At 66.6% G+C, this 110,751-nt stretch carries 113 protein-coding genes and 2 pseudogenes (1 of these 115 only partly in view); 52 read left to right on the top strand and 63 right to left on the bottom strand.

Going from position 1 to position 110,751, the window contains the following annotated elements; genetic code table 11:
* The 3 genes from B215_RS0107865 to B215_RS0107855 all read left to right on the top strand — a co-directional run.
* Positions 1-326, top strand: partial view of a DUF1491 family protein gene (locus B215_RS0107865; protein ID WP_019369096.1) — the 3' portion only. 16 nt of this gene lie to the left of the window's left edge; the window shows 326 of its 342 coding nt (coding positions 17-342); its start codon lies beyond the left edge, outside the window; its stop codon occupies positions 324-326.
* A 198-nt stretch (positions 327-524) separates the two neighbouring features.
* A complete protein-coding gene (locus B215_RS0107860) occupies positions 525-1,139 on the top strand; it encodes a cell wall hydrolase (protein WP_019369095.1) in 615 nt (204 codons plus the stop codon).
* An 84-nt stretch (positions 1,140-1,223) separates the two neighbouring features.
* The gene (locus B215_RS0107855; protein ID WP_019369094.1) at positions 1,224-1,730 is read left to right on the top strand and encodes an MmcB family DNA repair protein; all 507 of its coding nucleotides are present in this window, start codon (positions 1,224-1,226) and stop codon (positions 1,728-1,730) included.
* Positions 1,731-1,736: 6 nt separating this feature from the next.
* Here B215_RS0107855 and B215_RS0107850 read toward each other — a convergent pair whose 3' ends face one another.
* The gene (locus B215_RS0107850) at positions 1,737-2,354 is read right to left on the bottom strand and encodes an ankyrin repeat domain-containing protein (RefSeq protein WP_019369093.1); all 618 of its coding nucleotides are present in this window, start codon (positions 2,352-2,354) and stop codon (positions 1,737-1,739) included.
* Between the two features lie 58 nt (positions 2,355-2,412).
* Between B215_RS0107850 and B215_RS0107845 the strand changes: the two genes are divergently transcribed.
* The 3 genes from B215_RS0107845 to B215_RS0107835 are packed head-to-tail and all read left to right on the top strand — an operon-like array spanning position 2,413 to position 4,117.
* Entirely contained in the window at positions 2,413-3,012 is a 600-nt protein-coding gene (locus B215_RS0107845) for an SCO family protein (protein ID WP_019369092.1), read from the top strand.
* Positions 3,000-3,443 (top strand): YcgN family cysteine cluster protein, encoded by a 444-nt coding sequence (locus tag B215_RS0107840; RefSeq protein WP_019369091.1) that lies wholly within the window; start codon positions 3,000-3,002, stop codon positions 3,441-3,443. Before B215_RS0107845 ends, B215_RS0107840 begins: the two co-directional genes overlap by 13 nt.
* Positions 3,440-4,117, top strand: coding sequence for a M48 family metallopeptidase (locus B215_RS0107835; protein WP_026009064.1), 678 nt, complete (start codon positions 3,440-3,442; stop codon positions 4,115-4,117). Before B215_RS0107840 ends, B215_RS0107835 begins: the two co-directional genes overlap by 4 nt.
* Positions 4,118-4,139: 22 nt before the next feature.
* Here B215_RS0107835 and B215_RS0107830 read toward each other — a convergent pair whose 3' ends face one another.
* From B215_RS0107830 to B215_RS0107820, 3 genes are read right to left on the bottom strand one after another with little or no spacing between them, the layout of a single operon-like run.
* The gene (locus B215_RS0107830) at positions 4,140-6,266 is read right to left on the bottom strand and encodes a transglycosylase domain-containing protein (RefSeq protein WP_019369089.1); all 2,127 of its coding nucleotides are present in this window, start codon (positions 6,264-6,266) and stop codon (positions 4,140-4,142) included.
* Between the two features lie 44 nt (positions 6,267-6,310).
* Complete coding sequence (msrB, locus tag B215_RS0107825) at positions 6,311-6,724, bottom strand: peptide-methionine (R)-S-oxide reductase MsrB (RefSeq protein WP_019369088.1); 414 nt, start codon at positions 6,722-6,724, stop codon at positions 6,311-6,313.
* Between the two features lie 33 nt (positions 6,725-6,757).
* Positions 6,758-7,258, bottom strand: coding sequence for a sterol desaturase family protein (locus B215_RS0107820; protein WP_019369087.1), 501 nt, complete (start codon positions 7,256-7,258; stop codon positions 6,758-6,760).
* A gap of 216 nt (positions 7,259-7,474) precedes the next feature.
* On the opposite strand from B215_RS0107820, the gene sucC reads away from it, so the two are divergent.
* From sucC to B215_RS0107795, 5 genes are read left to right on the top strand one after another with little or no spacing between them, the layout of a single operon-like run.
* Complete coding sequence (gene sucC, locus B215_RS0107815) at positions 7,475-8,674, top strand: ADP-forming succinate--CoA ligase subunit beta (protein WP_019369086.1); 1,200 nt, start codon at positions 7,475-7,477, stop codon at positions 8,672-8,674.
* Positions 8,671-9,144: a GFA family protein gene (locus tag B215_RS0107810; RefSeq protein WP_019369085.1), complete on the top strand. Its 474-nt coding sequence runs from the start codon at positions 8,671-8,673 to the stop codon at positions 9,142-9,144. The genes sucC and B215_RS0107810 overlap by 4 nt, the downstream gene beginning before the upstream one ends.
* Before the next feature lie 60 nt (positions 9,145-9,204).
* Positions 9,205-9,954, top strand: coding sequence for an electron transfer flavoprotein subunit beta/FixA family protein (locus B215_RS0107805; protein WP_019369084.1), 750 nt, complete (start codon positions 9,205-9,207; stop codon positions 9,952-9,954).
* Positions 9,954-10,883 (top strand): electron transfer flavoprotein subunit alpha/FixB family protein, encoded by a 930-nt coding sequence (locus B215_RS0107800; RefSeq protein WP_019369083.1) that lies wholly within the window; start codon positions 9,954-9,956, stop codon positions 10,881-10,883. Before B215_RS0107805 ends, B215_RS0107800 begins: the two co-directional genes overlap by 1 nt.
* A 7-nt stretch (positions 10,884-10,890) precedes the next feature.
* Positions 10,891-11,553, top strand: coding sequence for a phytanoyl-CoA dioxygenase family protein (locus tag B215_RS0107795; RefSeq protein WP_019369082.1), 663 nt, complete (start codon positions 10,891-10,893; stop codon positions 11,551-11,553).
* 81 nt (positions 11,554-11,634) lie between these two features.
* On the opposite strand, the gene B215_RS0107790 is transcribed toward B215_RS0107795, so the two are convergent.
* From B215_RS0107790 to B215_RS0107780, 3 genes are all read right to left on the bottom strand, one after another.
* Positions 11,635-12,165, bottom strand: coding sequence for a fasciclin domain-containing protein (locus B215_RS0107790; RefSeq protein WP_019369081.1), 531 nt, complete (start codon positions 12,163-12,165; stop codon positions 11,635-11,637).
* Between the two features lie 120 nt (positions 12,166-12,285).
* Positions 12,286-12,957: an anti-sigma factor gene (locus B215_RS0107785; protein ID WP_019369080.1), complete on the bottom strand. Its 672-nt coding sequence runs from the start codon at positions 12,955-12,957 to the stop codon at positions 12,286-12,288.
* On the bottom strand, positions 12,950-13,525 hold the full coding sequence (locus tag B215_RS0107780; RefSeq protein WP_019369079.1) for a sigma-70 family RNA polymerase sigma factor: 576 nt from the start codon (positions 13,523-13,525) through the stop codon (positions 12,950-12,952). Before B215_RS0107780 ends, B215_RS0107785 begins: the two co-directional genes overlap by 8 nt.
* 117 nt (positions 13,526-13,642) lie before the next feature.
* Between B215_RS0107780 and B215_RS0107775 the strand changes: the two genes are divergently transcribed.
* Both B215_RS0107775 and B215_RS0107770 read left to right on the top strand, forming a co-directional pair.
* Positions 13,643-14,710, top strand: coding sequence for an AI-2E family transporter (locus tag B215_RS0107775; protein WP_236704430.1), 1,068 nt, complete (start codon positions 13,643-13,645; stop codon positions 14,708-14,710).
* Positions 14,711-14,851: 141 nt separating this feature from the next.
* A complete protein-coding gene (locus B215_RS0107770; protein ID WP_019369077.1) occupies positions 14,852-15,970 on the top strand; it encodes an MFS transporter in 1,119 nt (372 codons plus the stop codon).
* A gap of 11 nt (positions 15,971-15,981) precedes the next feature.
* Here B215_RS0107770 and B215_RS0107765 read toward each other — a convergent pair whose 3' ends face one another.
* From B215_RS0107765 to B215_RS0107745, 5 genes are all read right to left on the bottom strand, one after another.
* Positions 15,982-17,577: a lysine--tRNA ligase gene (locus tag B215_RS0107765; RefSeq protein WP_019369076.1), complete on the bottom strand. Its 1,596-nt coding sequence runs from the start codon at positions 17,575-17,577 to the stop codon at positions 15,982-15,984.
* A gap of 56 nt (positions 17,578-17,633) precedes the next feature.
* Positions 17,634-19,490 carry a ferrous iron transporter B gene (gene feoB, locus B215_RS0107760; RefSeq protein WP_019369075.1) on the bottom strand — a complete coding sequence of 619 codons (1,857 nt, stop codon included), beginning with the start codon at positions 19,488-19,490 and terminating at the stop codon, positions 17,634-17,636.
* Positions 19,487-19,726: a FeoA family protein gene (locus B215_RS20850; RefSeq protein WP_019369074.1), complete on the bottom strand. Its 240-nt coding sequence runs from the start codon at positions 19,724-19,726 to the stop codon at positions 19,487-19,489. Before B215_RS20850 ends, feoB begins: the two co-directional genes overlap by 4 nt.
* Positions 19,727-19,845: 119 nt before the next feature.
* Positions 19,846-20,502 (bottom strand): COQ9 family protein, encoded by a 657-nt coding sequence (locus B215_RS0107750; RefSeq protein ID WP_019369073.1) that lies wholly within the window; start codon positions 20,500-20,502, stop codon positions 19,846-19,848.
* 39 nt (positions 20,503-20,541) lie between these two features.
* On the bottom strand, positions 20,542-21,447 hold the full coding sequence (locus tag B215_RS0107745) for a DMT family transporter (protein ID WP_019369072.1): 906 nt from the start codon (positions 21,445-21,447) through the stop codon (positions 20,542-20,544).
* Positions 21,448-21,502: 55 nt separating this feature from the next.
* Here B215_RS0107745 and B215_RS0107740 point away from each other — a divergent pair, with 55 nt between their 5' ends.
* Positions 21,503-22,618, top strand: a complete 1,116-nt coding sequence (locus B215_RS0107740; protein WP_019369071.1) for an alkene reductase — start codon at positions 21,503-21,505, stop codon at positions 22,616-22,618.
* Here the strand turns inward: B215_RS0107740 and B215_RS21800 are convergent.
* The 8 genes and pseudogenes from B215_RS21800 to gltX form a co-directional block, all read right to left on the bottom strand.
* The gene (locus B215_RS21800; protein ID WP_237718458.1) at positions 22,606-23,106 is read right to left on the bottom strand and encodes a hypothetical protein; all 501 of its coding nucleotides are present in this window, start codon (positions 23,104-23,106) and stop codon (positions 22,606-22,608) included. The two genes, B215_RS0107740 and B215_RS21800, sit on opposite strands and share 13 nt — an antisense overlap.
* 4 nt (positions 23,107-23,110) lie before the next feature.
* Positions 23,111-23,530, bottom strand: coding sequence for a 6,7-dimethyl-8-ribityllumazine synthase (ribH, locus tag B215_RS0107730; RefSeq protein ID WP_019369069.1), 420 nt, complete (start codon positions 23,528-23,530; stop codon positions 23,111-23,113).
* A pseudogene (gene ribB / locus B215_RS19775) lies at positions 23,530-24,665 on the bottom strand (3,4-dihydroxy-2-butanone-4-phosphate synthase). The gene ribH and the pseudogene ribB overlap by 1 nt, the downstream one beginning before the upstream one ends.
* A complete protein-coding gene (locus B215_RS0107720; protein ID WP_019369068.1) occupies positions 24,652-25,260 on the bottom strand; it encodes a riboflavin synthase in 609 nt (202 codons plus the stop codon). The pseudogene ribB and the gene B215_RS0107720 overlap by 14 nt, the downstream one beginning before the upstream one ends.
* Positions 25,242-26,207, bottom strand: coding sequence for a bifunctional diaminohydroxyphosphoribosylaminopyrimidine deaminase/5-amino-6-(5-phosphoribosylamino)uracil reductase RibD (ribD, locus tag B215_RS0107715; RefSeq protein WP_019369067.1), 966 nt, complete (start codon positions 26,205-26,207; stop codon positions 25,242-25,244). Before ribD ends, B215_RS0107720 begins: the two co-directional genes overlap by 19 nt.
* A 14-nt stretch (positions 26,208-26,221) precedes the next feature.
* Positions 26,222-26,569: a hypothetical protein gene (locus tag B215_RS19770; RefSeq protein ID WP_019369066.1), complete on the bottom strand. Its 348-nt coding sequence runs from the start codon at positions 26,567-26,569 to the stop codon at positions 26,222-26,224.
* A 64-nt stretch (positions 26,570-26,633) separates the two neighbouring features.
* Complete coding sequence (locus B215_RS0107705; RefSeq protein WP_037513382.1) at positions 26,634-27,302, bottom strand: energy transducer TonB; 669 nt, start codon at positions 27,300-27,302, stop codon at positions 26,634-26,636.
* Between the two features lie 90 nt (positions 27,303-27,392).
* Positions 27,393-28,724: a glutamate--tRNA ligase gene (gltX, locus tag B215_RS0107700; RefSeq protein ID WP_019369064.1), complete on the bottom strand. Its 1,332-nt coding sequence runs from the start codon at positions 28,722-28,724 to the stop codon at positions 27,393-27,395.
* 116 nt (positions 28,725-28,840) lie between these two features.
* On the opposite strand from gltX, the gene B215_RS0107695 reads away from it, so the two are divergent.
* Positions 28,841-29,776 (top strand): ribose-phosphate pyrophosphokinase, encoded by a 936-nt coding sequence (locus tag B215_RS0107695; RefSeq protein ID WP_026009061.1) that lies wholly within the window; start codon positions 28,841-28,843, stop codon positions 29,774-29,776.
* Positions 29,777-29,810: 34 nt separating this feature from the next.
* Here the strand turns inward: B215_RS0107695 and B215_RS0107690 are convergent, their stop codons facing one another.
* Positions 29,811-30,566, bottom strand: coding sequence for a sulfite exporter TauE/SafE family protein (locus B215_RS0107690; RefSeq protein ID WP_019369062.1), 756 nt, complete (start codon positions 30,564-30,566; stop codon positions 29,811-29,813).
* Between the two features lie 65 nt (positions 30,567-30,631).
* Here B215_RS0107690 and B215_RS0107685 point away from each other — a divergent pair, with 65 nt between their 5' ends.
* Complete coding sequence (locus tag B215_RS0107685) at positions 30,632-30,955, top strand: antibiotic biosynthesis monooxygenase family protein (protein WP_019369061.1); 324 nt, start codon at positions 30,632-30,634, stop codon at positions 30,953-30,955.
* Positions 30,952-32,253, top strand: a complete 1,302-nt coding sequence (locus tag B215_RS0107680; RefSeq protein ID WP_019369060.1) for an MFS transporter — start codon at positions 30,952-30,954, stop codon at positions 32,251-32,253. The genes B215_RS0107685 and B215_RS0107680 overlap by 4 nt, the downstream gene beginning before the upstream one ends.
* Positions 32,254-32,276: 23 nt before the next feature.
* Here the strand turns inward: B215_RS0107680 and B215_RS0107675 are convergent, their stop codons facing one another.
* Positions 32,277-34,562 carry a CDC48 family AAA ATPase gene (locus B215_RS0107675; RefSeq protein WP_019369059.1) on the bottom strand — a complete coding sequence of 762 codons (2,286 nt, stop codon included), beginning with the start codon at positions 34,560-34,562 and terminating at the stop codon, positions 32,277-32,279.
* 290 nt (positions 34,563-34,852) lie between these two features.
* On the opposite strand from B215_RS0107675, the gene B215_RS0107670 reads away from it, so the two are divergent.
* Positions 34,853-35,761: a LysR substrate-binding domain-containing protein gene (locus tag B215_RS0107670; RefSeq protein ID WP_019369058.1), complete on the top strand. Its 909-nt coding sequence runs from the start codon at positions 34,853-34,855 to the stop codon at positions 35,759-35,761.
* 27 nt (positions 35,762-35,788) lie between these two features.
* Here B215_RS0107670 and B215_RS0107665 read toward each other — a convergent pair whose 3' ends face one another.
* Positions 35,789-36,244 (bottom strand): peptidylprolyl isomerase, encoded by a 456-nt coding sequence (locus B215_RS0107665; protein ID WP_019369057.1) that lies wholly within the window; start codon positions 36,242-36,244, stop codon positions 35,789-35,791.
* Between the two features lie 116 nt (positions 36,245-36,360).
* On the opposite strand from B215_RS0107665, the gene mgtE reads away from it, so the two are divergent.
* Together mgtE and B215_RS0107655 are read left to right on the top strand one after the other, a co-directional pair.
* Positions 36,361-37,764, top strand: coding sequence for a magnesium transporter (gene mgtE / locus B215_RS0107660; protein WP_019369056.1), 1,404 nt, complete (start codon positions 36,361-36,363; stop codon positions 37,762-37,764).
* Between the two features lie 37 nt (positions 37,765-37,801).
* Positions 37,802-38,203 carry a DUF1489 family protein gene (locus tag B215_RS0107655; protein WP_026009060.1) on the top strand — a complete coding sequence of 134 codons (402 nt, stop codon included), beginning with the start codon at positions 37,802-37,804 and terminating at the stop codon, positions 38,201-38,203.
* A gap of 7 nt (positions 38,204-38,210) precedes the next feature.
* On the opposite strand, the gene B215_RS0107650 is transcribed toward B215_RS0107655, so the two are convergent.
* The 3 genes from B215_RS0107650 to B215_RS0107640 are packed head-to-tail and all read right to left on the bottom strand — an operon-like array spanning position 38,211 to position 39,582.
* Complete coding sequence (locus B215_RS0107650; protein WP_019369054.1) at positions 38,211-38,675, bottom strand: RidA family protein; 465 nt, start codon at positions 38,673-38,675, stop codon at positions 38,211-38,213.
* Positions 38,676-38,707: 32 nt separating this feature from the next.
* Positions 38,708-39,319, bottom strand: coding sequence for a hypothetical protein (locus B215_RS0107645; RefSeq protein ID WP_019369053.1), 612 nt, complete (start codon positions 39,317-39,319; stop codon positions 38,708-38,710).
* Positions 39,316-39,582 carry a DUF3572 domain-containing protein gene (locus tag B215_RS0107640; protein ID WP_019369052.1) on the bottom strand — a complete coding sequence of 89 codons (267 nt, stop codon included), beginning with the start codon at positions 39,580-39,582 and terminating at the stop codon, positions 39,316-39,318. Before B215_RS0107640 ends, B215_RS0107645 begins: the two co-directional genes overlap by 4 nt.
* 33 nt (positions 39,583-39,615) lie before the next feature.
* Between B215_RS0107640 and B215_RS0107635 the strand changes: the two genes are divergently transcribed.
* Positions 39,616-40,002, top strand: coding sequence for a response regulator (locus B215_RS0107635; protein WP_026009059.1), 387 nt, complete (start codon positions 39,616-39,618; stop codon positions 40,000-40,002).
* A gap of 75 nt (positions 40,003-40,077) precedes the next feature.
* On the opposite strand, the gene rpmG is transcribed toward B215_RS0107635, so the two are convergent.
* A complete protein-coding gene (rpmG, locus tag B215_RS0107630) occupies positions 40,078-40,245 on the bottom strand; it encodes a 50S ribosomal protein L33 (RefSeq protein WP_010125625.1) in 168 nt (55 codons plus the stop codon).
* A gap of 228 nt (positions 40,246-40,473) precedes the next feature.
* Here rpmG and B215_RS0107620 point away from each other — a divergent pair, with 228 nt between their 5' ends.
* A complete protein-coding gene (locus B215_RS0107620) occupies positions 40,474-40,968 on the top strand; it encodes a Dps family protein (protein ID WP_026009058.1) in 495 nt (164 codons plus the stop codon).
* Positions 40,969-41,016: 48 nt separating this feature from the next.
* On the opposite strand, the gene B215_RS0107615 is transcribed toward B215_RS0107620, so the two are convergent.
* Positions 41,017-41,349: a hypothetical protein gene (locus B215_RS0107615; protein ID WP_019369049.1), complete on the bottom strand. Its 333-nt coding sequence runs from the start codon at positions 41,347-41,349 to the stop codon at positions 41,017-41,019.
* Between the two features lie 60 nt (positions 41,350-41,409).
* Positions 41,410-42,261, bottom strand: coding sequence for a metallophosphoesterase (locus B215_RS0107610; RefSeq protein ID WP_037513379.1), 852 nt, complete (start codon positions 42,259-42,261; stop codon positions 41,410-41,412).
* Between the two features lie 94 nt (positions 42,262-42,355).
* Here B215_RS0107610 and B215_RS0107605 point away from each other — a divergent pair, with 94 nt between their 5' ends.
* The 3 genes from B215_RS0107605 (at position 42,356) to B215_RS20845 (ending at position 45,691) form a co-directional block, all read left to right on the top strand.
* Positions 42,356-43,081 (top strand): aspartate/glutamate racemase family protein, encoded by a 726-nt coding sequence (locus B215_RS0107605; protein WP_037513377.1) that lies wholly within the window; start codon positions 42,356-42,358, stop codon positions 43,079-43,081.
* 33 nt (positions 43,082-43,114) lie between these two features.
* Positions 43,115-44,692: a cisplatin damage response ATP-dependent DNA ligase gene (locus B215_RS0107600; RefSeq protein WP_019369046.1), complete on the top strand. Its 1,578-nt coding sequence runs from the start codon at positions 43,115-43,117 to the stop codon at positions 44,690-44,692.
* A 66-nt stretch (positions 44,693-44,758) separates the two neighbouring features.
* Positions 44,759-45,691: a helix-turn-helix domain-containing protein gene (locus tag B215_RS20845; RefSeq protein ID WP_201785401.1), complete on the top strand. Its 933-nt coding sequence runs from the start codon at positions 44,759-44,761 to the stop codon at positions 45,689-45,691.
* Here B215_RS20845 and B215_RS21990 read toward each other — a convergent pair.
* Positions 45,606-46,394, bottom strand: coding sequence for a cold-shock protein (locus tag B215_RS21990; RefSeq protein WP_026009057.1), 789 nt, complete (start codon positions 46,392-46,394; stop codon positions 45,606-45,608). The genes B215_RS20845 and B215_RS21990 overlap by 86 nt on opposite strands.
* Positions 46,395-46,753: 359 nt before the next feature.
* Between B215_RS21990 and B215_RS0107590 the strand changes: the two genes are divergently transcribed.
* The 6 genes from B215_RS0107590 to B215_RS0107565 all read left to right on the top strand — a co-directional run bounded on the left by B215_RS0107590 (position 46,754) and on the right by B215_RS0107565 (position 51,881).
* On the top strand, positions 46,754-47,374 hold the full coding sequence (locus B215_RS0107590) for a ribonuclease D (RefSeq protein WP_019369045.1): 621 nt from the start codon (positions 46,754-46,756) through the stop codon (positions 47,372-47,374).
* 46 nt (positions 47,375-47,420) lie between these two features.
* Positions 47,421-48,065, top strand: coding sequence for an LPS export ABC transporter periplasmic protein LptC (gene lptC / locus B215_RS0107585; protein WP_019369044.1), 645 nt, complete (start codon positions 47,421-47,423; stop codon positions 48,063-48,065).
* Positions 48,065-48,625: an LptA/OstA family protein gene (locus B215_RS0107580; RefSeq protein ID WP_019369043.1), complete on the top strand. Its 561-nt coding sequence runs from the start codon at positions 48,065-48,067 to the stop codon at positions 48,623-48,625. The genes lptC and B215_RS0107580 overlap by 1 nt, the downstream gene beginning before the upstream one ends.
* A 116-nt stretch (positions 48,626-48,741) precedes the next feature.
* On the top strand, positions 48,742-49,524 hold the full coding sequence (lptB, locus tag B215_RS0107575) for an LPS export ABC transporter ATP-binding protein (protein WP_019369042.1): 783 nt from the start codon (positions 48,742-48,744) through the stop codon (positions 49,522-49,524).
* Positions 49,525-49,530: 6 nt separating this feature from the next.
* On the top strand, positions 49,531-51,039 hold the full coding sequence (gene rpoN, locus B215_RS0107570) for an RNA polymerase factor sigma-54 (protein WP_019369041.1): 1,509 nt from the start codon (positions 49,531-49,533) through the stop codon (positions 51,037-51,039).
* The gene (locus tag B215_RS0107565) at positions 51,039-51,881 is read left to right on the top strand and encodes an endonuclease/exonuclease/phosphatase family protein (protein ID WP_026009056.1); all 843 of its coding nucleotides are present in this window, start codon (positions 51,039-51,041) and stop codon (positions 51,879-51,881) included. The genes rpoN and B215_RS0107565 overlap by 1 nt, the downstream gene beginning before the upstream one ends.
* Before the next feature lie 5 nt (positions 51,882-51,886).
* Here B215_RS0107565 and B215_RS0107560 read toward each other — a convergent pair whose 3' ends face one another.
* The 3 genes from B215_RS0107560 to B215_RS0107550 all read right to left on the bottom strand — a co-directional run bounded on the left by B215_RS0107560 (position 51,887) and on the right by B215_RS0107550 (position 54,097).
* Positions 51,887-52,366: a hypothetical protein gene (locus B215_RS0107560; protein ID WP_019369039.1), complete on the bottom strand. Its 480-nt coding sequence runs from the start codon at positions 52,364-52,366 to the stop codon at positions 51,887-51,889.
* Between the two features lie 118 nt (positions 52,367-52,484).
* Complete coding sequence (locus B215_RS0107555; RefSeq protein WP_019369038.1) at positions 52,485-53,090, bottom strand: SOUL family heme-binding protein; 606 nt, start codon at positions 53,088-53,090, stop codon at positions 52,485-52,487.
* Between the two features lie 11 nt (positions 53,091-53,101).
* A complete protein-coding gene (locus B215_RS0107550) occupies positions 53,102-54,097 on the bottom strand; it encodes a ligase-associated DNA damage response exonuclease (RefSeq protein WP_019369037.1) in 996 nt (331 codons plus the stop codon).
* 85 nt (positions 54,098-54,182) lie between these two features.
* Here B215_RS0107550 and B215_RS21285 point away from each other — a divergent pair, with 85 nt between their 5' ends.
* From B215_RS21285 to B215_RS0107530, 4 genes are read left to right on the top strand one after another with little or no spacing between them, the layout of a single operon-like run.
* A complete protein-coding gene (locus B215_RS21285; RefSeq protein ID WP_019369036.1) occupies positions 54,183-54,359 on the top strand; it encodes a hypothetical protein in 177 nt (58 codons plus the stop codon).
* A gap of 59 nt (positions 54,360-54,418) precedes the next feature.
* Positions 54,419-56,833, top strand: coding sequence for a ligase-associated DNA damage response DEXH box helicase (locus B215_RS0107540; protein WP_019369035.1), 2,415 nt, complete (start codon positions 54,419-54,421; stop codon positions 56,831-56,833).
* Positions 56,834-56,886: 53 nt separating this feature from the next.
* Positions 56,887-57,891, top strand: coding sequence for a retroviral-like aspartic protease family protein (locus B215_RS0107535; protein ID WP_019369034.1), 1,005 nt, complete (start codon positions 56,887-56,889; stop codon positions 57,889-57,891).
* A 32-nt stretch (positions 57,892-57,923) separates the two neighbouring features.
* Entirely contained in the window at positions 57,924-59,357 is a 1,434-nt protein-coding gene (locus B215_RS0107530) for a mannitol dehydrogenase family protein (RefSeq protein ID WP_019369033.1), read from the top strand.
* Between the two features lie 22 nt (positions 59,358-59,379).
* On the opposite strand, the gene B215_RS0107525 is transcribed toward B215_RS0107530, so the two are convergent.
* The 3 genes from B215_RS0107525 to B215_RS0107515 all read right to left on the bottom strand — a co-directional run bounded on the left by B215_RS0107525 (position 59,380) and on the right by B215_RS0107515 (position 63,337).
* The gene (locus B215_RS0107525; RefSeq protein WP_019369032.1) at positions 59,380-60,477 is read right to left on the bottom strand and encodes an ATP phosphoribosyltransferase regulatory subunit; all 1,098 of its coding nucleotides are present in this window, start codon (positions 60,475-60,477) and stop codon (positions 59,380-59,382) included.
* Positions 60,478-60,497: 20 nt separating this feature from the next.
* Entirely contained in the window at positions 60,498-62,075 is a 1,578-nt protein-coding gene (gene serA / locus B215_RS0107520; protein ID WP_019369031.1) for a phosphoglycerate dehydrogenase, read from the bottom strand.
* Between the two features lie 104 nt (positions 62,076-62,179).
* Positions 62,180-63,337: a phosphoserine transaminase gene (locus B215_RS0107515; protein ID WP_019369030.1), complete on the bottom strand. Its 1,158-nt coding sequence runs from the start codon at positions 63,335-63,337 to the stop codon at positions 62,180-62,182.
* Positions 63,338-63,502: 165 nt separating this feature from the next.
* On the opposite strand from B215_RS0107515, the gene B215_RS0107510 reads away from it, so the two are divergent.
* Positions 63,503-64,045 carry a hypothetical protein gene (locus B215_RS0107510; protein WP_019369029.1) on the top strand — a complete coding sequence of 181 codons (543 nt, stop codon included), beginning with the start codon at positions 63,503-63,505 and terminating at the stop codon, positions 64,043-64,045.
* A 92-nt stretch (positions 64,046-64,137) separates the two neighbouring features.
* The gene (locus tag B215_RS0107505) at positions 64,138-66,126 is read left to right on the top strand and encodes an oleate hydratase (RefSeq protein WP_019369028.1); all 1,989 of its coding nucleotides are present in this window, start codon (positions 64,138-64,140) and stop codon (positions 66,124-66,126) included.
* Positions 66,127-66,297: 171 nt separating this feature from the next.
* On the opposite strand, the gene groL is transcribed toward B215_RS0107505, so the two are convergent.
* Both groL and groES read right to left on the bottom strand, forming a co-directional pair.
* Positions 66,298-67,941 (bottom strand): chaperonin GroEL, encoded by a 1,644-nt coding sequence (gene groL, locus B215_RS0107500; protein WP_019369027.1) that lies wholly within the window; start codon positions 67,939-67,941, stop codon positions 66,298-66,300.
* A gap of 55 nt (positions 67,942-67,996) precedes the next feature.
* Entirely contained in the window at positions 67,997-68,284 is a 288-nt protein-coding gene (gene groES, locus B215_RS0107495; RefSeq protein ID WP_010544804.1) for a co-chaperone GroES, read from the bottom strand.
* A 174-nt stretch (positions 68,285-68,458) separates the two neighbouring features.
* Here groES and sppA point away from each other — a divergent pair, with 174 nt between their 5' ends.
* Positions 68,459-70,390, top strand: coding sequence for a signal peptide peptidase SppA (sppA, locus tag B215_RS0107490; protein WP_019369025.1), 1,932 nt, complete (start codon positions 68,459-68,461; stop codon positions 70,388-70,390).
* A complete protein-coding gene (locus B215_RS0107485; RefSeq protein ID WP_019369024.1) occupies positions 70,387-70,950 on the top strand; it encodes a GNAT family N-acetyltransferase in 564 nt (187 codons plus the stop codon). Before sppA ends, B215_RS0107485 begins: the two co-directional genes overlap by 4 nt.
* 16 nt (positions 70,951-70,966) lie before the next feature.
* On the opposite strand, the gene B215_RS0107480 is transcribed toward B215_RS0107485, so the two are convergent.
* The gene (locus B215_RS0107480; protein WP_037513375.1) at positions 70,967-71,599 is read right to left on the bottom strand and encodes a trimeric intracellular cation channel family protein; all 633 of its coding nucleotides are present in this window, start codon (positions 71,597-71,599) and stop codon (positions 70,967-70,969) included.
* 81 nt (positions 71,600-71,680) lie between these two features.
* Between B215_RS0107480 and B215_RS0107475 the strand changes: the two genes are divergently transcribed.
* Complete coding sequence (locus tag B215_RS0107475) at positions 71,681-72,340, top strand: YoaK family protein (protein WP_019369022.1); 660 nt, start codon at positions 71,681-71,683, stop codon at positions 72,338-72,340.
* A gap of 4 nt (positions 72,341-72,344) precedes the next feature.
* Here B215_RS0107475 and B215_RS0107470 read toward each other — a convergent pair whose 3' ends face one another.
* Positions 72,345-73,190, bottom strand: a complete 846-nt coding sequence (locus tag B215_RS0107470; protein ID WP_019369021.1) for an oxygenase MpaB family protein — start codon at positions 73,188-73,190, stop codon at positions 72,345-72,347.
* 72 nt (positions 73,191-73,262) lie between these two features.
* On the opposite strand from B215_RS0107470, the gene ppc reads away from it, so the two are divergent.
* Positions 73,263-75,929: a phosphoenolpyruvate carboxylase gene (gene ppc, locus B215_RS0107465; protein ID WP_019369020.1), complete on the top strand. Its 2,667-nt coding sequence runs from the start codon at positions 73,263-73,265 to the stop codon at positions 75,927-75,929.
* A 36-nt stretch (positions 75,930-75,965) separates the two neighbouring features.
* Here the strand turns inward: ppc and B215_RS0107460 are convergent, their stop codons facing one another.
* The 4 genes from B215_RS0107460 to B215_RS0107445 all read right to left on the bottom strand — a co-directional run bounded on the left by B215_RS0107460 (position 75,966) and on the right by B215_RS0107445 (position 82,536).
* Complete coding sequence (locus B215_RS0107460) at positions 75,966-76,934, bottom strand: 2OG-Fe(II) oxygenase (protein WP_019369019.1); 969 nt, start codon at positions 76,932-76,934, stop codon at positions 75,966-75,968.
* Between the two features lie 66 nt (positions 76,935-77,000).
* The gene (locus B215_RS0107455) at positions 77,001-80,087 is read right to left on the bottom strand and encodes a TonB-dependent receptor domain-containing protein (protein WP_019369018.1); all 3,087 of its coding nucleotides are present in this window, start codon (positions 80,085-80,087) and stop codon (positions 77,001-77,003) included.
* Positions 80,088-80,323: 236 nt separating this feature from the next.
* Positions 80,324-81,499 (bottom strand): acetyl-CoA C-acetyltransferase, encoded by a 1,176-nt coding sequence (locus B215_RS0107450; protein ID WP_019369017.1) that lies wholly within the window; start codon positions 81,497-81,499, stop codon positions 80,324-80,326.
* A gap of 26 nt (positions 81,500-81,525) precedes the next feature.
* Positions 81,526-82,536, bottom strand: coding sequence for an alpha/beta fold hydrolase (locus B215_RS0107445; protein ID WP_019369016.1), 1,011 nt, complete (start codon positions 82,534-82,536; stop codon positions 81,526-81,528).
* A gap of 71 nt (positions 82,537-82,607) precedes the next feature.
* Between B215_RS0107445 and phaR the strand changes: the two genes are divergently transcribed.
* Positions 82,608-83,183 carry a polyhydroxyalkanoate synthesis repressor PhaR gene (gene phaR / locus B215_RS0107440; RefSeq protein WP_019369015.1) on the top strand — a complete coding sequence of 192 codons (576 nt, stop codon included), beginning with the start codon at positions 82,608-82,610 and terminating at the stop codon, positions 83,181-83,183.
* A gap of 1 nt (position 83,184) precedes the next feature.
* Positions 83,185-83,712, top strand: a complete 528-nt coding sequence (locus tag B215_RS19765; RefSeq protein ID WP_019369014.1) for a DUF6882 domain-containing protein — start codon at positions 83,185-83,187, stop codon at positions 83,710-83,712.
* Between the two features lie 53 nt (positions 83,713-83,765).
* Here B215_RS19765 and B215_RS0107430 read toward each other — a convergent pair whose 3' ends face one another.
* Positions 83,766-84,578: a class I SAM-dependent methyltransferase gene (locus tag B215_RS0107430; RefSeq protein WP_019369013.1), complete on the bottom strand. Its 813-nt coding sequence runs from the start codon at positions 84,576-84,578 to the stop codon at positions 83,766-83,768.
* 51 nt (positions 84,579-84,629) lie between these two features.
* Here B215_RS0107430 and B215_RS0107425 point away from each other — a divergent pair, with 51 nt between their 5' ends.
* Positions 84,630-84,818 (top strand): hypothetical protein, encoded by a 189-nt coding sequence (locus tag B215_RS0107425; protein WP_019369012.1) that lies wholly within the window; start codon positions 84,630-84,632, stop codon positions 84,816-84,818.
* Positions 84,819-84,850: 32 nt separating this feature from the next.
* Here the strand turns inward: B215_RS0107425 and B215_RS0107420 are convergent, their stop codons facing one another.
* Positions 84,851-86,356, bottom strand: coding sequence for a CpaF family protein (locus tag B215_RS0107420; protein ID WP_019369011.1), 1,506 nt, complete (start codon positions 86,354-86,356; stop codon positions 84,851-84,853).
* A 96-nt stretch (positions 86,357-86,452) separates the two neighbouring features.
* Here B215_RS0107420 and B215_RS19760 point away from each other — a divergent pair, with 96 nt between their 5' ends.
* Positions 86,453-86,905, top strand: coding sequence for a DUF6265 family protein (locus B215_RS19760; RefSeq protein ID WP_152997887.1), 453 nt, complete (start codon positions 86,453-86,455; stop codon positions 86,903-86,905).
* A 12-nt stretch (positions 86,906-86,917) separates the two neighbouring features.
* On the opposite strand, the gene B215_RS0107410 is transcribed toward B215_RS19760, so the two are convergent.
* The 7 genes from B215_RS0107410 to B215_RS0107380 all read right to left on the bottom strand — a co-directional run bounded on the left by B215_RS0107410 (position 86,918) and on the right by B215_RS0107380 (position 94,224).
* Positions 86,918-87,169: an ATP synthase F1 subunit epsilon gene (locus B215_RS0107410; protein WP_019369009.1), complete on the bottom strand. Its 252-nt coding sequence runs from the start codon at positions 87,167-87,169 to the stop codon at positions 86,918-86,920.
* Between the two features lie 148 nt (positions 87,170-87,317).
* Complete coding sequence (gene atpD, locus B215_RS0107405; RefSeq protein ID WP_019369008.1) at positions 87,318-88,790, bottom strand: F0F1 ATP synthase subunit beta; 1,473 nt, start codon at positions 88,788-88,790, stop codon at positions 87,318-87,320.
* Between the two features lie 20 nt (positions 88,791-88,810).
* Positions 88,811-89,425: a DUF6030 family protein gene (locus tag B215_RS0107400; RefSeq protein ID WP_019369007.1), complete on the bottom strand. Its 615-nt coding sequence runs from the start codon at positions 89,423-89,425 to the stop codon at positions 88,811-88,813.
* Positions 89,425-90,300 carry a F0F1 ATP synthase subunit gamma gene (locus B215_RS0107395; protein WP_019369006.1) on the bottom strand — a complete coding sequence of 292 codons (876 nt, stop codon included), beginning with the start codon at positions 90,298-90,300 and terminating at the stop codon, positions 89,425-89,427. The genes B215_RS0107400 and B215_RS0107395 overlap by 1 nt, the downstream gene beginning before the upstream one ends.
* 14 nt (positions 90,301-90,314) lie before the next feature.
* Positions 90,315-91,844 carry a F0F1 ATP synthase subunit alpha gene (gene atpA, locus B215_RS0107390; RefSeq protein ID WP_019369005.1) on the bottom strand — a complete coding sequence of 510 codons (1,530 nt, stop codon included), beginning with the start codon at positions 91,842-91,844 and terminating at the stop codon, positions 90,315-90,317.
* 11 nt (positions 91,845-91,855) lie between these two features.
* Positions 91,856-92,410, bottom strand: coding sequence for a F0F1 ATP synthase subunit delta (locus B215_RS0107385; RefSeq protein ID WP_019369004.1), 555 nt, complete (start codon positions 92,408-92,410; stop codon positions 91,856-91,858).
* A gap of 326 nt (positions 92,411-92,736) precedes the next feature.
* A complete protein-coding gene (locus B215_RS0107380; RefSeq protein WP_019369003.1) occupies positions 92,737-94,224 on the bottom strand; it encodes a DEAD/DEAH box helicase in 1,488 nt (495 codons plus the stop codon).
* A gap of 319 nt (positions 94,225-94,543) precedes the next feature.
* Between B215_RS0107380 and B215_RS20590 the strand changes: the two genes are divergently transcribed.
* On the top strand, positions 94,544-94,882 hold the full coding sequence (locus B215_RS20590; protein ID WP_160327964.1) for a PilZ domain-containing protein: 339 nt from the start codon (positions 94,544-94,546) through the stop codon (positions 94,880-94,882).
* 59 nt (positions 94,883-94,941) lie between these two features.
* Entirely contained in the window at positions 94,942-95,985 is a 1,044-nt protein-coding gene (ada, locus tag B215_RS0107370; protein ID WP_019369001.1) for a bifunctional DNA-binding transcriptional regulator/O6-methylguanine-DNA methyltransferase Ada, read from the top strand.
* A gap of 3 nt (positions 95,986-95,988) precedes the next feature.
* On the opposite strand, the gene B215_RS0107365 is transcribed toward ada, so the two are convergent.
* From B215_RS0107365 to B215_RS0107355, 3 genes are all read right to left on the bottom strand, one after another.
* On the bottom strand, positions 95,989-97,539 hold the full coding sequence (locus tag B215_RS0107365; RefSeq protein WP_236704514.1) for a S1C family serine protease: 1,551 nt from the start codon (positions 97,537-97,539) through the stop codon (positions 95,989-95,991).
* Between the two features lie 61 nt (positions 97,540-97,600).
* Positions 97,601-99,151 carry a hypothetical protein gene (locus B215_RS0107360; RefSeq protein ID WP_019368999.1) on the bottom strand — a complete coding sequence of 517 codons (1,551 nt, stop codon included), beginning with the start codon at positions 99,149-99,151 and terminating at the stop codon, positions 97,601-97,603.
* Positions 99,152-99,239: 88 nt separating this feature from the next.
* Complete coding sequence (locus B215_RS0107355; RefSeq protein ID WP_019368998.1) at positions 99,240-101,405, bottom strand: primosomal protein N'; 2,166 nt, start codon at positions 101,403-101,405, stop codon at positions 99,240-99,242.
* Between the two features lie 76 nt (positions 101,406-101,481).
* Here B215_RS0107355 and B215_RS0107350 point away from each other — a divergent pair, with 76 nt between their 5' ends.
* Positions 101,482-101,958 (top strand): hypothetical protein, encoded by a 477-nt coding sequence (locus tag B215_RS0107350; RefSeq protein WP_019368997.1) that lies wholly within the window; start codon positions 101,482-101,484, stop codon positions 101,956-101,958.
* Here the strand turns inward: B215_RS0107350 and B215_RS0107345 are convergent.
* Positions 101,952-102,602: a DUF2490 domain-containing protein gene (locus tag B215_RS0107345; RefSeq protein ID WP_019368996.1), complete on the bottom strand. Its 651-nt coding sequence runs from the start codon at positions 102,600-102,602 to the stop codon at positions 101,952-101,954. The genes B215_RS0107350 and B215_RS0107345 overlap by 7 nt on opposite strands.
* 105 nt (positions 102,603-102,707) lie before the next feature.
* On the opposite strand from B215_RS0107345, the gene B215_RS0107340 reads away from it, so the two are divergent.
* From B215_RS0107340 to B215_RS0107330, 3 genes are all read left to right on the top strand, one after another.
* Positions 102,708-103,136, top strand: a complete 429-nt coding sequence (locus B215_RS0107340; RefSeq protein WP_026009052.1) for a hypothetical protein — start codon at positions 102,708-102,710, stop codon at positions 103,134-103,136.
* Between the two features lie 35 nt (positions 103,137-103,171).
* Positions 103,172-103,825: a fructose-6-phosphate aldolase gene (gene fsa / locus B215_RS0107335; RefSeq protein WP_019368994.1), complete on the top strand. Its 654-nt coding sequence runs from the start codon at positions 103,172-103,174 to the stop codon at positions 103,823-103,825.
* Between the two features lie 166 nt (positions 103,826-103,991).
* A complete protein-coding gene (locus tag B215_RS0107330) occupies positions 103,992-104,885 on the top strand; it encodes a tyrosine recombinase XerC (protein WP_019368993.1) in 894 nt (297 codons plus the stop codon).
* Positions 104,886-104,888: 3 nt separating this feature from the next.
* Here the strand turns inward: B215_RS0107330 and B215_RS0107325 are convergent, their stop codons facing one another.
* Genes B215_RS0107325 through rsmI form a run of 4 tightly spaced genes read right to left on the bottom strand, consistent with a single transcriptional unit; the run spans position 104,889 to position 107,679 of the window.
* The gene (locus tag B215_RS0107325; RefSeq protein WP_037513342.1) at positions 104,889-105,479 is read right to left on the bottom strand and encodes a DedA family protein; all 591 of its coding nucleotides are present in this window, start codon (positions 105,477-105,479) and stop codon (positions 104,889-104,891) included.
* Positions 105,480-105,494: 15 nt separating this feature from the next.
* Positions 105,495-106,451, bottom strand: coding sequence for a glutathione synthase (gshB, locus tag B215_RS0107320; RefSeq protein WP_019368991.1), 957 nt, complete (start codon positions 106,449-106,451; stop codon positions 105,495-105,497).
* 44 nt (positions 106,452-106,495) lie between these two features.
* On the bottom strand, positions 106,496-106,849 hold the full coding sequence (locus tag B215_RS0107315) for a YraN family protein (protein ID WP_019368990.1): 354 nt from the start codon (positions 106,847-106,849) through the stop codon (positions 106,496-106,498).
* Complete coding sequence (gene rsmI, locus B215_RS0107310; RefSeq protein WP_019368989.1) at positions 106,846-107,679, bottom strand: 16S rRNA (cytidine(1402)-2'-O)-methyltransferase; 834 nt, start codon at positions 107,677-107,679, stop codon at positions 106,846-106,848. The genes B215_RS0107315 and rsmI overlap by 4 nt, the downstream gene beginning before the upstream one ends.
* Positions 107,680-107,690: 11 nt before the next feature.
* Between rsmI and B215_RS0107305 the strand changes: the two genes are divergently transcribed.
* Entirely contained in the window at positions 107,691-108,887 is a 1,197-nt protein-coding gene (locus B215_RS0107305) for a penicillin-binding protein activator (protein WP_026009051.1), read from the top strand.
* 46 nt (positions 108,888-108,933) lie between these two features.
* Here the strand turns inward: B215_RS0107305 and hemW are convergent, their stop codons facing one another.
* Entirely contained in the window at positions 108,934-110,076 is a 1,143-nt protein-coding gene (hemW, locus tag B215_RS0107300; protein ID WP_019368987.1) for a radical SAM family heme chaperone HemW, read from the bottom strand.
* 224 nt (positions 110,077-110,300) lie between these two features.
* A pseudogene (locus B215_RS0107295) lies at positions 110,301-110,751 on the bottom strand (hypothetical protein); the annotation flags it as partial.

Here is a 110,751-nt window from a genome sequence, read left to right as displayed (position 1 = left end):
CCAGCGCGACGCTGGTGAGCGCGCTGATACGCCGCGCCGATGCCGAAGGCGGGTCCGCGATGGTGCTGGCGAAGGGCGATGCGACCTCCGGCGCGATACTGCTCCTACTGCTCGAGCGCGGTACGCGCCCACGCTTCGTTGAACGCGGGATCGGGCCGGCGGGCTTGCCTGCGCTGCTGCCCTCGGGTCCCGGCGACCTAGCCGGAGAGGCAGAGGCGAGCGCTTACTGGCGAAGGCGGCGCGAGCGCGATCCTGATTTGTGGGTCGTCGAACTGGATATCGCAGGCGCCGAACGGTTCGCCGCTGAAACGATGAACCTTTCTTGACACTCCAGCGCCATCCCGCGAAAGGGTTCGACAACGTCAAATCGCGTTGTGCCGTTCGGGGTGTGAAGTCGATCGGTTACGCAGTCGGGGGGTAAGCCCGGCGGTCTCGTCTCCGTTGGAGCAATGGCTGTCCGCGCGCCAACCGCACATTACTGTAAAAAAATGAAGCTCTTGCCACGGGCTGCAACCTTTGCAGCTGTGACTTTTTGCGCTGGCGCACTGGCAAATGCCGCCACGCTCAACCTGAACCCGGCCGTGCCGCAGGACCTCCAGGGTCGCGCGATGGTACAACCGATCCCGGTTCAGAATCAGAACGCCTCCCCGTCCGTGCAGGTTCCCGCAGGCGATGCCGCGGTCGAGCAGCAGGCGGAGGCCACCGCCGATCCCAAGCCTGAATATGCCAGCCTGTCCGAAGCAGTGGATTCGCAGGAAGAAGCGGTCGCGCTCGAAGACGATCGCGAACTGCGCTGCCTGGCAACCGGCGTCTATTACGAAGCTCGCAGCGAGCCTCTCTCCGGCCAGCTCGCAGTCGCCGATGTGATCCTTAACCGCAGCACGTCGGGGCGCTTCCCTGGCTCGGTCTGCTCGGTAATCACCCAGCGTGGCCAGTTTTCCTTCGTTCGCGGTGGCAAGCTGCCCAAGGCGCCCGACAATGCCCAGTGGCGTCGTGCGATGGCCGTGGCGCAGGTTGCCCGTAAGAATCTGTGGGAGAGCCCGGCGGGCGACGCGCTGTATTTCCATGCGCGTTATGTCAGCCCTAATTTCGGCCGCGCGACCGTCGCGACCGTTGGGAACCACGTCTTCTATCGCTGACCCGCTACGGGTGGAGACAGCAGAAAAGCCGCCGAAGCGATTCGGCGGCTTTTCTATGTTCGCTTCTTGTTCTAAATTGCGACGATGTCCGCTGCCCTGCCCGCGCTCGTTCCCGCTGCCGATCTGACGACGGAAGCCGCACCACTGGTGGCTGCTGATGTCGTGCGCGGAGTTTGCCGCATGTTGCTGCGGCACGATTGCGTGGCGATCGCGGAAGTGCCGCTGGACGGCGGCAGGCGCGTCGATCTGATGGCGCTGGATTCGCGAGGCAATGTGGTGATCGTTGAGATCAAGGTGTCGCGGGCCGATCTGCTGGGCGACGGCAAATGGCACGAATATCTTGGCCATTGCGATCGATTCTTCTGGGCGGTGCCCAGCGGATTCGATCTCCGCCCTTTGGAACAACCCCATTTCCTGCCAGAACGCACCGGCCTGATCGTCGCCGATCGCTACGACGCTGCAGTGGCGCGCGAAGCGGCTACGGTGCCGTTGGCGGCGGCGATGCGGCGGAAGGCGACGCTTGCCTTCGCCCGGCGGGCCGGACGAAGGCTGTTGGGTATGCTTGATCCCGACGTTGCTGACGGGTTCTGAGAAGCGTCAGAGCTTCGGCCCCGCCGCGGTTGCAGCCCGCCCTACTTTCGGTGCATCCGCCAGCATTTTGGCGATGCTGGGATAGCGGGTTTCCCGCTTGGCATATTCACGGGCCGAAAGACCGCCGCCGAAATCGCTGCGATCGGGATCGGCGCCGGCATCCAGCAGCTTGCGGACTACTTCGCCGTCATGGGCAAGCACCGCCCGGATCAGCGGTGTCACCCCGGCATTGTTGGCGAGATTGACGTTGGCCTTCTTGGCCAGCAGCGCTTCGACGCCGGCCACCCAGCCGCGTTCGGCGGCGAAGATCAGCGGCGTGTTACCCTCGCGATCCTGGATGTTCACGTTCACGCCGGGCTGGTTGATCAGCACGCTGAGATAGGTGGGATCGCTGCGCTTCACGACGATGTGCAGCGCGGCCTCGCCCGTGCCGTACGGATCCTTCACGTTGACCATCGAGGTCGCCTTGTCGCGCAGGAACTCGTTGACCTTGGAGCCATCCTGCTTACGGATCGCGTCGAGGAACTGGATGCTTTCGCGAGGTTGGCCGGCGCCCTGGGCGAGTGCCGGAAGCGGCAGGAGCAGAAGAGCCGCCGCGGCGGCCTGAGCAAGGCGAACGTTCATTGCGTGATCAAAACCCTTGGTTACTGGCGGCGCTTGCCGGAACGGACCCTAACAGAAGATGGCGGGTGACACCATGAACAGCGTGTTTCAGAAGCTGCAACCTTTGGCGGCCGCGTTGGCGCTTGCGGCATGCGGCGCCGACAATACCGGCGAACCCCCGCTGGCGGGGGCGCGGATCGGCGGGCCGTTCACCCTCACCGATCAGAACGGCAAGCGCGTGCAGGATGCGGACTTTGCGGGCAAATATCGCATCGTCTACTTCGGCTACACCTATTGCCCGGACGTATGCCCCACGGATCTGGCGAAGATCGGTGCGGCCTTCCGCGCGCTGGAGAAGCAGGCGCCCCGCACGGCGGCGAAGATCGTGCCGCTGTTCATTTCGGTTGATCCCGAACGCGATACGCCTGCGCAGCTGAAGCAATATGTCGGTAATTTTCACCCGCGCCTCATCGGCCTGACCGGCACCCCGCAACAAGTCGCGCAGGTGGCGAAGGCCTACGCCATCGCCTATATGAAACAGCCTACGCCGTCCGGCTATCTGATGGGGCACAGCGAAGTCGCCTATCTGATGGGGCCCGATGGCAAGCCGATCACCAGCCTGCCGCTGGAAAAGGATCCCCCGGCGATCGTCGCCGAACTTGAGCATTGGGTGCGGTGACCGTTAAATTCTGGGAAGATTTGCCGCTGGAGGCGCTGGACCGCGCGCAATGGGAGGCATTGTGCGACGGCTGCGGAAAATGCTGCCTGCACAAGCTGGAGGACGAGGAGACGGGCGAATTGTTCGCTACGAACGTCGCCTGCCGGCTCCTCGACCGGAAGATGGGCCGGTGCAAGGATTACAAGCACCGCCGTGCCTATGTGCCCGAGTGCGTGCGGCTGACGACCCGCAACGTAGGCGACATCGAATGGCTGCCCACCACCTGCGCCTATCGGCTGCGGGCCAATGGCGAGAAGCTGCCGGACTGGCATTATCTCGTTTCCGGAGATCCGGAGGCGGTGCACCGGGCGGGTGAGTCGACGCGCGGCTGGACGATTTCCGAGGACGATGCGGGCGATCTCGAACATCACATGACCGATCGGCGGCTGTGACACCCGATGTCGAAGTCATCCGTCATCCCCGTGCGCGGCGGATGCGGCTCGCCATCGATCCGCGGGACGGCAAAATACGGCTGACGATACCGCCGCGAGCGTCGCTGGCCAAGGCGATGCAGTGGGTGCGCGAGCAGCAGGGCTGGATTGCAGCCCAGCGCGAGACGCTACCGGAGTGCCGGCCGTTCGTGCCCGGTGCGCGCATTCCGTTTGGCGACGGCGACCTTACCATCGTTTGGCCTGTGACAGGCGTTCGTGGCGTGCGGCAAGCGGGCGGGCAGTTGCTGTGCGGTGGAACCGCGGAGGGACTGGCACGCCGTGTCGAGCGCTGGCTGCGCGCGGAGGCGCTACGAACGCTGAGCGAGGAAACCGCTCAATATGCCGCGTTGGCGGGCGTTCGCGTGACCAAGGTGGCGATCGGCGACGCGCGGAGCCGCTGGGGCAGCTGCGCCTCTACCGGCGTGATCCGCTATAGCTGGCGACTGATCCTGGCGCCCAGCGCGGTGCGGCGAGCGACGGTGGCGCATGAAGTCGCACATCGCGTCCACATGAATCACGGCCCCGATTTCCATGCTCTGGTCGAGCAGTTGTACGGTGCCGATCCGACGCCGCATCGCCACTGGCTTCGCCGATACGGTGCAGGGCTGCACTGGATAGGCCGCGCGCAGACCTGACGCCTACGCGCCGCAGGCTGCTTCAATCGCCGTCGTTGGGCCGCTGGCGATCCTGCTGGACGGGCTGGCGCTGCTGGCCCGGCGCACGGCCGGTCATCCGCGCAATCCAGTCGCGGTCGAGCTTGTCCCCCTGCTGCTGGACCGGAGCCGGGCGGCCTCCCGGTTGTGTCGAGACAGGCCCGTCGACGGCGCCGTCCTCCTGCGGTTCCACCGGTACCTGCGGCGGCGGCGTGAGCGGATTGCCGTTCTCGTCCAGCATCATGCCGTTGTCGGGGGCACCATAGGCGTCCTCGTCGGGCTCAAGCATATTGTCCGGCGGCGTAAGCTCGGTCTCGAACTGCTCCACCGGGCGCTTGGCCACAGCCTGGACCATGAAGTCGTGGAAGGCACGCGCTGGTGCGCGGCCGCCCTGCAGGCCCGGCACCACCTTGGCATCGTCCCTGCCCATCCAAACGCCGGTGGTGAGCCCGCTGGAGAAGCCGATGAACCAGCCATCCTTGTTAGAGCTGGTCGTACCGGTCTTGCCGGCGACCGGGCGACCGATCTGCGCGGCGCGGCCGGTGCCGGTGGCGACGGCGGTCTGCATCAGATCGATCATCTGCGCCGCGACGTAACTGGCCACCAGCACATGGCTGGTATCCACCTCGTGCTGATAGATCACCTGGCCGTTGGCGGTCACCCGCGTGATGCCATAAGGCGTCACAGCGACGCCGTTGTTGCCCACCGAAGCGAACGCGCGCGTCATGTCGATCAGGCGCACGTTGGAAGTCCCGAGCACCATCGCCGGCTGCGTGTTGATCGGGGTGGTAATGCCGAACCGGCGCGCCATGTCCGCCACGGTGGTGAAGCCGACTTCCTGCCCAAGCTTGGCGGCGATCGTATTCACCGAATAGGCGAAGGCGGTGCGGATCGTGATCGGGCCGCTGTTGCGGCGAGAATCGTTGCGGGGTGTCCATCCGTCGATCGTGACCGGCTCGTCGACCACCACATCATCCGGCTTGTGCCCGGATTCCAGCGCGGCGAGATAGACGAACAGCTTGAACGAGGATCCCGGCTGACGCTGCGCCTGGGTGGCGCGGTTGTAGATCGAGGAGACATAGTCCTTCCCCCCCACCATCGCCCGCACCGCACCGTCTCGATCGATCGAGACCAGCGCACCCTGCGCGCCATCGGGCGCATTGGCGCGGATCGCTTCGTCGGCGCTGCGCTGCATGTTTAGATCGAGCGTCGTCCACACGTCGAGCGGCGCTTCGGTCTCGTCGATCAGCGTCTCCAGCTGTGGCAGCGCCCAGTCGGTGAAGTAGCGCACGCTGTTCTGCTTGGGTTCTGGCGCCAGTTGGACGCTGTGCGGATCGGTCGCATTGGCCTCCGCGGTGCTGATCTTGCCCGCATCGGCCATCACCTTCAGCACCACGGTCGCGCGATCCACCGCGGCTTCGGCATCGGCGGTGGGGGAGTAATGCGAGGGCGCTTTCACTAGGCCGGCGATGATCGCAGATTCGCCGAGCGACAGGTTGGTCGCAGGATGGCCGAAGAACTTCCGGCTCGCCGCGTCGATGCCATAGGCGCCGCCACCGAAATACACTTTGTTCAGGTACAGCTCGAGGATCTGCTGCTTGCTGAACTTGCGTTCCAACGCGAGCGCCAGGATCGCCTCGCGAATCTTGCGGGTAACGCTGTACTTGGTCGACAGGAAAATCGTACGCGCGACCTGCTGCGTGATCGTCGAGGCGCCTTGCAGACGGCGGCCTTCGTCGTGCAGCCGCTTGGCGACCCAGAACATGCGCGCAACGCCCACCGGATCGACGCCCCAGTGCGACTCGAACCGACGATCCTCGACGGCAATGATCGCATCCTTCATCTGCTGCGGGATCTGGTCGTACGGAATCCATTCGCCATAGCTCGGCCCGAGCGAAACGAGCACGGTGCCATCCACCGCATGCACGCGGATCATCTGGCCGTTCGGCGAAGACTTCATCTCGTCGAAGCTGGGCAGCGTCGACTTGGCGGAATAGACCGTGACCGCCAACGCGATGAACGCGAGCAATGCCACGCCCAGGCCGCCGATGAACGACCAGAGGAAGAACTTCTTCCAGAAGGAGCCCCGGCGCCACCAAGGCGCACCTGCGGTTTTCGATTTTGCGGCCATGTACGGCGTCGCCGATTACAGGGTGCGGGGCATTCTCACAAGGATCAGGCTGCCGACGCGCCCGCGGCGCGCGGTCGGAAGTCGAGACTTACCGAGTTCATGCAATAGCGCAGCCCGGTTGGTGGAGGTCCGTCGGGGAAAACATGGCCCAGATGGCCGTCGCAGCGGGCACAGCGCACCTCTACCCGGCGCATGCCGTGGCTCACATCGGCGTGTTCGGAGACATGCTCCGCCGCTGCGGGCTGGGTGAAGCTGGGCCACCCCGAGCCTGAATCATATTTATCGATGCTGTCGAACAGTTCGAGCTGGCAGCCGGCGCAGCGATAGACGCCGTCGGCCTTGTTGTCGTTGTAACGACCGGAAAAAGCGCGTTCCGTGCCAGCCTCGCGCAGCACGCTATATTGCTGCGGGGTCAAGCGCTTGCGCCATTCGGATTCGGGGAGGTTGAGGTGCTCCATAAGCCCAGGATGTGGGTCTCCCGGGCCTCTCCGTCAATCCGGGATCGTGCTGGATTGCGTCAGCGCCCCGCTGCTGCGCAGCTGCGCCTTCAGCACCTCCGGACGCGGGGCATAGAGGAAGCCGAAGCTCACCGTGCCCTTGCGCGTGTGCACCGCGTGATGCAGCCGATGTGCCTGGACGATGCGCTTCATGTAGCTCGATCGCGGAATGTAGCGATGGCGGACGCGCTTGTGGACGATCAGGTCGTGAAAGCCGAAATAGATCATGCCGTAGGCGGCGATGCCCGCGCCGATCCATGCCCAGCCGGTCCACCAGCCGAGATGCGCGCCGCCCAGTAGCAGCACGAACGATGGCACCGCAAAGATCGCGGCGTACAGGTCGTTCCATTCCCAATTGCCCGTGCGCGGCCGGTGATGGCTGGCATGCAGGAACCAGCCCGGCCCATGCATGATCCAGCGGTGTGCGGCATAGGCGAACAGCTCCATGCCGAGCACGGTGACGACGAACAGCGCGATTCCAGTTGGGAGGGACATGCAGCCTATCTAGGCGATCCTGGCGGCGCTTGCCATTGACTTTGCCCAAAGGGGAAATTCGTGTGTGTTCGGCGGGCGAACAGTACGCGCACAGGATCGACTTTCTGAAGCTAATTTGCAATAGCAATAACACCTAAAAGGGTGGATTCTGCGCGCGCGCTGTGCTTTAGGCGGGCGCGATCCCTCCCCGTTCCCTTGAAAAGGCGGACTGCTCTCATGAACATCCACGAATATCAGGCCAAGGAACTGCTCGCGAAGTTCGGCGTGCCCGTGCCGGCCGGCTTTGCCGCGATGAGCGTCGAGGAGGCCGTCGAAGCCTCGAAGAAGCTGCCTGGGCCGCTCTATGTCGTGAAGGCGCAGATCCATGCCGGCGGCCGCGGCAAGGGCAAGTTCAAGGAACTGCCGGCCGAAGCCAAGGGCGGCGTCCGCCTCGCCAAGACCGAGGACGAAGTCCGCCACGCCTCGACCGAGATGCTCGGCAACACGCTGGTGACGATCCAGACCGGCGCCGCCGGCAAGCAGGTCAACCGCCTGTACGTCACCGACGGCGTCGACATCGCCAAGGAATTCTACCTCGCGCTGCTGGTCGATCGCGCCACCGGCCGAGTCGCGTTCGTCGTTTCGACCGAAGGCGGCATGGACATCGAAACCGTCGCGCATGACACCCCGGAGAAGATCCACACCTTCGACGTCGATCCCGCGACCGGCTTCATGCCGCACCACGGCCGCGCCGTCGCCAAGGCACTCGGCCTCGAGGGCGATCTCGCCAAGCAGGCGCAGAGCCTCGCCGGCAAGGTATACAACGCCTTTCTCGGCACCGATGCCTCGCAGATCGAGATAAACCCGCTCGCCGTCACCGAAGACAACAAGCTGATGGTGCTCGACGCCAAGGTCGGCTTCGATTCGAACGCAATGTACCGTCACAAGGACCTGATGGAACTGCGCGACGAGACCGAAGAGGATCCGATGGAGCTCGAGGCGTCGAAGTACGACCTCGCCTATATCAAGCTCGACGGCGATATCGGCTGCATGGTCAACGGAGCCGGCCTGGCGATGGCCACGATGGACATCATCAAGCTCAACGGCATGTTCCCGGCCAACTTCCTCGACGTCGGCGGCGGCGCGAACAAGGAAAAGGTCACCGCGGCGTTCAAGATCATCCTGAGCGATCCGGCGGTGAAGGGCATCCTGGTCAACATCTTCGGCGGCATCATGCGCTGCGACATCATCGCAGAGGGCATCGTTGCAGCTGCCAAGGAAGTGAACCTCTCGGTGCCGCTGGTCGTCCGCCTCGAGGGCACCAACGTACAGCAGGGCAAGGACATCCTGGCCAATTCCGGCCTGCCGATCGTCGCCGCCAACGATCTGGGCGACGCTGCCCAGAAGATCGTGGCGGAGGTCAAGAACGCGGCGTGAGCGACGCGGCCGCCTCGACTGTGAAGACGGTCGAAGGCGGCTGCCGCTGCGGCCGCGTGCGGTTCCGGGTGACGGGCGATTCGCTCGTCACCATGGCCTGCCACTGCACCGGGTGCCAGCGCATGACTGCCAGCGCCTATTCGCTGAGCGGCCTCTACCCGGCGGAAAGCTTCGCCGTGATTGGAGGCGAACCGGTGCTTGGCGGCCTGCACGGCGCCACCCGGCATTTCCACTGCGACCATTGCAAAAGCTGGCTGTTCACCCGGCCCGAGGGCCTCGACGCCGTCGTCAACATCCGTACTACGATGCTCGACGCGCGAATGTCCGCCCCGCCCTTCCTTGAGACTTGGACCGAGGATGCGCTGCCCTGGGCCGCGACTGGCGCTTCGTACAGCTATCCAAAATTTCCGCCCCCGGAATCCTTCGGCACGCTGATGCAGGCGTACGCCGAATCGCTTGCGAGCGGTTGACGTTCGCGTAAACGTAACCCAATTGTCAGGGGGAGAGCCCCGGCAGACAGGAAGGATGCGATGAAGGTCCTGGTACCGGTCAAGCGTGTGCTTGACTATAACGTGAAGCCCCGCGTGAAAGCGGACGGGACGGGCGTCGATCTGGCGAACGTCAAGATGAGCATGAACCCCTTTGACGAGATCGCGATCGAGGAAGCGGTGCGGCTGAAGGAGAAGGGCGCGGCGACCGAGATCGTCGTCGTCACGATCGGCGTCGCCAAGGCGGAGACCGATGTGCTGCTCACCGCGCGCGCCATGGGTGCCGATCGCGGCATCCTGATCCAGACCGACGACGAGATCGAGCCGCTGGCGGTCGCCAAGCTGCTTGCCAAGGTCGCCGACGAGGAGCAGCCTGGGCTGATCATCCTCGGCAAGCAGGCGATCGACGACGATTCGAATCAGACCGGCCAGATGCTCGCCGCGCTGCTCGGCTGGGCGCAGGGCACCTTCGCCTCGAAGGTCGAGATCGCGGGTGACCGCGTGCACGTGACGCGCGAGATCGACGGCGGCCTCGAGACCGTCGACCTCAAGCTCCCGGCGATCGTCACCACCGATCTCCGCCTCAACGAGCCGCGCTACGCGACGCTGCCGAACATCATGAAGGCGAAGACCAAGCCGGTCGCGAAGAAGACCGTCGCCGACTATGGCGTCGACGTCACCCCGCGCCTCAAGACGCTCAAGGTCGTCGAGCCGGCCAAGCGCCAGGCGGGCATCAAGGTGGGTTCGGTCGACGAACTGGTCGAGAAGCTCAAGGGCATGGGAGTCGCGTGATGAAGACGCTGGTTTGGGTCGAACACGACAATCAGAGCGTCAAGGACGCGACGCTCTCCACCGTCACCGCGGCCGCCAAGCTGGGTGACGTGCACCTGCTCGTCGCCGGCAAGGGCGTCTCGGCCGTGGCAGAGGCAGCGGCGCAGATCGCCGGCGTGGGCAAGGTCCATGTCGCCGACGATGCGGCGTACGAGCATTTCCTCGCCGAGAATGTCGCGCCGCTGGTCGTCCAGCTGATGGATGCCCATGACGCGGTGCTCTTCCCGGCGACCACCACGGGCAAGAACGTGGCGCCGCGTGTCGCCGCCGCGCTCGACGTGATGCAGCTGTCGGACATCCTCTCGGTCGAGGGTCCGGACACCTTCACCCGGCCGATCTATGCCGGCAACGCGATCGCCACCGTGCAGACCAGCGACAAGAAGCTGGTGATTACCGTGCGCGGCACCGCCTTCGACAAGGCGGCGGCGACGGGCGGCAGCGGCACGGTGGAAGCCGTGGCGGCGGCGGGCGACACGGGTCTCTCGACCTTTGCCGGCTCGGAAATCGCCGCGTCGGAGCGTCCGGAGCTGACCAGCGCCAAGATCATCGTCTCGGGCGGTCGCGCGCTGGGCTCGTCGGAACAGTTCCACGCGCTGATCGATCCGCTGGCGGACAAGCTGGGTGCTGCGGTTGGCGCGAGTCGCGCGGCGGTGGACGCAGGCTATGCGCCCAACGACTATCAAGTCGGCCAGACCGGCAAGATCGTGGCACCCATGGTCTATGTCGCGGTCGGCATCTCGGGTGCGATCCAGCACCTCGCCGGCATGAAGGATTCGAAGACGATTGTCGCGATCAACAAGGACGAGGACGCCCCCATCTTCCAGGTGGCGGACATCGGCCTCGTCGGCGACCTGTTCACGCTGGTACCGGAGCTGACCGAGAAGCTCTGATCCAGGCGTGACGCTCGATTTCGAACGCGATGGGGCGGCGCACCTTGCCGGTGCGGCCGCCCCGTTTCTTTCCGCCCTCTATGCCTTGGCCGGCACGCTGCCGCCCGACCGCGCGGGCCTGCGGTTGCACGGCGCATCCGGGTTGGCGGCACTGCTGGAGAGCGACGCGCTCGGTGCGGCTGCCGCGGCACGGCTGGGTCCCACCGCTCGTCCCGTTCGCGCGATCCTCTTCGACAAGAGCGCCGCGACCAACTGGGCGCTCGGCTGGCACCAGGACCGCACAATCGCAGTGCGCGAGCGGGTGGAGGTCACCGGCTATGGTCCCTGGTCCATCAAGCAGGGGCTCCTCCATGTCGAGCCGCCTTTCGCGCTGATCGAAACCATGGTGACGCTGCGCATCCATCTCGATGCAGTTCCCGCAGACAATGCACCGCTGCTGATCGCCCCCGGTTCGCACCGGCTGGGGCGCGTGCCGGAAGCAGCGGTCGTCGCAGCCGTCGGCCGCTGTGGAACTGCGACGTGCCTCGCAGAGGCCGGCGACATCTGGATGTATAGCACCCCGATCCTCCACGCCTCTGCGGCAAGCAGCGTCGCGCGGCATCGCCGGGTGCTGCAGGTGGACTATGCGATGGAAGCGCTGCCCGGCGGCCTGGAATGGCTTGGAATCTGATCGAGAAGGCCCGCCGGCGAGGAGGTCGCCGGCGGGCCAGGCCTCGCCATAGGGGGGGACAGCGCGAGGCCCTCGGCAGCGTCAGGGCATCAAGACGCTGTCGATCACGTGAATTACGCCATTCGACTGATTCACGTCTGCCATGGTGATCTTGGCTTTGCCGCCCTTGGCATCCTCGATCCACCAGCCGCCATCGGGACCTTTCATGACCGTGATCGGCTCTCCCTGTACGGTGGTGAGCATGGCCTTGCCGCCATGGGCCTGGGCATTGGCAGCGATGTCCGCGGCGCTCATCTTGCCGGCGACGACGTGATAGGTGAGAATTTTGGTCAGCGTGGCTTTGTTCTCCGGCTTCACCAGCGTGTCCACCGTGCCGGCGGGCAGCTTGCCGAATGCCGCATTGGTGGGCGCGAAGACGGTGAACGGGCCGGGCCCGGAGAGCGTATCCACCAGGCCGGCGGCCTTGACTGCCGCGACGAGCGTCGTGTGATCCTTCGAGTTGACGGCATTTTCGACGATGTTCTTGGTCGGGTACATCGCGGCGCCCCCTACGATCGGTGCATTCTGAACGGCAGCGACGGCGCCGGTGGCGAGCAGGGCGAAACCGATCATCCCCGTTAGCGAGGCGAGACTGGACTTGCGCGTCATCTTCTAGCTTCCTCTTTCTACACACCCCTCTGGCGGAGGTGCACGGAAGCTACGGCGCGCATTGCGCCCCGGATGCAGCGGTTTCTAAAAAATTAGTATCTTTCCTGCCGCGACCGGCGGACCGCTGGGTCCGGCATGCGGCGCGCTGGCGGGTTCTTCCATCGTGATGGCAAGCGTCGCTCCTTCGGCGAGCAGCGCGCGATGGGCTGGCGCCACCGCAACGTCGCGCCCCCCGCGGTTCGCCACCAGTCCCAGCGATACCGGTTTGCCGCCAGCCGGGATAACCCAAAGCTCGGGCGCCAGCCTGGTGGCGGGCATCGCTTCGGTGCGGACGTGGAGCATGCCCTGCGCGCCGTCATAACGCGCCTGGAAAATGGCACCTTCGCTGCCGGTGATCTGCGCGACCACCGCTGGTTCCGGCGGCAGCAGGAGGATTACCAGCAGCGCCGCCGCTGCCGCGCTCGCGGCAACCGCCAGTGCGCGCCAGCGCCGGACGGCGAGGACAAGGCGGCGATCGTCCGCCCCCGGCAACCGCGCCGCGATCCGATCCCAAAGCCCGGGTGCGGGCCCCGCTTCGGCAACTTCCTGCGCCATCGGTGCGAAGTCCAGTGCCCAGCGCTCCACCGAGGCGGCAAAGGCAGGATCGGCAAGCTGCCGCCGGCGGGCAGCGGCGAGCTCGGCGCCGTCCAGCAGGCCCAGCGCGAGTTCGGCCGCGAGCACCACGTCTTCCTCTTCCGGCAGCAGCGGATCAGCCATCGCCGAGACATCCCCTGAGCTGGAGCAGCCCACGTCGGATCCAGCTTTTCATCGTTCCCAGCGGCACGGCCGCGGCCTGGGCCAGTTCGGGATAGGTGCGCCCGTTGAAAAAGGCGGCGCGGATCGCGCCTCGCTGCTTTTCCTCCAGCGCCTCGATGCAGGAAAAGATGCGCGCCTGCATCTCCACTGCTTGCAGCCGTGCTTCGGCCGAGTCGGCGCCGTCCGGCACGTCCATCGCTGCATCGATCGGCGCGGCCTCGCCTAAGCCGCGCGTTCGCCGCCAATCGACGGCGCTGTTGCGCGCGATCACGCACAGCCAGGTGATCGGGCTGGCGCGCGCCGCATCGAAGCGCCCGGCCCGATTCCAGATCTTCAGGAACACTTCCTGCATCACGTCCTCCGCCGCCTCGCGGTCCTGGCAGATACGCAGGCAGACGCCCATCAGCTTCGCCGCCGTCAGATCATAGACGGTTTTGAGCGCCGCGCGGTCGCCCTGCGCGACATCGGCCAGCGCCTGGACGAGCAGGGCGCGCGCACCCTCGCCGGCAGAAGGAGTGGGGGAAGCCACGAGCCAACGGTGTAACGACTAATCCGGCGCGGGCAAGCGCGGTTCGGCGCGGCGCTGGACGAAGCGCCCGTCGACCCGCTACGTCGTCACAGCGGGACGCAAGGGCAGGAGCAAGGGGTGCCGGCAAACTGGGTTCGATCGATGGCGCTGCCGCTGGTGGTGGTGGTTCTGGCGCTGCTGTGCTTTCGCGTTTTCCTGCCGTTCCTTGACGAGATCCTGTGGAGCATCGTCGGCACGATCCTGTTCCTGCCGGTCAAGCGCTGGTACCTCGCGCGGAACCCCGGCCAGGAAAATCGCGCCGCGCTCGTCGCCCTGGCCGCCATGTCGCTCACGCTGCTGTTGCCTATGGGCTTGCTGCTGGCAGTGGCAATCGATCAGGTCGCCGCGCTCTATCAGGGTCTTGCTTCCGGTAGGTTCAATCCGGCCTCGGCTTTGGAAAGCGCGGTCGCGCACCTTCCGGACAGCGTGCGCGGCTTGCTCGCCCGGGCCGGCCTGGGCGATTTCGAGGCGATCCAGTCGCGCGTGGTCGCGGGGCTGGGCCGCGGCATGCCCGCCTTCGCCAACCAGGCGCTGGCGTTCGGTGGCGGCGTGCTGAACGTTCTGCTGTCGCTGATCGTGATCCTCTATCTGGGCTTTTTCTTCCTGCGCGACGGCGAGAAGCTGGTGCGGCGAATGGCTGCACTGGCGCCGATCGATGCCGGCTATCAGGCAGTGATCGACGCCACGTTCGTCACCGTTGTGCGGGCCACCGTCAAGGGCGGCATCTTCGTGGCGCTTGCTCAAGGCGCGGTCGGCGGAGCGGTGCTGGCGCTGCTCGGGATCGAGAGTTGGCTGCTGCTGGGGTTGGTGATGGCGGTCGCGGCGTTGCTGCCGGCGGTAGGAACCGGGTTGGTCTGGCTGCCGGTCGCGCTGTACCTGCTGGCGACGGGCCAGGTGATCCAGGCGGTGATCCTGGTGTTGTGCGGGCTGTTCGTGATCGGCATGGTCGACAATATCCTGCGACCGATCCTGATCGGATCAGAAACCAAGATGCCCGATTTCATCGTGCTGCTTTCCACGCTCGGCGGCGTGGAAGCGTTCGGCTTCGACGGCTTGCTCGTCGGCCCGCTGGTCGCGGCGCTGGCGCAGGCGGTGTTCACTCGACTGCTCGATCGCCCCGAGGCAGCGGCGCCGCCCGCGCCTTGACGATGGTTGCAGGTGCTGCACGGACGGTTGCAGCGAAGGGGCGTTGACGCTGCACTGCAGCAAACCCATTTGCCCGGCGTGCACGCCCCCCTGTCCCACCCCGCTACCCGCTCGCCGGGTCTCGTCCACTTCGCCCTGGCCATGGGCGGATTCGCGATCGGCACCACCGAATTCGCGACGATGAGCTTGCTGCCCTATTTTTCCGCCGGCCTCGGCATCGACGAACCGACTGCCGGTCACGTGATCAGCGCCTATGCGCTCGGAGTAGTGGTCGGGGCGCCGCTGCTGTCGGTGGCGGCAGCGAAATGGTCGCGCCGGACGCTGCTGATCGGGCTGATGGCGAGCTTTGCGCTGTTCAACGCGATGAGCGCACTGGCGCCCAGCTATCCCTGGATGCTGCTGTTCCGGTTCCTGAGCGGGCTGCCGCACGGCGCCTATTTCGGCATCGCCGCGCTCGTTGCGGCGTCGCTCGTCCGCTACGACCAGCGTTCGCAGGCGGTGGGGCGCGTGATGCTGGGCCTGGCGATCTCCACCGTGCTGGGCGTGCCCGCGGCCAACTGGCTGGGCCAGGCGGTGGGCTGGCGCTGGGGGTTTGCGGTGGTTGCGGCGCTGGCGCTGCTCACCGTCGCGCTGGTCGTCTGGCTGGCGCCCAAGGACCGGCCGGAGCCGGGAGCGAGCCCCTTGCGGGAACTCGGCGCCCTGGCCAACGGGCAGGTGTGGCTGACGCTGGGGGTGAGCGCGATCGGCTTTGGGGGATTGTTCTGCGTCTACACCTATGTCGCCTCGACGCTGATGCACGTCACCGGCACGCCCGCTTGGGCGGTGCCGCTGGTGCTGGCTATTTTCGGGTCGGGCATGATCGCCGGCAACCTGGTGGTACCGCGTTTCGCCGATCGCGCACTGATGCCGACAGGCGCCGCGCTGCTGCTCGGCAGCGCGGCCGCGCTCGCGCTCTATCCACTCGCGGCGCAGTCGCTGGTGTGGATTTCGGTCGATGTGTTCGCGATCGGCTTCGCCGGTGCGCTCGGGCCCGTGCTGCAGACCCGGCTGATGGACGTGGCAGGCGAGGCGCAGGCGCTGGCAGCGGCGCTCAACCATTCGGCGTTCAACACCGCCAATGCGCTGGGCCCTTGGCTGGGCGGCCTGGCGATCGCCGCCGGCTATGGCTGGACGTCGACGGGCTGGGTCGGCGCGCTGCTGGCACTGGGCGGCTTGGCGATCCTGGGCGTGGCGGTGCTCGCCGGCCGCAAGCGCGCCTGACCGCAAACGGGTCAGGCGGCGCGTGCCAGCGCCTCGGCGATCAGCTTCCGGCTGTTTTCGATCCCGTAGAGCGCAATGAAGCTGCCCATGCGGGGCCCCTGCTCGGATCCGAGCAGCGTCTCGTACAGCGCCTTGAACCAGTCGCGTAGATTCTCGAAGCCTGCGGTCTTGCCGATCTCGTACACTTGGTCCTGAATAGCCTCGGCAGGCGCATCTGCCGGCAGCGCGGCTAGTTGGGCGTCGAGGCGCTGCAGCGCCTCGACCTCCACGCTCGCCGGTGCGCGCTTCTTCAGCGTCGGCGCGACGAAATCGCGGGCATAGGCAAGCGCATAGCCGATCAGCCGATCGAGCGCCGGATAGGTTTCCGGGTTCGCATCGGGCACATAGTTGGTCAGATAGCCCCAGACCTGCTCCTTGGTCGCCTCGCCCATCACGCCGACCAGGTTGAGCAGCAGCCCGAAGGTGACCGGCAGCGTCTCCGCCGGCGGCTCGCCATTGTGGATGTGGTGGACCGGGTTGCCCAGCTTCTGCTCGATCGGCTGGCCGGCATAGTTGCTGCGGAACTGCCAATACTCGTCGATCGCGCGCGGGATCACGCCCAGGTGCAGCTGCTTGGCCTTTTTGGGCTCGCGATAGGCGTAGAAGGCGATGCTCTCCTCGGGGCCATAGGTCAGCCACTGCTCGAGGCTGAGGCCGTTGCCCTTGGACTTGGAGATCTTCTCGCCCTTTTCGTCGAGGAACATCTCGTAGTTGAAGCCCTCGGGCGGGCGGCCGCCGAGCACGCGCGCGATCTTGCCGGACTGGGTGACCGAGTCGATCAGGTCCTTGCCCGCCATCTCGTAATCGACGTCGAGGGCGACCCAGCGCATCGCCCAGTCGACCTTCCACTGGAGCTTGGCCTTGCCGCCGAGAACCGACTGGACGATCCGCTCGCCCTCGTCCTCGAAGGCGATCAGCCCGGCCTCGGCATCGACGACCTCGACCGGCACCTGCAGCACGATGCCCGACTTGGGGCTGATCGGCAGCACCGGCGAATAGGTCGCCTGGCGCTCGGCGCGAAGCGTCGGCAGCATCACGTCCATGATGCCCTGATAATGGCGAAGCACCTTGCGCAGCGCGTCGTCGAAGCGGCCGCCGGTGTAATAGTCGGTGGACGAGGCGAATTCGTACTCGAAGCCGAACTGGTCGAGGAATTCGCGCAGACGCGCGTTGTTGTGGTGCGCGAAGCTCTCATACTTCCCGAACGGATCGGGCACCTGGGTGAGCGGCTTGCCGAGATGTTCGCGCAGCATTTCCTGGTTCGGCACATTGTCCGGCACCTTGCGCAGGCCGTCCATGTCGTCGCTGAACGCGATCAGGCGGGTGGGGACATCGCACAGGCTCTCGAAGGCGCGACGGACCATGGTGGTGCGCAGCACTTCGTTGAACGTGCCGATATGCGGCAGCCCCGAGGGACCGTAACCGGTCTCGAACAGCACATGGCCTTTCTCCGGCGCGCCACCCTCTGCGATCTGCGGGTAGCGTTTGAGCAGCTTGCGCGCCTCTTCATAGGGCCAAGCCTTGGAGACGAGCGCAGCAGCGCGGAGTTCGGGGGATACGGTGCTCATAGTCCCCCGCCTCTGCCGTTTTCGAGCCGGGGATGCAATTGCTAGAGGCCCAGCCGTTAAAAGCCCAGCCCGATCGCGCTCCAATAGGTGATCCCCGCCGCGACATAGGCCAGCGCGAACAGATAGCCGATCATGAAGGCTGGCCATTTCCAGCCGTTGGTCTCTCGCCGCGTCACCGCGATGGTCGAGATGCATTGCGGCGCGAACACGAACCACATCAGGAAGGCGAGCGCGCTTGGCAGGCTCCAATGCCGCTGGAGCTGCTCGCGGATCGAAGCCTCCCCTGTCGCGTCATCGGCATTGTCGATGGCATAGACGGTGCCGATGGCCGCCACGGCAACCTCCCGCGCCGCCATGGCCGGGATCAGCGCCAGCGCCATGTCGCGGTTGAAGCCGATCGGCGCAACGATGGTCTGCAGGCCGTTGCCGATCCGCCCTGCGATCGAATAGTCGACTTTGGAAACCGTGCTGCCCTCAGGCGGCTTGGGGAAGCTCAGCAGCGCCCAGAGTACCACGGTGGTGTAGAGGATGATCGTGCCTGCGCGTTTGAGGAAGATCAGCGCGCGCTGCCACAGGCCCAGCAGCACGTCGCGCAGGCGCGGCCACTGATATTTGGGCATTTCCATCATGAAGCCGGAGGTGGCGCCCTTGGTCACCGTGCGACGCAGCACCATCGCCGCGCAGAAGGCGCCGACAATGCCGAGGACGTACAGGCAGAATAGCACCAGCCCCTGCAATCCGATGCCGGGCAGCACGGCGCGATCGGGAATCAGCGCGCCGATGATGATGGTGTAGACCGGCAGCCGCGCCGAACAGGTCATCAGCGGCGCTATCAGGATCGTTGTCAGGCGATCCTTCTCGTCGGAAATGGTGCGCGTCGCCATGATGCCCGGCACTGCGCAGGCGAAGCTGGAGAGGAGCGGGATGAAAGCGCGGCCCGAGAGCCCGACGCTCGCCATCACCCGGTCCATCAGAAAGGCGGCGCGAACCATGTAGCCGGTCGCCTCCAGCACCAGAATGAAGGCGAACAGGATCAGGATCTGCGGCAGGAACACCACCACCGCGCCCACGCCGGCGATCACGCCGTCGACGATCAGCGAACGCAGCACGCCATCGGGCAGCGCGGTGCCCACTTCGGCACCCAGCCATGCCATGCCGGCTTCGATCCAGCCGATCGGCGCCTCTGACCAGGCGAACACCGCCTGGAACATCAGGAACATCGTGGCCAGCAGGATCACCGGCCCGGCGACCGGATGGAGGAACAGTGCATCAAGCCGGTGCGTCCACCGGCGCGCGGCGGTTTCGGACACGGTGACGGTGGTGGCAATTTGTCGTGCGCGGCGCTGAAGCAGAACGATGTCGTGCTCGACACCCACGGACGGGCGAATCTTGTTCACCCCCCGCACCATCTCGGCCATGCGCTCCTTGAGCGCGTCGAGCCCGCGGCGACGCACCGCCACGGTGGCGACCACCGGCACGCCCAGCTCGCGCTCGAGCGCTTCCGGGTTGAGTTTCAGGCCGTCGCGCTCCGCTAGATCGATCATGTTGAGCACGACCACGATCGGCAGCCCCAGCGCGATCAGTTGAAGCGTGAAACGCAAGTGATTGTCGAGGTTAGATGCGTCGACCACGGTCAGGATGGCATCGGGCAGCCGTTCGCCCTGCTGGCGGCCGAGCAGCACGTCGCGCGTCACCTGCTCGTCGGGGCTGGAGGGATCGAGGCTGTACGCGCCGGGCAGGTCGATCAGCTCGATCGGCCGGCCATCCGGCAGGGCCATGCGGCCCGAGTGGCGCTCGACGGTCACGCCGGGATAATTGCCCACTTTCTGCCGCGCGCCGGTCAGTGCGTTGAACAGGGCGCTCTTGCCGGCATTGGGATTGCCGACCAGCGCCACCAGCGGCGTGGCGTTCATGCCGCGCCGGTCCGGGGTGTGACATGGATAGCGGCGGCGACGTGACGGCGCAGTGCCACCGTCATGCGGCCGATTCGGCACGCCAGCGGGCCGCCGAACAGGCCAGACCGGCGCAGCAGCTCCACCTCCACGCCTTCATCCAACCCAAGTTCGCGCAGACGGCGCGCTTCGGGTTCGGCGAGTCGGTCCCAATCCACGCCGGCGACGGTGCCGAGGGCATTGGGGCGCAATTGCATGAGGCGTACGGGCCCTGAAACCGCGGCGGAAGCGTCCATGCTGCGAGCGATTATCAATTACTCGACCGCATGGCTAGTGCCTGCGCACCGTGTCGCCCGGGAGAACGCAGGCATCTCGGTCAAATTGCCGGGTAGCGTAGGCGGCCAATGAACCGCGAAAGGCTGGGCCGGTTGCCGGTGCGTGCCACGAATCCAGCCTTGGCCTTTTCGAAGCGCATGATCCCTTCGATCCGGCGGCCTAGAAAGGCGCGGGTGTCCGCCCATTCCTCGCTTTCGTCCTGCACGAACACCGCGATGGTGGCGGCATAGACGCTGCCGAGCGTCATCCGCTTGGTATAGTGGTTATAGTCGGTAGCGGTGTCCCCGGCTGCGCGCCACATCGCATCCGCCGCGCGCCAACCGAGCTTGCTGGCGCGGGTCAGGTTCTGTGGCATGGCGAGGATCGCCAGCGCGCGGCGCAGCGCATCGCGATAGGGAGCGAGCAGCGCCAGCCGGGCCTCAACCAGCGCGGTGATGCGCGCGCGAATCTTCATGCCCGCCAGCGTCTCGGGCGAAAGTTCGTCCAGCATCGCGCGGTCGATATGCGCGAACCATGCGTCGATCATCGCCAGCGGGCCGCCCGAGAAAGCAAGTCGCGCCACGTCGCGATCGACGCCCATCGCATCGGCGGTGGCATCGAGCGCCCGCGTGTTCCAGCCATCGAAGGCGGCGTTGGCGGCAAGCGACGGCGCGAGCGCCGCGCGCAGTTCATCGAGGGTGGCGTCGGCGAGATCCATGGCCTTGATTTAGGCGCGAAGCCGCGCCCCGGCAACCGGCTACCCCTTGGACCGTACCGCCCCTTGCCGCACCAGCACCAGCGCCGCCGCGACCAGCGCCGCGCCGAACAGGTCGGCGGCAGCGAGCTTCTCGTCGAAAATGATCCAGCCCAGCGCCGCGCCCACTGCCGGCTGCACCAGCAGCGCGATGCCGATCACCAGCGGCGAAAGATGGCCGAGCGCGTAGATCATGCAGCCTTGGCCGATCAGCTGGCTGACGATGGCGAGCGCGAGCAAGGGCCACCAGAGGTGCGGCACGATCTGCTCGCCCATTGCCAGCGCGATCACCAGCAGCGGCGGGATGGTGGCGAGTGACGACAGCGCCAACGCCGGCACGGGCCCCAGCGAGGTGCGCACCCGCGCCATCAGCGCGAAATAGACGGCATAGAACACGCCGGCGAGCAGGCAGAACAGGTCGCCTGCCAGATGCCGCGAGGAAAGCTCGGCCGAGCGCCCGAGCAGCAACGCGCCGCCGATTGCCGCGAGCAGCAGCGCCGCGCCCTGCATCTTGCTCGGCCAGGCGCGCGCGATCACGAAACCGTAGATCGGGAAGATCAGCGATGCCGAATTGCCGAAGAGCGTCGAGTTGGCGAGCGTGGTGCGAACGATGCCGATATGCCAGCTGGCTAGATCGAGCGCGAAGATCACGCCGGCGATGGAAAGGATCCACCAGCGTCCACGTCCGGCGGCGATCGGCTTCTCCCCCATCGCGGTCGCCGCCGCGAACAGGATCGGCGTGGCGATGATCAGCCGCCAGAACGCCGCCGACACCGGCCCCACATCCGCCATTCGCACGAACAACGGGCCGGTGGCGAGCGCGGCATTGGCGATCAGCGCCGCAATCAGCGCCGTCGCAACATGGCTTCGTGCCGGGGTAGTTTTTGTTGTCGATGCGTTGCGATGCATGGCGCCCTGTAGCGCCCTATCTCGCTCAAGTCACAAGCTGCATAAGGGAATTTCAATGCCCAGCCTGTTCGATCCGATTCAAGTCGGCGCGATCCATGCCGCCAATCGCGTATGGATGTCGCCGCTCACTCGCGGCCGTGCGACGCGCGGCCATGTCCCGACGCCGATCATGGCCGACTATTACCGCCAGCGCGCCAGTGCCGGGCTCATCATCACCGAGGCGACCGGGATCAGCCAGCAGGGGCTCGGCTGGGCCTATGCGCCCGGCATCTGGAGCGACGAGCAGGTCGAGGCGTGGAAGCCGATCACCGCCGCGGTCCATGAAGCCGGCGGCAAGATCGTCTCGCAGCTCTGGCACATGGGCCGGCTGGTGCATTCGGACTTTCTCGGCGGCGAGCCGCCGGTCTCCGCCTCGGCGACTACCGCGCCCGGTGAAGTGCGCACCTATCCGGCGGAGGATTCCGGCGAGATCAAGCGGCCCTACACCCAGGCGCGTCCGCTGCGTACCGACGAGATCCCCGGCATTCTCGCCGATTATGAACGCGCGGCCCAGAACGCGATCCGCGCCGGCTTTGACGGAGTGCAGATCCACGCCGCCAATGGCTATTTGATCGACCAGTTTCTGCGCGACAATTCCAACTTCCGCGAGGACGAATATGGCGGGTCGGTCGAAAACCGCATCCGCCTGCTCCGCGAAGTGAGCCAGCGCGTGGTCGACACGGTTGGCGCCGATCGCACCGGCGTGCGCCTCTCGCCCAATGGCGAGGTGCAGGGCGTCAACGACAGCAACCCGGTGCCGCTGTTCGAAGCCGCCGCGGCGGCGCTCGACGAAATCGGCGTTGCGTTCCTCGAGATGCGCGAGCCGCGCCCGGGCGGCAGCCGGGGCGAGCCCGACCAGCCGCCGATCCATCCGGTGATGCGGAAGGTGTATCGCGGCGTGCTGGCGCTCAACTCGGACTATGATGCGGCCAGCGCCCAGGCGGCGCTCGATGCGGGCGAGGCCGATGCGATCGCGTTCGGCCGCACCTTCCTCGCCAATCCGGATCTGCCGCGCCGCCTTCGCGAGGGCCTGCCGCTCAATCCGCAGCGCGAGGAACTGTTCTACGTCGGCGGGGCCGAGGGCTATACCGACTACCCGACCGCCGACGAGCTCGCGCTTCAGTCGGCCTGATCGAAGCCATCGATCCAGCGGGTGCTGGCCGCGCGGAAATGCGCACGCATTTTTGGTGGGGCCAGCACCATGCCGATCAGGAAGGGAAACCACGGCCAGAACAGGAAGCTGCCCGTCACCAGCAGCGCGATGAGGATGGCACCGCCGAAGCGCAGCGCCGCCAGCCGCGAATGCGCGGTATAGTTGAGCTTGATCGTGCGCGGCGCCTTGGCGTCGAACCAGCTGCGGGTGACGAAACTATCGGGTGTGGTTCTCGGCCGTTGGATCCCGAACCGCCAGCCTTGCGCACCCCTTCCGCTTGCGGGAGGGGCGGGGGGAGGATCTCCCCCGACACGCCGTCGGCCGGTACGGCCACCCCCTCCCCCGACCTCTCCCGCAAGCGGAAGGGGAGATTTGCTTTGGGACACTTCGCGCCCGGTGGTGCGGTCCACCACGACCAACCGCCGCCCCCGCTCTTCTACTCGGTAGCGGGAGGGCGGCATGTCCATGGGATCAGCCGAACTTGGCCTTGAGCGCGAGCATCGCCAGCGCCGCCTTGGCCGCCTCGCCGCCCTTGTCCTTCTGCTTCGGATCGGCGCGGACCAGCGCCTGCGCCTCGTTCTCCACCGTCAGGATGCCGTTGCCGATCGCGACGCCGTCCATCGACAGCGCCATCAGCCCGCGCGCGCTTTCGCCCGCGACGATTTCGAAATGATAGGTCTCGCCGCGGATCACCACGCCGATCGCGACGAAGGCGTCGTAGCGGCCGCTGTCCGCCGCCAGCGCGACCGCGCCCGGGATCTCCAGCGCGCCCGGCACGGTGATCACCTCGGCCTTGTGGCCCGCCGCCTCGATCGCCGCCTTGGCGCCGGCGATCAGCAGGTCGTTGAGATGCTCGTAGAAGCGCGCTTCGACGATGAGGACGTTGGCCATTATTGCTCCGAGTCGATGGGGCGCGTGCCGGCGATCGACAGGCCGTAGCCGTCGAGCCCGATCAGCGTGTGATGGGTGTTGGAGAGCAGGATCATCTCCTGCACGCCGAGTTCGGTGAGGATGGTCGCGCCGACGCCATAGTCGCGCAGCTCGTCCATGTCCTTGGGCGGGATCGCGCCGCTGCGGGTCTGCAGCGCCACGGTATAGCCGTCGGGGCGGGGGCGGTTGATCACCACGATCACGCCGGCACCTTCCTTGCCGATGATCTCCATCGACTTGCGCAGCAGCCCGCCGCGCGGACCGCCTTCGCCGAACACGTCTGCAAAGGGCGACAGCGCGTGCATCCGCACGAGCGTCGGCTTGTCGGGATCGATCCGGCCCTTGACCAACGCGACCTGCTCGCTGCCGGTCGCCTTGTTCCAGAAGGTGAGCGCGCGCCACTCGCCGCCCCATTCGCTGGTGAAGCTGGCCTCGGCACGCTGCTCGACGAGATGGTCGTGGCGGCGGCGATAGGCGATCAGGTCGCGGATCGTGCCAATCTTGAGGTTGTGGAGCTGGGCGAAGCCGACGAGGTCGTCGAGCCGCGCCATCGTCCCGTCGTCCTTCATGTCTCGCAGATCACGCCGGCGGGGTTGAGCCCGGCGAGGCGGGCGACGTCCACCGCCGCCTCGGTATGGCCGGCGCGGACCAGCACGCCGCCGTCGCGCGCGACCAGCGGAAAGACATGGCCCGGGGTTACGATGTCCGCCCGGTCCTTGCTCGCGTCGATTGCGACCGAGATGGTGCGGGCGCGGTCGGCGGCGGAGATGCCGGTGGTCACGCCTTCCTTGGCTTCGATCGAGACGGTGAAGGCGGTTTCGTGCCGGGTGCCGTTGGCGCGGCTCATCAGCTCGAGCCCGAGCTGGTCGACCCGCGTCTTGGTCATGGCGAGGCAGATCAGCCCGCGGCCGTACTTGGCCATGAAGTTGATCGCGTCGGGCGTCGCCATCTGCGCCGGGATGACCAGATCGCCTTCATTCTCGCGATCCTCGTCATCGACCAGGATGAACATCCGGCCGTTGCGGGCCTCGTCGATCAGTTCCTCGGGCGAGGAGAGGAAGCCGTGCTTGAGCGCGGCGAGTTCAGCCTTTGGCACGCAATGCCTCCATGCGCTGAAGATAGCGCGCCAGCACGTCGATCTCCAGATTGACCGCCTGGCCTTCCGCCAGCGTGGCGAAGGTGGTGACGGCCGCGGTGTGCGGAATGATGTTGAGGTGGAATTCGACGCCCTCGGGCGTATCGTCCACCGCGTTGACCGTCAGCGACACGCCGTCGACGGTGATCGAGCCCTTGGGCGCGACGTACGGCGCGATTTCCGGCCCTGCCGCGATCACGACATGGTGCGAGCCATCGATCGCCTCGATCAGCTTCACCCGCCCGATGCCGTCGACATGCCCGGTGACGATATGGCCGCCAAGCTCGTCGCCCAGACGCAGCGCGCGCTCGAGGTTGAGCTTGCGGCCGGCGGTCCACTGGTCGTCGGCGGTGCGCGAGACGGTCTCGCCCGACACGTCGAAGTCGAGCCAGCCTGGCCCCTTGTCGACCACCGTCAGGCACACGCCCGAACAGGCGACCGAGGCGCCGAGATCGATCTCATGGGTGGGATAGGCCGTCGCCACGCGCACGCGCAGGTCGCCCTGGCGCTCTACCGCGTCGATCGTGCCGACATCGCTTACGATTCCGGTGAACATGCGTTGCGCTCGTAGACCTCGAACCGATCGCTGCCAAGCAGTCGAGAGTCCAGCAGGCGCCAGCGATCATGCGCCTCGGACAATGCGGCGAGGCCAAACCCCTCGACCGCGGGTTTGCCGCCGCCGATCAGGATCGGCGCGCGGTAGAGCAGCAGCCGGTCGACCCAATCGGCGCGGAGAAAGGCGGTAGCGGCCTTGGCGCCGCCTTCAACCATCAGGGAATCGATGGCCGAAAGATCGCGAACATCGCGCATATCGGCGACGCGTTCCCAGCCGGGCGGAGTAGGGCCCGTTGAGGAGAGCAGGATACGTCGTGGCGCCCGATCGCCGAGGCCGGGCAGCCGCACGTCGAGCTTCGGCGAATCGGCGAGGAAGGTGCCGCGGCCGACCAGGATGGCGTCGTGCCGGGCGCGTTCGAGATGGGCATGGGCACGGGCCTGCGGACCGGTGATCCATTTGCTTTCGCCGGTGGAGAGGGCGATGCGACCGTCGAGCGACGTGGCGAGCTTCAGCGTGATATGCGGCCGCCCGTGGGCCAGGCGCGTGAGGAAGCCGGCCATGCTGCGCCGGGCTTCGGCTTCAAGCACGCCGAATTCTACTTGTATTCCAGCATCATACAGGCGGGCGAAGCCGCTGCCGTCGGTGCGTGGATCGGGATCGCGCAGCGCCGCCACCACGCGCGCGACTCGCGTCTGAACGAGCAGATCGGCGCAGGCTGGACCGCGCGGTGATTCATGGGCGCAGGGCTCCAGTGTGACATAGGCGGTGGCACCGCGCGCCTTGTCGCCGGCCTGGGCGAGTGCCATCGCCTCGGCGTGCGGGCGACCGCCCGGCTGCGTCCAGCCGCGCCCGACGACGTGCCCGTCGCGCACAAGCACGCAACCGACATTGGGATTGGGCGCGGTGCGGCCGCGACCGCGTTCGGCGAGCGCCAGCGCCGCCGCCATCCAGCGGGCGTCGCTCAAATCCCGTGCTTCTCGAGCCAGTCGTCGTATTTCTTGAATTCGGCCTGGCGCTTCTTGCGGCGTTCGGCGAGCGCTGCCTCATCGGCGAGTCGCTTGGCTTCATCCACCTTCTGCTGCGCGCGGATTTCCGCCTGGGTGCGAGTGATCGGCCAGGATTCGACGTAGATGATGTTCTTCCGATACGGCACCGGGATGTGCGAATCCTTCACGAACGCCACGATCACCACGAAGGTGACCACCAGCGCCAGCAGCATGAACCAGAGTTCGTGGCGCTTGCGCGACGCCAGATAGCCACGCAGATCGCGAAGGGCCCGGAGCGGCGAGATATATTTGAGGAAGGTCATCGCGGCCCAAAGATAGGGACGCGGGCGGGCTAGGGCCAGCCCCCGCGTCCCGATCCCCTGGGCTTCAGCGTGCGTCTTCGAGACGGAAGCGCACCGTCATCGTCTTCCAGCTTTCCTCGGCGATCCCGCCGCGCGTTGCAGGGCGGAAGCGCCACTTGCCGAGCGCCTGGCGCCGCGTGACGGCGAAGAAGGCGTCGCTGGTGGCGCTGACCGGCTCCACCGCCTTCACCCGGCCGTCCGCGCCGATCAGCACCCGCAGCGTCACCACGCCGTCGCGCTGGGCGCGGATTTCCTGCGAAGGATATTCCGGCTGGAAATCCCGCAGGTAGCGCGGGTCCTGGCTGGCGCCGATCAGCGCCGGGATCGGCTTGGGCGGATCGACGACCAAGGTCGGCCCGGGGTCGGCGGGCTTTTCGATGGTGGGAAGCCTGTCGGGCAGAACCGTGCTGGTTTCGATCGTCGCTTCGCTGCGCGTCGGCACGATCGGATCGCGCGCCAGCGGCTGAGAGGTCGTGCGCGGCTGCACCTTTTTCGGTTGCGGCTTCGCGGGCGTGGGCGGCGGCGGCACGGGCAGCGGAATGTTCTTGCCTTCGAACGGCTTGTTCTGGGGTTTTGGCAGGAAGTTCGGCGCCGAGAAGATCAATCCGGCAAGGATCGCGCCGTTAAGCGCGAGCGCAGCCCCGAAGCTGAGCGAGCGTGGTGCCTTGGCATGATAGCGCGTGTCGGCATGCATTTCGTTGCACTCCTTCTCCACCACCGGTCTGTGAACGCCGGATGAAGGAAATGGTACAACATTACATAAACGTCGTAAAGCGGGAGCGGTTCACCCCGCGCCCAGGCGCTCCAGCGCACGATCCTTGCCGATCAGCGGAAGCAGCGCAGCCATATCCGGGCCATGATCGCGACCCGTGAGCGCGCGGCGCAGGGGCAGGAACAGCGCCTTGCCCTTGCGACCGGTGGCCGCCTTCAGCGCTTCGGTGAGCGCGCGCCACGGATCGGCCGACCAGTCGAGCGCCTGCGCGGTGGCGCGGGCCTGATCGAGAAAGGCGCGATCTTCCGCTTCCACGGGCGGCGCGGCGATCGGGCCTTCTACTACGGCCCACCAGTCCGCTGCCTCGGCGACGGTAGAAAGATTCGGGCGGATCGCTTCCCACCCGGCCGCGTCGATGCCGGCAGGCAGCCGATCGGCGACACGGGCATGCCCCAGCTGGTGGACGATTCGGGCATTGAGCTGGGCGAGTTCGGCTTCGTCGAACCGGGCGGGCGCGCGGCCGAAGCGGCCGAAATCGAAGCTGGCGATCAGCGGCGTGGTGTCAGCAAAGGGCTCGACCGGGTCGCTGGTGCCGAGCCGGGCGAGCAGCGCGATCAGCGCTTCCGGCTCGATCCCCGCATCGCGGAAATGCGCGATGCCGAGTGACCCGAGTCGCTTCGACAGCTTGCCTTCCGCGCCGGTGAGCAGGGCCTCGTGCGCGAAGGCCGGTACCGTGCCCGACAGCGCGTCGAACATCTGGATCTGCGTCGCGGTGTTGGAGACATGGTCCTCGCCGCGCACGACATGGGTGATGCTCATGTCGATATCGTCGATCACGGAGGGCAGCAGATACAGCCACGAGCCGTCGGCGCGGCGCACCACCGGATCGCTCAGCAGCTTCGCTTCGAAACGCTGCGGCCCGCGCACCAGATCGTCCCAGGCGATGGGGGCATCGTGATCGAGCTTGAAGCGCCAGTGCGGGCGGACGCCGTCGGCTTCCAGCTTTGCGCGGTCGGCCTCGGTGAGCGCCAGCGCTGCCCGATCATAGACCGGCGGCAGACCGCGGCCGAGTAGCACCTTGCGCTTCAGCTCCAGTTCCTGCGCGGTTTCATAGGCGGGATAGATGCGGCCATCGGCGACCAGCTGGGCGAAGCGCGCTTCGTATCGATCGAATCGCGCGGACTGACGCTCCTCGCCATCCGGGGTCAGGCCCATCCAGGCGAGATCGGCGCGAATCGCTTCGACGAAGCGTTCTTCCGAGCGGGCGGCATCGGTATCGTCGATCCGCAGCAGGAACCGGCCGCCATGGCGGCGCGCGAACAGCCAATTGTGGAGCGCGGTCCGCAGGTTGCCGACATGCAGCGTGCCGGTGGGGCTGGGGGCGAAACGGGTGATCACGGTCATGGCGACGGCCTAGGCTGGCACAGGGTCAGCGGCAATGCCCTCTTTGCGTCATGGAAACGTCGCACTAAGGGGGCGGCACGGGATACGCGCAACGGGGCACGGGAGGCCAAAAACCAATGAAACTCATGGCGGGCAATTCCAATCTGCCCCTGGCGAGCGCCATCGCAGACTATCTGGAAATTCCCCTGACGCAGGCGAACGTGCGTCGCTTCGCCGACGAGGAGATCTTCGTCGAGATTCTGGAGAATGTGCGCGGCGAGGACGTGTTCGTCCTGCAATCGACCAGCTTCCCGGCGAACGACAATCTGATGGAACTGCTGGTGATGATCGATGCGCTGCGCCGCGCGTCGGCCAAGCGGATCACCGCGGTGCTGCCCTATTTCGGCTATGCCCGCCAGGATCGGAAGCCGGGGCCGCGCACGCCGATCTCGGCCAAGCTGGTCGCCAACCTGATCACCACCGCAGGCGCCAACCGGGTGCTATCGGTCGACCTGCACGCGGGACAGATCCAGGGCTTCTTCGATATCCCGACCGATAACCTCTTCGCCGCGCCGGTGATGTCGGCCGATATCCAGACGCGCTTCATCGACAAGCAGTGGATGGTCGTCTCCCCCGACGTGGGCGGCGTGGTGCGCGCGCGTCAGCTCGCCAAGCGGCTGGACAATGCCCCGCTCGCCATCGTCGACAAGCGCCGCGAACGGCCGGGCGAGTCCGAGGTGATGAACATCATCGGCGACGTGAAGGGGCGCTTCTGCATCCTGATCGACGATATCGTCGATTCGGCGGGCACGCTGTGCAACGCCGCCGCCGCGCTGAAGGCGGCGGGCGCCGAGGATGTCGTCGCTTATTGTACGCATGGCGTGCTTTCGGGCGCGGCGGTGGCGCGCGTGGCGGCATCGGATCTGCGCGAGCTGGTGATCACCGATTCGATCGGCAACCACAAGGTGATCGAGGAAAGCGACAAGGTCCGCCACCTGACCATCGCGCCGCTGATCGCCGAGGCGATCCGCCGCATCGCGGACGAGAGTTCGGTTTCCAGCCTGTTCGATTGAGCCTGCTTGGCCCCTCCTCTTCAGGGGAGGGGCGTCATGCCTTCGCCAGCGCTTCCCACACCAGCAGCACGCCCACCGCGATCATCAACACGTAGATCGCGGTGTAGAAGCGCTCCGGCGACACCCGCCGCACCAGCCGTACCCCCGCCAGCGTCGATGCCAGCGCCAGCGGGAACAACGCGGCCGAGGTCAGCAGGTTGGCTGCCGTGAACTGGCCGAGCGCGGCATAGGCGGGCACCTTGATCCAGTTGGTGGCGGCGAAGAACAGCGCGGTCGTGCCCACCAGCCGATCGCGGGGCAGGCCCCGCGGCAGCACCCAGAGCTGAAATGGCGGCTGCCCGGCATGCGCGATCTGGCTGGTGAAGCCCGAGGCCACGCCGAACAGGCTGCCCACCCATTCGGGCCAGCGCGCCGCCGCCGCCGGTGTCGCCCGCCCCTGGGCCCAGAGCCGATAGGCGCCGAACAGGATCGAGATGCCGCCCACCGCCGCGAGCACCAGCACGGGAGATACGCTCGCGGCGAACAGGTAGCCGAGCGCGATTCCGGCCATCGACCCGGGCAGCATCCACGCCAGCAGCCGCCAGTCGACGGTGCGGCGGAACGCCCACACGCTCACCACATCCTGCAGGATCAGGATCGGCAGCGTGATCGCCGCGGCGCGCACCGGATCGATCGCCAGCGCCAACATCGGCAGCGACAGCGCGCCCATGCCCGCAAATCCGCCCTTGGAAAGGCCGAGCAGCAGCACGGCGGGAACGGCGAGCGCGTAGAAATGCCAATCGGTGATCATCGCCGCCGCTTTCGCAGGGGCAACGGCGGATTGCAAAGCGTGGCGACGGTTCTACGCTTGGGCGCATGGAAGAGGATCGCACCGGGCAGATCGCCGTGCTGTTCGTATCGAAGCGGACGGCGGAGGACGCGGCGGGCTATGCCTGCGCCGCTGCGGCGATGGACGCGCTTGCCGCCGCGCAGCCGGGCTATCGCGGCGTCGAATCGCAGCGCGGCCCGGAGGGGGTGGGCATCACCATCAGCTATTGGGCCGATGCGCCGAGCGCTGCGGCCTGGCGCGACCATCCGGAGCATGCCGCGATTCGCGGCCTCGGCCGCGCGCGCTGGTACGAATGGTATGAGGTCATCGTCACGCGCGTCGAGCGCGGGTACCGCTGGAGCCGGCAATGAGGCGCGGGATCGATCGCGATTTCGCGCTGATGTTCACGGTGATGCTGGTGATCGCTGCCGGCAACACCGCGCTGCAATCGGTGCTGCCCGCGCTCGGCCGATCGCTGCACGCGGCCGATAGCGCGGTGGCGGCGGTGTTTTCGGTATCGGCGCTGTTGTGGATGCTCGCCGCCCCCTTCTGGGCCAGGCGATCGGAGCGGACCGGGCAGCGCGCGATGGTGCTGCTGGGGGTGATCGGCTTCACCGCGTCGCTCGGCCTGTGCGGATTCTGCCTGGCGCTGGGCATCAACGGCGTGCTCGGGCCGGTCGCCACCTTCGCCGCCTTTGTGGTGGGGCGGATGCTCTATGGCTGCTTCGGATCGGCGGCGCCCCCGGCGGTGCAGGCGATCGTCGCCGCCCGAACCGGCCGCGACGAGCGCACCCGCGCGTTGACGCTGCTCGCCTCGGCTTTCGGGCTGGGGACGATCCTGGGGCCGGCGGTCGCGCCCTATCTGGTGATGGGGCATCTCTGGCCCGGCGGTCCGCTGATCGGGCTGTCCGGCCCCGCCTTTGCGGCAAGCGCGGTCGGGTTGGTGCTGCTGATCGTGCTGCTGCGCATGCTCCCGGCCGATAGCAGCGCCGCCGAACATGGCGCCGCCGCCAGCTATCCGACGATCGGCGGTCAGGCGACCGGCGCGAGCGTGACGGCGGCCACGCGCGACCATGTCGAGCATGTCCGGACCTTCGATTCCCGCGTGCGCGCCTGGATGATCGTGGGACTGGTCACCGGCCATGCGCAGGCGATGACCGGGCAGGCGATCGGCTTCCTGATCATCGACCGGCTGGCGCTGGCGCCCGCGGCGGCGCTGGAGCCGACCGGGCTGGTGCTGATGATCGGCGCGGGCGCTTCGCTGCTGGTGCAATGGGGATTGATCCCCCTGCTCGACCTGCGGCCGCGCGCGCTGATCCTGGTGGGCGCTGCGCTGGGTGCGATCGGCTGCGCAATGACGGCAATGGCAGGCAGCCTGTACGGCATCGCGCTCGGCTATGCGACGATCGCGCTCGGCATCGGGTTCGCCCGGCCGGGCTTCACCGCCGGGGCCTCGCTGGCGGTGGGGCCGGCGGCGCAGGGATCGGTGGCGGGGCGGGTGACGTCGATCAACGGCGCCGCCTTCGTGCTGGGGCCGTCGATCGGCGTGGGGCTGTACGAACTCTGGGGCGCGCTGCCCTATCTCGTGGCGGCGGGCGCGCTGGCGCTGCTGCTCGGCTATGGCTGGGTGGCGACGCGCGAGGGGAACGGCGAACCCTCCCCGAGCTAGGGCCCGGGGAGGGGGGAAAGCGGTCAGCCCTTGGGGCCGCGGCCTTCGAGCATGCCCGGCGCGATGAAGCCGATCGGCTGAATTGACGAGGCCTGCTGCTTCAGCCGGCTCTGCATCGCTTCATACTCGTTCTCCATCTCCGGCGTGACGGTGGCGCGCGAGTCCTTCAGCGCTTCCTCGAAATGCGCCATCGTCACTTCGCGCGTCGCCAGCGATTGGCGGAGCGCGACCAGGCCGGCGCGGCGGACCACGTCTTCCAGATCGGCGCCGGTATAGCGCTGGGTCTGCTCGGCGACGGAGCCGAGGTCGACATCGGCAGCCAGCGGCATCTTTGCCGTCTGGATGCGCAAGATGCGTTCGCGCCCGGCCTTGTCCGGTACGCCGACATAGACGAGCTCGTCGAACCGGCCCGGGCGGAGCAGGGCAGGGTCGATCAGGTTCGGCCGGTTGGTCGCGCCGATCACCACCACCGACTGGAGCTCCTCCAGCCCGTCCATCTCGGCGAGGATGGTGTTGACCACGCGCTCCGTCACCTGTGGCTCGCCCATCGCGCCGCCCCGTGCAGGGACGAGCGAGTCGAGCTCGTCGATGAAGATCACGCAAGGCGCCACCTGCCTCGCGCGGGCGAACAGCCGGGCGATCTGCTGCTCGCTCTCGCCATACCATTTGGAGAGCAGGTCGCTGGACTTGGTGGCGATGAAATTCGCCTCCGCCTCGCGCGCCACGGCCTTGGCGAGCAGCGTCTTGCCGGTGCCCGGCGGGCCGTAGAGCAGGAAGCCCTTGGCCGGCCGGATGCCGAGGCGGCGGAACGCGTCCGGATCCTTGAGCGGCAGCTCGACGCCTTCCTTGAGCCGCATCTGCGCCGAGTCGAGCCCGCCGACATCGTCCCAGCGCACCGTGGGCGCCTGCACCATCACTTCGCGCATCGCCGAGGGCTGGACGCGCTTCAGCGCCTCCAGGAAATCGTCGCGGGTAACCGACAGCGTGTCGAGCACCTCGGGCGGGATTGTGCCTTCCTCAAGGTTAAGGCGTGGCATGATCCGCCGCACCGCCTCGATCGCCGCCTCGCGGGTCAGCGCGGCGAGATCGGCGCCGACAAAGCCGTAGGTGGTGCGCGCCAGCTCGGGCAGGTCGACATCGTCGGCCAGCGGCATGCCGCGGGTGTGGATGCCCAGGATTTCGCGACGACCGCGATCGTCCGGCACGCCGACGACGATCTCGCGATCGAACCGGCCCGGACGGCGCAGCGCCTCGTCGATCGCTTCGGGGCGATTCGTGGCGGCGATCACCACGATGTTGGCGCGCGCCTCCAGCCCGTCCATCAGCGTTAGCAGCTGGGCGACGAGGCGCTTTTCGGCCTCGCCGGTCACCTGGCCGCGCTTCGGTGCGATCGAATCGATCTCGTCGATGAACACGATGGAAGGCGCGTTCTTCGCCGCTTCCTCGAACACTTGGCGCAGCCGGCTTTCCGATTCGCCATAGGCCGAGCCCATGATCTCGGGGCCGTTGATCAAGTGGAAGCTGGCGTCACTTTCGTTCGCGACCGCACGGGCAAGGCGGGTCTTGCCGGTCCCGGGCGGGCCATGCAGCAACACGCCCTTGGGCGGATCTACGCCCAGCCGCTGGAACAGCTCGGGATAGCGCAGGGGCAGCTCGACCATTTCGCGCAGCTGATCGATCGTCGCGCCCATGCCGCCGATATCGTCATAGGTAACGTCAGCGCGGCGGCTTTCCTTCGCCTCTTCATATTCGGGGCGCAGCTCGACTTCGGTATTCTCGTCGATATGCACCACGCCACGTGGCACGGTGGAGACGACGTTCAACCGGATTTCCTGCAGCGCATAGGCTGGCGCGCGGACGAACTGGGCGACATTGGGCGGCACGTCGGCACGCTGGTGGCCGACCGTGGCGATCGTATCCCCGGCCGTGAGCGGGCGGGCGAAGAAGGTGCGCTTCAGCGCCTCGCCGGTGCCGCGCAGGCGCAGATTTTCCTGCGCCGGCGCAAAGACGACGCGCGTCGCTGCCTTGGACTCGACTCGGCGAACCTCGACGAAATCGCCCGAACCCACGCCGGCATTGGCGCGCTGAAGCCCGTCGATGCGGAGCAGTTCCAGCCCCTCGTCTTCGGTATAGGGCAGCACTGCGCGCGCCGGCGTGCTGCGCTTGCCGACGATTTCGATCACGTCGCCTTCGGTGATGCCGAGCGCCGCCATCAGGCTGCGGGGAATATGGGCCAGTCCGCGGCCGCTGTCCTCGGGCCGCGCATTGGCGACCTGCAGGCGGCGGGTGCGGGATTCGTCATCGGCCATTCTGGGTTCCTTCGTGGCGTTGGGCCCGAAAGCTAAGAACGGCGGAGGCAAAAAAAAGGGCCGCCTCAAAAAGGGCGGCCTTGGAAAGTTTTAGGAGAGGATGCCTGAAAGGCCTGTTCTATGTGCAGCGCGGCACGGTTTTGTGCAAGTGCGAAAATTACACCGTGTAGATGCATGGGTTGCAATCGCGATTGTCCGAGGCGATAGTCATCCGGTGGTGGAGCGTGGGAGCAAAGGTTTGTTCCGGCGTTCCTTGTTTTGTTGCACTGCACAATAAGAAAGACGGATCGATGCGCCGCCTGCCGCCGCTCACCGCCATCGAAGCCTTTGTCCAAGTCGCGCGGCTGGGCTCGATCAAGGCCGCCGCCGAAGAGCTCGCGCTATCCTCGCCCGCATTGAGCCGACGCGTGCAGGCGCTCGAGCGCTTCATTGGCAAGCCGCTGTTCGAACGCCGCCACCAGGCGCTGCGGCTGAACGACGATGGCGATCGCCTGCTCGGCCTGATCGCGCCTGCGCTTGATACCATGACGGATGCGATTGAGACGATGACGAGCGGCAGCGAACTGCTGCGGCTGCGGCTCGGCGTACTGCCGCTCTACGCGACGCAGCAGCTGCTGCCGCGCCTGCCGGAACTTAAGCAGCGGCACCCCGAATTGCACCTCGACGTCGATACCGGCAGCCATGGCATGGCGCGGCTGGGCGATGGCCTGGATGCAGCGATCGTGATCGCGCGCGATATCGATCCCGGCTATTATTCGCGTCGCCTGGATCGCAATCGCGTGCACGTGATCGGCGCGCGCGCGCTGTTGGAAGGGGCAAATCCGGTGCGCGATCCCACCGATCTTTCGCGCCTGACCGCGCTGGTCCATCGCGAAATGCCGGAAACCTTCACCGCCTGGCGCATGGCGGCCGGCTATCCCGATCTGGAGCCGGCGGCGATCGACCTGTTCGATTCGGGCAATCTGATGCTGGAAGCCGCCGCGCAGGGGCTGGGCGTCGCCTTCATGCTCGAGTCGCATTACCAATCGGCACGCGACGAGCGGCTGGTGCAGCTGTTCGATCTGACGGTGGAGAGCCATTACAGCTACTGGTTCGTGTGCCGTCCGCGTGCGCTGGCGCTACGGCCGGTGCGGCTGTTCCACGATTGGCTGATCGAAGCAATGGACGCCGACAAGCTGAACGACGGGCCTTCAAGCTAAGGCCCGTCGTCGCAGAATCGATTCGGATCAGGCTTCGGTACGCGCCTTCAGGATCTTGCCCGGATTCGCGGGCGGTTCGCCCTTGGGCAGCGCGTCGACATGTTCCATGCCTTCGACGACCTCGCCCCAGACGGTGTACTGGCCGTCGAGGAAGCTGGCATCGTCCAGGCAGATGAAGAACTGCGAATTGGCGCTGTTCGGGTTCATCGTGCGGGCCATCGAGCAGACGCCGCGGGCGTGGCGTTCCTTCGAGAATTCCTGCGCGAGATCGGGCTTGTCCGAACCGCCCATGCCGGTGCCGCTCGGGTCGCCGCCCTGTGCCATGAAGCCGTCGATGACCCGGTGGAACACGACGCCGTCGTAAAAGCCTTCATCGGCCAGGCCGGCGATGCGCGCGACATGGTTCGGCGCGAGATCGGGACGGAGCCGGATACGGACATCGCCGGTATCGAGCGTGAGAACGAGCGTGGTGGGTTCGGCCATGGGGCAACTCTCCTGCAAAGCTGGTTCGCTGCCCTAGGCGGTGCTTCGCCGACTTGCAAATCCGCGCCCGGGATGGCAGCGCCCGCCGGAGTGGCCGCAGCACGGGAGGTCGGACGATGAGCGAGACCGAACTGCACGACGAATCCGCAGCGGCCGAGAGCCAGCTGGATGAGGACGACCTGCTCCGCCCCGAATTCGTGGCGGCGGTGCTGGAGGCGGTGGAAGCCGGCGACGACGAAGCCGCGCGTGCGCTGGTGGCGCCGCTGCACCCCGCGGACATCGCCGATCTGGTGGAGCTGACGCCGGCGGACCGGCGCGCCGATCTCGTCACCGCGATACCCGACCTGATCGACGGCGACGTGCTCGCCGAGATGAACGACTGGGTGCGCGAGGCGCTGGTCGACGCGCTCGAGCCGCACCAGGTGGCGGACATCGCCGCCGAACTCGATACCGACGATGCCGTCGCGATCATCGAGGACATGGACGTCGAGGACCAGCGCGAGGTGCTGCGCGCGCTCGACCCCGACGACCGCGCCGCGATCGAAGAGGCGCTGTCCTATCCCGAGGAATCCGCCGGCCGCCTGATGCAGCGCGAGCTGATCGCGGTGCCAGAGCATTGGACCGTCGGCCATGTGCTCGACTATCTGCGCGGCAACGACGCGCTGACCACCGACTTCTGGGAAATCTTCGTCGTCGATCCCTCGCACAAGCCGATCGGCACCTGCGAGCTTTCCTGGATCCTGCGCACGCCGCGCGGCATCACGATCAGCGACGTGATGAAGCGCGAGCAGACGCTGATCCCGGTCGACATGGACCAGGAGGAAGTGGCGCTGCGCTTCCAGAAATATGCGCTGATCTCCGCCGCGGTGGTGGACGCCAGCGGCCGGCTGGTCGGCATGATCACGGTGGACGACGTGGTCCACATCATCTCGCAGGAAGCCGGCGAAGACATTCTCCGCCTCTCCGGTGCCGGCGAGGGCGACATCAACGAGCCCGTGCTGCTTACCGTGCGGACGCGGCTGACCTGGCTGTTCGTCAACCTGGGCACGGCCATGCTCGCCGCATCGGTGGTCGGGCTGTTCCAGGGCGAGATCGCCCGGTTCGCGCTGCTCGCCGTGCTGATGCCGATCGTGTCGGGCATGGGCGGCAATGCGGGCACGCAGACGCTGGCCGTGGTGGTCCGCGCGATCGCCACCAACCAGCTGACGGAATCGAACACCGTGCGGATGATCCTGCGCGAGCTGCGCATCGCCGCCGCCAACGGCGCGACGCTGGGGCTGGCGATCGGGGCGGGGACGATGCTGGTCTATGGTATCCCCTGGCTGGCCGGCGTGATCGCGATGGCGATGGTGATCAACAACCTGATCGCGGGCCTCGCCGGCGTGCTGATCCCGGTGACGCTCGATCGGCTGCGGGTCGATCCCGCCGTCGCATCTGCGGTGTTCGTCACGATGATGACCGACGTGATGGGATTTTTCTCGTTCCTCGGCCTCGCGACGCTGGTGGGGCTGGGCGGCTGACTTGATTGCGGGCTGGCGCGCGCCCAAATCCGCGCGCGTGCCGCTTCATCTCACCAAGGTCGCCTTTGCCTGCGACAGCGTCGATTTCCTGCGCTCCCGGCTGGAGGCGCGCGCCGCCACGGGCGGGGTGGCGCTCACCACCCGCTATCTGCCCAAGCGGCATGAAGAGATTGCCGGCGGATCGCTGTTCTGGATCCTGAAGCACCAGCTGGTCGGCCGTTCGCCGATCCTGGGCTTTGGCGAGGCGGAGGGCGGGCGCACCGCGATCCTGCTCGAGCCGCGGTTGATCCTGGTGCAGGCACGGCCCAAGCGCGCGCACCAGGGTTGGCGCTATCTCGAAGCGGCGGACGCGCCCGCCGATCTCGGCGAGGCCGATGCCGGGCTGGACGCGATGCCGCCCGGCCTGCTGGGCGAGCTGGCCGGGCTGGGGCTGATCTGATCGGGCGTCAGGCGAGTTCGACGATCGCGTCGATTTCGACCGCCGCGCCCAGCGGCAGCGCCGCGACGCCCACCGCGCTGCGGGCATGGCGGCCGGCATCGCCGAACAGCGCCTGCATCAGCTCGGACGCGCCATTGGCCACCTTGGGCTGATCGGTGAAGTCGGCCGTCGAATTCACGAACACGCCCAGCTTCACGATCCGCTTCACGCGGGAGAGATCGCCGTCCAGCGCCTTCTTGATCTGGGCGACGAGCATCAGGCCGCAGCGCTGCGCGGCTTCGGTGCCATAGCCGATGTCGCGATCCTCGCCGAGCCGGCCGGTCATCAGCGCACCGTCCTTGAACGGCAGCTGGCCGGAAATGTGGAGCAGCCCGCCCGCGGCGACCGCGGGCACATAGGCGGCGACAGGAGCGGCGGCCTCGGGAAGGGCGAGGCCAAGCTCGGCGAGCTTGTGATCGATGGCGGTGGTCATGCGGCCTGTCCAACCATCCGGGCCGCGCACCGTCAAGCCTGGGCGAAGCGCGCCAGGATCCAGGGCTCGGCGCTGCGCCAATCGTCGATGCGGGCATGGGCATGCGGCGCCGGCGGCACCACCGCCGCCAGGCTGGGCTCGGCGATCATGTGCAGGCGGAAGACGCCCGGCGCGTGGCGCGCCACCGATTCGTGGTGCGTCGCGAGATCGTCGACGAACACCGCCACCGATGCGCCATGCTCCTCGACGAGGCGCGCGACCGGCTGGCCCTTGCCGCCCTGGTTGCATTCGACGCGGTGGACGATGCCATGGTTGGCGAGCTGGGTGATCCGGTGATCGCGGCAATGATCGCGAAGATTGGTGAGCACGACGATATCGGCAATCTGCGACAGTCGGCCCAGCACCTCGCGCGCGTCGGGAACGAGCGTCTGGCGCTCCATCTCCTGCGGGAAAAAAGCGTCGAGCATCGCCCACATCTCTTCCGGGGCCAGGCGGCTGCCGTCGCTGCGGCGGCGCATCGCATCGGCGAAGTCGCCGTCCTGCAGCGCCAGATCGATCGCATGGGTTTCGCCCAGCCATTCGCCGAAGTGCCGCACCATGTGGAGCAGCACTTCATCGCAGTCGGTAATCAGCAACGGCTTCATGCCTGCTCCAGCTGGTGGCGGGCGTGGACCAGCGCCTGGGGGGAAAGGTCCAGCGCATCGGCGCAGGCGACCAGATCGGGTTCATGGGCCTCGAGGAACCCGATCGTCGCGGCGAGCAGATCGCGATCGGCGGCGCGGGCACGGAGCGTCGCGGGATCCAGGCCGGTCAGGTCGAGCAGGCGTGCGGCCCGGCCCGGATCGCCCAGCGTCCAGGCCAGGGCCTGCAGCGCCACCGCCTCGGGATTTGTCACCGGGTTCGCCATCGCTTAACTAGCTCCAAACGATCGGGGTTGCGCGTGCCAAAAAGAGTACTCGTTGTCGAGGACAACGAACTGAACCTGAAGCTGTTCTGTGATCTGCTGCGGGCGCATGGCTATGTCGCCGAGCCGGTTCGCGACGGGCGCGAAGCGGTGGCCACGGCGCTTCGTTTCGCGCCCGATCTGGTGATCATGGACATCCAGATGCCGCACGTCACCGGCTTCGAACTGATCGGCAGGATGCAGCAGGACGACTCGCTCTGCCGAGTCCCGATCATGGCGGTAACCGCCTATGCCAGTCATGAAGATGAGGAGCGGATTCGGGCCGCAGGGGCCCGATCCTATGTCGCCAAGCCGATTTCGCTGGCTCGGTTCATCGAACAAGTGGAACGCCTGCTCGCAAACGCGCCGGACGCGGAGGCATAAACAAGGAAAGCGCCGAACCGCGGGGTCCGACGCCGAAAACCTTGCGCAACCGGGCTACAGCGCCCGGCAAGCCCGTTACTTGATCTTCGCTTCCTTGAAATCCACGTGCTTGCGCACGACCGGATCATATTTGCGGAAGCTCAGCTTCTCGGTCTGCGTGCGCGGATTCTTCTTGGTGACATAGAAGAAGCCCGTATCCGCCGTGCTGACGAGCTTGATCTTTACGGTGGTCGGCTTTGCCATGACCCGGAACCCTTGATTCGTGCGAAAAGAAAAGAGCGGCGCGCCATGGGCACACCGCTGACAGGGGCGAGCGGATGCGCGAATCACCGGCAAAAGTCAAGCGGGCTGCGATGAAGCCGTTCGATCAGGCTGATGCAGATAATCCCGGCAACCCTCTGGCTGCACCCGGGAACCGGATCCTATATGCCGATCGTTATCGCTTCGAATCGAAACGCCCTGGAGGACCCTATGGCTGAAAATCCCGCCCTCGCGACGCCGACCGACCTCAACCGCAACGACACCAAGAGTGTGGCGGAAGCGCTGAATAGCGCGCTGGCCGATTGCTTCACGCTGTATTTGAAGACCAAGAACTTCCACTGGCACGTCTCGGGCCCGCACTTCCGCGATTACCACCTGCTGCTCGACGATCAGGCGACGCAGATCCTGGGCGTGACCGACGCGATCGCCGAGCGCGTGCGCAAGACCGGCAACACCACGCTGCGGTCGATCGGCGACATTGCGCGCCGGCAGACGATTTCGGACAATGACGCAGATTTCGTGGCGCCGGGCGATATGCTTGCCGAGCTGCGCGACGACAATCTCAAGCTCGTCGAGAGCTTCCGCGCGGTGAAGGATGCGGCGGAAGCTGCCAAGGATAATGCCACCAGCGGTATCGTCGACGAATGGACCGACCAGGCCGAAGAGCGCGCCTGGTTCTTGTTCGAGGCCAGCCGCAAGGGCTGAGCGGGAACCGGCCGGCGTGCGCGGGGCGCGCGCCGGCCCTTCGCCGCGTCACTGGATCGCGGCGAGATCCTTTTCCACCTTCGCCAGCATCTCGTCGGTCAGTGCGCCGTTCGAAAAGGGCTGCACCGCACGCAGGCTCATCGTCTTGAACTGGTCGAGCGCGGGGTGGGTGGAGACGCCCGGCAGATCGGCGTCGAGTACCGCCTTCGCCTTGGGATCGGCGATCAGCTGCTCGATCGGGGTATCGAGGCTGAACTTGGCGGCGCTTGCCGGAGTCGCGGCCTGCGCCGGAGCCGGGGCTGCAGCCGGCGGAGTCTGCTGCGCCATCGCCGCGGGGCTGGATACGGCCGTGGCAAGCGCACATGCGACAAGAAGCTTCATCGGAAAGGCTCTCCCTGAACGGGCGCGGTGCGCACCCGGTGGGGGGAGGCTAGGCGGCAATTAAGGCAGCTTTGCGAATCGTCCGTCGGCCGCGCCGTCCAGGGTGACCAGCCACAGATCGGGCACCGCGCCGATCCGCAGCGGCACGCCGCTGGTACCGATTCCCGCGGTGACGAGCACGTCACGGCCGGGCTCGCGGATCAGCCCGCAGGTATAGCGGCGGCCATAGCGCGACGCTGTCTTGGGTGGGCCGATCAGCGGCAGCGAGATCTGGCCGCAATGGGTGTGCCCCGCGAACACCAGCGGGAAGCGGGCTGGCAGCATCGGCGCGACATCGGGCGTATGGCTCAGCACGATCGTCGGGCCGTCGAGCTTTCGTGCCGCGCGATCGAGGCGATCGGCGCGAAACTTGCCGTGGTAGAGGTCGTCCGCCCCGGCGATCGTCAACGCTCCCCGCCGCACGGCCGTGTTGCGCAGCACGGTGAGGCCGTTGGCGACAAGCCTGGGCGGAAGATCGGTCTTCCCGGCGATCGAATAATCGTGATTGCCGAGCACTGCGACCGTGCCGTAGCGCGCCTTCAGCCCGGCCAGCGGTGCCGCGGCTTCCGCCGCATCGTAGACGCGGGTGGAGATCGTCCGCTCCTGTTCGATATCGCCGGCGATCAGCACGAGATCGGGGCGAAGCGCATTTACCTGCGCCACGATCCGGGCGAGCCGGGCGGGCGGGGTATCCGGTCCGGCGACGTGCAGATCGCTGAGCAGCACCACCCGCATCGGTGGAGCCCCGGCAGGCCAGTCCCGCATATGCACGTTGAGCCGGCGCACGACCGGATCGCGCGTGGCGGTGTGATAGCCAAGGGCGAGGATGCCGATCGCAACGGCTGCCAGCAAGAGGAAGAGGCGCTTCATCATCCGGCCTCCTAGGGCATCGATGCGAACTTTCGAAGCCTTGCCGGGCGCGAATCGGGGCATGGATGTCCTCGCCTGCCCGTGCCACCATGTCGCCATGCGGATGATCGGACTGATTGGCGGGATGAGCTGGGAAAGCTCGGCAGCCTATTATCGCCTGCTCAACGAAGGGGTGCGGGCGCGATGCGGCCCCACCGCCTCGGCGCGCTGCCTGCTCTGGTCGTTCGACTTTGCCGAGATTGAGGCACTGCAGCATCGTGGCGACTGGGATGGCCTGTCGGAACGGCTGGTCGATGCGGCGCAACGACTGGAGGCGGCGGGTGCCGAAGCGCTGCTGATCTGCACCAATACCATGCACCGGCTCGCCGATGCGGTGACGGCGTCGGTCTCGATTCCGCTGCTGCACATCGCCGATCCCACCGCCCGACGCATCCAGGCTGCCGGCATCGGCACGGTCGGCCTGCTGGGCACCGCCTTCACCATGGAGCAATCCTTCTACAAGGATCGCCTGACCGACATGCACGGATTGCGGGTGATCTTTCCCGACGAGCCGGATCGCCGCATCGTGCACCGGATCATCTATGAGGAACTGGTCGCGAGCCAGGTCCTACCGGCGTCGCGCGAGGCCTATCGCGCCATCATCCGCCGGCTGGTGGCGGCAGGGGCCGAGGCGGTGATCCTGGGATGCACCGAGATCATGCTGCTGGTCGGGCCCGAAGACAGCCCGGTGCCGGTGTTCGACACGGCCGCGATTCACGCCGCCGCCGCGGTGGAATGGGCATTGGCCGAACGCGGGGCTGTGCCCGGCGACATCCGGCGCTAGCGCCGCGCGCATTCTGCCCCCATCTATCTGGCCATGCGCGCTTTTGCCGACCTGCTCGACCGGCTGATCTACACCCGTTCGCGCAACGCCAAGCTTCGCCTGATCGGCGACTATCTCCGCGCGACTCCCGATCCCGATCGCGGATGGGCGATGGCGGCGCTGACCGGCGCGCTCGATCTGCCTGCAGTGAAGCCGGCGCTGCTGCGCGCGATGATCGAGGCGCGCGTTGATCCGGTACTGTACGGCATGAGTCGCGACTTTGTCGGCGATTCGGCGGAGACGATCGCGTTGCTCTGGCCCGAGCCGAAGGTGCCGCCGCCGGAAAGCGGCCCACTGACGCTGTCGCAGGTGGTGGCGACGCTGGGCGGTCTTTCGCGCTCGGACGCGCCCGGGGTGCTGGCGGCGATGCTCGATCGACTTGAGGCGGACGAGCGCTATGCGCTGCTCAAGCTGGCGACCGGCGCGCTGCGAGTCGGCATCTCCGCCCGACTCGCCAAGACCGCGCTGGCGCAGGCGTTCGGGCTCGACGTCGATGCCGTGGAAGAGGTCTGGCACGGGCTGCACCCGCCCTATGATCGGCTGTTCGATTGGGCCGAGGGCCGCGCCGATCAGCCGCGCGCCGAGGATGTGCCGGTGTTCCGGCCGTTCATGCTCGCCCATCCGCTGGAGGAAACGCAGGTCGACCTGGCGGACTATGCCGCCGAGTGGAAATGGGACGGCATCCGCGTCCAGCTCGTCCATGCCGGCGGCGAGACGCGGCTCTACAGCCGGGCCGGGGACGACATCACCCGCAGCTTCCCCGAGGTCGCAGCCGCCTTCGTCACCCCGGGCGTGCTCGACGGTGAGCTGCTGGTCCGCGGCGAGGCGCAGGGCGGCGAGGCCGGCAGCTTCAACGCGCTGCAGCAGCGGCTGGGGCGCAAGCTGGTTTCGGCGAAGACGCTGGCGGACTATCCTGCCTTTGTCCGCCTCTACGACATCCTGTTCGACGGCGGCGAGGATGTGCGGGCGCTCGGCTGGCGCGATCGGCGGGCTCGGCTCGAAGCGTTCGTGCCGCGGCTTGATCCTGATCGGTTCGATCTTTCCGCGGTGATCCAGGCCGAAGATTTCGCAGCGCTGGAGGAAATCCGCGCCGGCGCGCGCGATGCGGCGATCGAAGGCGTGATGCTGAAGCGGCGCGATTCGCCCTATATCGCCGGTCGGCGCGTTGGCCTGTGGTACAAATGGAAGCGCGATCCGCTCGTCGCCGATTGTGTGCTGATGTATGCGCAGCGCGGCTCCGGCAAGCGCAGCAGCTTCTATTCGGATTTCACCTTCGGCGCTTGGACGGACGCGGGCGAGCTGTTGCCGGTGGGCAAGGCCTATTTCGGTTTCACCGACGAGGAGCTGAAATGGCTCGATCGCCATGTACGCACCCATACCGTGAACCGCTTCGGGCCGGTCCGTGAGACCGACAAGTCGCTGGTGCTCGAGGTCGCGTTCGATTCGATCCACGAATCGAAGCGGCACAAGTCGGGTCTGGCGATGCGCTTTCCGCGAATCAGCCGGATTCGCATCGACAAGCCGGTGGAGGAGGCCGACACCATCGCCGCCCTGCGGCGGTTGACGACCTAAAAGACAAATTTCTAGTCTCCCACTCCCAAGCATAGCACCCCCAACCACAGTTTCGTACAAGCGGGCATGGCTATGGGGGAACCAGCGCAGGGCAGCGGGGCATCGCTGACGGAGCGCGAGAAAGCGACGCTGCGGCTGTTGCTGGCGGGGCATGATGCGAAGTCGATCGCGCGCATGCTCGATCTGTCGGTGCACACAGTCAACGAACGGCTGCGAGATGCGCGACGCAAGTTGGGCGTTTCTAGCAGTCGCGAGGCTGCGCGCTGGCTTGCCGAGCGCGAGGAAAACGCTCCCGAAAAATTGAGGGACATGCCAATCAGGGTGTCGGGGGAGGCACCAGCCATGGCTTCTTCCGGTTCGAGTCAGCGCCGGCACCATGGGGTGCACCGGCTCGCCTGGCTCAGTGGAGGAATGCTGATCATGTCCCTGGTTATCGCTGCCATCGCAGCTGTCGCGCTGCACACCCCTGCCACGCCGTCTGCACAGACGCCCATGCCGTCGCCCGCGGCGAGCGCCGTTCACGCCGAGGGGCTGGAGGCCGCCCGGCAATGGCTTGCCCTCACCGACCAGGCGAAGTGGGAGGCGAGCTGGCAAAGCGCGGGAGCGATGTTCCGCACCCAGGTTACCAGCGACCGCTGGGCGGGCATGGTCAAGCCGGTGCGGGGGCCGCTGGGCGCCGTCTCCTTGCGCAGTTTTCAGTCGGCGACCAAGACCAAGACGCTGCTTGGGGCGCCCGATGGCGACTATGAGGTGCTGAATCCAGACCGACTTCGCGCAGCGCTCTGGCGCGACCGAAACGGTCATTCTGGCGCGGGAAGGCACCGGCTGGCGCGTGGTGGGGTATCTCATCCAGTAAAAGAAAAAGGGGCCGGGCGTTGCCGCCCGGCCCCTTCGTTTTCGTATCCCGTGCGGGTTACTGCTGCGGCGAGAGGTTCACCGCGGCGTACTTACCGCGACGATCGACCTCCAACTCGAATTCTAGCCGGTCGCCTTCGTTGAGCGTCGGCATGCCGGCACGCTCGACCGCCGAAATGTGAACGAATGCATCGGGCTGGCCGTCGTCGCGCTGAATAAAGCCGAAGCCCTTCATCGCGTTGAAAAACTTGACCGTACCGGTCGCCTTCTCGCCAGTCAGCTGGCGCTGCGGACCACCGCGCGGCGCGTCGCGGCCGCCAGCTTCGTCGCGCGGAGCGCGTTCGGTAACCGCCATCGGCTCGCCATCAATCTTGATGCCGGTAGCCGAGATGCGGCCGCCGCGATCGACCAGCGTGAAGCCGAGCGGCTGACCTTCGGCGAGCGCGGTCAGGCCGGCCTGTTCGACCGCGGAGATGTGCACGAACACATCTTCGCCGCCGTCATCACGAACGATGAAGCCGAAGCCCTTCTGTGCGTTGAAGAACTTTACGACGCCAGTCGCTTCGCCGACAACCTGGGGGGGCATGCCGCCGCCGCCGCCCCGACCGCCGCCGAAGCCACCGCCGCCGCCACCACCGAAGCCGCCACCGCTACGGAAGCCGCCGCCTCCGCCGCCGCCATACCCGCCGCCGCCGCCAAAGCCGCCGCGGTTACCGCCGCCGAATCCACCACGATCTTCGAAACCGCCGCCGAAGCCGCCGCCGCCGAAGTTATCGTCGCCGAAACTATCGCGCTTGTCCCTGCCGCGCCCACCGCGCTCTCCGCGACGTCCTCTATCGAAACTCATGCCCTGTTCGTCTTCCCGGTTCGCCCTGAACCAACCAATCAAAACCTGAGCGCCGGACGAAAAACGCAGGTCTTACGGCACTAACGCAGCGCCACCGACAGCCTTCATAACCCAAAAAAACAGGGTGCGCGAACGAATTTCGCGCCCGCGCCTCGATTGCGGCAGGAAAGTGTCTCGAAAGTCACGGAGTGAACACGCCTTTTGCGTGAGCGGAGCCGCGTGGGGGGCGGCTCGGCCTGCCGCCGAAGCGCTCCGCTTGTGCGGCAAACCGAGCAGATGGCGGGTGCAATCGGCTCTGCGCGCGGAGCGTTGCTCTGCAAAGCATTGAGCTGCGCGACCAACCTGTTTACGCGGGCACGATGGCTGTACATTTTCACGAAGAAGACCTGCCCGAAGACGTGTTCGCCCCCGGCGTGGCGATCGCGGTCGACACCGAGACGATGGGTCTGATCACCCCGCGCGACCGGCTGTGCCTGGTTCAGCTGTCGGATGGATCTGGCGACGAGCATCTCGTCCGCTTCGGGCCGCGCTCCAATTATGCGGCGCCCAATCTGCGGATGGTGCTCGCCGATCCGGAGCGGCTGAAGCTCTATCACTATGCCAGATTCGATCTTGCGGCGATTCGCTTCTATCTCGGCGTGACCGCTGGCCCGGTTTACTGCACCAAGACCGCGTCGCGACTGGTGCGCACCTACACCGATCGCCACGGTCTGAAGGATCTGGCGCGCGAGCTGGTGGGCGCAGAGATTTCGAAGCAGCAGCAATCTTCCGACTGGGGCGGCCCTGACATCTCCGACGCGCAGCGCGACTATGCCGCGTCCGACGTGCGGTATTTGCACGCGATGAAGGTGGAACTGGATCGCCGGCTGGAACGCGAAGGGCGGACGGAACTTGCCCAGGCCTGTTTCGATTTTCTCCCCTGGCGTGCGGAACTCGATCTGGCCGGCTGGCCCGACACCGATATCTTCGCGCATATCTGATCCGTCGAGGTTGCCGATCGTCGATCGGCAACCCAAAAAGGCTGCCATGTCCGAACTCGCCAACCGGTTGCGATCACAGAGCCGTTCCTGGGCCCATCCCGGGAGCAGCCATGATCGCGCCGTGCGCACCGCGCTGGTGGTGCTACCGATCGGCATTGGAGCGCTGTTCGCCTTCCTCGTCACCGCGCCGCTGTTCATGGGCGGTGACGTCAGCTTCGTGTTGGACAAGAACAAGGTGGCGATGTCGCCCGAGCGGCTGCGGATCGATTCTGCCGATTATCGCGGTGAAGATACCAAGGGCCGGCAATTCGAACTCCATGCCGGATCCGCGGTGCAGAAAAGCTCTGCCGAACCAGTGGTGCAGCTGCAGGATCTGAGCGCGCGGCTGCAATTGCCCGAAGGCCCGGCGACGCTGGTGGCGAATCACGGCCGGTACAATTTGAACAGCGACCAGGTGGCGATCGACGGACCGATCCGTTTCCAGACCAGCGACGGCTATACCCTTAACACCAACGACGCGACGGTCGACCTGAAGACGCGCAAGCTTGCGAGCGGCGGGGCTGTCACCGGCAATACGCCCACCGGCACGTTCAGTGCGAACCGGCTGACCGCCGATTTGGACCGGCGTGTCATATCGCTGGAAGGTAATGCCCGCTTGCGAATGGTGCCGAAGCAGACGAAGAGGCCATGATGAACCGTCGTTCCGCCCTTGTCCTTGCCGTGCCGCTGATGCTGGCAGCGGTCCCGGCCGCCGCGCAGACCCGGCACGACACCAACGCTCCGATCGATTTCGACGCGCGTAACATCCAGCTCGACGACCGCGCGAATCGGGCGATCCTGACTGGGAACGTGGTGATCCGGCAGGCGGAGATGACGCTGCGCGCGGCGCGCGTGACCGTCGCCTATAGCGGCAGCGCGTTGAGCGGTTCGCCCCAAGCCTCCCGTCTCGATGCCGGCGGCGGCGTCACCGTGACGCGGCCGGATCAGACAGCGCGCTCCAACTATGCCGTATACGATGTCGATCGCCGGGTGATCACGATGATCGGCGGCGTGACGCTGCGTCAGGCCGGCAACAACGTCTCCGGCGGGCGGCTGTCGATCAACCTTGATACTGGCCGCGCGACCATCGACGGTTCGGGAGTTGGCGGCTCGGCTTCGTCCGGCGCCCCGGCGACGCAGAGCCAGGGCGGCCGCGTGACCGGCCGCTTCTCTGTTCCGAAGCGCAGTTCGGCCGATCAGCTCAACCCATAAGCCGGGGTGATGCCACGCCCCGTGCGAACCCTTCCCTTTCCGCGCGTTATCATGCAGGAACCGCCCAAGCAGCCGCGATAGCCGGGGTGAAACGCGATCCCATTGCAGGAGCCGTCATGAGCGACGTCGCCACCGCCACGCCTGAATCGTCCGCACCGGATCCGGTGCCGCTGCCCGATCGCGGGCTAGCGGTCGTCTCCATCGCCAAATCCTATGACAAGCGCACGGTGCTGACCGACGTGTCGGTATCGGTCGGGCGCGGGGAAGTCGTTGGCCTGCTTGGGCCGAATGGCGCGGGCAAGACGACTTGCTTCTATTCGGTGATGGGCCTTGTGAAGCCCGACAGCGGCCGCATCATGCTGGACGGCGAAGACATAACTCGCCTACCCATGTATCGCCGTGCGATCCTGGGCCTTGGCTATCTGCCGCAGGAAACCTCGATCTTTCGCGGCCTGAGCGTGGAGAAGAACATCCTCGCCGTGCTCGAATTGGCCGAGCCGGACCGCGACGCGCGTCAGGCGCGGCTGGACCAGTTGCTCGACGAATTCGGGCTGACGCGGCTGCGCAGCTCGCCGGCGATGGCGCTTTCGGGCGGCGAGCGCCGCCGCGCCGAGATCGCGCGCGCGCTTGCCGCCAATCCCACGATCATCCTGCTCGACGAGCCGTTCGCTGGCATCGATCCGATCTCGATCGCTGACATCCGCGACCTGGTGAAGCAGCTGAAGCAGCGCGGCATCGGCGTGCTGATCACCGACCATAACGTTCGGGAGACGCTGGAAATCGTCGATCGCGGCTACATCATCTATGACGGGCGGGTGCTGTTCGCCGGCTCGCCCGACGATCTGGTCCGCGACGAGAACGTCCGCCGCCTCTATCTCGGCGAAAGCTTCTCGCTCTAACCCGCCATGAGCCTCGCGCCTCGCCTCGATCTGCGCCAATCGCAATCGCTGGTGATGACGCCGCAGCTGCAGCAGGCGATCAAGCTGCTGACGCTGTCGAACCTGGAGATCGAGACCTTCATCGCCGAGGAAGTCGAGCGCAACCCGCTGCTCGACGCAGGGGGTGGCGGCGACGACGTATCGAGCGAGTCCACCGCGAGCGGTGACGAGGTTGAGGTCCGCGATGGCCCGGCCGATGCCAGCGAACTTATTCTCGGCGGCGGCGAAGCCGCGGGAGAGGCGGCGCTCGACGTCGATCTTGCGGCCGAGGCCTTTCACCATGATTCGGCGACCGACATGATCGGTGGTCTCGACGGCAGCCTGGGGATGAACGGCGCGAGCGGGGGTGGATCGGAAGAAGCGCCAGATCTCGACAATCTTGGTACCGGCGACATCGCGCTGGTCGATCACCTGCTCGCGCAGGCAGGCGCCTCAATTGCCGGCCCGGACCTGTTCATCGCCCAGCATCTGATCGACCAGATCGACGAGTGCGGCTATCTGACCGTGCCGCTTGGCGAAATCGCGGAGCGACTGGGCCTGCCGACCGCGCGGGTGGAGGCGGTACTGGCGGTCATCCAGACCTTTGATCCCACCGGTGTCGGCGCGCGTGACCTTGCCGAATGCCTTGCGCTGCAGGCGAAGGAAGCCGATCGCTACGATCCGTGCATGGCGCGGCTGATCGCCAATCTGGAGCTGGTCGCGCGCGGCGATCTCGGTCGGCTGCGGCGGCTCTGTAATGTCGATGACGAGGATCTTGCCGACATGATCCGCGAGTTGCGCAGCTACGATCCAAAGCCGGGCTGCCGCTATGGCGGCGATCCCGTGCCGGCGGTGACGCCCGACCTCTTCGTCGCACGGCGCGGGACCGGTTGGGCGGTGGAGATCAACGCGGCGACGCTGCCGCGTCTTCTCGTCAACCGCGCTTATTATGCCGAGGTTTCGGGGGGCAAGCAGGACAAGGCGAGCAAGGCCTGGCTCACCGACATGCTCGCCAGCGCCAACTGGCTGGTCAAGGCGCTGGATCAGCGCCAGCGCACGATCATCAAGGTCGCCAGCGAAATCGTGAAGCAGCAGGAAGGGTTCTTCCTCAAGGGTGTCGCGCATCTTCGTCCGCTGACGCTGCGTCAGGTGGCCGACGCGATCGAGATGCACGAGTCGACCGTCAGCCGCGTCACCAGTAACAAGTATCTCAGCTGCGCCCGCGGCCTCTTCGAACTGAAATATTTCTTCACTAGCGCGATCCAGTCGGCCGATGGCGGCGAAGCGGTTTCGGCGGAGGCAGTGAAGAGTGCGATCAAATCGCTGATTGCGGCGGAGGATCCCAAAAGGATCCTGTCCGATGACACGCTGGTCGAACTGCTCAACGCCCGCGGGTTCGACATCGCGCGCCGCACAGTAGCCAAATACCGTGAGGCGATGGGAATCGGCAGCTCGGTTCAGCGCCGGCGGCAAAAGGCACTCGAAGGAGCGGGTTGATGCAGCGTGTTTGGTGTTGGGTGGCGGCGCTTGCCGCGATGCTGGCGTGTGCGCCGGCTATGGCGCAGGGCAAACCCGGGCTGACGGTGATGAGCCTCAACATCCGCTATCCCGGTAAGGACGACGGTGCGAATCTGTGGGAAAAGCGCCGCGCACTCACCATCGCGACGATCCGCGCCGCCGCGCCCGATCTGATCGGCACGCAGGAGCTGTTCCAGCGCCAAGGCGACGATGTGGTGCGGGCGCTGCCCCAATATCGCTGGTTCGGCACCGATCGCTATGGCGGCCACAAGGACGAGCATATGGGCGTCTTCTACCGGCACGACCGGCTGAAGATCGTCGAGCAGGGCCAGTTCTGGCTTTCGGACACGCCCGAGGTGGCGGGCAGCATCAGCTGGGGCCACCCGCTGCCGCGCATGGTAACCTGGGCGACGTTCGAGACACGCGACGGCCGCCGCTTCCGCTTCTACAACACCCATTTTCCCTATCGCGACGAGGATGACGACGCTCGCACGCGCGGCGCGCAGCTGCTCTCGGATCGCATCGCTGAGGGGCCGGCCGGACTGCCGGTAATCGTAACCGGCGACTTCAACACCACCGCCGACAAGCCGGCGCACGCGATCCTGACCAAGACGCTCGCCGATGCGTGGCTGGCGCGACTAGACCATCAAGGGCCCGACTTTACCTTCCACGGCTTCACCGGCAAGGGCGATCGCCGCATCGACTGGATCCTGACCCGCGGCTTCGCAGTCGATCGGATCGCAACGCTGGATACGCACAAGGGCGAGGTGTACCCCAGCGATCATTACCCGGTGGTGGCACGGGTACACTTCGCGCGCTGAGCGCCTCAGCCGCCCGGTCGCAGGCCGCCTTCCATCAGCATCAGCGTGATGCTGCCCATGTCGGCATATTGCAGCACCCCGGCCAGGGTACCGACGACATTGGGATCCTGAGCCAGATCGGTCAGCGCGACGCGGCCCAGGGCCATGAAGCTGTTCTGAAGCGCGCCAGGGTCGCGCTTCATCCGGTCCATCGCTTCGGCGCGGCAGTCGCGGGTGACGAGGCGGGTGATCAGCTGCCCTGCCTGCTGGCTGGCTTGTACGCGGCGCCCTTCGTCCAGCTTCACCATGTCGCGCACCGCCGAGCTTTGCGCGACGGCAGTGAATACCCAGCGGATCAGCACGTCGCGATCGGCGCGGCTGCTATGATCGCGCAGGCATGCGCCGAACGGATCGCGCGGCTGAGGCTGTGCCTGTGCCTGCGCGGCGGGCGCAGCGACGAAGGAACCGAGGGCTGCAGCGGCGGCGAGTAGTGGGCGAATCTTCATGGGGTTGGAATATAGGCAGATAGCGGCACTTCTACGACCGATTGGGTAACGCCAGCCGGCCAAACGCGTCCTCCACCCGCAAGCGGAAGGAGCGCAGCATGGCAGCGTGGGCGATTCGTTACAGCGCAATCAGCACTTCGTTGCGGCGCAGGGGGCCGGGGATGAAGGGCGAGTTGTAAAAGGCATATTCCACCGCGCCGCCGTTCATGCCCCGTGCCGCCAGCCAGCGGCGCAGCTCCGCCTCGCGCTCGGCCAGTGCTGCGTCGTCGGGCGAACCGGAGAAGCGCAGCGCCGCCACGCGACGCGCCGGGCGCTTGGCGAGAGCGACATTGTCGGCGGGGGCGGGAAGCGTTTCCAGTGTGAATTTGGAGGGCATCACGAACTGGGTGCGCCAGCTGCCGTCCTGCAGCGTGCTGAGCACCGGCGCGGTCATCGAAATTTTCTCGCCGCCGCTGCCACCATTGTCGCCGCGTCGCTTGGCGAAGATGTAATCGGCGAGGCGGGAAAAGCCCGCGGTAAGCGCCGGCTCGCGCGCGCCGATCGCTCGGGTCTCCGCCACCACAAGCTCGGGATAGTCGCGGATCTCTAACGCGCCATCCTTTTCTACCGACGTATAGGGCGGCTGCTCGCTGGCGCGTTCGAACGCGTAGTAGGTGGCAGCGGCGGCGATCACGGTACCGCCAACGATGCCGCCCACCCATGCCCAAGTCTTGCGGTTCGCCATGCTAGTCTCCTTCAGTCGTCTTCGTCTTCGAATCCCGCCAGGTCGAGCGCGCGGGCGCGAATCTGGCGGAGGCGGCACCAGTGTACCAGCGCATCTTCGCGGCCATGTGTCACCCATACTTCACGCGGGGCCAGCTCCTCGATCGTGCGGGTCAGCTCGTCCCAATCTGCGTGGTCGGATAGGATCAGCGGCAGTTCCACGTTGCGCTGCCGGGCGCGCTGGCGCACCCGCATCCAGCCGCTTGCCATGGCAGTGATCGGATCGGGCAGGCGCCGCGACCAGCGATCGTTGAGCGCGCTCGGCGGGCAGAGAATGATGCGGCCCTGCAGCGCCTTCTTCGCCGCGCCGGTCGCCGGTCGCAGTTCGCCCAAGGTCACGCCACGTTCGGCATAGAGATCGCACAGCGACTGCAACGCGCCGTGCAGATAGATAGGATCGTCGAAACCCATCGCCCGCAGTTCGGCGATCACCCGTTGCGCCTTGCCCAGCGCATAGGCGCCGACCAGAACGCAGCGTTCGGGCTCGGCGCGCAGGGCGGCCAGCAGCTTGTCGATTTCGTCGCGAGTTTCGGGATGGCGGAATACGGGCAGGCCAAACGTCGCTTCGGTGATGAACACGTCGCACGGCACGGGCTGGAAGGGTATGCAGGTGGGATCGGGACGGCGCTTGTAATCTCCCGAGACGACGATTCGTTCGCCTGCATGATCGAGCACCAGTTGCGCCGATCCCAGCACATGGCCGGCGGGAACGAAGCCCACATCGATCGGCCCTAGCCGAATGCTCTCGCCATAGTCGACCGCCCGCCCGTTCTGAGGGCCGTAGCGCGCAGCCATGATCGCCAGCGTATCGGGCGTTGCCCAAACCTCGGAATGCCCACCGCGCGCGTGATCGGCATGGCCATGGGTGATGATCGCGCGTTCGACGGGACGGCTGGGATCGATCCAAGCATCCGCTGCGGGAAGATAAATCCCTGCGGGATCGGGAGTGAGCCAGCTGCCGAGCGCCATGCCTGCGATATGGGGACGAGGGCGCGGATCGAAAGAGGGGCGGGCTTCGTTGAGTGCAGGCGGCGGGGCCGAGAGGAGACGGGCCATGGACCTATCGAGCATGCAGGGCGTGATGGTGGTCATCGGACCCATCATCCTGGCAGCGGCCCTGATCTGGGCGATGTTGCGCAACAAGACCTCGCGGCGCGACCGCGCGCAGACCGAGGAAGCGGCGCGGCGCAATTACGAAGAGCATGACGCGGCGGATCGCAAGAACGGCTAGTTCGGCCTTTCCGTAAACAGAGCCTCCCCACCGGCGCCGACCGTGCCTACATTGCGGCGGTGCCCGTCGACGTTCTTCCTGCGCCGCTTGACCGGTGGTTTGCCGCTCGCGGCTGGACGCTGCGTCGGCACCAGCGCGCGATGCTCGACGCGGGGCGGGCGGGGCAGCATGCGTTGCTCGTCGCGCCGACCGGGGCGGGCAAGACGCTATCCGGCTTCCTGCCCAGCCTGGCCGGGCTGATCGAAGCGCCGGCGGAGGGGCTACACACGCTCTACATCTCGCCGCTTAAGGCACTTGCGGTCGACGTGCAGCGCAACCTGCTGACGCCCATCGACGAAATGACCTTGCCGATCCGAGTGGAGACGCGCACCGGCGATACGCCGCACGAGCGCAAGGTTCGCCAGCGTGCGCGGCCGCCGCAGATCCTGCTCACCACGCCCGAATCGCTCAGTCTCCTGCTTTCCTATGAAGACAGCCTGACGATGTTCGCCGGGCTGCGGACGGTAGTGATCGACGAGATCCACGCCTTCGCCACCGGCAAGCGCGGCGACCTGCTGGCGCTGGCGCTGGCGCGGATGGAACGGCTGGCGCCGGGCTATCGTCGCGTCGGTTTGTCGGCGACGGTGGCCGATCCGGACGGCTATCGCGCGTGGCTGGCACCCTATGGCGATATCGACACCGTGAGGTTGGTGGAAGGTGAGAAGGGTGCCGATCCGGACATCGCCATCCTGCTGCCCGAAGGGCGCGTGCCCTGGGCCGGGCATTCGGGTATTTATGCGATTCCGCAGGTGATGGCAGAGATCGAGACGCATCGCACCACCATTGTGTTCTGCAACACGCGCGGGCTTGCCGAGCTGGTGTTCCAGCAACTGTGGAAGGTCAACGATCTCAAGCTGCCGATCGGCGTCCATCATGGCAGCCTGAGCCTGGAGGCGCGGGAACGAGCCGAACAGGCGATGGCAGACGGGCGGTTGCGGGCCTTGGTCGCTACCGCCAGCCTCGATCTTGGCGTCGACTGGGGCGATGTCGATTGCGTGATCCAGATGGGCGCTCCGAAAGGCGCCTCGCGCCTGCTCCAGCGGATCGGCCGCGCCAATCACCGGCTCGACGAGGCGAGCGAGGCGGTGCTGATTCCGGGCAACCGGTTCGAATATCTCGAAGCGCGGGCGGCGCTTGACGCAGTGGAGCATGGCGAGCTGGATCCGGATCATTTCCGCCCCGGCACGCTCGACGTGTTGGCCCAGCATGTGATGGGTTGCGCCTGTGCGGCGCCCTTTTCTGCCGTCGATATGCTGCAGGAGGTGCGCGCAGCATTGCCTTATTCCGCGCTGAGCGAGGAGGCTTTCGAGCGGGTGCTGCACTTCATTGCCGATGGCGGCTATTCGCTGCGCGCCTATGACAAGTTCAAGCGCCTGACCCAGGGGCGCGATGGCCTGTGGCGAGTAACCCAGCCCACGTTCATCGCGCAGCATCGGCTGAACGCCGGGATTATTGTTGAATCGCCGATGCTGGAGGTGCGCTTCAAGAATGGGCGGCGCCTGGGCAAGGTGGAGGAAGGGTTCGCCGCTTCGCTTTCGCCGGGCGACACCTTCTTCTTCGCCGGGCTGGCGCTGGAGGTAGAACGCGTCGAGGCAACCGACCTGATCGTGCGGGCAACGGCGAAGCAGGCGCGCGTGCCTAGCTATATGGGCGCCCGGCTGGCGATCACCGCGAACCTTGCCGATCGCGTGCGGCAGTTTCTGTACGATTCCGAGCAATGGTCGCGCTTTCCTGCGGACGTGCGCGAATGGCTGGAGACGCAGGACCGTCGCTCGGCGCTACCCGCCCCCGGCCAGCTGCTGGTCGAGACCTTCCCGCACGAAGGGCGGCACCATCTCGTCATCTACAGCTTCGAAGGGTGGAACGCGCACCAGTCTCTAGGCATGCTCGTCACGCGGCGGATGGAGGCGCTGGGGCTGAAGCCGCTCGGCTTCGTCGCTAATGATTATGCTCTGGCCGTTTATGGGCTGGAGAAGATCGTCGATCCGCGTCCGCTCTTCTCGCCCGACATCCTGGAGCATGAGTTCGTCGACTGGGTGCAGGGTTCGGCGCTGCTCAAGCGCGCGTTTCGCGAAGTGGCGATCATCGGGGGCCTTGTCGAGCGGCAGCATCCGGGCCGGAAGAAGACTGGGCGACAAGTCACCTTCTCGACCGACCTGATCTATGACGTGCTGCGCAAATATGAGCCCGACCATCTCCTGCTGCGCGCTGCCTGGGAAGACGCGCGGGCGCGGATGACCGATGTTGGCAGGCTGGCCCGGCTCTTAGACGAAGCGGGCGCGCGGATGCTGCACATCGATTTGGAGCGGGTAAGCCCGATGGCCGTACCGGTATTGATCATGATCGGGCGCGAATCGGTTGCTCAGGGCACGACCGAAGATGCGTTGCTAGAAGAAGCCGAAGCCATCGCTGCCGAAGCGATGCGGCTGGACTAACCCCGTTCTTTTGCGGGATTGCTGCGCAACATGCGCAGGCGTAGAATAGCGTGATGTTCGGAGTCTCGCCCGTGCTGCTGCTGGCAGCTCTGCATCTTGGTGCGATAGCCGGCGATCCGCGGCCGGTGCCGACCGATCCGGAGACTGCTCCTGCGGCCGGGCAGCCGGATGCCATCCAGCTGGCGCTTGGGGAGACGAGTTCGCGCCTCACCGTTCCGGTAGCGGTGGGCCGCACCGGACCATATAATTTCATCATCGATACCGGCGCGGAGCGTACCGTCGTCTCGCGAGAACTGGCAAGCCTGTTGAGGCTTGCGCCGGGCGGGACGGTGCTTGTCACCTCGATGACCGGGCGCAGCACCGTCGAGACGGTGATCGTTCCCGACCTGCAGATCGAATCGATCGGCACCAGCCATGCGATCGTCGCGCCTGCCTTTTACGCGCAGCACCTGGGGGCTGCGGGGCTGCTGGGCATCGACACGCTGCGCGACCACCAAGTGACGATCGATTTCGACACCGGCACGATGGAGGTGCGGCCCAGCGTCAAGCGCAAGCGCAATGCCCGGCATGCCGCGGACGAGATCGTGGTGACCGCCAAGGACCAGTTCGGCCAGCTGATCGTCACCGATGCCTATTATGCCAACACTCGGGTGCGGGTGGTGCTCGATACCGGGTCGCAAGTGACGATGGGCAATACAGCGCTGCGCAAGAAGGTAGGCAAGAATGTCGGCGCGTTGCAGACGATCGAGCTCACCAGCGTCGATGGCGGCAAGACCGAGGCACAATATGGTCATGTGCCATCGATGCGCGTCAGCAATGTTGCGTTCGATGCGCTGCCGGTAGCATTTGCCGATGCCGAGCCGTTTAAGCGGTTCGGCCTGACCAAGCGGCCCGCGATCATGCTTGGGATGGACGCGATGCGCAGCTTTCGTCGCGTGGAGATTGATTTCCCAAACCGCCAGGTGCGCTTCTTCCTGCCGCGGCCCGCGCGGGAAAAGCGCCCGAATGCCGAGGCGCCGCTGCTGTCACGGGGCTTCCGGGCCGCTGCCCGCGATTGACTTTGCGCGTCGGGTCTGATTGGCCTGACCATATGACCATGCTTTCACGCGCCGCGCTTGCCGGGCTTCCTTCCGGCATCCTCCGCCCCGGCCATGATCTGGCCGCGACTCGCACCGGCATTGTGCACTTCGGCCCCGGTGCGTTCCACCGCGCACATCAGGCGGCGTTTGTCGACCGGGTGCTCGACACCGATCCTCGTTGGGGCATTGCGGCGGTTTCGCTGCGCAGCGGCAGCACTACCGACGCGCTTAAGGCACAGGAGGGGCTCTACGCGCTGGCGGTGATCGATCGCACGCCCGCCACCCGTGTCATCGCCGCGCATTCCGATGCAATCGGCCCAGGCGAAGGCCGCCGATTGCGTGCGCTTCTCGCCAGCCCCGACGTGCGGATCGCCACCAGCACGGTTACGGAAAAGGGATACTGCCTGGCCGGCGACGGCACCCTCGACATGGGCCATGCAGATATCGTCCACGATCGCATCCGACCGGAGGAGCCGGCCAGCGTGATCGGCTGGATCGTCTCTGGCTTGGCTGATCGCCGCGCGGCGGGCGTGGCGCCGTTCGCGATGCTCTGCTGCGACAATATGACCGGCAATGGCGGCAAGCTCCGCGCGGCCTGTGTTGCCCTAGCGCGCGAGTGGGATGCGAGCCTGGCCGACTGGATCGCAGCGGAAGTTGCCTTTCCCGATTCGATGGTCGATTCGATCACTCCGGCCAGTGACGCGGCGTTCCTCGCCAAGGTTGCAGCCGAGCTCGGCGTTGAGGACAAGGCGGCAGTGCAGCGCGAATTCTTCACCCAATGGGTGCTGCAGCGCTTCGACATGGCCGACGGTCCCGATCTCGCCTCCGCCGGCGTGACCCTGACCAGCGACGTCCGCGGCTACGAACAGGCCAAGCTGCGCATCCTAAACGGCAGTCATTCCAGCCTGGCCTATATCGGCCTGATGCTGGGTCACCAGACGGTGTTCGAAGCGATGTCCGATGCCGAACTCGGCGGCTTTGTCACACGGCTGGCGCATGCAGACATCGCCGCGTCGCTCGGGCCGGTGGATGGGCTCGACTTGCCCGGTTATGTTGACGCGGTGCTCAATCGCTTCCGCAACCCGGCGATCCGGCACCTGTTGTCGCAAATCGCTTGGGACGGTTCACAGAAGCTGCCCTATCGCCTGCTCGATACGACAGCGTCGGCGCTCGATGCAGGGCGCTCGGTGACGCGACTGGCCGTGCCGGTGGCGGCTTGGATTGCATTCCTCGGCGCGAAGGGACGGGCAGGCGAGACGATCACCGATCCGCTCGCGGACACGCTCGCCGCGGCGGCGACGGCGGATGCGCCGGTGGACGCGGTGCTGGCGCTGCGGCAAGTATTTCCCGCCCGCGTTGCCGAAGATCCGCGCTATCGCGACGCCGTCGCGGCGGCTTTCGCGGCAATCGGATCGGAGAAGCTGAGGGTCCTGCTCGCGGATTGACGCTTCCTGCGGGCGCCAACCGCTACAGGACCGTCGGCGCGCCGCCCTTCAGCACATGGGTGCAGAGTTGCGCTTCTGGAGTATCTTCCGCCTCCAGCGCCGCGACTGTGACCCAGCCCTGCGCACGCAGCAACGCGCCGGCGGCGACGTCCGTGCCGAAGGGCAGGAACAGGCGGCGTCGCGAGTCCCCGCCCATGCCGGCGTCGAGGATCGGATCGGCATAGAGCGAAAAACCGACGGCCGGCTCTTCGCGGCCGCCTTCGTGCACCACCGTGTAGGTGCCGCCGCGCCCGATTTCGCCTCGTACGCTGCGCGCGAAGATCGAGAAGCCGAGCCAGGTCTGATATTCGAAGCCGTGGCGCTCGGTGGGATCGAGCGTCAGCGCGACACCCGCCGGGATGCTGGCGGCGATGGTGGCAAGGCCGTCGATACGGCTGGCAAGGGCGGAGCCGGCATCGGTCGCACGCAGTTTGCCCATTGCGCTTTCGAAGGGGCCGGCCGCCTCGATCAGCGGCAGGTACTTCGGATCGATCGCTGCGACGCCGCCGGCATCCTTGGCATCGAGCCGTTCGCGCAGTGCGGTGAGCTTGTCAGAAGGCAGGGTTCCGCCGGCGAGCGTATCGACCAGATCGGGCAGCGTGAAGTCGATCGCCAGCCCCTCGACGCCGGCCGATTGCAGCGCCTCGATCGCGACGCGGACGATCTCCATCGCGGCGCCCACGCTGTCGCGCCCGATCAGCTCGCAGCCGATCTGGCGCATCGCCCGGCGCGGATCGAGCGCGGGCGCCTTGAGCTTGAGCACCTGCCCCGCATAGCACAGCCGCACCGGGCGCGGATGATGCCCCATGCGGGTCGCGGCGATCCGGCCGACCTGCGCGGTCAGATCGGGGCGAATGGCGAGGCTGCGCTGCGACACCGGATCGACGAAGCGCACGGCATTGTGCACCGCGCCAGTCTTGAGCCGCGTCGCCAGCTCGTCGGCAAACTCGGCGAGCGGCGGATCCACCTGTTCATAGCCATAGAGCCGCGCGAGCCCCAGCACGCGCGTCTCGAGGCGGGCCGCCGCATCGGCGGCAGGCGGCAGTCGATCGTGAAACCCTTCGGGGAGAAGACCAGTCATGGCCGCCTCCCCTAATGGCTTCAGAAGCCGAGCGCCATGGCGGTCTTTACGCCGGGGAGTGCGCGAACTTTTCCGAGCAGCGCATCGTCCACCGCTTCGTCCACCGAGAGCAGCAGCACGGCCTCGCCACCGGCCGAGCGGCGGCCGAGGTGGAAGGTGCCGATGTTGACGCCCGCCTCGCCCAGCGTGGTGCCGAGACGGCCGATGAAGCCCGGCGCGTCTTCGTTGACGATGTAGAGCATGTGCCCGGCGAGGTCGGCCTCGACCTTGATGCCGAACAGCTCCACCAGGCGCGGCGCGGCGTTGCCGAACAGCGTGCCCGCCACCGAACGATCGCCCGACTGGGTGCCGACGGTCACGCGGACCAGCGTGTGATAGTCGCCCTCGCGATCATGGCGCACTTCGCGCACGTCGAGACCACGCTCCTTGGCGAGGAACGGCGCGTTGACCATGTTCACCGTGTCCGAATGAACGCGCATCAGCCCGGCCAGCACCGCGCTGGTGATCGGCTTCTGGTTGAGCTCGGCCGCCGCACCTTCGACTTCGATGGCGATGCTGGAAAGCTCGCCATGCGCCAGCTGGCCGACCAGGCCGCCCAGCTTTTCGGCAAGCGCCATGTACGGCTTCAGCCGCGGCGCTTCCTCGGCCGAAAGGCTCGGCACGTTGAGCGCGTTGGTCACGCCGCCGGTGACGAGATAGTCGGCCAACTGCTCGGCGACCTGGATCGCGACGTTGACCTGCGCTTCGGTGGTCGACGCGCCGAGGTGCGGGGTGGCGACGAAGTTCGGTGTGCCGAACAGCGGATGCTCCTTGGCAGGCTCCACCGCAAACACGTCGAGTGCGGCGCCGGCGATATGACCGCTCTCCAGGCCTTCCTTCAGCGCGACCTCGTCGATCAGACCGCCGCGCGCGCAATTGATGATCCGCACGCCCTTCTTGGTCTTGGCGAGATTCTCGCGGCTGAGGATGTTGCGGGTCTGGTCGGTCAGCGGCGTGTGCAGCGTGATGAAATCGGCGCGCAGCAGCAGATCGTCGAGCGTCATCTTCTCGACGCCCATTTCCAGCGCGCGCTCGGGCGTGAGGAACGGATCATAGGCAATTACGCGCATGCGCAGGCCGATGGCGCGGTCGGCGACGATCGAGCCGATATTGCCCGCGCCGATCAGGCCCAGCGTCTTGCCGGTGAGCTCGACGCCCATGAAGCGGTTCTTCTCCCACTTGCCGGCCTGGGTCGAGGCATCGGCCTCGGGGAGCTGGCGGGCTAGCGCGAACATCAGCGCAATTGCGTGCTCGGCGGTGGTGATCGAGTTGCCGAACGGGGTGTTCATCACCACCACGCCCTGGGCGGATGCGGCGGGGATATCGACATTATCGACGCCGATGCCGGCGCGGCCGATCACCTTGAGGTTGGGCGCGTGCGCGAGAATGTCCTTGGTGACCTTGGTCGAGCTGCGGATGGCGAGGCCGTCATATTCGCCGATGATCGCCTTCAATTCGTCCGGGGTCTTGCCGGTGATCTCGTCGACCTCGACGCCGCGTTCGCGGAAGATCTGCGCGGCCTTGGGGTCCATCTTGTCGGAAATCAGTACCTTGGGCATGGAATGCTCCTGTGCACAGCGGTGCGCCTGCGACAGCAGGCGCCCGGAACTTGCAAGAAAATAGCGTGTAACCCTGGGCTCCTGCTTTCGCAGGAGCACCGCAATCAGCCCGCCTTGGCGGTGGCGTAGGCCCAGTCGAGCCAGGGGCCGAGCGCCTCGATATCGGCGGTGTCGACGGTGGCGCCGCACCAGATGCGCAGGCCTGCCGGCGCATCGCGATAGCCGGCCACGTCATAGGCCGCGCCTTCCTTCTCAAGCAGGCCGGCGAACTTCTTGATGAAGTCGGCATCGGCACCCTCGACGGTCAGGCACACGCTGGTGCGCGAGCGGATCGCCGGATCCTCGGCGAGATGGCCGAGCCAGTCGCGCTCGGCGACGATCGTGTCGAGCGCCGCGGCATTGGCGTCCGAGCGGGCGATCAGCCCGTCGGCGCCGCCCAGGCCCTTGCCCCATTCGAGCGCGAAGATCGCGTCTTCCACCGCCAGCATCGACGGCGTGTTGATCGTCTCGCCCTTGAACACGCCCTCGGCGAGCTTGCCCTTGGAGACGAGGCGGAACACCTTCGGTAGCGGCCAGGCGGGGGTGTAGGTTTCGAGGCGCTCGACCGCGCGCGGGCCGAGGATCAGCACACCGTGCGCGCCCTCGCCGCCCAGCACCTTCTGCCAGGAGAAGGTGGCAACGTCGATCTTGTCCCAGGGCAGGTCGTAGGCGAACACCGCCGAGGTCGCGTCGGCGAAGCTCAGCCCCTCGCGATCGGCGGCGATCCAGTCGCCATTCGGCACGCGCACGCCCGAGGTGGTACCGTTCCAGGTGAACAGCACGTCGTTCGACCAATCGACCGCGCTCAGATCGGGCAGCTGCCCGTAGTCGGCGCGCAACACGGTGGGGTCGAGCTTGAGCTGCTTGACCGCATCGGTGACCCAACCTTCACCGAAGCTTTCCCAGGCGAGCGTGGTGACGGGGCGGGCGCCCAGCATCGTCCACATCGCCATTTCGAAGGCGCCGGTATCCGATCCGGGTACGATGCCGATGCGGTGCGTGTCCGGCAGGCGGAGCAACTCGCGCATCAGGTCGATGCAATATTGGAGGCGGGTCTTGCCCAGCTTCGAGCGGTGCGAGCGGCCGAGCGACTCGACGGCGAGCTTCTGGGGCGACCAGCCTGGGGGCTTGGCACAGGGACCAGAGGAAAAATAGGGACGCGCCGGTTTGGTGGCGGGCTTCGCAGACGCAAGCGTGGCGTCGGCGGCAATTAAATCAGTCATGTAGTCTCTCCTTGCAGAGAGCACGCGCGGCGTTGGGACCGCGTGGCCCGTCGACGGCCCTAGCGGCAGGCGCACGAAAGTCAATTCCGGACATTGTTGCGAGGGAACAATGTTGCGGGCCCGTGCCTTTGCTGCGCAGCTTTGCAGGATTCTGGGAGATACGACATGCGGACCCTTTGGGCGGCCGGGCTGGCCGCGATGCTGATTGCAACGCCGGTGCTGGCGCAGCAGAAACAGAGCGTGGGGGACGGGGCGCAGGCGCCGCTGCGCGACCTGCGGATCAACGAGAAGAAAATCCCGGACGTGCTGCTGCTCGCCGCCTCTGCCCCTTACGCATCGCAAGGGACCAAGAGCTGCGCGCAGATCCGCAACGGCATCACGCAGCTGAACGCCGTGCTGGGCAGCGACGCCGACGCACCGGAAGCCAAAGGGGGCAATGGCGGCGCGATCGCTGCGGCGGGCAGCCGTGCGATCGTGGGCACGCTGATCCCCGGATTTGGGCTGGTGCGGATGATTACCGGCGCGGACAAGCAGGAGAAGCGGGTGACCGCGGCGATCTATGGCGGAACGATTCGCCGCGCCTACCTCAAGGGCCTCGGCGTCTCAAAGGGCTGCAGGCCGCCGGCGGCACCCACCGCCACTGCCCGCGCCGCCGTGCCGACGCTGCCTGTCGACAAGGACGACAAGAAAGAGGACCGCAAGGACTGATCCTGCGAGCTGCCAACATTACGAATTCGCGTTCGCGCTGATCTGCCTGAATCCGGCGGCCAACCATCCGCTGGATTCAGGAGGACCGCATCATGTCCCGTTCCACCGCCGACTGGCTCGGCGCGCCGGCAAATGCCGCACCCGAAGGCTTCGTGCATGCGCCGGACACCACTGCCGGCTATTGGAGCCAGCAGCCCCAGAACACGCTGCCGCCGCCCGACTTCTGGAGCCCCTATGCCCGCAACCGGCCGCTGCCGACGCCGAGGGTGGAGGCCCGCAAGGCGTGGATCGTCGGCAGCGGGATCGCGGGACTAGCCGCCGCCTTCTACCTGATCCGCGACGGCCATATGCCGCCCGCCAACATCACCATCCTCGATGCCGCGCAGATCGAGGGCGGCTCGCTCGACGGCGCGGGCGATGCGGAGCGCGGCTATCTGATCCGCGGCGGCCGCGAGATGAACTGGAACTACGACAATCTGTGGGACCTGTTCCAGGACGTGCCGGCGCTGGAGCTGCCCGCCGGCTATAGCGTGCTCGACGAATATCGTTGGGTGAACGATCGCGACCCCAATTATTCCAAGGCGCGACTGATGCACCAGCAAGGCGTGGTGCAGGATTTCCGCACCTTCGGCCTGTCGCGCAAGGACCAGTGGGAGATCGTCCGGCTGCTGCTCAAGCGCAAGGACGAGGTGAACGACACCACGATTCAGGACTATTTCAACAGGGGCTTCTTCGAGACCAACTTCTGGGCGCTGTTTCGCACCATGTTCGCCTTCCAGCCCTGGCACAGCCTGCTGGAGATGAAGCTGTACCTCCACCGCTTCCTCGATTCGGTGGACGGTTTTGCCGACATGTCGGTGGTGGTGTTCCCGAAATACGACCAGTTCGACACCTTCGTCCGCCCGCTGACCAAGATGCTGCGCGAGCAGGGCGTATGCTTTCAGTTCGACACGCGCGCCACGGACCTCGACTTCGCCGTGGCGGGCGAGCAGCGTACCGTCACCGGGATCCGGGCCGTGGTGGCGGGCACCGCGACAGTGCTGCCGGTGGCAGCACAGGATCTCGTCTTCGTGCTGCCCGGCTCGATGACCGAGGGCACCGCCTATGGCGACATGGACCGGGCGCCGGTGCTCGAACGCGGAGCGTATGATCCGGGTGCCGAGAGCGATTGGACGCTGTGGCGCAACCTCGCCGCGCAATCGCCGGTGTTCGGCAGGCCGAACAAGTTCTGTGGCGATGTTGCCCGCTCGATGTGGGAATCGGCGACGCTCACCTGCAGGCCCTCGCCGCTGGTCGACCGGCTGAAGGCACTGGCGGTCAACGATCCGTACTCGGGACGCACCGTCACCGGCGGGATCATCACCTTCACCGACTCCAAGTGGCTGCTCAGCGTCACCTGCAATCGCCAGCCGCACTTCCCCGACCAGCCCGAGGACGTGCTGGTGCTCTGGGCCTATGCGCTGCGGATGGACGTGGCCGGCGACAAGGTCGCCAAAGCGATGCCCGATTGCACCGGGCGCGAGATCCTCGAAGAGCTGTGCCACCATCTTGGCATTGCCGAGGATCAGGTTGCGGCGGTGACGCAGGCGACCAAGATACGGCTTGCGCTGATGCCGTACATCACCGCCGAATTCATGCCGCGTGCGGCCGGCGACCGGCCGGCGGTGGTGCCGCAAGGCTGCACCAACCTCGCGCTGGTCGGCCAGTTCGTCGAGACGGCGAACGACATCGTCTTCACGATGGAGAGTTCGATCCGCACGGCGCGGATCGGGGTGTACGCGCTGTTGAACGTGCTGAAGCAGGTGCCCGACATCAGCCCGACGCAGTACGACATCCGCAACCTGCTGCGGGGCGCGCGGGCGCTCAACAATGGCGCGCCCTTCCCCGGCGAGCGGCTGCTCCACCGGCTGCTTGGCAAGACTTACTTCGCGCACATCCTGCCGCCGCTGCCCGAAAAGGGCGGCGATACGCTGCACCGGGTGGAAGAGGAGCTGGCCGGGCTGTTCGGACGGGGCAGCCACGCGGTCAGCGAGGCGGCCGATACGGTACGAGGCTGGATGGCCGGGGTGAAGGAGCGGTAGGGGCCTCTTGCGCGCGCCCTCACCCTTCCGACCGCCTGCGGCGGCGGTCCCCTTCCCTCTCCCATTGGGAGAGGGAGGGGGGCGCGAAGCGCCGGAAGAGTGAGGGTGGCGCCAAAAGAAAAGGGCCGGCGGATCGCTCCGCCGGCCCCTCTTTTTGCGTCGAGCGCGAACTTAGAAGTCCATGCCGCCCATGCCGCCCATGCCGCCCGGCATCGCCGGTGCTGCGGCCTTGTCTTCCGGCAGCTCGGCAATGGTGGCTTCGGTGGTGATCAGCAGGCCGGCGACCGAAGCCGCGTTCTGCAGTGCGGTGCGCACCACCTTGGTCGGGTCGATCACGCCGGCAGCCACGAGGTTCTCGTAGGTGTCGGTCGCGGCGTTGAAGCCGAACGAGGTGTCGGTCTGGTCGAGCAGCTTGCCCGAGACAACGGCGCCGTCCTGGCCGGCGTTGCTGGCGATCTGGCGAACCAGCGCGGTCAGCGACTTGCGGACGATGTCGATGCCGCGGGTCTGGTCCTCGTTCGCACCGGTCAGGCCTTCGAGCGCCTTGGTGGCATAGAGAAGGGCCGTGCCGCCGCCGGGGACGATGCCTTCTTCAACGGCTGCGCGGGTTGCGTGCAGCGCGTCGTCGACGCGGTCCTTGCGCTCCTTCACCTCGACTTCGGTCGCACCGCCGACCTTGATCACGGCCACGCCGCCGGCGAGCTTGGCGAGACGCTCCTGGAGCTTCTCGCGGTCGTAATCGCTGGTGGTGACTTCGATCTGCTGGCGGATCTGCTCGGTGCGGGCCTTGATCGACTCGGCTTCACCGGCGCCATCGACGATGGTGGTGTTGTCCTTGTCGATGGTGACGCGCTTGGCGGTGCCGAGCATGCCGAGCGTGACGGTCTCGAGCTTGATGCCGAGGTCTTCGCTGATCACTTCACCCTTGGTGAGGACGGCGATGTCTTCCAGCATCGCCTTGCGACGATCACCGAAGCCCGGTGCCTTGACCGCTGCGACCTTCAGGCCGCCGCGCAGCTTGTTGACGACCAGGGTCGCCAGCGCTTCGCCTTCGATGTCCTCGGCGATGATCAGCAGCGGACGACCCGACTGCACGACCGCTTCGAGGATCGGCAGCATCGACTGCAGGTTCGACAGCTTCTTCTCGTGGATCAGGATGTACGGATCCGCGAGCTCGACCGCCATCTTCTCCGGGTTGGTGATGAAGTAGGGCGAGAGATAGCCGCGGTCGAACTGCATGCCTTCGACGACGTCGAGCTCGAATTCGAGACCCTTCGCCTCTTCGACGGTGATCACGCCTTCCTTGCCGACCTTTTCCATCGCCTCGGCGATCTTCTCGCCGACTTCACGGTCGCCGTTCGCCGAAATGATGCCGACCTGGGCGACTTCCTGGCTGCCCGAGACGGGCTTGGAGCGCGCCTTGACGTCCTCGACGACCTTGGTGACGGCGAGGTCGATACCACGCTTCAGGTCCATCGGGTTCATGCCGGCGGCCACCGACTTCATGCCCTCGCGGACGATCGCCTGCGCCAGAACGGTTGCGGTGGTCGTGCCGTCGCCGGCGATGTCGTTGGTCTTCGAGGCCACTTCGCGCACCATCTGCGCGCCCATGTTCTCGAACTTGTCCTTGAGCTCGATTTCCTTCGCGACCGACACACCGTCCTTGGTGATGCGGGGCGCGCCGAAGCTCTTCTCGATCACGACGTTGCGGCCCTTCGGCCCCAGCGTGACCTTCACCGCGTCGGCGAGGATGTCGACGCCGCGCAGGATGCGCTCACGAGCGTCGCGCGAAAACTTTACGTCCTTGGCTGCCATGGGACTGCCCTTTCAAATTTCGCTAAGTTTAGGAAGTTGAGGAGGTACGACGTGCTCAGCCGACGATGCCGAGGATGTCGCTTTCCTTCATGATCAGCAGGTCTTCGCCGTTCACCTTCACTTCGGTGCCGGACCACTTGCCGAACAGGATGCGATCGCCCGACTTTACGTCGAGCGGGGTCACCTTGCCATCTTCGGCCTTGGTGCCGGTGCCGACGGCGACGACTTCGCCTTCCTGCGGCTTTTCCTTGGCGGTGTCCGGGATGATGATCCCGCCGGCGGTCTTTTCCTCGGCTTCGACGCGGCGGACGAGCACGCGGTCGTGCAACGGACGGAAGTTCATTGCCTGATCCTCTTTCAGGTGGATTTCGGTGTTTAGCACTCGGTCCCCCGGAGTGCTAACAGCGGAGATATGTGGAGGCAGTTTCGCTTCGTCAACGGGTGTCGAGGGAACTTTTTTTGGCGTGTTGGGCGAATAATACGGGTCGTTGCCTCCGCCGCGCGCATCCGGTAGCAGATGAAGCCAATACGCTTTGAGGAGCCGCCGGTGAAGCTGGTCCGTACCGCCTGGAAGATACTCGTCGGAATCAAGGACCTGCTCGTCCTTATTCTGCTGCTCCTGTTCTTCTCCGTGCTGTTCGCAGCGCTTTCCCACCGTCCGACGCCGGCGACGATTCGCGACGGCGCCTTGGTCGTGTCGTTCGACGGCGTGTTGGTCGAGCAGCCTAGCGACGCCGATCCCTTCGCCGCAGTCACCGGTTCGCGCGCCGCCGGCCAGGTGAGCGCGCGCGACGTGATCCGCGCGCTGGACGCGGGCCGGCGCGACGCCCGCGTAAAGGCAGTAGTGCTCGATCTCGACAGCTTCATGGGCGGCTATCCCGCGACGGTGAGCGAAGTCGCGGCCGCGGTCGGCCGAGTTCGCGCCGCCGGCAAGCCGGTGCTGGCCTATGCTACCGCCTATACCGACAGCGGCTACCAGATCGCGGCGCATGCGAGCGAGATCTGGGTCCACCCGATGGGCGGATCGATCTTCATGGGTCCCGGCGGCCAGCAGCTCTATTACAAGGGCCTGACGGACAAGCTGGGCATCAACGTGCATGTCTATAAGGTCGGCAAGTTCAAGTCGGCGGTGGAGCCCTATATCCGCGCCGACATGTCGCCCGAGGCGCGCGAGGCGAACACCGCGCTCTATGGCGGCCTGCTGGACCAGTGGCGGGACGGCATTCAGAAGGCGCGACCCAAAGCGCGAATCGCCGACTTCCTGATGAAGCCCGATGTCGCGATCACCGCCGCCAAGGGCGATATCGCCGCGGCCAACCGTGCCTATGGGCTGGTCGACCAACTGGGGGATCGCATCGCCTTCGGCCGGCACGTCGCGCAACTGGTCGGCGCGCCAAGCGGGGCGCGATCGGGCAATTTCAACGCGATCAAGCTGGCCAACTGGCTGCAGGCGAACCCGCTGCCGACCAGCGGCGATCCGATCGGGGTGATCACCGTCGCGGGCGAGATCGTCGACGGCAAGGGTGGCGCGGGAAGCGCGGGCGGCGACACGATCGCCAAGCTGGTGCTGGACGGGCTGAAGGACGGCAAGCTCAAGGCGCTGGTCGTCCGCGTCGATTCGCCGGGCGGATCGGCACTGGCATCCGAACAGATGCGCCAGGCCATTCTGCAGGCCAAGGCGCAGAAGCTGCCGATCGTCGTGTCCATGGGCGGCCTCGCCGCCAGCGGCGGCTATTGGGTGTCGACCGCCGGCGACGTGATCTTCGCCGAGCCTAACACGATCACCGGATCGATCGGCATCTTCGGCATCATTCCGACCTTCGAGAACACGCTGGCCAAGATCGGCGTAACGACAGACGGGGTGCAAAGCACGCCGCTGACCGGCCAGCCGAGCATCTATGGCGGCACCAACGCCACGGTCGACACGATCCTGCAATCGGCGATCGAGGCAGGCTATGGCCGCTTTGTCGGCCTGGTGGCGAATGCCCGCAAGCTGACGCCGCAGCGGGTGGATGAAATCGGCCAGGGCCGCGTGTGGATCGGCGGCATCGCCCGCCAGATCGGCCTTGTCGATCGCTTCGGCGGGCTGGACGACGCGATCGCCGAGGCGGCCAAGCGCGCCGGGCTGGATCCCGCCAAGGTGCGGCCGGTCTATCTCGCCAAGAAGCCCAACGCCTTCGCCGCCGCGCTGGCGGCGGGGCTGGGATCGCTGGGCAATGACGACGAGGACGACGACGACTGGGCCGAAGCGCCGGGGGGCAGCGATGCCTATGCCCGCATCGCCGAGCAACGGCGGATGCTGCTGGCGCAGGCACTGGGCGATGCCAAGCGCCTGACCCAGAGCGGTTCGGTGCAGGCGCGTTGCCTGGAGTGCATGGCGCTGGGCGTGCCGAGCGCGCAGCCGGCCGACCTCGCCCTGCTCCAGCTGGCGTTAGGAACGGCCAAGTGATCCGCATTCGCCCGGCGACGGCCGAGGATGCGGGGGCGATTGCGGCGATCTATGCGCCGCATGTGCTGCACGGAACCGTCTCCTTCGAAACCGAGGCGCCCGACGCGGCGACGATGGCAACGCGAATGGCATCGAGCGACGGGCTGTATCCCTGGCTGGTTGCCACCCAGAGCGAGGATTTCGGCGACGCGGTGATCGGCTATGCCTATGCCACCCGCTTTCGCGAGCGGCCCGCTTATCGCTATGTCTGCGAAACCTCCGTCTACATGGCGGAGACGGCGCAGCGCCGCGGGGCAGGCCGGCTGCTCTACGAAGCGCTGATCGATACGTTGCGCGCCCAGCGCTTCGTGCATGCCATCGGCATGATCGCGCTGCCGAACGATCGCTCGATCAGCCTGCACGAGGCAGTGGGATTCCGCCGTGCCGGCGTGTTCCGCGAAGTCGGCTACAAGCAGGGGCAGTGGATCGACGTGGGTATCTGGCAATGCGAGCTCAACGCACCCGCCGCCCCGCCGGTGGAGCCGCGGCCCTTCAGCGAGGTGGGACTGGTACGCGCCTGAACCAACCCGTCGGCCCTCACATGCCGCCGCGATACGCGGGTAGACCCAGCTTCCACACGATTGCCGCAGCCCGCAACGCGAAGCCGGCGATGGCAGCGGCAAGGCCGGCCGCATAGGGCGGCAGGCCGAGCAGGCTGAGCATGACATAGACCGAGGAAGCCAAAGCGGCAGCGGTGACGTAGAGCTCCGGCCGCATCAGGATCGACGGCTCGCCCGCCAGCACGTCGCGGATGATGCCGCCGACACAGGCGGTGACGACGCCCATCACCGCCGCCGGCACCGGCGGCACGCCAAAGCCCAGCGACTTGGCCGCGCCGAACGCAGCGTAGGCGGCGAGGCCTAGCGCATCGAGCCAGGCGAAGCTCCGGTCGCTCCACCAACGTTGCGGCGTGATCCAAACGATCGCCGACATGCCCAGGCACAGCGAGGCGACGCTGGCGTCGTGGATCCAGAAGACCGGCGCGCCGATCAGCAGATCGCGCACCGTGCCGCCGCCCACCCCCGTGATGAGGGCAAAGAAGGTGGCGGTGACGATCGTCTGGCCACGTCGGGTGGCGGCCAGCGCGCCGGTGGCGGCGAACACCGCGATGCCGAACAGATCGAGCCAGGGGAGGATGGGCCCGATCTGGGCTGCGACCGAACCGTTCATCGCCTCCATCTGCCGTGGCAGGGTGGCCTAAGTCAAACACGGCTCTTGGCGAGCGAGCCCAGCTTGGGGCAAAGGGGAGACATGCAACGTACCGAGTCACCGCTGATCGCCCTCGCGATCCTGCTTGCGGCGCTCGCCGGCTTCGTCGATGCGCTTGCGTTCACCAGTCTGGGCGGATTCTTCGCTTCGTTCATGAGCGGCAACTCCACCCGGCTCGGCGTGGGTGTAGGCAGCGGTTCCACGCGGGACGCCGCCGTCGCGCTGGCGCTGGTGATGAGCTTCGTGGCCGGCGTGATCCTTTCGAGCGTGATCGTGCGCGCCCGGCCGCGGCGCCACCAGCCGGTGGTAATGGCGCTCGTCACGCTGCTGCTGGCGCTGGCGGCCGCTGCGGCGACGCTAGTGCCCGGCCCGATCGTGCTGCTGCTGCTCGCCGCCGCGATGGGGGCGGAGAATGGCCTGTTCCAGCGCGACGGCGAAGTGACGATCGGGCTCACCTACATGACCGGATCGCTGGTTCGCATGGGGCAGAAGCTTGCCGCCGCACTGATGGGCGACGCCGACCGCTTCGGCTGGCTGCCCTATCTGGCCCTGTGGCTGGGCTTCGTCAGCGGCGTGGTGATCGGCGCGGAATGCCAGTTCCGCTGGGGCTGGAACGCGCTGTGGTTGGCACCGATGTTCGCGGCCGTGCTGACGCTGCTGCTGATCAGCATGACCGCGCCGCGCGCCGCGCCGGCGCGCTGAACGCTCAGCGAAACGCCCAGCGCAGCGTTTCGGCCACGCCGCGCGTGCCCAGCCGCAATGCGGGTGCAGCGAGCGGCGGGCTGGCACGGCCGTGCATCCGCCGCGCCCAATCGGGCAGCAGATCGATCGCGGCGGCGAAGGTTATCGCCTGGAACGGCTTGGTCGCCAGATTGGGTGCGGGCTGTTCGAGCAACAGCCGAGCGACCTCGCGGGTGCGTTCGTCATGGCGAAGCTCGCTGCGCATCTCTGCGATCAACGCCGTCGCCGCCGCCCGGCTGTGTGGTACCGGATCGGCGCCGAGCGCTTCGGCCACCTGGGCGAACTCGGCGAAATAGCGATCCTGGTCGGCGCGCGACATGCCCGGTTCGGCATAGCGGATCCAGCCGTCGAGAAAGCTCACCGCTTCGCTCACATGCACCCATGCGAGCAGCCGGGGATCGTCGGCGCGATACGGAGTGCCGTCCGGCAGCACACCGTGAACATGGTGGTGAATGCCGCGTACGCGCGCGATCGCGGCTTCGGCTTCGTCGCGCCCGCCATAGCTGGTCAACGCGATGAAGCGCGCGGTACGGCGCAAGCGGCCGAGCATGTCGTGGCGGAACTTGGAATGATCCCAGACGCCCGCCAGTACGGCGGGATGGAGCATCTGCAGCAGCAACGCCGCAACGCCGCCGACCATCATCGTCGTCACATCGCCATGCACGCGCCAGACGACCGAATCGGGACCGAACAACCCGTCCGACTGGCGAACGACCGGCGCTTCGCCGCGGGCGGCATCGTTGAACACGGCCCGTACCTGGCCGATCATCGCGCGCCGCACGCTGTGGGTAGCAAATGCAACCAAATCCATCCGCCTAAGCTAGGAAGTCTGGTAGCGCGAACAAGTTGACCATGCCCGCTTTGCAGTGCAGCAATCGCAGCCATGGCCAGTATCGCAATCACCAACAATCCCGATATCCGCTTTCTGGGGCGGCTGCTCGGCGACGTTATTCGGATCTACGGCGGCGAGGAACTGTTCAAACGGATCGAATATATCCGTGCGACGTCGGTAGATCGGCACCGCGGCGTGGCAGGAGCGGGGGCCATCGATTCCGGGCTGGACCGGCTCACGCTGGACGAGACGCTCGATTTCGTGCGCGGCTTCATGCTGTTCTCGATGCTCGCCAACCTCGCCGAGGATCGCCAGGGCGTGGCAACCGAAAAGGATGCCGACGTTGCCGCGGCCCTGGAACGGCTGGCCAAGGCCGGCATCGGCCGCGAGCCGGTGATGGCGCTGCTCGAAGCGGCGCTGGTCAGCCCCGTGCTGACCGCCCACCCGACCGAGGTGCGGCGCAAATCGATGATCGATCACAAGAATCGCGTCGCTGAGCTGATGCGGCTGCGCGACCAGGGGGTGACCGAGACCCCCGATGGCGATCAGGTGGAAGAAGCGATCCTGCGCCAGATCGCGCTGCTGTGGCAGACGCGCGTGCTGCGCCGCGAAAAGCTGGGCGTGCCCGACGAGGTCGAGACCGCGCTTTCCTATTTCCGCGACGTGTTCCTGCCGGTGCTGCCCGCGCTCTATGCCCGCTGGGATCGTGCACTGGGCGATCGCGCGCCGAGCTTCCTGCGCCCGGGCAGTTGGATCGGCGGCGACCGGGACGGAAATCCGTTCGTGACGGCCGATTCGATGCGGTTCGCGCTTGCCCGTGCCGCCGAGACGGTGCTCGGCCATTATCTCGACTCGGTGCATGCGCTGGGCGCCGAACTGTCGATCTCGACCGAGCACGTCCAGGTGCCCGACGCGGTGCTGAAGCTGGCCGAGGCCAGCGGCGACACCGGCAAGAGCCGCAGCGACGAACCCTATCGCCGCGCGCTGACCGGCATCTATGCCCGCCTCTCCGCGACGCACGAGAAGCTGGTGGGCAAGCGCCCCGGCCGGCCCTCGCCGATGCCCGGCGCGCCCTATGCCCACCCGTCCGAGTTCCGCGAGGATCTGGTGGCGATCGCGCGGGGCCTCGCCAATGGCGGGCCGCTGGCGACCGGGGGTGCTCTGGGCCGGCTGATCCGCGCGGTGGAGACCTTCGGCTTCCACCTCGCCACGCTCGACATGCGCCAGAACAGCGCGATCCACGAGCGGGTGGTGGCGGAACTGCTGAAGTCGGCCGGCGTGTGCGACGAGTATGCGGCGCTCGACGAGCAGGCCCGTATCGACCTGCTGCGCCGCGAACTGGCCAACGCCCGGCCGCTGACCAGCCCCTATGCGGCCTATTCGGAGGAGACCGCGTCCGAACTCGCCATCGTGCGCGAGGCGGCGGCGGCGCATGCGCGCTATGGCCGCGACTGCATCCGCCATTACATCGTCTCCATGGCGCAGTCGGTTTCCGACCTGCTTGAAGTACATGTGCTGCTGAAAGAGGCGGGGCTGTACGTGCCGGGCGAGACGCCGCAGGCGCACATCATGGCGATCCCGCTGTTCGAGACCATCGCCGATCTCGAAGCCGCCCCGCCGATCATGGCAGCCTGGCTCGGCCTGCCCGAAGTCGCCGCCATCGCAGCAGCGCGCGGCCATCAGGAAGTGATGATCGGATACTCCGATTCGAACAAAGACGGCGGCTATCTCACCTCTACCTGGCAGCTGAGCCGCGGCTCGACCGCCCTGAAGCCGGTGTTCGAGGATGCGGGGATTGCCATGCAGCTGTTCCACGGCCGCGGCGGTGCGGTGGGGCGGGGCGGCGGTTCCAGCTTCTCGGCAATTCTCGCCCAGCCGCCGGGTACGGTGCAGGGCCGCATCCGCATCACCGAACAGGGAGAGGTGATCGCCGCGAAATACGGCTCGCCGGAAAGCGCGATGACCAATTTGGAGGCGATGGCCTCGGCAACGCTGCTCGCCAGCCTGGAGCCGGAGCAGCTTGTCCCCGCCGATGCCGATCGCTTCGCTGCGGCGATGGACCAGCTGTCGGAAACCGCGTTCCGCGCCTATCGCGGGCTGGTCTATCAGACGCCGGGCTTCACCACCTTCTTCCGCCAGATGACGCCGATCGCCGAGATCGCCGGCCTCAAGATCGGCTCGCGTCCGGCCAGCCGCAAGAAGAGCGACGCGATCGAGGATCTGCGCGCGATTCCATGGGTGTTCAGCTGGGCGCAGGCGCGCGTGATGTTGCCGGGATGGTACGGCGTCGGCGCGGCGCTGGACGCGTTCGAGGACAAGGGGCTGTTGCGCGAGATGGCCACGGCCTGGCCGCTGTTCCGCGCGACGCTCGACAATATGGAGCAGGTGCTCGCCAAATCCGACATGGGCATCGCCGAACATTATGCCGCGTTGGTGGAGGATCCGGAACTGCGCGACGGCATCTTCGGCCGCATCCGTGATGGCTGGCAGCAGACGCAGGATGGCCTTTTGCAGGTCACGCGCCAGACTCGGCTGCTGGAAAAGCATCCGCCGCTGGAAACCTCGATCCGCCTCCGCCTGCCCTATATCGAGCCGCTGAACCTGCTGCAGATCGAATTGATGAAGCGCCACCGGGCCGGCGAGGACGATCCCCGCATCGGCGAGGGCATCCTGCTGTCGATCAACGCCATCGCGACGGCACTGCGCAACAGCGGGTAGCGGAGGAGCGCCTTCGCGGCACAGGGGAAAAAACGACTAGCTGGGGTTCCATACGTCAAAAGGATTCGCCCGAATCCATCGGGTGGCAATCCATTTCGTTCCCTGGACCACGGGCAGGCCAGCGTGGCGAGCGACAGGATCAGGACGGCCGTTCGGCAGGGTGTTGGTGAACAGCAGCAGGTCACCGGCCACCGGCGCCACCTGCACCTCGGCGTCCGGAAACAGCGTGCCGCCGCCTTTGAAATTGTCGTTCAAGTACAGGATCGCCGTTTTTGTACGCTGGTTGACCACGTTGGGCAGTGCATCCGAATGCAGCCGATATTGCTGCCCCACCGCATATCGCAAAATGTTGAGCGGCTCGCCTTGCTCGACGGCGGTGTCGCTGGCCACTGCGATCCGCCGCAGGATTGCCTGGATGACGAGGTCCTCGCGCGTCGGACCAATCACCGCGAAGTCCGACGTCCGGATCGGGTGCTCGATCAGGCGATTGGTCGCAGGATCCATGACTTGCGCCGGTGCCAGCAGGTCTTCCGCCGACTGGGCGAGATGGCGGCATTCGTCGGGCGAGATAAAGCCGGAGTAGCGAAGGATTTCGGGAGATTCGCACAACCGCTCAGGCGTTGGGATCCGAAGGGGCATGCCCTCCCGGCCGAGCGCCATCTGCTCAACGAGCTGAAGCTGGTCTGCCGCCACCGGATCCGTCGCGGCGACGGCGCGCAGCAGCGCCACGGCACCGGGCCAATCGCGGGCTGCGCCTGAACCATTGGCGGCAAGCGCAATCTCCATGTGGCTTGCGTCGACGCTGCCCGCTTCGGAAGCGCGGCGCAGGAACTGGCGCGCGGCAATTAGATCACGGGGAAGATGGCGCCCCACCAAGAGCCAGATTGCAAGCTGCAGCAATGCGGCTGGATCGTTGCCATCCGCGGCGGCCCGCGCAGTCGCGATCGCTGCATCGCGGCGGCCTTGCGCGATCAGGCGGGCTGCGTCCTCGCTCGAAAATGCCATACCCGCGAGCTACCAAAAGAAAAGGGCCGGGGAAATCCCCGGCCCTTCCCCTCCAATCGAGACGAATCAGAACTTGGCGACGAAACCAAGATACCCGTAGCGACCGCGGACATCGTAGATGCCCGAGCCGCCGCCCACGCCGGTCAGGCCGAACGGAGGCTGCTGGTTACCGATATTGTCCACGCCAACATACAGGTTGAAGCGGTCGTTCACGTCGAGATCGACGCGTGCATTGTGATAGGACACGCTCGGATAGAACTGAACTGCCGCATAGTCCGCATTCTCCGGCGGACGACCCTGGAGACCGTTGAAGTCTTCATAGGTGTTCAGGTACATCTTGTCGATCCAGCGCAGCTCGTAGCCGAGCGTAACCTTGCCCACCTTCACGCTGCTGTTGATCCGGAACTCGTTCTTCGGATCGTTCAACTCGCCCAGAAGGCGATTGATGCGATTCGGGTCTGCCGGGTTGGTGAAGTCGTCGCGCTGCAGCGTCCGGGTATAGATCCCCATCAGGTTCACCGTACCCCAGTCGAAGGTGTGACGATAGTTCACGTTGGTGTCGATGCCACGTGCCTTGAGGCGCGCGAAGTTGAGCGTCGATTGCAGGAGCGATCCTTCCAGGATCTGGAAGGGGACCTCACCCCGCGGACCGCCATTCGCGCCGGCGCGCTGGAACAGGCCGCAGAACGGATTGTTCAAAGTGGCCTGATCGTAGCACTGGTTGGCGATTGTCTGTGCAGCGACCGACGAGATCACGTTTTCAACGTTGATGTCGTAATAGTCGACCGACACCGAGAAGCCGGGCAGGAAGCGCGGCTCGAAGATGCCGCCGATCGTGTAGCTGGTGGAGGTTTCCTCCTGCAGGCCGGGATTGCCGCCGCTGACGATCTCAAGCGACTGCACATAGACAAAGTCGTAGCCCGCCGGGCGGCCCGCCGCGTTGCAGTTGGCCGCGCGCGTCGACGAACCGGTCGCGATGTTGCGGTCCGAGCAGGGGTCGACGAAGCCAGGCGCAAAGTTCTGGCTCTGCGACGAGTAGAGTTCCGACAGGTTCGGCGCGCGCACCGAGCGCGAATAGTTACCGCGGAACCTCAGGTCGGGGATCGGCGCCCAGTTGATGCCCGCATCCCAAGCGAACACCGTTCCCGTACGGCCCTTGTAGTTTGCGACACGGCCTGCGCCGCTGAGGGTCAGGTCGTGGAAGAACGGCGTCTCGCGGAGCAGCGGGATGCTGAGTTCGCCGAACGCTTCTTTCACCTCGAACGCCGGCGAGGTGAATTCCGGGATCGCATTATAGAACGCGTAGCCGGCCTGCGTCAGGTCATCGAGGTCGTAGAAGTTGGTTTCGCGGCGATATTCCGCGCCGACAGAGAAGCCGATCGGACCGCCCGGCAGTTCGAACAGCTGGCTGAGATCGCCCGAAACGAAGCCGGAGGCAACGAACTGAGTGATCTTGCCCTGCGCCGTCGACGGTACGGTCAGGTAGTTGCGTGCCGCCTGCGACGAAGAACCGTCACCGAACGGGTTGAGCGGAACGCAAGCGGCAACATCCTGCGCGAGGATCGCGGCATCGTCCACATAGGGGATGCGCGCAGCCGGATCGATCTTCGAACGGCAAACGATCTGACCCGTCGAGTCTCGAACGGTATCAAGCGCGAGCAGATAGCGCTGGATGTTGATGTTGCCGGTGATCAGGTTCTTTTCTTTGTGCTCGCCATAGTTGACCGAAACTTCGTAGTTCCAGTCATCGTTGAAGTCGCCACGAACGCCGCCGACGGCGCGATATGTTTCACGCGTGATGCGCTCGTCGCGGATGCCGAGTTCGACCCAGTTCTTGCGGAGCGAGAAGCGAGTGGCGTTAGTGGGAGTACCACCGCCTGCGCGGATCTGCGCTTCGATCACCGACCGCGCCTGCGCGCTCAGATAGGGATTGTCGAGGCGCGGGCGCTCGCGGTTGTTCGCCGGATCGTCGCCGAGGGTGGTGCCCTGCGAGAAGAACGGGCCGCTCTGCGAACCGAAGGCGCGCGCGCGAACATATTTTGCTTCTACGAACGGCACAAAGGCCGGGCTGACATCGAAATGGCCGATCAGGTTGACCGACACGCGCTCAAGATCCGGCGACAGGGTCAGCAGGCTGCCCTCGCGGCCCGAATAGCCGTTGCCGCCGATGAAGCTGCCGTTCGGCCCGATGCCGACGCGAGTCCCGGTTTGCGAGATCAGTGAACCGTCCGGCTGGAACAGGAAGCCGCAGGTGAAGGCAGCGTTGGCGCTATCGCGGCCACAGGCTCCGGTCGGGCTGGCGAAGCCAAGCTGGCCGCCGGTCGAAATGGTCGACGAACGGATGTCGCGATAGAAGGTCCGATCGGGAACGCCATCGGAGCCGTTGGTGGAGCCGGCCGGATCGGTGTCGGTGATGACGAAACCGTTGTTCTGACGCAGATTGGGGCGGCCCGAACCGAAATAAGCCGACTGATGGGCATATTCGACGTTGAGGGCGACATTGCCGCGGCCTTCGGCGAAGTTCTTGCCGACGAGCGCCGAAACATATTGGTTGCCCGCGTCGCGATAGTCGACGTTCGCGCCAGCCTGACCTCGCAGCTGAATGCCGTCATAATCCTGCTTGAGGATGAAGTTGACGACGCCGGCGATCGCGTCCGAACCATAGACCGAAGAGCGGCCGCCGGTACGGATATCCACCGACTGGATAAGGTCGGTCGGGATCGTGTTGATGTCCGGCGAAACGCCGTTGACGAGGATGTCGCCTGCGACATGGCGGCGGCCATTGACGAGCACCAGCGTACGCTGCGAGCCCAGGCCGCGCAGATCGAGCAGGTTCAGACCGCGCGTGCCAAGGAAGCGGGTGGAGTTCTGCTGGCTGTAGGTGTTGCGAAGCTGCGGCAGGTCATTCAGCACGTCGCCGACGGAGATCTGGCCGGTTTCAAAAAATTCTTCGCCCGAGATGCTGGTGATCGGGGAGGTCGATTCCAGGTTTGGCTGCCGAATGCGCGATCCCGTGACGAGGATCGCCTCATCTTCGGCTTGCGGCTTCTGGCTGCTAGCGGTTGCATCTTCCGACTGGGCGAATGCCGCCTGCGGGAGAAGGGCTGCTACGCTTGCAAGCGCGGTTGCCCCGAGGAGATAGGAAAGTTTCATGGAGTGCCCCTCCAGGCTTGATGCCTGATGGACACAATTCATCCCCCAGCGCACGAATCTTACAAGGGGCTTGGTAATCCTGGGTTCATGTTTGTGCCCTGTCGTTGCAACCATGCAACAGGTGTCGCAATGATATTTCCCCCGACGGAGGAACGACGCCGTTTTGTAACAAGAGCGAAAAAACAGCAGCCGCGGATTCCTCCGCGGCCGCAAATTTTACCCATCGTGAAATGCGCTTAGCCGCGCTCGATGCACATCGCGATACCCATGCCGCCGCCGATGCACAGCGTCGCCAGTCCCTTCTTGGCGTCGCGCTTCTGCATTTCGTGGACGAGGGTGGTGAGGATACGGGCGCCCGATGCGCCGATCGGGTGGCCGATAGCGATGGCGCCGCCGTTCACGTTCACCTTGTCCGCATCCCAGCCGAGCTCCTTGCCGACCGAAAGCGCCTGCGCCGCAAATGCTTCGTTGGCTTCGATCAGGTCGAGGTCGGCGATCGTCCAGCCAGCCTTTTCCAGTGCCTTCTTGCTCGCTGGCACCGGGCCGATGCCCATGATCGACGGATCCACACCGGCGCTTGCCCAGCTCTTGATGGTCGCCAGGATCGGGGCGCCGCGCTTTTCGGCTTCCTCGCGCGACATCAGGACGAGTGCCGCCGCACCGTCGTTCAGGCCCGACGCATTAGCGGCGGTGACGGTGCCGTCCTTCTTGAAGGCCGGGCGCAGGCCGGAAACGCTCTCCACCGTCGCGCCGGCGCGGATATATTCGTCATCGGCGACCACGGTCTCGCCCTTGCGGGTCTTGATCGTGACAGGCGCGATCTCGTCCTTGAAACGGCCGTCGGCGCGGGCCTTTTCCGCGAGATTCTGCGAGCGGACTGCGAACGCGTCCTGGTCGGCGCGGGTCACCTGATACTGCTCGGCGAGATTTTCCGCAGTGATGCCCATGTGATAGCCGTTGAACACGTCGGTCAGGCCGTCCTTGATCATCGTATCGACCAGGCTGAGATCGCCCATCTTGGTGCCCGGGCGGAGCGACTGGGCGTGCGTGCTCATCGACATCGATTCCTGACCGCCCGCGACGATGATCTCGGCATCGCCGTTGCGGATCGCCTGGAAGCCCAGGGCCACCGCGCGCAGGCCCGAGCCGCAGACCTGCTGCACGCTCCATGCCGGCACTTCCTTGGGCACGCCCGCGTTCATCGATGCTTGGCGGGCGGGGTTCTGGCCCTGCGCGGCGGTGAGCACCTGGCCGAGGATCACTTCGGAGACTTCGTCGCCCTTCACCCCGGCGTCGGCAAGCGCTGCTTCGATCGCAATGCGCCCCAGCTCGTGCGCGGGGGTGGCGGCGAAGGCGCCGAGAAAGCTGCCCACGGGGGTACGCTTGGCGGCGGTGATCACGACGTCGGTCATGCTGGTCTCCTGGGTGTGTTTGCCCGCTATCTAGTGCGGGGCAGGGCGGTTAGCCAGTCCGCAAGCGGCTCCCAGACTGCGCGACGGGCACGGCCGCCGACGATCATGCCGACATGGCCCATCGCCATTTCCCGCACCGTGCCAATCCGCGCGGCGCTCGCCGCGGGCACGATGCGATCGGTGGTCGAAATCAGCGACAGCACCGGCAGGTTCAGCGCTTCGGGGTGCACCGGCGCCCCGGCCACCTGCCACCGCCCGCGGCCCGGCAAGTCGGCCGAAAGGAAGTCGTCGAACAGCTGCCGCCCGGTGCCGAAGGTAAGCGGTGCGCCGCCATTGGCCCAATCCTCGAGCACGACAAACGCCCGCGCTTCCGGATCGCCGGGCTGCAGCCGGCCGAAGCGTTCGTACTTCAGGATCGTGCGGCGGGGATCGAGCTGCCAAAATCCGGCCTGCAGCACTTCCATCGGCACCAGCCCCAGCCGTTCGCACGCCGGATGAGCCTGGGCCCACAAGGCGGCCATGCTCTCCAGGCCCGCGCCATAGCCGGCAAAGTGCCAGGGCGCGGCGATTGTCACCAACCCGGCGGCCTCCAGCCTCTGTGCTGCGGCGATCGCCATCGTGCCGCCCAGGCAATAGCCCGCCAGCACCGGCGGCTGCGGCAGCTGGCGCAGCAACGGCAGCAGCAACTGCTCGACATGGCCGGTCACGTCGAGGTCGCGTTCCGCCGGGGACGGCGTTCCCCAATCGACCAGCAGCGGACGCACGCCCTGGCGCGAGAGCCAGCGCAGCAGCGAATTGCCGCGTGCCAGATCTAGCACCAATGGCGGGTTGATCAGCGACGGCACGAACACCACTGGCCGGCCCCGCCCGCCATAATCGCGCAGCACGGCGCGGCCGGCGCTGGCGATCACCGGCTTTTCGGGCCTCGGCAGAGGGCGCAGCGCCCGCTGATAAGCCGTCAGTCCGGCCAGCGCCGCCGCGCGTCTTTCGGGGGACGTTGCCGTTTCGCTGCGCAGCAATGCAAGAAAAAGCGGCAAAGGACGCGGTCCGTGTTGCGACGCGACAGAAACTGTAGTTAGGTACTGATCTGTCACGCGCGGGGGTTCCCATGAAGAAAGCTGCACCTGGAAACGGGCCGGTCATCATTAAGAAATATGCGAACCGCCGTTTGTATAATACCGAGACCTCGTCCTACATCACGCTCGAGCATCTCGCTGCGATGACGCGCGAAGGCCGCGACTTCAAGGTCGTCGACGCCAAGACCGAGGAGGACATCACCCACAACGTCCTCACCCAGATCATCATGGAGGAGGAATCGCGCGGGCAGACGATGCTGCCGGTGAATTTCCTGCGCCAGCTGATCTCGCTGTACGGCGATTCGATGCAGGCGATGGTGCCGGGCTACCTTGAAGCATCGATGGACAGCTTTCGCCGCAACCAGGAACAGTTCAAGTCGGCGGTGGAGGGCGCGTTCGCCAATTCGCCCTTCGCGGAAATCGCCAAGCGCAACATGGCGATGTTCGAAGCCGCCGCCAGCGCCTTCCAGCCCGGCGGCGCAATGCACCCGCCGGCGCCGGCAGCACCGGCCCAGCCTGGCGCTGGCGAGTCTAGCGACAACGACGTTTCGACGCTGAAGGCGGAGCTCGCCAAGCTGCAGGAAAAGATCGAGAAGCTCGGCAAGTAACATGAACGGGGCGCTCGCGGCGCTGCTGCTGCTCGGGCTGGCCCCCTTGGGCGATCCGAAGCAGCGGCTGGTCGAGCCGCAGGGGCAGCTGTTCGCCAGAGCGGAGGCCGAGATCGCGCTGAAGACGGCGGTCTTCCAGCGAAAGGTGGGGCGCGAATTCGCCGAGTGGGACGTTGATCTCGAACAGGGCGTGATCCGCTTCATCGGCCGAGCCCGTGCCTATAGCGCGCCCGTCCAGGTGATCGGCACCTACAACACGCTCGACGGCACGTTCCTCTGGGGGTGGGATCATCCCTCGGTGCCGGCGGCGTTAGGGACCAATGCGCGGCTGGCGCGGCAGTTCGCCACGCGCCACGCGCTGCCCCTGTTCATGACGCGGAAGGTGGCCTGCACCGAGCAACAGGCATGGCAGTTCACCGCCGTTGCCCTGTATCTGGCCGATGCCCAGGGTGCCTATCGTGCGCGCATCGGCACCACCTGGGTGTTTCTGACGTTCGGCGAGCTCACGTTGCAATCAGTCCAACGCTAGACCGCTTCTCCCCTCCTCGCCGACCAGCAGCGAGGAGGGCGCGCCGTGCGGTCTCAGGGTTTGCGGAACTTCAGCGTCATGCGGTCGCTCTCGCCGATCGCCGCATATTTGGCCCGGTCCTGGTCCTTCAGGGCATAGGTGGGCGGCAGCGTCCACACGCCGTCCGGCCAGTCGGCGGTATCGGCCTTGTTGGCATTGACTTCCGACGCACCCACGAACTCGAAGCCGGCAGCCTCCGCCAAGCGGCGGACGGTGGACACCTTGATATAGCCGCTGCTCGTCTCGCGCTCGCTGCTGGCATTTTCGGGCAGACGATGGTCCTCGATGCCAAGGATGCCGCCCTTCTTCAGCATGGCATACATCTGCTTGAACGCTTCGGCCGAATAATCCTGGCGATCGCGCTGATAGCCCATCCGCCAGTTATGAACGTTGCGGAAGGTGAGCACCACGTCGGCAGTGCCGTCGGGCACCTTGGCCTGACCTTCGGCCGACGGGAAGCTTACGACGCGGATCGGACCATACAGGCCAGCGTCCTTTGCCTTCAGCGCATCCAGTCCCCGGGTGCCGTTGTTCGGCACCGCCGCATACAGCGTTCCCTTGCCGCGGGTCAGCGGCGCGAGGATTTCGGTGTACCAGCCGCCGCCAGGCCAGATTTCCACCACGGTGTCGCCCGGCTTCACCCCGAAAAAGGCGAGCGTTTCGGCCGGGTGGCGATATGGGTCGCGGGCGGTATTGGCAGGGCTCCGGCTCGGTGCGGCGACGGCCGCCTCGATCGCCGGGTTCTTTGCTGCGGGCTGTTGGGCGGAGACGCCGACAACGGCGAGTGCGGTCGTCGCGGCAGCGATGCCGATAAGGCTGTGGCGCATTGAATAAAGCTCCCTGGTAGCTGCCGGGGAGTTTGGAGCAACAAGGTGACGATGCAACTACAATTTTGGGGCGCGGCGGGGGCGGCGGTGGTGGTGGCGCTGGTGAGCGGAGTGGCCGAGCATCGCCGCCGCCGGCGACGTGATCTGGAGCGGGTAGGGCTGATGCCGTGGATGGCGATCCAAATGGCGGCCCTGTTTGCGGCGCTGGTGCTGGCCAGCGTGGCGCTCAACAGCCAGTAAGAACGTGCGATGGCGCGGAGCGGGATCCACGTTCAGAGGCACGCCTCCAGCAGCGCGTGGTCGAATCCGAACTGGCGTGCCTTGTCGAGCGTGTAGGGGCGCAGCCCCATCGAGCGATATTCGCCAATGATCTTTCCATCGGTGCCTTCGTCCAGATATTCGAACCGGAACAGCTCCTGGGTGACGATCACCGGGCCTTCCATGCCGATTACCTCGGTGATGTTGGTCACCCGGCGGCTGCCGTCGCGCAGGCGCTTCACCTGAACGATCAGGTCGACCGAATCGGCGATCTGGCGGCTGATCGCTTCCTTGGCCACCTTGATGTCTGACATCATCACCATGTTCTCCATCCGGGCCAGCGCCTCGCGCGGGCTGTTCGAGTGGAGGGTGCACATCGACCCGTCGTGACCGGTGTTCATCGCGGAGAGCAGGTCGAAGCACTCGGCGCCGCGGATCTCGCCTAGGATGATGCGATCGGGGCGCATGCGCAGTGCGTTCTTCACCAGATCGCGGATGGTGATCTCGCCCTGGCCCTCCAGATTCGGCGGACGGGTTTCGAGCGGCAACCAGTGCGGCTGCTGCAGTCTCAGCTCCGCTGCGTCCTCGATCGTCAGCACACGCTCGCCGGGATCGATCATCTTGGAAATGGCATTGAGCATCGTCGTCTTGCCCGAGCCGGTGCCGCCGGAAATGACGATGTTGAAACGGCTGGCACCGGCCACCTTCAGCACGGTGGCCATTTCTTCCGACATCGATCCACCGCGCGCCATCATGTCGAGCGTAATCGGCTTCGCGGAAAATTTGCGGATCGAGATGGCGGTGCCGCGCAGGCTCAGCGGCGGCACGATGACGTTGACGCGGCTGCCGTCCTTCAGCCGCGCATCGGCGAGCGGCGTGGTCTGGTCCACCCGGCGACCGACCGAATTGCAGATGCGTTGCGCGACCTGGAACAGATGCTCCTCATCGCGGAACTGGACATTGGCGAGCTCCAGCTTGCCGCGCCGTTCGACATAGGTCTGTTCGGGACCGTTGACCATGATGTCGCTCACCGCAGGATCGGCTAGGAGCTCCTCGAGCGGGCCGAGGCCCAGCAACTCGTCGATCAGCACCTTTTCCAGCGCGAATTGCTCGCGACGGTTGAGCGTCAGGCGCAGCTCGGCGAGCACTTCGCCGATGATCGGGCGGAATTCCTCCGCGAGCTCGTCCTTGGTCAGCGTCGCTGCAGCCTCGGCATCTACCCGCTCCAGCAGTCGGGGCAGCACCTGCTCCTTGATTCGATGGACCGAGGCTTCGAACCCTTCATTGCGGGCACTGCCGGCCTCCGCCGAGGCGGACTGGCGATCGGCGAGGCGTTGCAGCGCATCGGTGCTGGCGGTCGACGGTGCGGGGCTGGCCGAGGGCACGGGCTCGAAGCTGTTGCCGAATGCTGTGGATGAAGCGCGCGACACCACCCCGCCTTGCATCGGCCGGGCCACACCGAAGCCTGCACGCCCGGCGCTGCCACTTGCCATGCCACCGCGACGTCCGAACGCGTTCATCGACACTTTTTCATCCCACCTGAGGCCCGAACCCTATAGATGGTGGGACTTGCGATTTGCCTAATTGCCGTAGGGCGCAAAGGGGAGACGGTGGCGATGGCGTACCGCTGGGTTTGGACGTTGGCACTGTTGCTCGCCGCACCGGCGCAGGCGCAGGAGACGGATCCGCTGGCGTGGCTTACCGGCTATTGGTGCACGGCGGGCGATGGCGGCAGCCAGACCTGCGAACAATGGGCGCCGACCCGCGGCGGCGTGAAGCTGGCCACCGCGCAGACCGTGCGCGGCGGGAAGAGCGGCTTTGTGGAGTTCCTGTCGATCAGCGTCGACGGACAGGCCGTGGCGCTGGAGGTGCTATCGCCCGGCGGCGGCCCGGCGGGAACGTTCCGCGCGGTACGCCACGCGCCTCAGGGGGTGACGTTCGAAAACCCCGCGCATGATTATCCGCAGCGAATCCACTATTGGCGCGAAGGCGATATTCTGCACGCCGAGATCATGAAGCTGGATGGCAGCAAGCCCAGTCGCTGGGACTATCGGCTGCGGCGCCCCTGAAGAGCGTGTCGCTTATTCCGCGCGTTCGGCCAGCACGGTCAGGCCGCGCTCGTTGACCTCGGCGAAACCGCCCTCAACGCGGATCAGCTCAGGCGTGGTCGCGCCTGCCTTGTAGACTTCGATATTGCCGTCGCGGATCGTAGACATGATCGGCGCATGGCCCTCGAGCACGCCGAAGTCACCCTCGCTGCCGGGGACGACGACCATATGGACTTCTTCCGAGCGGACGAGGCGTTCCGGGGTGACGAGTTCGAAGTGCAGCATGTTCTCTATCCTAAGCCCCTCCCCTTTAGGGGAAGGGTTGCGGTGGGGGGCACCGCCCCTGCGTCGGTATTCGTGGGGTTACGGGACGCTCGCTTGCGCTCGCGCCCCACCCTCAACCCCTCCCCTAAAGAGGAGGGGGTAATAGTCCTTACGCCTCGTCGGCGAGCTTCTTGGCCTTGGCGATCGCGTCGTCGATGCCGCCGACCATGTAGAAGGCCGCTTCCGGCAGATGATCATACTCACCGTCGACCACCGCCTTGAACGAGCGCACCGTGTCTTCCAGCTGCACAAAGGCGCCCGGAATGCCGGTGAACACTTCGGCGACGTGGAACGGCTGCGAAAGGAAGCGCTGGATCTTGCGGGCGCGGGCGACGGTCAGCTTATCCTCTTCGGAAAGCTCGTCCATGCCCAGGATCGCGATGATGTCCTGCAGCGACTTGTACTTCTGCAGGATCGCCTGCACCGCACGCGCCGTTTCGTAATGCTCCTGGCCGACGATGCGCGGCTCGAGGACGCGGCTGGTCGAGTCGAGCGGGTCCACGGCCGGGTAGATGCCGAGTTCCGAAATCGCGCGGTTGAGCACGGTCGTGGCGTCCAAGTGGGCGAACGAGGTTGCCGGTGCCGGATCGGTAAGATCGTCGGCGGGCACGTACACGGCCTGCACCGAGGTGATCGAACCCTTGTTGGTCGAGGTGATCCGCTCCTGGAGCGCGCCCATGTCGGTCGACAGGGTCGGCTGATAACCCACGGCCGACGGAATACGGCCGAGCAGTGCCGACACTTCCGCGCCCGCCTGGGTGAAGCGGAAGATGTTGTCGACGAAGAACAGCACGTCCTGACCTTCGACGTCGCGGAAATATTCGGCGATCGTCAGGCCCGAAAGGGCGACGCGCGCACGGGCGCCCGGCGGCTCGTTCATCTGGCCATAGACCAGGGCGACCTTCGAACCTTCGGTGATGGCGTTACCTTCGGCGTCCTTGGCGATAACGCCTGCGTCGAGGAACTCGTGATAGAGATCGTTGCCCTCACGGGTACGCTCGCCCACGCCCGCGAACACGGAGGTGCCGCCATGGCCCTTTGCGATGTTGTTGATCAGCTCCTGGATGAGCACGGTCTTGCCCACGCCGGCGCCGCCGAACAGGCCGATCTTACCGCCCTTCGCGTACGGCGCGAGCAGATCGATCACCTTGATGCCGGTGACGAGAATCGCGCTGTCGGTCGACTGCTCGATGAACTCGGGCGCCTTGGCGTGAATCGGCGCGCGCAGATCGGTGCCGACCGGGCCGCGCTCGTCGATCGGTTCGCCGACGACGTTGAGAATGCGGCCGAGCGTCGCCGGGCCCACCGGAACCTGGATCTGGTTGCCGGTGTCGGTGACGGTCTGGCCGCGGGTCAGGCCCTCGGTCGAGTCCATCGCGATCGTGCGGACGGTGTTCTCGCCCAGGTGCTGTGCGACTTCCAGAACTAGGCGCTGGCCGTTGTTCTGGGTCTCCAGCGCCGAAAGAATCGCCGGCAGGTTGTTGTCGAACGTCACGTCGACGACCGCGCCGATCACCTGGCTGATGCGGCCCACATTGTTGGTGCCCGTAGCGGGGCGATTGAGTTCAGCGGCGGTTGCCATCGTCTGCTTCCTTGCGGCTTCTAGCTGTTGGCCGGGGCACTAGCCCCGGTTCGAGAGAATGTCACGGTGATGCGGTTCAGCCCGGCACCCAGATCGGGCGCGGGCGTGCGGCGCAGCCGGATAGCGGCGCCGTCGACCGTCTTGGTCAGGTCCTTGCCGGCGACCAGCGCCTCGGCGACGTCGCGCGCGCCGGGCAGGCCCAGCACCCGAAACGCGTTGACGATCATCTCGCCAAGCGCCTTGGCCGCCGCTTCGCCTTGGTCGGGCTGGCGCAGATCGAGTCGATAGTCGAGCGTGTCGAGGCGGTCCTTGTCGCCCCGCACGATGATCGTCACCGCGTTTGGGTGATCGGTAGGCTTCAGATCGAGCGCGGTGGGCATCGATTCGGCGACCCGCCCGCCTGGCCGCGCACGATAGTCGCCGATGCGCGCGCCGGTACGGTTCAGCACGTCGATCGCATTGGCGGGATCGCGCCAGAATTCCGGCCAACCCTTTTCGAACACCACCGGAATCGGGGAGGCCGTGGGGGTTGCCGCCGGTGTGGGAGTCGCTTCCGCCGGTTGCGGCTGCGCAGCCGGCTTGCATGCGGCAAGCAGACCGACCAGCGCGACCGGGAGGGCGACCCGCGCGAGCATCAGAGCGCTTCGGCGCCCGAGATGATTTCCACCAGCTCGGTGGTGATCGCAGCCTGACGCGACCGGTTATATTCGATCGTCAGACGATTGATCAGGTCGCCGGCGTTGCGCGTGGCGTTATCCATCGCGGTCATCGATGCGCCCTGTTCGCTGGCCTGGTTTTCCAGCAGCGCCTTGAAGATCTGCACCGTCAGGTTGCGCGGCAGCAGATCGGCGAGGATCGTTTCCTCATCGGGCTCATACTCGACCGAAGCCCCTGCGCTCGCCACCGTCGTCTCCGGCACCGAGACCGGGATCAGCTGCTGCTCGGTCGGGAGCTGCGCCAGCGCCGAGCGGAAGTGCGAGTAGAACAGCGTCGCCACATCGAACTCGCCCGCGAAGAAGCGGTCGGTCACGTCCTTGGCAATGGCGCGGGCTTCATCATAGCCGGGCGTCCGAACACCGGTGGTGTCGAACTGGCCGACGATCATGCCAGGGAAGGTACGGGCGATCACTGCACGGCCCTTGCGGCCGACGAGGTAGAACTTCACCGTCTTGCCCTCGGCGATCAGCGTGCGCGCCTTGAGCACCGCGGCCTTGACGATGTTGGCGTTGAACGCACCTGACAGGCCCTTGTCGCCATTGGCGACGAGCAGCAGGTGCGTGTCCGCCTCGCCGGTGCTGGCCAGCAGGCGGGGGGCGTTGTCACTGGCCCCGACCTTGCTCGCCAGGCTGGCTACCACGCCCTCGAGGCGCTGTGCATAGGGACGCGCGGCTTCTGCGGCGGCTTGCGCCTTCCGCAGTTTCGCCGCCGCGACCATCTGCTTGGCCTTGGTGATCTTCTGGGTCGACTTGACCGAGGCGATCCGGCCCTTGAGTTCCTTGAGGCTGGCCATCCGGCAGCGGTCCTTTAGGCGAAGGTCTTGGTGAAGGCGTCGAGCACGGCCTTCACCTTGTCCCGCGTGTCATTCTCGAACGCTTTGGTGGTGCGGATCTCGTCCAGCACCGCAGCGTGCTGCGAACGGAAATGTGCGAGCATCGCGGCTTCGAAGCGAACCACGTCCTTCACAGCGACCTGATCGAGGTAGCCGTTGGTGCCGGCGAAGATCGAGATGGTCTGCTCTTCGAAGGGCAGCGGGCTGAACTGCGGCTGCTTGAGCAATTCGGTCAAACGTGCGCCACGATTCAGCAGCTTCTGGGTCGAGGCGTCGAGGTCCGAACCGAACTGCGCGAACGCGGCCATTTCGCGATACTGGGCCAGCTCGAGCTTGATCGAGCCCGACACCTTCTTCATCGCCTTGGTCTGCGCCGACGAACCCACGCGCGACACCGACAGACCGACGTTGATGGCCGGACGGATGCCCTGGTAGAACAGGTTCGTTTCGAGGAAGATCTGGCCGTCGGTGATCGAGATCACGTTGGTCGGGATGTAGGCCGATACGTCGCCTGCCTGGGTTTCGATGATCGGCAGCGCGGTCAGCGAACCATTGCCATTGGCGTCGTTCATCTTCGCAGCGCGCTCGAGCAGGCGGCTGTGGAGATAGAACACGTCGCCCGGATAGGCTTCGCGGCCCGGCGGACGGCGGAGCAGCAGCGACATCTGGCGATAGGCGACGGCCTGCTTCGAAAGATCGTCATACACGATCACGGCGTGCATGCCGTTGTCGCGGAAGAATTCGCCCATCGCGCAGCCGGTATAGGGCGCGAGGAACTGCAGCGGAGCGGGCTCCGAAGCGGTCGCGGCGACGACGATCGAGTACTCCATCGCGCCATTCTCTTCGAGCTGGCGGACGATCTGCGCGACGGTCGAGCGCTTCTGGCCGATCGCGACGTAGATGCAGAACAGCTTCTTCTTCTCGTCGTCCGACGCGTTCGGGCCCTTCTGGTTGATGAAGGTGTCGATCGCGACAGCGGTCTTGCCGGTCTGGCGGTCGCCGATGATCAACTCGCGCTGGCCACGGCCGATCGGCACCAGGGCGTCGATGGCCTTGAGGCCGGTCTGCACCGGCTCGTGCACCGACTTGCGCGGGATGATGCCCGGCGCCTTCACTTCAACGCGGCGACGCTCGGTATATTCGATCGGGCCCTTGCCATCGATCGGGTTGCCCAGGCCGTCGACGACGCGGCCGAGCAGGCCACGGCCGACGGGGACGTCCACGATCGTGCCGGTGCGCTTGACGGTGTCGCCTTCCTTGATCTCGGCGTCCGAGCCGAAGATCACGACGCCGACATTGTCGGCCTCGAGGTTGAGCGCCATGCCCTGCACGCCATTGGCGAATTCGACCATCTCACCGGCCTGGACATTGTCCAGCCCGTGGATGCGCGCGATGCCGTCGCCGACGGACAGCACCTGGCCGATTTCCGAAACCTGCGCTTCGGTGCCGAAATTGGCGATCTGGTCCTTGATGACCTTCGAGATTTCTGCGGCGCGGATATCCATCTTCTTAGCCTTCAGCCTTTCATCGCGTGCGCGAGGGAGTTCAGTCGGGTCTTGATCGACGAATCGATCATCTGGCTGCCGATCTTCACGACCAGGCCGCCGAGCAGCGAGGGATCGACCGAAAGGTCGACGGAAACATCGCGGCCGATGCGGGTGCGGAGCTGCGCCTTCAACGCATCAATCTGTTCGGCATCGAGCGGGTGCGCCGAAGTGACTTCCGCCGTCGTCTCGCCGCGATAGCCGGTGGCCAGCGCGCGGAAGGTGCGGATGACCGCGGGCAACTGTGCCAGACGGCGGTTCTCGGCGAGCACGCCGAGGAACTTGGTCGTCGTCGCATCCAGGCCCATCGCGCCCGCCGCAGCGGCCACCGCCTTGCCGGCATCCTTGCGGCCGATCAGCGGGCTAGTGGTCAGCGCCTTGAACTCAGGCGATTCGTCGAGCGCCGCGCGCACCTTGGCGAGGCTGGCTTCGACGGCCTCGATGGCCTTGGCGTCACGTGCCAGTTCGAACAGCGCGGTTGCGTAGCGTCCGCTTAGGCTTGCCTGAATACCGCCGGAATTCTCCACGCGATTCGTTTCCTCTCGGAGGGTCGGAAGTGACCCCATGCACAAAAGGGGGGCGACGCATACTGCGCCCCCGATGGGTTGCGGGGCTGCTAGCATCGCGATTGCGGGGATGCAACCCGAGTCCCCGAAACGTCATAAGCCATTTTCGGACGGGTCTCGACGCCGCCACGAAACGCCCAAGAAAAAGGCGGACGGGGCACCGTCCGCCTTCGAAATTCTGCAGCATTGATGCGCTGCCCAGCCACCGATTCCGTAGGCGAACCAACGGCGGACGTGGCGCACCGGTCGCTACGCCGCCGATGTCTCGCCGATCGGCGGCAGGACCGTCAGCGTGCGCGGCCGCCCTGGCCGCCGCCCTGGCCACGATTGCCGCCGCTGCCCGCCGGGCGGGCATGGAACTTGCGCTTCGGCGCGCCCGGACCGCGACCTGCGCCGACGCCGGCACCGGCATGGCCCGCACCTTCCTGGCGCCGGGGCTGCTCACCGCGCGGACCGCCTTCGGCCCGGCGCTGCTCGCCGCCACGGGGCGCATCGCTGCGGGGACCGCCACGACCGCGACCGCCCGGCTGGCCGTCGCCACGACGACCCGAGGCATGCTGCATCGCGCGGCCGTTGCGGCCGTTCTGCTCGTCACGGCTTGCGGGCATCGGCGAACGCGTCGACTTGATCTTGTCCGCCTCGGCCATGAAGTTTTCCGGCAGCGGCTGCACGATCAGCTTCTGACGGGTCAGCTTCTCGATGTCTTTCAGATATGGACGCTCGTCGTCGGCGCAGTAGCTGATCGCGATGCCGTCAGCGCCGGCGCGCGCGGTGCGGCCGATGCGATGGACATATTGCTCCGGCACATTCGGCAGCTCGAAGTTGAACACATGGCTCACCCCCGACACGTCAATGCCGCGCGCGGCGATATCGGTCGCCACCATCAGCTTGACCTTGCCCGAGCGGAATTCGCCCAGCGCCCGTTCGCGCTGCGGCTGGCTCTTGTTGCCGTGGATCGCGTTGGCGGCGATGCCGTTGCCGGCGAGCAGTCGCACGACGCGGTCGGCACCGTGCTTGGTGCGGGTGAAGATCAGCGCGCGATCGATATCCGGATTGCGCAGCTGCATCGTCAGCAGCGCCTGCTTCTCCGCCTGATTAACGAACGTGACGAACTGCTCGACGCGCTCCGCGGTGGTGGCGACCGGAGTCACCTTCACTTCCACCGGATTGTGGATGAACTGGCTGGCCAGCTCGCGGATCGACTTGGGCATGGTCGCCGAGAAGAACAGCGACTGGCGCTTGGCCGGCAGCTCCTTCACAATGCGGCGCAGGGCATGAATGAAGCCGAGGTCGAGCATCTGGTCGGCTTCGTCGAGCACCAGGATCTCGATGCCGAGCAGGATCATGTAGCACTGGTCGAGCAGGTCGACGAGGCGGCCCGGGGTGGCGACCAGAATGTCGACGCCGCGCGCCAGATCGGTCTTGTTCTTGTGGACCGAGGTGCCGCCGAACACGGTGGCGATGCGCAGGCCGGTGCCGCTGGCATAATGGCGGGCATTGTCGGCGATCTGCGCGGCGAGTTCACGAGTCGGCGCGAGGACGAGCATCCGGCAGCCGCGAGGCTGGGCGCGCTTGCCGCTGGCGATCAGGCGGTCGATCGACGGGAGCATGAACGCTGCGGTCTTGCCGGTGCCGGTCTGCGCGATGCCCAGCAGGTCGCGACCTTCGAGGAGCGCGGGGATCGACTGCGCCTGAATCGGAGTCGCGTCGGTATAGCCCTTGGCGGCAAGCGCAGCCAGGACGGTCTCGGAAAGGCCGAGTTCTTTGAATTGCATTGGAAAACCTTATAGATGCGGCCGGCGCGCGCACGTCTGAAAGGCGCGCGAAGGCGGGGTCAACGAAGTGACGCCCCGCGTGATTTGGGAAGCCGTTAAATCATCGAGGCAGAGCCGTGCGGAGCCTTCCCATGATAGGGCGCGCCGCCGATCACGCTGCTTTGAAGCCTCGGTGCAGCGCGGCATATGGCAGTGATGCTGCCCTGCGTCAAGGAGCGGCGCGCCATTGAGGCGGCGTTAACCCCGATTTGCGATGCTGGCCGTTCCGCAAAGGGAACGAACGCTGGTGCTGGTCGCAAGGCTTGAAGTCTGGGGAAGCATGGACGCCCGGGGTGCTGTGCGCTTCCTCGTCCAACGTGAAACCACCGTGCGGGGGATGGACGGCCGCCCTTTCGATGCCGTGGTGGAGAATTTCTCGCGCACCGGCTTCCTGTTCGTCGCCGACGTTGCGCTGCCGCCGGGCACGCTGATCTGGATCGGCCTGTCCGGCGCTGGGGCGCGTGAGGCGCGGGTGGTGTGGCGCGACGGCACGCGGCACGGCTGCGAATTCCTGATGCCGCTCGGCCGACGCGACCTGCAGCGCGCGTTTCGCGGGCAGGACGTGGTGCTGGCCGAACTAGAGGCGCGGCTGCGCGGCGAACCGCCCGAACAGGGCTGAGCCGCTTTGGACGCAAGCCACGGGATGCGGCGGCGGGGCGAACGGCCTAAGGTCTCAGAATGACCGATGTTCTCCCGTCCGAAGATGCCTGCTGGGCCGCGTTCGAAGCGCGGGACCGTGCGCAGGATGGCCGCTTCTTGGTCGCGGTGATCACCACGCGGATCTACTGCAAGCCGAGCTGCCCGGCGCGGCGGCCGCGGCGCGCGCATGTCCGCTTCTATGCCGATGGCGCGGCAGCGGCGGCGGCGGGGTTCCGCCCGTGCCTGCGCTGCCGGCCTGACGAAGTCGCGCGCGATGCTGCGGCAGTCGCCCGTGCCGCCGCGCTGATTGCCGCGGCGGAGGAGCCAATCGGGCTGGAGGCGCTTGCGGCAGCGGTGGGCTATGCGCCGCATCACTTCAATCGGCTGTTCAAGCGCGCCACCGGGGTGACGCCCGCCGCCTATGCGCGGGGCCTACGCGCGCGGCGGATGGCAGCGGCGCTGGAGGAGGAGGCGAGCGTGACGCAGGCGATCTACGCAGCTGGATATGGCGCGCCCAGCCGGTTTTACGAACAGGCCGATGCCCGGCTGGGCATGACGCCCAGCGCCTGGCGGGCGGGCGGCGCGGGGGTGACGATCGGCTGGACGATTGCGGCGACGAGCCTGGGCCCGCTGCTGATCGCCGCAACCGAAAAGGGATTGTGCCGCGTCGCCTTCGACGAGGATGAAGCCGCGCTCGCCCGACGCTTCCCGGCGGCAGAGGTGGTGCCGGGCGGCGACCCGCTGGCGACGCTCGCGGGGCAGGTGGTGGACGCAGTCGAGCGGCCCGGCCGCCATGCGAACCTGCCGCTCGACGTCCAGGGCACGGCGTTTCAGGAAGCCGTATGGCAGGCGCTGCGCGCGATACCGCCGGGCGAGACGCGCAGCTATGCGCAACTCGCGGCGATGGCCGGTGCGCCGGCGGCGGTGCGCGCGGCGGGCACGGCATGCGGCGCGAATCCGGTCGCAATCCTCGTCCCGTGTCACCGCGCTCAACGTGGCGACGGCAGCATGGGCGGCTATGCCTATGGTCTCGACCGCAAGCGTGTGCTGCGCGCTCGCGAAGGAGTGCGCGAGCGCAAGTGACGCCTATTCGTTCGGTGCGTCCGAGCAGCGATAGACGAGCTTCTCGTTATAAGCCTGGGGCAGCGCTGCGCGGATCGATTGCTGCAGGCTTGCCAGGCTCGCTCGCTTCGCCTGATCCGCCGTGCACTGGTTGACCGGCGCGGCCGGGCGCACTTCGCGCACGCGCTGCATGTCGGCGGCGGAGAGCAGATAACGGGTTTCGCTATAGGTTGCGGTATCGGGGTCGAATTCGCGGATCGAGACGGTCTGCTCGTCTTCCGGCACCACCACGCGCTGCCAGCGCCGGCCCGATTCAGCATATTGAGTGCCGCCGTCGAAGCATCCGTCCGGTCCGGCATTGATCCGCACTGGGGGCGTCGCGGAGACAGTGATGCGGCTGCGTTCGGGCACGATCGTGCACAGCAACGGCCCCTTCGCCGCGCCCGGCGGCACCCGCGCTTCCGCGCTGCTGTTGCCGTCAGCCGGCGTAGCGACGCTCGCTTCGTCGAAGCTTGGGCGCATCACGAACAGCGCCACCGCGCCCAGCAGCAGCACGCCTCCGCCTACGGCAGACCAGATGCCGGGGCGTTGCTGGTCGCGCGACAAGAGCAGGCCCGCTGCGCCCAGCGCCAGCGCGCCGAAGACCAGCAGCACCGCCGCGCCCGCCATATAGGTTTCGCGCGTAGATTCATTCGCCGTACGCGCCTTGTCGATCGCGGCTTCGCGCGCGCGGGCCGCGGCGGATTCGGCCATGGCGATGCGCGCCGCGGCGTCGGCCCGGTCCTTTTCCTCTGCGCTTCGGTCGAGCGCCATGCGCTGTTCGACGCTGATGCACGGCGATTCCACCACTACCACCGGCTGCTTGGCGTCGCGCAGGAACGCGGTGAGCTCGGCATCGGAAATGGCGAAGGCGAAGGTGGCGTCTCCCTCCTCGGCATTGGTGATCGCCGAATTGACGCCGAGCACCCGGCCGCAGGCGTCGAGCAGCGGCCCGCCCGAATTTCCCCGTGCGATATTGGCGGTGTGGAGCAGCACCGAAATGCCCTCCAGGGTACGCGTGCCGGCAAAGCCGCCCTGCGAGCGCACCGGCGATTGCGGGGTGATGAAGTCCGCCGCAGACCGCGCTGTGGCAACGTCGACATTGCCTGGATACCCGAGCGCGATCAGCGCCTCACCATCGGTGACTGCGCCATTGTACAGCGCCAGCGGCGGCAGCTTCGCGCCGGTGAATTCGATCAGCGCCAGGTCGCGCTGCGTGTCGATCGCGATCAGCTTGCCCTGGAACGACTTGCTGCCCTCGGAGGGCACCACGCCGATCACGACATTGCCCGGATAGCGCGAGGCGAGTTCGACGACATGGGCGTTGGTGACGATCCGGTTTGGCGCCACTGCAAAGCCGCTGCCATGGCCGAAACCGACCACTTCGTCGTCGGCGACTGCGATCGTGACGATGCGCACCACGCCGCGCCCCGCCGCAGAGATGTCATCGGCATGCGCCGGCGCGATTGCGGCGAACAGCATCGCCACCAGCAAGATCATCTGCCGCATCTGCGCAAAGTGCCGTCCCAAACCCATGGCGTGCGCTTTCGGCGAAAAGCGGCGGCGGTTCAAGCGGGCGCGCGCCGGATCGGCATCGCTATTTCGGCGATGCATCCTCGACCGCGGTGGCGGCCGGCGCATGCGCGTCTGCAGGCGCGCTTTTCAGCTGGGCGTCGATCGTGTCGATCAGCTTCGCTGCCGCCTCGCCCATGCCGGAGGCATGCGGATCATAGGTCAGCACCAGCAGCAATTCGCGCGCCTCCGCCAGCTTGCCGCTGGCCACCAGCATGGTCGCGGCTTCCATCCGCAGCCCGCGATCCTGGGGCGCGAGTTCATAGGCGCGGTACAGCCCGTCGCGCGCCACCTGTGGCGGCACCGCGCGCTGTGCGAGGTAGCTGCGAAAATAGAGAACGAGCGGGCGAGGGTCGTCGGTATCGAGCCGGTTGGCCCGCGCGATGGTGCGGCGGATCTCGGTCCAACTTTCCTTCTTCTCGTCCTTCGCCTCGACCGCCATCGCCATCAGCGTCATCGCGCGATAGCAATGCGCTTCCACCAGCGTGCCGTCGGCGGCGATCGCCCGGTCCGCCGCAGCAAGCGCGCCGGGATAATCCTTTGCATCGTACGCCGTTTCCGCCAGCACGCGCTGCACCCAGGGATCGTCGGGATAGCGGCTCGCCACCTTCTTGGCATCGGCGTAGACGTCGGGTGCCGTCTTCGGCCCTACGCCGCGTTCGGATCGGAAGCGCACAGGCAGGATCGCTGCTTCGCCCTCACGCAAGGGGCGGATTGCCACCGGCGGGATCGAGAGCAGCTCCGCCCGGATCGAATAGCCGTTGATCCTCGGCTTGCTGATGAAATGCTGCAGCTCGCGGTGCAGCGCGCGCAGGTCGCCGAACACCGCTGCGGCCTGTTCGGGCGTCTTGCGGTCCTGGGTGATGGCATTGAGATAAGCGCCGAACTGGCCTTTGCGCGAAGATTCGAACGTCAGATAATGCACCAGCGCCCAGCCGCGACCGTACAGCGCCTCCAGCTGGGTGCCGCTCAGCTTGCCCGCCGCTCCGCCCAGAATCCGTTCAATCGGCAACGGATTGCCGGTGAGCAGGCCCTGCGCGCGATAATTTGGCGCGCTGCCGAACAGGAGCGCGCCGTCCTTCTGGAACTTGGCGGTGGCGTTGAATTCGGCCCATCCCTCTACCACCCAAGAAGGCAGGGCGGCGTCCGGCCATGTGGTGAACATGAAGTGATGGGCGTATTCGTGGAACAGCACCATCTCGCCGGAGAGGGCGAGGGAATTTCCGGATTCTTCGCTGGAGCTCTCGGGCACGAACGCGACCGAGGCGCCCGCGCGCGGCATATAGGCGCCCGCGATGTAGCGATTGCCCATCAGGTCGCTCACGTCGCTCCGATCATCCAGCATGTACACGGTGACGCGCCCTGCTTTGCCGAGCGGCGTTTCCTTCACGCCGCGGGCGATGCGCAGCGCCTTGTCGAACTTCTCCAGCCGTTCGGCGTAGCGTCTCAGCTTGGGCTCAGGCAGATTCGAATAGACGACGAAATGCGTGGTTTCGGCAATTCGCCAGTCCGCCTGGGCCGGCGTCGCGACGAATTCAAAAAGAAACAGGCAAAGTACCGCAAACCAGCGTCTCATGAGTCCCCCGGAACTTGGGCACAGCCAAGCCTTGCTGCAGCCTATCTGCCGATTTCGCGTTGGGAAAGCGCGAAATAAGGACCAGCCCTCATACGAAGCTATAGGGATCCACGTCTACCGCCACGCGCACCCGCTGGCTCCAGCTAAGGCCGCCCAGCCAGTCGCGGATCACCTCCTGCACGGCGAAGCTGCGCCGCGCGTGGACGAGCAGCCGGAACCGGTGCCGCCCGCGCAGCATCGCCAGCGGTGCCGGCGCGGGGCCATAGACGTGCATCTCCGCCAGTTCGGGTGCGGCCCGGCCGATCATCCTCGCCGTTTCCTCCGCCGCCGCCTTGTCTTCGGACGAGACGATGATTGCGGCATATCGACCAAAGGGCGGCGCATCCGCTTCGCGACGCGATTCGGTTTCGGCGGCGTAAAAGGCTTCGGCATCGCCGGAAACGAGCGCCTGCATCACGCGAGCCTCGGGCGCATGCGTCTGGATGAACACCGTCCCCGGCTTCTCGCCGCGCCCGGCCCGGCCCGAGACCTGCATGATCTGCTGGAAGGTGCGCTCGGACGCGCGCAGGTCGCCGCCGTCGAGCCCGAGATCGGCATCGACCACGCCGACCAGCGTGAGGTTGGGGAAGTGATAGCCCTTGGTGACCAGCTGGGTGCCGACGACGATGTCGATCGCGCCATGCTCCATCCGCGACACGAACTCGGCCGCCTTGGCCGGGGACCAGAGCGTGTCCGAGGTGACGATCGCGGTGCGCGCCTCGGGCCACAGCGCCGCGACCTCGTCGGCGATCCGCTCGACGCCGGGGCCGCAGGCGACCAGCGTGTCGTCGGACTTGCATTCGGGGCACATGCTCGGCGTCGGCATGGTGTGGCCGCAATGGTGGCAGGACAGGCGGTGGAGCAGCCGGTGCTCGACCATCCATGCCGTGCAGTTCGGGCACTGGAAGCGGTGGCCGCAGTGGCGGCACAGCGTCAGCGGCGCATAGCCGCGCCGGTTGAGGAACAGCAGCGACTGTTCGCCGCGCTTGAGCGTCTCTTCGATCGCAGCGACCAGCCGCGGGGCGAGCCAGCGGCCGCGTTCCGGAGGCTCGCGGATCAGGTCGATCGCCTCGATCCTGGGCAGCTCGGCGGCGCCGTAGCGGCCGGGCAGCTTCAATTCGGCATAGCGGCCGACCTCGACCTGGTGCCGCGTCTCGATCGCCGGGGTGGCGGAGGCGAGGACGACCGGGCAGCGCTCGAACATGCCGCGCATCACCGCCACGTCGCGGGCGTGGTAATGCACGCCCTCTTCCTGCTTGAAGCTGGTCTCGTGCGCCTCGTCGACGACGATCAGGCCGAGCTTGGGATAGGGCAGGAACAGGGCCGAGCGCGCGCCTACCGTCACCAGCGCCTCGCCCCCGGCGATCGCGCGCCAGGCGCGGCGGCGCTCGGAGCTGCGCAGGCCCGAATGCCACGCGACCGGCTCGCAGCCGAAGCGGCGGGCGAAGCGTGTGAGGAACGGCTCGGTCAGCGCGATTTCGGGGAGCAGCACCAGCGTCTGCTTGCCGGCCGCGATCGCCTCGGCGACCGCCTCGAAATAGACTTCGGTCTTGCCCGATCCGGTGACGCCGTCGAGGAGGAAGGGCTGGAACGCGGCGGTCTCAACCGCGGTGCGCAAGCCCCCTGCCACCGCCGCCTGGGCCGGGTTGAGTTCCGGCGGGGCGAAAGCCGGGTCGGGCAGCGGATAGGGCGCTTGGGTGTCGACGGTCACCGCCTCGATCGCGCCGGTCTTCACCAGCCCGCGGATCACCGCGTCGGACACCTCGGCGATCGCGGCGAGTTCGCGCACCAGCCCCTGGCGCTCGCCGATCCGCTCCAGCGCCTGGGCGCGCTGCGGGGTCAGGCGATCGGGAACCTGGCCTGTCGCGCGATATTCGGTGATTGTCGGCGCCGCCTCGAACGCGGCCGAGGTTCGCAGGGTCATCGCCAGCACCGAAGAGGGCGGGGCGAGATAATAGTCCGCTGTCCATTCGATCAGTCGACGCACCGGGGCGGGGATCGGGGGCGCGTCGGCGACGGCGAGGATGGCACGAAGCCGGTTGTCGCCGATCTCCTCGGTCGGCAGCCGTTCGGGCTCCCACACGACACCGGCGAACTGGCGCGGGCCGATCGGCACGATCACGATGCTGCCCGGCGCGACTTCCATGCTCGACGGAACACGATAGTCGAGCGGCCCCAGAGCCGGATGGAGGACGAGAATGCGCGCGCGGGACATGATCGGCCCCTCATATGGGCATTTTCGGCGGAACGGGAATCCCGTATCGCCGGTTCGTTCTTCGAGGAGACGGAACATGCTGATCCTGGCCTTGCTGCTCGCCCCCATTGCCGTCCCGCAAGCCGCGCCTGCCCAGGCGACGACCGCCTGCAAGGCCACCGATGCCAGCCTTCCCGCCGCGCTCGCGGGCTGGAGCATGCCGGGCGACGAACTGGTGGCGGACAAGGCGGTATCGCTTGATACCGTCGACGGCGCGACGCTGAAGGGCTTGCCGGCCGGGGCGAAGCCGGGCCGGGCGGCGATGATTGAGTTCCGCGTCGCCAATGCCGGCACCTATGGCATCGCGCTCGATCAGCCCGGCTGGCTCGATGTGCTACCCGGCGCGTCCGGCGGCAAGGCGCTGCCTTCGGTCGCGCATGGCTATGGGCCGGATTGCTCGACGATCCGCAAGATCGTGCGCTTCCGGCTTTCGCCCGGGAGCTATCGTGTATTCGCCAGCGGCCTGGCGCAGCCAAAGGCGAAGCTGATGCTCGTCGCGGGCGCCGCTCAGTAACGCAGCGTCAGCAGCAACGCCCCGACATGATCGGTCAGCCCGGCATTGCCGAACCGGGCGAAGCGGCGCTGGTGCATATACCCGATATCGGCGCTGAGCCGCCGGGCGAGCGGCACGGTAACGCCGGCGGAATGCCGCGCTCGCTCATGGCCGCGTCGCTGGCCCCAGCCGGTGGTGTTGAGGTTGAAGAAATCTTCGCGCCACAGGAACAGCCGGGCGTGGCGGCCTAGCGCCGTGCTCAGTCGCGCAAAGGGGCGCAGGCGGATCGCCGCTTCGGTGCCGCTGCGCTGAAACCGTTCCTCCAGCATCCCCCGCACATGCAGCGTGGATCCGGCATCGAAGGAAATCGACTGGCGCAGCCGCTCTTCGTTCGGCCGGGCTCCGTTGCGATCCCAGTCCTGCACATGGCGGTATCCCAGCCCCAGTCGCAGCCCGTGCGCCACCTGCTGGCGAAAGGCGATGCCGATCTGGGCGTTGGCGATGCCCTGCGCATTGTCCCCAAAGCGGGCGATCGACTCGAGCGATAGCTCGCCATGGAGTATGGGTTCGTTCGTTGCGGTCGTCGCCAGCCAAAGCTGCTCGTCGCTCTGCTGCGCATGCGCGGCACCGGGCAACAACAAGAAGGGCAGCAGGGCGCGATGCACGCCGCCGCCCTATCGCAGCACGTGGGGCGTGTCGCCCGCTATTTGCAGCTTGTTGCGCAACAAGAACGATAGTAGAACAAAGGTGGATCAGGGGGAGGCTTCACGATGTGGTGGATGGCGATTGGCTGGGCAATGACGGTGCCGCAATGCACGGCGGCCGATGCGGCGCTGCCGCCGCCGCTGGCCGGCTGGGCGCGTCAGGGCGAGGGGCTGGACACGCGCCATGCATTCACGCTTCCTACGCGCAACGGCGCGGCAGAGACGCGGGTCACCATCCGCAAGGCCGGTATCTTTGGCATCGCCACCGATCAGCCCGGATGGGTCGACGTCACCCGCAGCACCGGGCGCCGCCTGCGCATGGTGTCGCGCGATCCAGCGCGCCCGTGCGCGAAGATCGAAAAGATCGTGTATTATCGGCTCGCCCCGGGCATCTACCGCGTCTCAATCGGGAGACTGCAGGCGGCACGGGTGAAGCTGATGCTGGTTCGCGGCGAGCGCATGAGAGGGTTTGCCCGCAGCGGCCGGGTCGGCTAGGCGGGCGCGATCGTGCCATCAGAAGGTTCCACCCCATGAAGTTCTTTGCCGACACCGCCATCATCGATGACATTCGCGACCTGGCGGATGCCGGTCTGCTTGACGGCGTCACCACCAACCCGTCGCTGATCGCCAAGTCCGGCCGCAACTTCCTGGAAGTGGTGGCGGAGATCTGCGGCATTGTCGAAGGCCCGGTTTCGGCCGAAGTGGTCGCGCTCGACTATGCGGGCATGATGCGCGAGGCAGAGATCGTGCGGAAGATCGCCGATAATGTTGCGGTAAAGCTGCCGCTGACGATTGACGGCCTCAAGGCGTGCAAGTCGCTGAGCGACGACGGCACCATGGTCAACGTCACGCTCTGCTTCTCGGCCAACCAGGCGCTGCTCGCCGCGAAGGCCGGCGCGACCTTCATCTCGCCCTTTGTCGGCCGGCATGACGATATCGGCTTCGACGGCATGGATCTGATCGAAGATATCCGCCTGATCTACGACAATTATGATTTCGCCACCGAAATCCTCGTCGCCAGCGTGCGCCATCCGGTCCACGTGCTGCAGGCCGCAAAGATCGGCGCCGATGTGATGACCGCGCCGCCGGCGGTGATCAAGCAGCTCGTCAAGCACCCGCTGACCGACAAGGGCATCGAAGCGTTCATGGCCGATTGGGCCAAGACCGGCCAGACGATCGCCTGACCAGCGTTTCATGTTCCCCTCCCGCTCGCGGGAGGGGTTCGGGGAGGACTGACGTGGAGACAGATATGCCACGGGTCGGCTCCTTCCCCTCCAGCAACCTTTGCCGTTTGCGGGAGGGGAGCGCAGGTGGCGATGGCAGAGCGCTCTCCATGGACGGGTTGCTGCCATGACCGAGCTCCCCCTCCCGCGCCGCTTCGCCGAGCATCTGGGCCGCGACCGCCGGCGTTCGATCCACACCATCCGCGCCTATGAAGCAACTGCGATCCGGCTGCTGGCCTTCCTGCAGGACCATTGGGGCGGCCCAATCGCACCGGATGCGCTCGGCAAGGTCGGCGCTGCCGATCTCCGCGCCTATCTGGCGCGTCGGCGCGAGGAGGGCCTTTCCAACACTTCCGCCGCGCGGGAGCTTTCCGCGGTGCGCGCCTTTCTGAAGTTTGCCGGCGGCGACGATGTGCAGATGCCAAGGGTGCGGGGCCCCCGGATCAAGAAGGGATTGCCGCGCCCGATCGCCCCGCACGAAGCGGTGGCGCTTGCCGAATGGGCATCGGACGAAGCAAGCGAGCCGTGGATCGCGGCGCGCGATTGGGCGGTGTTGCTGCTCCTCTACGGCGCCGGCCTGCGTATCGGCGAGGCGGTGGCGCTCACCGGCGCGGTGCTGCCGCTGGGCACGACGCTGCGCGTAACCGGCAAGCGCGACAAGACCCGCGACGTGCCGCTGCTACCGCAGGTGCGCGCGGCGATCGAGGCCTATGTCGCCGTCTGTCCCTGGGGCACCGCGCGCGATTTGCCGCTGTTCCGCGGCGCCAAGGGCGGGCAGTTGCCGCCTGGCGCGATCCGCAAGGCGGTTCGGTCGGCGCGGACCAGCCTGGGGCTTTCGGACCGTACCACGCCGCATGCCCTGCGCCACAGCTTCGCCACGCACTTGTTGGGGCGCGGTGCCGATCTGCGCGCGCTGCAGGAACTGCTCGGCCATGCCAGCCTCAGCTCGACCCAGGTCTACACCGAAGTCGACGCCGCGCACATTCTCGACGTGTATCGCGCTGCCCATCCGCGGGCATGACGATCAGGCGGTTTCCCGAGGCTTCCAGGTAAGCACCCGCCAGACATAGAATACAAGCATCGCGCCGACGCAGATCAGGATCGCAGGGGTGACGAACCGGTCGATTTCCTCGACCGCATGGCCGAGCCCGTAGCCCACGCCGACCAGCGCCGCGTTCCAGATCGCGCTGCCCGCCGCAGTATAGGCGCAAAACCGCCAAAAGGGCATGCGCATCAGCCCGGCCGGTAGCGAGATGATCGTGCGACCGAACGGCATGAAGCGGAATACGAAGATGGTCGGGCCGCCCCAGCGATCGAAATAGCCCTTGAACCGCTCGACATCGTGCCATTCCACGGTGAGCCAGCGGCCCCAGCGCGCCACGAACGGCTGCAGCCGCTCATAGCCGAGCCGCCGTCCGATCTCCCACCAGAACAGGTTGCCGATGACGGTGCCGAGCGTGCCGACCAGCACCAGCAACGCCGGATCGAACCTACCACGTGCCGCACCGATACCGGCGATGCCCATGATTGCTTCGGACGGCACTGGCGGGATCACGTTTTCGAGCATCATCAGCAGGAAAATGCCCCAATAGCCCCAGGCGAGCATGGCTCCCATCGCGTCAGGCGCCGCTCAGCCGCGCCCCGCGACGCGATGTTCGATCGCGTCCCAGATCATACCCGCCGTGTCGGTGCCGTTGAACCGGTCGATCGCGACGATGCCCGTGGGCGAAGTGACGTTGATTTCGGTCAGCCATTGCCCCCCGATAACGTCGATGCCGACGAAAAGGAGCCCGCGGCGCTTCAGTTCCGGCCCCAGCACGGCGCAGATTTCCTTCTCCCGGTCGGTAAGCTCGGTCTTCGCGGCCGATCCGCCGACGGCCAGGTTGGAGCGGATCTCGCCTTCGCCCGGCAGCCGGTTGATCGCTCCGGCGACCTCGCCGTCAACCAGCACGATGCGCTTGTCGCCCTTGACGATGTCGGGAAGGAAGGCCTGCACCATGTGCGGCTCGCGATAGGCCGTATTGAACACCTCGATCAGCGACGAGAGGTTGGCGCCGTCGCGGCCGATCTTGAAGATCGCCTTGCCGCCATTGCCGTGCAGCGGCTTCACGACGATCTCGCCATGCTCGGCCAGGAATGCGCGCGCTTCTTCGACCGAGCGGGTGACGAGCGTCGGCGGCATGAACTGCGCGAAATCGAGCACCCACACCTTTTCCGGCGCGTTGCGGACGTGCGCGGGATCGTTCACCACCAGCGTACGGTCCGAAATGCGCTCCAGCAGGTGCGTCGCGGTGATGTAGCCCAGGTCGAAGGGCGGATCCTGGCGCATCAGCACCACATCAGCCTCGTTGCCCAAATCGAGCTTCACCGGATCGCCGAAGCGGAAATGGTCGCCATCGACGCGCCGCACGGTCACCGGATGCGCCTTGGTCCAGACGCGGCCGTCGCGGTAGTTCAGATCCTCCGGGGCGTAATGGAACAGCCGGTGGCCGCGCGCCTGGCCGGCAAGCATCAGCGCGAAGCTCGAATCGCCGGCGATGTTGATCGAATCGAGCGGGTCCATCTGCACGGCGACGGTGAGCGACATTGGGCCTCCTTGAGGGGATGCTATAGGTGACTTAGCTGAATAAGTCACCCCATCCAGGCGTTCTCGATATGGCGAGGCAGCGTGCGCGGGGCAATGAGGATCACGTCGACACGAATATCGTCGCCCGGCCCGGCATAGCGCGGCATCAGCAGTTCGGCGGCGGCGGCGACGCGCGACAGGCGGTGTTCGTCGATGGCGTAATCGAGTTCGGCGGCAGATTTGCGCGTCTTCACCTCTACAAAGGCGACAAGGTTGCCGCGCCGCGCGACGATGTCGACTTCGCCGGCGGGGGTGCGCACACGCTGGTCCAGGATGCGCCAGCCCCGCAGCCACAGCCACCAGGCGGCGCGGCGCTCGCCCTCGCGACCGCGGACCTCGGCGGCGCGGCGGTCCCTCACGCCTTCAATTCCATCGCGCGGGCATAAAGCGCTTTGCGATCGAGCCCCAGCTTCCTGGCGACCTCCCCCGCCGCTTTGGACGCGGGCAGGCGGGTGAGCGCCTCTACGAGCGCGGCTTCGGCATCCTCCTCGGTGGCGGGCGGCGCCTCGCCCGGAGGGCCCACGATGATGACGATCTCGCCCCTGGGCGGCGCTTCGGCATAACGGGCGGCGAGAGTGGTGAGCGTGCCGGTGACGCACTCCTCGAACTTCTTGGTGATCTCGCGCGCCACCCCTGCGTCGCGGTCGCCCAAACCCTCGGCAAGCGCGGCCAGGCAGGCGGAGAGGCGCGGGCCCGATTCGTACAGCACCAGTGTCGCCTTGATCGCCGCCACTTCCGCGATGGCTTCCGCCCGCGCATGCGCCTTGCTCGGCAGGAAGCCGAGGAAGAAGAAGCGATCGGTGGGCAGCCCCGCTAGGGTGAGGGCGGCGATCGCGGCGCAGGGGCCGGGGATGGTCACCACGGTGTGGCCCGCCTCGCGCGCGTCCCGCACCAGCTTATAGCCCGGATCGGAGATCAGCGGCGTGCCCGCATCGGACACCAGCGCCACCGCCTCGCTCGCCATCCGCGCGATCAGGCCGGGGCGAACCGCGTCGGCATTATGATCGTGATAGGGTTGCATCGGCCGCTTCACGCCGATGTGGCGGAGCAACCCGGCGGTCACACGGCTGTCTTCCACTGCAACCACATCGGCTTGTGAGAGTATCATGCTGGCGCGCGGCGACAGGTCACCGAGATTGCCGATCGGGGTGGCGACGATATAGAGGCCGGGCGCAAGCGTGTTTTCCATCGGGGAGTGTCATGGCAGAGGGTAGCGGCAGATCGCAACCGGGGCGCTTCGCTCCTTTTCGTTGGGCCGTTGCCGGTCTTGCCCTGCTGGCCAGCGCGTGCGTGGCGCCGCGCGGCGGTCCGCCGCCGGTAACGACGGCACCGGCGGAGCGTCCGGCCGAACGCCCGACGCCGATCGCGCCTGGGCTGCCGCAGGATGTCGCTCGCCACCGCGTGGCGCTGCTGGTGCCGCTCAGCGGCAACAATGCCGGCCTCGGCAGATCGCTGCAGAACGCGACGCAGCTGGCGATACTCGATACGAACACCGATGCGATCCGCATAACCAGCTACGACACCGCCGGACCCGGCGGAGCCCAGGCGGCGGCCGAACGCGCCATCGCCGAGGGCAACAAGCTGATCCTCGGCCCCCTGCTCGCAGAGGATGCCCGAGCCGTGGCCCCCGCGGCGCGCAGAGCGCGGGTGCCGGTGCTCAGCTTCTCGAACGATTCGAGCGCGGCGGGTGGCGGCGTCTATCTGCTCGGCTATTCGCCCACGCAATCGATCGAGCGCGTCGTCGACTATGCCAAGGGCAACGGCATCACCAATTTTGCCGGGCTGATCCCCTCCGGCGTCTATGGTCAACGCGCCTCGACGGCGTTTCTGCGCGCGGTGGAAAGTGCCGGGGGCAAGGTGCTGGCAATGCAGAATTACGATGCGCGGCCGGGTTCGATGAACCAGGCGATCGCCAAGCTTGCGGGTGTTCCCTATCAGGCGATTCTGATCGCGGGCAGTGCGGGCACAGCGACGGTTGCGGTGCCGGTGCTTCGGCGCTCCGCCAACGGCAAGGCGGCGCGGGTGCTCGGCACAGAGTTGTGGAACACCGATTCGGCGATCGCGAGTCGCCCGGTGCTCAACGGATCCTGGTTCGCCAGCGTGCCCGACGGGGTATACCGGCAATATGCAACCAAGTACCGGAGCCGCTTCGGCGCCGCGCCCTATCGCCTTTCAGCGCTCGGCTATGATGCGGTGTTGCTGACGGTGCGGATCGCGCGCGACTGGAAGAACGGCACCGATTTTCCCGCGGCGCAGCTTTCCGATCGCGATTTCGGCGGGGTCGATGGCGCGTTCCGCTTCGGCCGCGACGGCATCGCCGCCCGCGCGTTGGAAGTGCAGGAAGTGCGCGACGGCACGATCGTCACCGTATCGGCGGCACCGGCGAGCGCGCAGTGAAGCGGGGCGGGCTCGTATCGGCCCGTCATGCGGTGCCGACGGACGCTTAGATCACCAGTTCGCGCAGGATGGCTTCGAGGACGGGCATGCCCGCTTCGGTGATCCGAAGCCGTGCGCCCTGCCGCGCCGCCAGGCCCCGCCGGACCAGCCGATCCATGGCCCCCGCGTCTACCGGCGCGACACCGCCGGCGAGCTGGGCAATTCGTTCGAGATCGACGCCTTCGCCCAGCCTGAGCCCCATCAGCAGCGCTTCGACGCCGCGCTCCTCGAGCGCCAACGCGTCTTCGCGCTCGATGCCATGGCCGTTGCGATCGAGCGCGGCCAGCCAGTTTTCCGGCTTTTTGTGGCGCAGGGTCGCCAGGCCCTGGCGCCGGCCATGCGCGCCCGGGCCGACCCCGGCATAATCGCCGTAGCGCCAGTACGTGAGGTTGTGCCGGCTTTCTGCGCCGGGCTTGGCATGGTTCGATATTTCATAGGCGGGCAATCCCGCCGCGGCGGTGATCGCGCGGGTCGCTTCGAACAGGTCGGCGGCCGTGTCGCCGTCCGGGATCGTCAGCTGACCCTTGGCAGCCAGAGTGGCGAAGCGCGTGCCCGGCTCGATGGTGAGCTGATAGAGCGACAGATGCTCGGTTCCGAAGCCGAGCGCCCGCCGCAATTCCGCCTCCCATTCCGCCAGCGACTGGCCGGGCCGGGCATAGATCAGGTCGAAGCTGACGCGGGCGAAAGCATGCTGCGCGGTTTCCAGTGCCGCCAAACCTTCGTCGACCCCGTGCGCACGGCCAAGGAAACGCAGCGCCTCCTCGTCGAGCGCCTGTAGCCCCAACGACACTCGGTTCACGCCAGCGGCAGCGATGTCGGCGAACCGGGCGGCCTCGACAGAGGAGGGGTTGGCTTCCAGCGTGATCTCGATGCCATCCTCAAACGGCCAGGCCGCCGCCGCCGCGTCGATCACCGCGGCGACTGTGTCGGGCGGCATCAGCGAGGGCGTCCCGCCGCCGAAGAAGATCGATCCCAGGCGACGTCCCGGCAGCAGCGAGGCTTCCTGCGCGAGATCCGTAAGTAGCGCATCGCGCCACCGCGCCTGGTCCACCGTTTCGCGGACATGGCTGTTGAAGTCGCAATAGGGGCATTTGGACACGCAGAACGGCCAATGCACGTACAGTGCGAGCGGGGGGGCGGCGGCTGTCATGATCGGTGGGTAGCGGGAATCGAACGACTTTCAAAACTGGTTGCCAATCAAGTTTTTACCGCAGTGCAGCAGAAATTGGGCCCCACCGATCAGGCCCCAGTCCCTTTTCGTAAATCGGGTTCGAAGCGCAAACAGGGGCAGGTTGGAACGCTAAGGCGCCTCCCGCACCGGTATGTGCAAACAGTCATTTCTGGTGCGACCGGCAAACACACTACCAGCATGATTTAAGGCAGGAGCGGCGAGGGAACAAGGACGGAGACGCTTTGCCGCAATGCTTGTCGTCTGGCAGGCAACAGCGCCTTGTCGATCTTGGCCGCTGCGCCGCCGCTGCGCCCGGCGAGGTTGGGCACGCTGAAACGCATCGCCACGCCCAGCACCTGCGGCGCCTGCGAGAGCATCAACCCGTGCTCCTGCTGGAGCCACTGGATCATGCCCGTGCTAGCGGACTTCAGCGCTTCGTCGAGCGATCCAGCCTGGCCAATCACCATGATCTGGATCGGGGATTCCACCCGCTGCATCGCCACGCTGCGCCCTTTGATGACATAGACGGTGACTGTCACGTCCATCGATGTCTCCAGAGCATATTGTGCGCTCTCGCCGTCGCCCCGGAGTGCGTGGGCGCCGCGTTTACCAGTCGGGCAATCCTGAAATGGGCCAGCGAGAACCGGGTCGAGT

This window comes from Sphingomonas sp. ATCC 31555 (assembly GCF_000282895.1).
Lineage (GTDB): Bacteria > Pseudomonadota > Alphaproteobacteria > Sphingomonadales > Sphingomonadaceae > Sphingomonas.
The sequence above is the reverse complement of the archived record's forward strand: the minus strand, read 5'-3'. Positions and strand labels throughout refer to the sequence as shown.

Bases quoted from the DNA above. Each gene is read 5' to 3' on its own strand.
- B215_RS0107555 (WP_019369038.1), bottom strand. From the start codon at position 53,090: ATGGCGAACCGCAAGACTTGGGCATGGGTGGGCGGCATCGTTGGCGGT.
- B215_RS0107685 (WP_019369061.1), top strand. From the start codon at position 30,632: ATGGAAGAGGATCGCACCGGGCAGATCGCCGTGCTGTTCGTATCGAAG.
- B215_RS0107650 (WP_019369054.1), bottom strand. From the start codon at position 38,675: ATGACCACCGCCATCGATCACAAGCTCGCCGAGCTTGGCCTCGCCCTT.
- B215_RS0107670 (WP_019369058.1), top strand. From the start codon at position 34,853: ATGCGCCGCCTGCCGCCGCTCACCGCCATCGAAGCCTTTGTCCAAGTC.
- B215_RS0107420 (WP_019369011.1), bottom strand. From the start codon at position 86,356: ATGAACGCGTTCGGACGTCGCGGTGGCATGGCAAGTGGCAGCGCCGGG.
- ada (WP_019369001.1), top strand. From the start codon at position 94,942: ATGACCGATGTTCTCCCGTCCGAAGATGCCTGCTGGGCCGCGTTCGAA.
- fsa (WP_019368994.1), top strand. From the start codon at position 103,172: ATGAAGTTCTTTGCCGACACCGCCATCATCGATGACATTCGCGACCTG.
- B215_RS0107770 (WP_019369077.1), top strand. From the start codon at position 14,852: ATGGGCGGATTCGCGATCGGCACCACCGAATTCGCGACGATGAGCTTG.
- B215_RS0107745 (WP_019369072.1), bottom strand. From the start codon at position 21,447: ATGCATCGCAACGCATCGACAACAAAAACTACCCCGGCACGAAGCCAT.
- B215_RS19770 (WP_019369066.1), bottom strand. From the start codon at position 26,569: ATGACCTTCCTCAAATATATCTCGCCGCTCCGGGCCCTTCGCGATCTG.
- B215_RS0107720 (WP_019369068.1), bottom strand. From the start codon at position 25,260: ATGTTCACCGGAATCGTAAGCGATGTCGGCACGATCGACGCGGTAGAG.
- serA (WP_019369031.1), bottom strand. From the start codon at position 62,075: ATGCCCAAGGTACTGATTTCCGACAAGATGGACCCCAAGGCCGCGCAG.
- B215_RS0107460 (WP_019369019.1), bottom strand. From the start codon at position 76,934: ATGGCATTTTCGAGCGAGGACGCAGCCCGCCTGATCGCGCAAGGCCGC.
- B215_RS0107600 (WP_019369046.1), top strand. From the start codon at position 43,115: ATGCGCGCTTTTGCCGACCTGCTCGACCGGCTGATCTACACCCGTTCG.
- B215_RS0107535 (WP_019369034.1), top strand. From the start codon at position 56,887: ATGTTCGGAGTCTCGCCCGTGCTGCTGCTGGCAGCTCTGCATCTTGGT.
- B215_RS0107785 (WP_019369080.1), bottom strand. From the start codon at position 12,957: ATGGCTGATCCGCTGCTGCCGGAAGAGGAAGACGTGGTGCTCGCGGCC.
- atpA (WP_019369005.1), bottom strand. From the start codon at position 91,844: ATGGATATCCGCGCCGCAGAAATCTCGAAGGTCATCAAGGACCAGATC.
- ribD (WP_019369067.1), bottom strand. From the start codon at position 26,207: ATGGCGGCGGCGCTGGCGCTCGCCGAACGCGGTCGCGGCCGCACCGCG.
- hemW (WP_019368987.1), bottom strand. From the start codon at position 110,076: ATGACAGCCGCCGCCCCCCCGCTCGCACTGTACGTGCATTGGCCGTTC.
- sucC (WP_019369086.1), top strand. From the start codon at position 7,475: ATGAACATCCACGAATATCAGGCCAAGGAACTGCTCGCGAAGTTCGGC.
- B215_RS20590 (WP_160327964.1), top strand. From the start codon at position 94,544: ATGGACGCCCGGGGTGCTGTGCGCTTCCTCGTCCAACGTGAAACCACC.
- B215_RS0107855 (WP_019369094.1), top strand. From the start codon at position 1,224: ATGTCCGCTGCCCTGCCCGCGCTCGTTCCCGCTGCCGATCTGACGACG.
- B215_RS0107430 (WP_019369013.1), bottom strand. From the start codon at position 84,578: ATGCGCCACAGCCTTATCGGCATCGCTGCCGCGACGACCGCACTCGCC.
- B215_RS0107425 (WP_019369012.1), top strand. From the start codon at position 84,630: ATGCAACTACAATTTTGGGGCGCGGCGGGGGCGGCGGTGGTGGTGGCG.
- B215_RS0107705 (WP_037513382.1), bottom strand. From the start codon at position 27,302: ATGCATGCCGACACGCGCTATCATGCCAAGGCACCACGCTCGCTCAGC.
- B215_RS0107740 (WP_019369071.1), top strand. From the start codon at position 21,503: ATGCCCAGCCTGTTCGATCCGATTCAAGTCGGCGCGATCCATGCCGCC.
- gltX (WP_019369064.1), bottom strand. From the start codon at position 28,724: ATGACCGTGATCACCCGTTTCGCCCCCAGCCCCACCGGCACGCTGCAT.
- B215_RS0107400 (WP_019369007.1), bottom strand. From the start codon at position 89,425: ATGCTCGCGCGGGTCGCCCTCCCGGTCGCGCTGGTCGGTCTGCTTGCC.
- B215_RS0107610 (WP_037513379.1), bottom strand. From the start codon at position 42,261: ATGATGAAGCGCCTCTTCCTCTTGCTGGCAGCCGTTGCGATCGGCATC.
- B215_RS0107365 (WP_236704514.1), bottom strand. From the start codon at position 97,539: ATGGGTTTGGGACGGCACTTTGCGCAGATGCGGCAGATGATCTTGCTG.
- B215_RS21990 (WP_026009057.1), bottom strand. From the start codon at position 46,394: ATGAGTTTCGATAGAGGACGTCGCGGAGAGCGCGGTGGGCGCGGCAGG.
- B215_RS0107515 (WP_019369030.1), bottom strand. From the start codon at position 63,337: ATGACTGATTTAATTGCCGCCGACGCCACGCTTGCGTCTGCGAAGCCC.
- B215_RS0107505 (WP_019369028.1), top strand. From the start codon at position 64,138: ATGTCCCGTTCCACCGCCGACTGGCTCGGCGCGCCGGCAAATGCCGCA.
- ribH (WP_019369069.1), bottom strand. From the start codon at position 23,530: ATGGCCAACGTCCTCATCGTCGAAGCGCGCTTCTACGAGCATCTCAAC.
- B215_RS0107680 (WP_019369060.1), top strand. From the start codon at position 30,952: ATGAGGCGCGGGATCGATCGCGATTTCGCGCTGATGTTCACGGTGATG.
- B215_RS0107525 (WP_019369032.1), bottom strand. From the start codon at position 60,477: ATGACTGGTCTTCTCCCCGAAGGGTTTCACGATCGACTGCCGCCTGCC.
- B215_RS0107830 (WP_019369089.1), bottom strand. From the start codon at position 6,266: ATGGCCGCAAAATCGAAAACCGCAGGTGCGCCTTGGTGGCGCCGGGGC.
- feoB (WP_019369075.1), bottom strand. From the start codon at position 19,490: ATGAACGCCACGCCGCTGGTGGCGCTGGTCGGCAATCCCAATGCCGGC.
- B215_RS0107590 (WP_019369045.1), top strand. From the start codon at position 46,754: ATGGCTGTACATTTTCACGAAGAAGACCTGCCCGAAGACGTGTTCGCC.
- B215_RS0107750 (WP_019369073.1), bottom strand. From the start codon at position 20,502: ATGGATCTCGCCGACGCCACCCTCGATGAACTGCGCGCGGCGCTCGCG.
- B215_RS0107560 (WP_019369039.1), bottom strand. From the start codon at position 52,366: ATGAAGATTCGCCCACTACTCGCCGCCGCTGCAGCCCTCGGTTCCTTC.
- B215_RS0107605 (WP_037513377.1), top strand. From the start codon at position 42,356: ATGCGGATGATCGGACTGATTGGCGGGATGAGCTGGGAAAGCTCGGCA.
- B215_RS20850 (WP_019369074.1), bottom strand. From the start codon at position 19,726: ATGCAATTGCGCCCCAATGCCCTCGGCACCGTCGCCGGCGTGGATTGG.
- B215_RS0107450 (WP_019369017.1), bottom strand. From the start codon at position 81,499: ATGACCGACGTCGTGATCACCGCCGCCAAGCGTACCCCCGTGGGCAGC.
- lptC (WP_019369044.1), top strand. From the start codon at position 47,421: ATGTCCGAACTCGCCAACCGGTTGCGATCACAGAGCCGTTCCTGGGCC.
- B215_RS0107475 (WP_019369022.1), top strand. From the start codon at position 71,681: ATGCAACGTACCGAGTCACCGCTGATCGCCCTCGCGATCCTGCTTGCG.
- B215_RS0107305 (WP_026009051.1), top strand. From the start codon at position 107,691: ATGGCAGAGGGTAGCGGCAGATCGCAACCGGGGCGCTTCGCTCCTTTT.
- B215_RS0107360 (WP_019368999.1), bottom strand. From the start codon at position 99,151: ATGAGACGCTGGTTTGCGGTACTTTGCCTGTTTCTTTTTGAATTCGTC.
- B215_RS0107330 (WP_019368993.1), top strand. From the start codon at position 103,992: ATGACCGAGCTCCCCCTCCCGCGCCGCTTCGCCGAGCATCTGGGCCGC.
- B215_RS0107480 (WP_037513375.1), bottom strand. From the start codon at position 71,599: ATGAACGGTTCGGTCGCAGCCCAGATCGGGCCCATCCTCCCCTGGCTC.
- B215_RS0107820 (WP_019369087.1), bottom strand. From the start codon at position 7,258: ATGTCCCTCCCAACTGGAATCGCGCTGTTCGTCGTCACCGTGCTCGGC.
- sppA (WP_019369025.1), top strand. From the start codon at position 68,459: ATGAAGCCAATACGCTTTGAGGAGCCGCCGGTGAAGCTGGTCCGTACC.
- B215_RS0107850 (WP_019369093.1), bottom strand. From the start codon at position 2,354: ATGAACGTTCGCCTTGCTCAGGCCGCCGCGGCGGCTCTTCTGCTCCTG.
- B215_RS0107380 (WP_019369003.1), bottom strand. From the start codon at position 94,224: ATGCAATTCAAAGAACTCGGCCTTTCCGAGACCGTCCTGGCTGCGCTT.
- B215_RS0107410 (WP_019369009.1), bottom strand. From the start codon at position 87,169: ATGCTGCACTTCGAACTCGTCACCCCGGAACGCCTCGTCCGCTCGGAA.
- B215_RS0107800 (WP_019369083.1), top strand. From the start codon at position 9,954: ATGAAGACGCTGGTTTGGGTCGAACACGACAATCAGAGCGTCAAGGAC.
- B215_RS0107615 (WP_019369049.1), bottom strand. From the start codon at position 41,349: ATGAAGCTTCTTGTCGCATGTGCGCTTGCCACGGCCGTATCCAGCCCC.
- lptB (WP_019369042.1), top strand. From the start codon at position 48,742: ATGAGCGACGTCGCCACCGCCACGCCTGAATCGTCCGCACCGGATCCG.
- B215_RS0107395 (WP_019369006.1), bottom strand. From the start codon at position 90,300: ATGGCCAGCCTCAAGGAACTCAAGGGCCGGATCGCCTCGGTCAAGTCG.
- gshB (WP_019368991.1), bottom strand. From the start codon at position 106,451: ATGTCGCTCACCGTCGCCGTGCAGATGGACCCGCTCGATTCGATCAAC.
- B215_RS0107470 (WP_019369021.1), bottom strand. From the start codon at position 73,190: ATGGATTTGGTTGCATTTGCTACCCACAGCGTGCGGCGCGCGATGATC.
- rsmI (WP_019368989.1), bottom strand. From the start codon at position 107,679: ATGGAAAACACGCTTGCGCCCGGCCTCTATATCGTCGCCACCCCGATC.
- B215_RS0107550 (WP_019369037.1), bottom strand. From the start codon at position 54,097: ATGGCGCTCGGCAGCTGGCTCACTCCCGATCCCGCAGGGATTTATCTT.
- B215_RS0107675 (WP_019369059.1), bottom strand. From the start codon at position 34,562: ATGGCCGATGACGAATCCCGCACCCGCCGCCTGCAGGTCGCCAATGCG.
- ppc (WP_019369020.1), top strand. From the start codon at position 73,263: ATGGCCAGTATCGCAATCACCAACAATCCCGATATCCGCTTTCTGGGG.
- B215_RS0107340 (WP_026009052.1), top strand. From the start codon at position 102,708: ATGTGGTGGATGGCGATTGGCTGGGCAATGACGGTGCCGCAATGCACG.
- B215_RS19765 (WP_019369014.1), top strand. From the start codon at position 83,185: ATGAACGGGGCGCTCGCGGCGCTGCTGCTGCTCGGGCTGGCCCCCTTG.
- atpD (WP_019369008.1), bottom strand. From the start codon at position 88,790: ATGGCAACCGCCGCTGAACTCAATCGCCCCGCTACGGGCACCAACAAT.
- B215_RS20845 (WP_201785401.1), top strand. From the start codon at position 44,759: ATGGCTATGGGGGAACCAGCGCAGGGCAGCGGGGCATCGCTGACGGAG.
- rpoN (WP_019369041.1), top strand. From the start codon at position 49,531: ATGAGCCTCGCGCCTCGCCTCGATCTGCGCCAATCGCAATCGCTGGTG.
- mgtE (WP_019369056.1), top strand. From the start codon at position 36,361: ATGAGCGAGACCGAACTGCACGACGAATCCGCAGCGGCCGAGAGCCAG.
- B215_RS0107530 (WP_019369033.1), top strand. From the start codon at position 57,924: ATGACCATGCTTTCACGCGCCGCGCTTGCCGGGCTTCCTTCCGGCATC.
- B215_RS0107790 (WP_019369081.1), bottom strand. From the start codon at position 12,165: ATGATCGGTTTCGCCCTGCTCGCCACCGGCGCCGTCGCTGCCGTTCAG.
- B215_RS21800 (WP_237718458.1), bottom strand. From the start codon at position 23,106: ATGGACATGCCGCCCTCCCGCTACCGAGTAGAAGAGCGGGGGCGGCGG.
- B215_RS0107690 (WP_019369062.1), bottom strand. From the start codon at position 30,566: ATGATCACCGATTGGCATTTCTACGCGCTCGCCGTTCCCGCCGTGCTG.
- B215_RS0107620 (WP_026009058.1), top strand. From the start codon at position 40,474: ATGGCTGAAAATCCCGCCCTCGCGACGCCGACCGACCTCAACCGCAAC.
- B215_RS21285 (WP_019369036.1), top strand. From the start codon at position 54,183: ATGGACCTATCGAGCATGCAGGGCGTGATGGTGGTCATCGGACCCATC.
- msrB (WP_019369088.1), bottom strand. From the start codon at position 6,724: ATGGAGCACCTCAACCTCCCCGAATCCGAATGGCGCAAGCGCTTGACC.
- B215_RS0107695 (WP_026009061.1), top strand. From the start codon at position 28,841: ATGAAACTCATGGCGGGCAATTCCAATCTGCCCCTGGCGAGCGCCATC.
- B215_RS0107355 (WP_019368998.1), bottom strand. From the start codon at position 101,405: ATGTCCCGCGCGCGCATTCTCGTCCTCCATCCGGCTCTGGGGCCGCTC.
- groL (WP_019369027.1), bottom strand. From the start codon at position 67,941: ATGGCAGCCAAGGACGTAAAGTTTTCGCGCGACGCTCGTGAGCGCATC.
- B215_RS0107665 (WP_019369057.1), bottom strand. From the start codon at position 36,244: ATGGCCGAACCCACCACGCTCGTTCTCACGCTCGATACCGGCGATGTC.
- B215_RS0107350 (WP_019368997.1), top strand. From the start codon at position 101,482: ATGCTGATCCTGGCCTTGCTGCTCGCCCCCATTGCCGTCCCGCAAGCC.
- groES (WP_010544804.1), bottom strand. From the start codon at position 68,284: ATGAACTTCCGTCCGTTGCACGACCGCGTGCTCGTCCGCCGCGTCGAA.
- B215_RS0107645 (WP_019369053.1), bottom strand. From the start codon at position 39,319: ATGAAGCCGTTGCTGATTACCGACTGCGATGAAGTGCTGCTCCACATG.
- phaR (WP_019369015.1), top strand. From the start codon at position 82,608: ATGAAGAAAGCTGCACCTGGAAACGGGCCGGTCATCATTAAGAAATAT.
- B215_RS0107640 (WP_019369052.1), bottom strand. From the start codon at position 39,582: ATGGCGAACCCGGTGACAAATCCCGAGGCGGTGGCGCTGCAGGCCCTG.
- B215_RS19760 (WP_152997887.1), top strand. From the start codon at position 86,453: ATGGCGTACCGCTGGGTTTGGACGTTGGCACTGTTGCTCGCCGCACCG.
- B215_RS0107845 (WP_019369092.1), top strand. From the start codon at position 2,413: ATGGCGGGTGACACCATGAACAGCGTGTTTCAGAAGCTGCAACCTTTG.
- B215_RS0107565 (WP_026009056.1), top strand. From the start codon at position 51,039: ATGCAGCGTGTTTGGTGTTGGGTGGCGGCGCTTGCCGCGATGCTGGCG.
- B215_RS0107510 (WP_019369029.1), top strand. From the start codon at position 63,503: ATGCGGACCCTTTGGGCGGCCGGGCTGGCCGCGATGCTGATTGCAACG.
- B215_RS0107765 (WP_019369076.1), bottom strand. From the start codon at position 17,577: ATGAGCACCGTATCCCCCGAACTCCGCGCTGCTGCGCTCGTCTCCAAG.
- B215_RS0107325 (WP_037513342.1), bottom strand. From the start codon at position 105,479: ATGGGAGCCATGCTCGCCTGGGGCTATTGGGGCATTTTCCTGCTGATG.
- B215_RS0107455 (WP_019369018.1), bottom strand. From the start codon at position 80,087: ATGAAACTTTCCTATCTCCTCGGGGCAACCGCGCTTGCAAGCGTAGCA.
- B215_RS0107805 (WP_019369084.1), top strand. From the start codon at position 9,205: ATGAAGGTCCTGGTACCGGTCAAGCGTGTGCTTGACTATAACGTGAAG.
- B215_RS0107580 (WP_019369043.1), top strand. From the start codon at position 48,065: ATGAACCGTCGTTCCGCCCTTGTCCTTGCCGTGCCGCTGATGCTGGCA.
- rpmG (WP_010125625.1), bottom strand. From the start codon at position 40,245: ATGGCAAAGCCGACCACCGTAAAGATCAAGCTCGTCAGCACGGCGGAT.